Here is a 93,413-nt window from a genome sequence, read left to right as displayed (position 1 = left end):
CCGATGGTAGTGTGGGGTTTCCCCATGTGAGAGTAGGTCATCGTCAAGATTAAATTCCGAAACCCCTGATTGCTAACGCAATCAGGGGTTTTGTTTTGGGCGGTCGAAAAGCGCCAGGCTACTTCAAAGCCTCCGCGCCTTGATCAGCTCAATCGGCACCCTCCAGGTTGCCATCCTCACACGCACCCTGCACAACACTGGAGGGGCATCGGAGTGATCGCACTTCCGGGTTTGAGGCCTTTTTCGAGCACTAACTCAGTGCTTGTCTGACAAAACAGCATGCCGTTGGGGAAATCGATGCAAAGTGTTTCTGCATTTTTGGTAAGGTGCAGCACATTTTCACAAGGATGGATATTTCACCCGCAGGATGCGGCGTCGACCTTCTTCAACGAGATGCTGTAGAAATGCCTGAACCGATACCGATCAAGGATCACGAAAAAGAAAACCGCCTGGTCAACAAGCGCTTGCTCGCCTGCGCATTGTTGGTGATTGGTATTACTTGCGCCTTGGTCGGGCGCATGTATTTCCTGCAGGTGGTGCAGTACGACTATCACTCGACGATTTCCGAGAACAACCGGGTCCATGTACTGCCGATAACGCCGACGCGCGGGCTGATTTATGACCGCAATGGCGTGGTGCTGGCCGACAACCGTCCCAGCTACAACCTGACCATCACTCGTGAGCGCACCACTGACCTCAAGGGCGAGCTGGACGCTATCGTCAGCCTGTTGCACTTACCCGCCGAAGACCGCGCGGTATTCGACAAGGCGTTGAAGCAAGCGCGTCATCCGTTTGTGCCGGTGACGCTGTTCTACGAATTGACCGAAGAGCAGATTGCCGTGCTGGCCGTTAACGAGTTCCGCTTGCCGGGCGTCGACGTCGAACCGCAGTTCGTGCGGCATTACCCGTTGGGCGCGCATTTTGCCCACTCGATTGGCTACGTTGGTCGAATCAACGAAAAGGAATCCAAGGCCCTCGACTCTGTGGAGTACCGCGGCACCCAGTCCATCGGCAAGACCGGTATCGAGCGTTTCTACGAGTCCGAGCTGCATGGCCATGTCGGCTATGAAGAGGTCGAGACCAACGCTCAGGGCCGGGTGTTGCGCGTGCTCAAGCATACCGACCCGATACCCGGCAAAAACATCGTGCTGAGCCTCGACGTCAAGCTCCAGGAAGCCGCGGAAGAGGCCTTGGGCGATCGCCGTGGTTCGGTAGTGGCCCTCGACCCGCAAACCGGCGAAGTGCTGGCCATGGTGAGTAAGCCGAGTTTTGACCCGAATCTGTTCGTCACCGGCATCAGTTTCAAGGAATATGCCGCGCTGCACGACTCCATCGACCGGCCGCTGTTCAACCGTGTGCTACGCGGGCTTTATGCGCCCGGCTCGACCATCAAGCCGGAAGTGGCCATCGCCGGCCTCGACAGTGGCGTGGTGACCGCGCAAACCCGAGTGTTTGACCCCGGTTACTACCAACTGCCCGACTTTGACCACAAATACCGCAACTGGAACCACAGCGGTGATGGCTGGGTGGACATGGACGCAGCCATCATGCGCTCCAACGACACCTACTTTTACGACCTGGCCCACAAGCTGGGTATCGATCGCCTGCACGACTACCTGGCCGAGTTCGGCCTCGGTCAGAAAGTCTCCCTCGACATGTTCGAAGAATCAGCCGGCCTGATGCCTTCCCAGGCCTGGAAGCGTGCGACGCGCCGTCAGCCCTGGTTCCCGGGCGAAACTGTGATTCTCGGCATTGGCCAGGGCTATATGCAGGTCACGCCTTTGCAATTGGCCCAAGCCACTGCATTGATCGCCAACAAAGGTGTGTGGAACCGGCCGCACCTGGCCAAGACCATCAACGGCGTGCCGCCGGTGGACGAAAACCCGATGCCTAACGTGGTGCTCAAGGATCCGCGTGATTGGGAGCAGGTCAACCACGGCATGCAACTGGTGATGCACGACCCGCGTGGTATCGCCCGTGCGGCAGCCGCCGGTGCTCAATATAGGATCGCCGGCAAGAGTGGTACGGCGCAGGTGGTGGCGATCAAGCAGGGTGAGCGCTATAACCGCAACAAGACCCTGGAGCGCCATCGCGACAACGCCTTGTTCGTCGGCTTTGCGCCGGCCGAACATCCGAAAATCGTGATCTCGGTGATGATCGAAAACGGCGAGGCCGGTGGCCGCGTGGCAGGCCCGGTAGTGCGGCAGATCATGGACGCCTGGCTGCTTGACCAGGAAGGCCATCTCAAGCCGCAATATGCGACACCCGCCAAGGCGCCCGGTGACCCGCACGTCTAGTCAAGTCTTCCACTCATCCCAGTGCTCTACGCCTGCGTAAGCAAGCCAGGGCACGTCATGGGCCGTCCAGATGTGCGAGGTGGGCCGCACGCCAGGGTCATCATCCAGCGTCGCCACCCGCACAATCACATGGGGCTGATGCCCACGCTCAGCCATCAGGTGTGAGCCGCAGCGCGAGCAGAAATGCCTGAGCTTGCCCGGTGACGATTCAAACGACGACAGCAGCGCCTCACCCTGCATCCAGCGAAAGTGCTCGCGCATCACCCCGGCCGTGGCCACGAATGCGGCTGCATGCACCTTGCGGCAACTGTCGCAATGGCAGTGGCTGATGGGCATGTCCAAGCTGTCAATTTGATAGCGCACGGCTTTGCAGAAGCAACTTCCATTCAGCGGGTCAGTCATACACGTATTGCCTGATTAAGGACGGGGACAATCATCATTGCTTACAACCTGAGGTTGCGCATTGTTTGTTGTCGCCTACTGTCAATGGAGGAGGTGACTTATGCACGTGTTAGATCGCATCGAACGAAAAGTCCTGCTCAACGTACCACGCAAACAAATCTGGGAAGCGCTCACCAATGCCGAGCAATTTGGCGAGTGGTTCGGGATCGCCCTCAAGGGTAAAACCTTTACCGCTGGAAAAACCATCGAGGCGCCGATCACCTACCCAGGCTACGAACATGTGGTGTGGAAGGCCGAAATCGTGCGCATCCTGCCCCAAACCTTGTTCTCGTTCAAATGGCACCCTTACGCTGTCGAAAAGGGCGTCGACTACGACCACGAAACACCGACACTGGTGGAATTCACCCTCGAAGACCGTGCGCCCGGCATCCTGCTGCGGGTAGTCGAATCCGGTTTTGACGCAGTGCCCGGAGCCCGTCGCCAAAAGGCCTTCAGGATGAATTCCCGAGGCTGGGACGAGCAAATGGGCAACATCGAAAATTACCTGAACCAGGCACGCCGCGCCTGACCCAAACGGGCATCGTGAAGATGCCCGTTCTCATTGCTGTCAGACGCCTTGAGTCCACTGCTGAGTCAGCGATGGGCAAATCCGCTGACTCCCAGGTTATTGCGTATTTAGAAATCCACCGTCGCCGAGAACTTGGCCACACGTGGATCACCTTGGGTCAGGTAACCGCCCAGCGCCGATTCCCAGTATTTGGTATTCGCCACGTTCTCCACCGTCGCGCCCAGGCTTACATCACGCTGGGCCACCTTGAAGTTGTAGCGGGCGCCCACATCGAAGCGATTCCAGGCCGGCAGGCTGAGGTTGTTCGCCGCATCGGCGTACTGGCCGCCGGTACGCAGCATACGGCCATTGACGCTCACGCCTTGCAGGCCCGGCACATCCCAATCCACGCCGGCATTAAGTTGGAACGACGGCACGCCAATGGCGCGGTTGCCGTCGTTGGCGCCGTTTGCCGTGCCGTTGACTTCGGTGTGGATGATCGTCGCGCCGCCCAGCAGGCGCAAGCCGCTGACGGGTTCGCCGAAGACGTTCAGCTCCACACCTTTGTTGACTTGCTCGCCCTGGAAGACAAAGGTCGCGGTGCCGTCCCCATTCAGCTGGGAAAAACCCTGGGTCGGCTGTTCGATTCGGTACACACCCAACGTTGCGCCGTAGGTGCCCATGTCGACCTTGACGCCGGCCTCGGTCTGTTTCGAGCGCGCGGGTGCAAACGTCTGGTTGGCGTTGGTCACGATGGCGCTGCTGAAGGTAGACGGTGCAGTCGGCCCTGACGCCAGGCCTTCGATGTGGTTGGCGTAGAGCGACACATGCTCCCACGGCTTGAACACCAGGCCATACACCGGCGTGGTGATGCCCTTGGCGTAGTTGGCCGTGCGTGTGCCGGTGCCGTAGGCGTAGCCCTGAACCACCAGCTCCTGACGACGCAGGCCGGCGGTGAACAGCAAGCGGTCATCCATAAAGCCGAAGGTATCCGACACCGCCGCGCTGCGGGCGAAGGTCTTGGCGGTGATGCCGGGGTCGTTCAGGTCGCTGCCGGAGGTGAAACCGCCTTTGGCCGGGGCCGTCACGTCAGCCGGGTTGTAGATGTTGGTCGGCTGGCTGCCGGAGGCAAAGTCAAAGGCGTTGCGGGTCTGAGTCCAGATGCCGGTCAAGCCGAGGTTCAATGTGTGGCTGACAGCGCCGGTCTGGAATTTGCCGTTCAGGCCGGCCATCAGGCTGGTGTTGTCTTCCTGATGCGCAATGTTCGAGCCGCTGACCGTGGCATTGCCCAGTGTGTCCCTCAAGGTCACCGACGAATAGCGGCCCAGCTCATTGGTGTGCTTGGCGCCGCCGGCGATGTAGGCGGTCCAGTTATCGTTGAGGTCATACTCGCCGCGCAACATGCCGAAGGTGTCTTCCAGGCTGGTGGTGCCCCAGTTCGGCGCGTAGTTGGTGTCGGCCGACGGCGCATTCGGGATATGGGTCAGCCCGCTGCCGAGCAACACCGTGTTGCGTCCGCCATTGACTTGCTGCTTCTGATAAACAAAATCGCCGGACACCCGCAGGGCATCGCCGCGATAGTCCAGGCCGACCGAGAACAGCTTCGAACGCTGGCTTTCGTCGTCGATGGCGGTGTCGCCTTCGCGCTGGGAAATATTCACCCGCGCGCCAAAACGGTTGTCTTCGCCGAAGCGCTGGCCGATGTCCAGGTGTTCACCCACCCGGCCATCACTGCTGATATCGGTGCTCAAACGGCGCAAAGGCACATCATCAGCGCGCTTGGGTTGCAGGTTGACGCCGCCGCCGATGCCGGAGCCGCTGGGTGTGACGCCGTTGATGAACGCGTTGGGGCCTTTAAACACTTCAACCCGTTCCAGGGCATCGGTGGACATGATCTGGCGCGGCAGGATGCCGTACAAACCGTTGAACGAAATATCGTCGCCGTTGAGCGGCAGGCCACGAATCACAAAGGCTTGAGCCTGGTTCGCATAGCCCGACGCCTGGCGCACGGACGAGTCATTGAGCAACACATCGCCGACGGTTTGCGCATGCTGCTCGCGGATCAACTTTTCGGTGTAGGAGGACATGCTGAACGGCGCGTCCATGATGTCCTGGTTACCCAGCACGCCCAACTGGCCGCCGCGCGCCACCTGGCCACCGGCGTAAACCGGCGGCAATGCATTCGGTGCAGGTGCGTCGGCGCTGACAGTGGTGGCCCCCAATTCCAGTGTATTGCCGTCCGGGCGGTTGTTGGCATCTGGGGTTGCCGCATGGGCAGCCAGGCTCAGGGAGCAGCAAAGGGCAAGCAGGGTAGGGCGAAACGGCGCAGAAATTTGGTTGCAGGTGGGCATGGTCGATCCGGACGGCGAACCGTCAATGTGAGGAAAAGGGCAACAACGTTGCGCTTCCTCACTGCGCGGATACGACTCCGGCGCGAATGATAGTAATTGTCATTAATATTCCGCAACCAGTTTATGAAATCGTTGTCCGCGCAGGCGTGAGCTGCCGACCAGCGGCGGCAAAGGTGCGTGCGGCAGACGCGTCTTCGGCGACCTGGGCAAGAGCGATGGATCAGGCGCTGAGTACAAACGCAAAGGTAAATGCCATCGCCCATCGCGTTTGCCCGGATGCCGGGTAGAATCACGCCCTGAAAGCGATTCCTGAGGTGCGGTACGGTGGATTTACAGCAGGGTTTTGTCCTGACCCGGCATTGGCGCGACACGGCGGCGGGCACGGAGGTCAGTTTCTGGCTGGCCACCGACCAGGGCCCACGGTGCGTGCGCCTACCTGCGCAAACCTCGGTGATGTTTATCCCGGAGGCCCATCGCAAGCCCCTCGACTGGCTGCTCAAGGGCGAGCGCGACATCGAACTGCGCCCGTTGCAGTTGTGCGATTTTCACCATCGTCCCGTCCTTGGTCTCTACACCCGCCAGCACCGCCAGTTGATGGACCTGGAAAAGCGCCTGCGCGCCGCCGGTGTCGACGTCTACGAAGGCGACGTGCGCCCGCCCGAGCGTTACATGATGGAGCGCTTCATCACCGCGCCCGTGTGGTTCGGCGGCACGCCGGATGCGAGCGGCACCTTGCTTGACGCGCAGATGAAGCCCGCGCCGGACTACCGCCCGCCGCTCAAACTGGTGTCCCTGGACATCGAGACCACCGCCCAAGGCGATCTGTATTCCATTGCCCTGGAAGGCTGCGGTGAGCGCCAGGTATATATGCTCGGCCCGCCAAACAAAACCGATGCAGTGGACTTCAAGCTCGACTATTGCGACACCCGCGCCCAACTGCTCGAACGCCTCAACCAATGGCTGGCCGCCCACGACCCCGATGCAATCATCGGCTGGAACCTGGTGCAATTCGACCTGCGCGTGCTCCACGAACATGCCCAGCGTCTCAACGTACCGCTGCTGCTTGGCCGTGGCGGTGAGGCCATGGCCTGGCGCGAACATGGCAGTCGCAATCACTACTTCGCCGCCGCAGCCGGGCGGCTGATTATCGACGGCATCGAGGCCTTGCGTTCGGCCACCTGGAGTTTTGAATCCTTCAGCCTGGAAAACGTCGCGCAAACCCTGCTGGGAGAAGGCAAGGACATCTCCACGCCGTACCAGCGCATGGACGAAATCAACCGCATGTTCGCCGAGGACAAGCCCGCATTGGCGCGCTACAACCTCAAGGACTGCGAGCTGGTCACGCGGATTTTCGCCAAGACCGAACTGCTCAAGTTCCTGCTCGAACGCGCCAGCGTCACCGGGCTGCCGGCCGACCGTAATGGCGGCTCGGTGGCGGCGTTCACGCACCTGTATATGCCGCTGATGCACCGTCAGGGCTTTGTCGCGCCGAACCTGGGCGACAAACCGCCCCAGGCCAGCCCTGGCGGGTTCGTGATGGACTCGCGTCCCGGCCTCTATGAATCGGTGCTGGTGCTGGACTACAAAAGCCTTTACCCGTCGATCATCCGCAGTTTTCTCATCGACCCGGTGGGCCTGGTCGAAGGCCTCAAGCACCCGGACGACAGCGAGTCGGTAGAGGGCTTTCGCGGTGCACGTTTTTCCCGCACCCGGCATTGCTTGCCATCGATTGTCGCGCGGGTGTCCGAAGGCCGCGAAGTGGCCAAGCGTGAACATAACGCGCCGTTGTCCCAGGCCCTTAAAATCATCATGAATGCATTTTACGGCGTGCTTGGCTCCAGCGGCTGCCGGTTTTTCGATACACGGCTGGCGTCTTCGATCACGATGCGTGGGCACCAGATCATGCGCCAGACCCGCGAGCTGGTCGAAGCCAAGGGGTATGACGTGATCTACGGCGACACCGATTCCACCTTCGTCTGGCTCGGCAGCGCGCATACGGCGGATGACGCCAGCCGCATCGGCCGCGAACTGGTGCAGCACGTCAACGAGTGGTGGCGCGCGCATCTGCACAACGAATTCGGCCTGCAAAGCGCTCTGGAGCTGCAATACGAAACCCACTTCAGCCGCTTCCTCATGCCGACCATTCGCGGCGCCGAGGAGGGCAGCAAAAAGCGCTATGCGGGCTTGGTGGTACGCGGCGACGGCAGCGAAGAAATGGTCTACAAAGGCCTGGAAACCGTGCGCAGCGACTGGTCGCCCCTGGCCCGGCAATTCCAGCAGGAACTCTATCAGCGCATCTTCCATCGCCAACCGTATCAAGACTACGTGCGCGACTATGTGCGGCGTACCTTGAGCGGCGAACTCGACGACCTGCTGATCTACCGCAAACGCCTGCGCCGCCCACTCGACGACTACGAGCGCAACGTGCCGCCGCACGTGCGCGCCGCACGCCTGGCGGATGAATACAACGACCGCCAGGGGCGCCCGCGCCAGTACCAGCGTGGCGGCTGGATCAGCTATGTGATCACGGTCAACGGCCCGCAGCCGCTGGAAGTACGCCAGGCGCCTATCGACTATGACCACTACGTCACCCGGCAATTGCAGCCGGTGGCCGATGCGATCCTGCCGTTCGTAAATGATGATTTCGGCACGCTGGTCGGCGGGCAAATGGGCCTGTTTTAAAACGCTTGCCTGCACGTGGGGCGAGCCTGCACTCTTGGCCTCTGACGACACCCTCGACGGCGCAGCTTCCCATGACTCAGATCAATTTGACCGGCAGCACGGTCGAACTCCAGCCCCTGCAACGCGAGCACAAGACCGCCTTGCTTGAAGCGGCTGCCGACGGGCGCAAGCGCAACTCGGTGCGGTTCAGCATCATCGATTCGGAATGGCCGCAGGTGAAGGCCAGCTTGCAGGCCAAGTTGCGGCGCTAAGGAGATACCGCCCATGTACACGCTCTACGGCATCGACGAATCCGGTTCCTGCATGATCGAAATCGCCCTGCAGCGTTGCGCGGTGCCGTGGCGGCGAATCGACGCCAGTTCCTGGGAAGACAGCGAAGGCAGCGACGCCCTGGCCCGCATCAACCCACTCAAACAAATCCCCACGTTGGTGACGCCCGAGGGCCAGGTGCTGACCGAAAGCGCCGCGATCCTGATCCACCTGGGCCTGGAGTTTCCCGCCTCCGAGCTGCTTGCCGGCAACCGTGCGCAGATCCTGCGCGGGCTGGTATACATCGCCGCCAATTGCTATTCGGCGGTCGGTATCATCGACTACCCGCAACGCTGGCTAGGCAATGTGGATGACGCCGCACAGGCGCAACTGGTCAGCGGCACGCGCCGTTACCTGCACCAGGCCTGGGTGGTGTTCGCCGAGCAGTTTGCCGACCAGTTGTTCGCCCCCGGCAATGTGCCGAACGCCCTGGGCATTATGGCGGCCGCGGTGTCGCGTTGGGACGCGGCGCGGGAGGTGTTGAACAACCTCGCGCCAGGCTTTGCCCAAACGCTGGCGCGGGTGGATGCCGACCCGGTGGTGGCGCCAGTGTTTGCGCGGCATTGGCCGCAATAGAGCGCCTCGTAATGGTTCCGCAATCAGAAGAAACAATGACTGATAACCCCATTCGAGCCCTTGCGTGGCAGGCTTCCTGACCTACGCTTCTTAACGAGGTGTAGGAATCATCCTTGAAATTGACTGTCGCAGACATGAAACTCAAGAACCCTGCATGGAATTCAAAGGAGGTGCGCATGCTCATCCGGTCGCTGACCCTGGCTACCTTGATGGCTTTTACGGGGCCGCTGTTGGCCGCGGATGATATCAACCCACTCAAGCAGGACTTGAACAAGTCCCGCCCACTGGTGGTGGTGGAACTTGATTCCGGCAACGAAACATTGGCGACCCTCAAGAAACAGCTGGACGAGCCTGCCAACAAGCAGTCCTTTGAAGAACGCAACATGGTGTTCTACACCGTTAAGTTCGGCAGTATCGGCGCTGAAGGCGAGAAGTTCGCCAAGGACGCCAAGGACAACAAGAAGCTCACGCCGCCGGAGACCAATGCGCTGATTCGTGCCCTCAAGCTGGGCGCTGGCAGTGGCACCAAGGTGATTCTGGTGGGCAAGGACGGTGAGAAGAAACTCGAGAAAACCGTGCCGCCGGATACCCTCGACTTGAAGGAGTTTTTCAGCGCCATTGACCAGATGCCCCAGGCTGAAAAAGACCTCGCCGCACCGGCTGAGCCTGAGCCTGCTGCGGCAGCTGCGCCTGCCAAGAATGGTAAACCTGCCAAGCCTGCAAAGGCCGGTAGCAAACCCGCTGCCTCACAACTCGATGATTGAATATACATGAGCCAATGTGGGAGCTGGCTTGCCTGCGATGCAGACACCTCGGTGTGTCATGTAAACCGAGTTGATGCCATCGCAGGCAAGCCAGCTCCCACATGGGGTCAGCGCTGTTCCAAAGGTTTTGCCACCTTACGCACCGGAAACGGAAAGTAGAAAAACCGCAAGAACGCCACCCGCTTGATCACTTCCCCGATCAGCAGCGGCACCACCACCGCCACCACCAATCCAATGCACGCCGACACGAATGGATGCAGGCCCACGCGCTCCATCAGGTCAACGGTCTTATGCTGAATCTCTCCATGAAAGATCAACAGAATCAAAGTGGATTGCCCGATGTACGTCATCACCCGCGTGATGACGGCCGATGCCATCAGCACCCGCGCCAGTGACCAGCTCGCGTACACACCGATCACCGCCAGCAGGCTGGTCCACAGCCAATGGTCGTAGCGCCGCTGCGCCAGGTCCATGGTGTCGTGGCTGTAGAGGAACACTGCGGCGAACAACACTACCGAAATCACCAGCGTCAGCAGCGAACCCTCGTGCCTGCGCAGCCAGTCGCGCAGCAGGTAGCCGTAGATGAAGTAAGTGCTGCTGATCAGGGTTATCTCGAGGCCGAAGGGTAAGCCAGGCAGCGTCCAGGTCTGCCCGCCGACCGTCACCGGTATTTGCCAGAACCACGGCAAAACCCGGATGCCGATCAGCAGTTGCACCACAATCAGCAGGCAACTCACCGGCAGTGACAGCTTCAGACGCTGGATCAGGCGCAGCATCAGCCAACTGAACAGAATCGCCACCCAGAAGTGCGGCAGAAACCACAGCGCCTGCCAGGGGATGGTGTCCACCGAGGCATACAACACGCCGCCGACATCCGGCAGCAGCGGTTGGCCGCGCAGTACATCGCGCACCAGCACGTACACCAGCATGGTGAAGAAAAACGGCTTGAGCAGGCCGTCGGCCTTGCGCACTGCCATCTCCACAAAGGGTTGCTCGGGCTTGAAGAACACCCCGGAGAGGAAAAAGAACAGCGGCAAGATGAACGAAGCAATGATCGGATACTGCAACTCCAGGGAGTTGGCCACGAACCAGCTGTGGCCGTACACGATCAGCAGGATGCCGATGCCCTTGGCGATATCCATTTGAATCCAACGATGTTTCATCCGACTGCCCCCGACCGATCGTTCATGCCTTGCGCCATGGCTTGAGCCACAGCCCCATGCCCAGCAACACCACGGCGCCGGCCAGGGTGCTTAGCCCCAGTTGCAGCCACACGCCTTGAATTGGAAACAGCAGCAGCGCCGCCAGGCTCATCACCAGCGCACTGAGCAGCCAGTGCCGCGTCCACGGCAAAGCATTGAGTAGTACCTGGCGTTGCATCAGCAGCAGCGCGGTGCATATCACACCTGCCAGTGCGGCCAAGGGAATACCTGCCAGGCCAAACACAAACGGCAGCACGCCCAGCAGCAGCACATTGACCAGGCTGCCAAGCAGCTCGCAACGCAGCGGCTGGCGCGTATCGCCGGCGGCGTAGGCATAACGCGCAAGCAAGGCATTCCAGGCGCCGAACACCAGCGGCACGGCAAACCAGGCCAGCAGCAGCGGCAACGGTGAGTCCGCCGATTGTTTGGGCAACAGCAGGGCCACCAGGCTCGGCGCCGCCGCCACCAGGCCAACGCCGGCCGGCAAGGTCAGCACGCTGGCGGTTTCGAGGCCGCGCTTGAGCAGGGCCAGGCGCTCATCGCCCTGGCGTCGGCTCATCATGCCCAGCAGCACCTGGTTAAGGCTCATCAGCGCAATCAGCGGCAGGTTCATCAGCTTGCGGGCGAGGTTGACCCAGGTCACCGCGCCTTCGCCGAGCAGCGACGCCACCAGCCTTTCGATCAAGGCCAGGCCCTGGCTGGCGCCATTGCTCAGTAACAGCGGCCCGATGCGCTGGCCCAGCTCGCGCAGCGGCGCAAGGGCCAGTTGCCAGCGCCACGGCCGCCAGCCCTGGCACCAGATCGACGGCAGCAACGCCAGCGGCATCAACAGGCTGCCGGCCAGGCACGCCAAGGCGAGGGAATGCGGTTGCGTGGCCGTGCCCGCCAACGCCAGGTAGGTCACCGGCGGCAGGTTGAACAGCAACGAGCCCAGCCCCGCCAGCACAAACCGCTCGCTGGCCTGCAATGGAATACTGAACAGCGCATGCAGCATCAAGCCGGGCACGCACCACGCGACGATTTGCAGGTTGCTGGCGGCCAGCGCCGTGGCACTGGCCGCCAGCCCCGGGCCGAGCAATTGCACCAGCCACGGCGCCAGCAACGTCAGCAGCAGGCTGGTGACCAGCGCGATCAACATCAAGGCCGGGAACAGCACTGCCAGCCAGTCAAGGCGCTCGCCGTCCTTGCGCGCAAGGTACAGCGGCAGCGCGGCGGCGCTCAAGACGCCACCGGCCAACGACATGCGCAACGCCTCGGGCAAAAACAGCGCGATGAGGAAGGCGTCACTGCGTTCTCCGGCGCCCCACGCGGCCACCAACAGCCATTCGCGGGCGAACCCCAGGCACAGGCCCAGCAAGGTCGCAAGCGTCAGCCAGACGGCAGAGCCGAGCATGGTTAAGGCCGCACGCCGTCAAGCAGTGGCTTGCGGTACACCACGGTCTTGACCTGCGGCAGGCGCGCCGGAAACAGGCGGCGAGCCTCCAGCACATTGATGCCGACCATCAGCCAGAACAGCGATACCATCACCACGGCAAAACTGAAGTAGTGGTCAAACAGGCCGCTGACCAGCGCCGACAGAATCCCGGCCGTGCTGCCCAGCCACAGCGCGTTGTCTTTGGTCAGGCGGATCGGGCCTTTTTCCGGGCGCGCCTCACGCCACCAGCGCACCGTCACGGCAATAAACAACAGCATGCCGACAATGCCGATCTTGTAGACGTAGTTCAGCCACAGGTTGGAGATCCCCAGAAAGTGCGTGCCCGGCACCGGCGGGTCGACCTTGAAGCCGATGCCGAACGGGTAGGCTGCCACCGCCTGGGGGAACATGCGGTATTCGTCGAAACGGATTTCGGTACTGGCGTTATCCGAGGAGAAAATCGTCGCCAGGCGGTCCTGCAATGGCGGGTAAGCCATCACCAGCGCCGCGGTCAGCGCCGCACCGATCATCAACAAACGGCCGGTATACGGCACGCGGCGCGTGGCCATCCAGATCAGCACCAACGCCAGGCTGACCATCGCCCCACGGCTACTGGCCAGCAGCAAGGCGGCGGCCCCCAGGCACGCCACGCCCAGGCCCAACCCACGCTTCCAGCCCTGTTCGGTCATGCCGAAGCAGAAGGCCAAGGGCAGCAGCAGGGCCATGATCCCGCCGATGGCATTCGGGTGCATCCACGGCGAACCCATGCGCGAGGACATCGCCTCCAGGCCGAATTTGAGGGTGTCGAAGTTGCCGTAATTGAACAGCGCCAGCACCGGCGCAATGCCGGCGCCCGAGCGCGTGCGTACAAACACTGCAATCGACAGCACCAGCATCGCCAGGGTGCCCAGCAACAGGGCGATCACCAGCGATTCGCGGTGCTTGTGGTCGACCAGCAACTTGGCCGCCAGAAACACCCCCGACAGGTTCAGCAACCAGCGCAGCCAGTTCGCCACGCCACTGCTGTCGGCGTGAATGGTGACCTGGCCGACGATAAACGGGAACACGCTGAACAGCATCAGCCACAGCAGCATCTGGTCGGTGGGGCGGCGTGTGAGGCTCGGCGTGGCCGGCACGCGGGCCAGAAAGCTGTGCCACAGCACCGCGCCCCAGGTCAGCGCCAGGATCGCTTCGCTGACCGTACTGCGAATACCCAGGTTGAGCGTGGAGTAGGGCATAAAGGTTGCCATCCCGGCGAACAGCAGCAAGCCCCAGAACGGGAAGCGCAAAATGGTCACCGCAGCGGCCAGGCCGATCACCGCGAGAAACGCCTTGGCCGGTGACAGCATCAAGGCGAGTGCACCAAACAGCAGGCCGAACAGGATGGCGACGAGGCTTGCCAGGGAGAATCTCATTTCAATTCCTCGATCAGTTCGGCCAGGCGTTGGCGATAGGCAAGCGGGTTGTAACGCTGCGCCCATTGCCGACGTTGCTCGGGTGAATCTTCATCCGCCTGCTCGCTCAGGGCCAGCATCCATTGCACCAGCGCCGGGCCATCGGTGGGCGAAAAACGCGGCGCCGACGGCGGGGTGATTTCATCCAGCGAGGTGCCGCTGGCCACCGCCACCGGCGTGCCGACGCTCAGCGCTTCGATCACCGGCAAGCCAAAGCCTTCGGCATAGGACGGCTGCCACAGGCGTAAGGCCTGGCGGTACAAGGCGTGCAGCTCGGCATCCGACACGCCGCTCAGGGCGTGAATCCCCGGCAGGCTGCGCTGGGCTTCGGGCAGGTGGTCGAGGCTGCCGACCAATACCAGCGCCGGTACGGCGGGGGAGAGGCTGCGCGCCTGTTGCCAGGCGTCCACCAGAAACGGCACGTTCTTGCGCAGTTCGCGGGTGCCCACCAACAGCCAATAGCGCGCCGGCAGCTGGCGCGCGGTGAGGTCCGCCGCCAGTTCGATAAATCCATCGACCTGATTGGGCAGCACGCGCACCTTGCTGGCGGCCTTGGGAAACAACCGCGTGGTTTCATCGGCACTGTACTGCGACGGCGTCCACACCCGGTCGGCGCTGTTCACCGCATAGCTGATGGAAAGGCGATCGCTGGTTTTGTAGATCAACGCCTTCAACCGGTTGGCGTGGTAGTTGTTCAACGTGATCTGGAACAGGTCGTGCAGCAATACCACGGTGCGCAAGCCTTTGGGCTTGGGTGGCAGTGGCAGGCCCATATTGAAGGTGCTGATGTACAGATCGATCTGTTGTTCACGCAAGGCCCGGGGCAGGAAACCGGCCTCGAACCTCAAGCGATTCTGTGGCTGATGCATGGCCGTCTTCGCACAGCCCCACGCCGGGCAGTGGGCCTGCAAGCGCGTTTCATCACCCAGCGGCGCCACAGTAAAACGTTCCAGTTCGATGCCCGGCAAGGCGCGCAGGGCGGCCTCGAGCGCATACACCTGGCGGCTGATGCCCGATTGCGGTGAGGTGCCGACGGTGCGGTAATCCAGGCCTACACGCATACGGTTTCCTTTTGATTGAGTGGCGCCAGCAAGCCATACACCTGCTCCAGCTGGCTGGCGGCGACACTCCAGTCATGGGCCCGGCGCACATAGGCGCGGCCGGCTTCACCCATGGGCGCGGCGGCCTCGGGAAATTGCAGCAGGCGCACCACGGCATCCGCCAGGCTGTCGGCACTTTGCCCGCCGAGGTAGTCCAGGCCTTCCACCAGGTCCAGGCCCGACACCCCTTGCTCGGTGCTTGCCAGGGGCAACCCGGCGGCCAGCGCTTCGAGCACTTTCAATTTGGAGCCGCCGCCATGGCGCAAGGGCGCCAGGAATACCGAGCAGCTCGATTGCAGGTTCAACAGGTTCGGCACAAACCCTTGCCACTCGATGCGCGGATCTTTCCAACGCTCGCGCCAGCTGCCGGGCATGCCGAACCCGCACACGCTCATGCGCGCGTCCGGGCAGCGCTCCCAGACTTTGGGCAGGATCTCATCCAGCGCCCACTCGATGGCGTCCACGTTGGGCGCGTACTCATAGTTGCCGAGGAACAACACACGGCGGGTCGACGGGTCGGGATGGGCGGCGGCGAAGTGATCGCAGTCCACGCCATTGACCACCACCGGCACCGGTTTGCCGGCGATTTTGGCCAGCACTTGCGCATCCGCCTCGGTCACCGCCACCACCTGCGCCGCCTGGCGCATCACCCGGTGTTCCCAGCGGCTGTAGCGCCATTGATCGTAGCGAATGAACGGCAGCGCCCAGCGCGGCAGGCGGTCGTAGGTGGCGGCGCCCAACGCCGACTCCACGTTGTGTTCGGTCAGCACGAACGGCTGGGATTTGCGTGCCAGCGCATCTTCGTAGGGTTGGAAGGTGTAGGTGTGCTCGATCTGCACCACGTCCCAATGCTCGTTGAGCAGTTGCTGAAAAGTGTCCTGCAAGCCCGCCGACAGGCCATTCACACTCGCCAGCAGCGGGTAGGGCGCCAACAGCCCGGCCACCAGGGTCTTGAGGCTGCGCAGCGGGCGGCGCGGCAGGATGATCACGTGTTCGAGGAAGGCTTCCAGCACCTGGCGGTCGGTCAGCGACACCGGGTGCTTGTCATGCAGCAGCAGGGTGATCCGATGCCCGCGCGCGGCCAGGCTGCGCAGCAGGTGGAACTGGCGGGTCTTGCCGCCGCTGGTGGCGGGCCAGGGTGAGTAGGGCAGGATCCATAAAATGCGCATGGCAGGCCTCAATCCCATAACAGAATTTGCAGGTTCGACTTGACCGGTACGGTCAGGCCGGCGGTGCCACTCAGCGGGGTTTGCGTGCCGCGCAGCGGGTCGTAAAGGGTCGCGCCGGTCAGGCCGGGCAAGTGCGCGTTGCCGCCCTGGGCCGACCAGAAATACCAGAGTTTGTGGCCGTCGGCGCGGGTCCAGCCGATGCTGAACAAGCCGTCCGGCAATTGGTCGGCGGTGGGCGGGTCGCCGGGTGTGAGTTGCGGGCCGCTGACGTCGAGGAAGTTCTTCAAGGCGGTGTAGACCGGCTTGGGGTTGGCGTCGATGTCGAGCAAGCCGTAAGACTGGTCGCGCACGCTGGCGCGCTGGTCGAGGTCGCTCAAGGTGAACAGGAAGATCTTGTCGAAATCCATCGCGCTCATCAGCGCCACGCGGCGCACTACATAATCGGCCTGGCCCTGCAGGGTAATCAGGTCCTGGGCGTCTTTGGGGCCGGGGTAGGTCGACCAGCCCCACTCGGTGCTCCACAGGGTGTGCACGCCAGCGGCACGCAGGGACTGGTTGAGCGCCGTGGTCTTGGCGATAAAGTCCAGGTTCGCCGGGTCGTTGCCTTCGGGCAGTTGGGTGTAAGGGTGATAGGAAATCACTGTGTTCAAACTGGCCACGCCCAGCGCGCCAAGGGCCGAGAGCATGGTCTGGCCGTTGGGCATTTCGCTGAAGAACGCCATGCCGGCCGCCACCACCGGTTTGTTGGCATTCACTGCGTGCAAGGCGGCGGCGCTGACGGTGAGCAAGTTGGCATAGCCGGCCGGGTCGGCCGCCGGGCGCCAGAAGCCGAGCAGGTTGGGTTCGTTCCACACCTGCCACGCGTCTACGCTGGGGTAGCGTTGCGACAACAGCGCCATGCGGTTGGCGAACACATTCGGGTCCTTGGGCGGGTACTGGTCCTGATACGGCGCACCGACCGGCGCGGTGGTGGCGAAGGGCGCCGAGCCCACCAGGTAGAACACCGATTTGAGCTGGTTGGTTTGCAAGTTGGCGACCAACTGATCGAGGGTCGCTACCTGATACTGGCCCTCAGCAGGCTCCAGTTGGTCCCAATGCAGATCCAGGCGCACCCATTGCAGGCCCAGGGCCTTGAGACGGTCGATTTGCAGTTGATACAGCGTCGGGCTGAACCACAGGAACTGCGCGTTCACCCCCAGAAAGTCCTTCCACACCACCACCTTGTTGCCCTTGAGCACATGGTTTTCGGCGTCGGCCTGACGCCCCCACATAAAGGCGCTGAGGCCGATTACCGCGACCACGGCCAGGGTGGCTAACCACGTGCGTTTAGCTGCCATACGGTGCTCCTGCAATGGCCTGTTCAAAGAGCTGCTTGAACTTCTGCGCGGTCAATGGCCACAGGCGCTCGCGGCCGATTTCACCGGCGCGCTCGGCCCAGTCGCGGGCCAGGGTCGGTGTGCGCGCCAGGCGCAGCAACTGTGCACTCAAGGCCGCCACGTCACCTTGGGGGTAGATCGCACCGTTGCCGCTGGCGACTTCTTCGGCAAACGCGCGCGCATCCGAAGTGATCGCCCCGCGCCCGCACGCCGCGGCCCAGGACAGCGCGCCACTGGTGCCACGCTGGCGCCCCAGCAGGCCGAGTTTTTTCGATTCGCGGTACGGCAGCACCATCACATGGTGCGCCTGGATCGTCTGCGCAATCTCGCCCGCCGGCAGGTTCAGGCGCCAGTCGATGGCACCCGCCAGGCCAAGGTCGGCGATCTGGCTGTTCAACTGCTCCAGGTAATTGCCGCCTGCGCCAAACGCCATTTCGGCGGCCGTGCCACCGGCCAGGGTCAGGCGCACACGGTCACGCAATTCGGGGGCTTGCTTGAAGGCATCGGCCAATGCCTGCAACAGGTCTTCAATGCCTTTGCCACGGTAGATAAAACCGAAATACAGCAGGTGCAAGGTGTCCAGCGACGGCAACGGTGCCGGCGCAATCGCCAGGTTGGCGTGGTTGATCACCGCCACTTTGCCGGCCGGCAATTGCATGCGCTGTGACAAGCAATCGGCGCCCAGGCGGGTGAGGGTAATCAGCCGCGTCAGGCCCTGAGCGACCTGGCGTTCTTCACCCAAGGTCAACGGGTCGGCCAGCACCACGGCCGCTTGCGGCAATGGGCTGGGCAGACGCTCCAGCAGGTTCAGTGGAAAGGGCAGATGCTCCCGCCGCCAGACCATGCGTTCCGGGTCATGCACGGTGGCGGTCAGCGGCAGTTTGGGATGGGCCTTGCGCAACTCGCGCAGGGCCAGGAACTCTCCCAGCCGCCCGCCGCCCAGCTCGGCGTGGACCAGGTCCACGCGTTGCCAGTCGAAGCCAGCGATCGCCTGCTTGATCGCGGCGCTGCTGCCTTCCACGCCGCTCAACGGTGTCGCCACCGTCACGCCCAACTGCTCCAAGGCCGTCTTGAAATGGTTCGCGTAATCGGCGATCCCGTTTTTTTCCGGCGGCAAAGGCGCGAGCAGGGCGATGCGCATCAGAACGCTCCCCGGTATTTGGCGATGGTTTTGAGCACCTTGGCCGGCACTTCGAATTTACGCCGGTTGATGATGATGCCGTCCACCTTGCCGAACGCGGTGTTAAGAATCGACAGCGCATGTTCCACCACCGGCACCGTGCTTTTCTGCGCTTCCACCACCAAAGCGATCAGGTCGGCGCGACGCAGGTTGATAAAGGCATCGCGGTTATCCAGCAGCGCCGAGGCATCCAGCAGGACCAGCTCGCCGGGCGCCGCCGGTTGCGCGCTGCCGACCCGCACGTTGATGCCGTTCTCTTGCAGCAACTGGCGCAGTTGTTCGACCACAAAGGTCACGCCCTCGCCATGGCGTGCCGAGGTCAGCCCCAGGGTCATGCCGCGCTCGGCAATCCGCTCCAACTGCAGCAGCCCATACAGGCGGTAGATGCTCGCATTGAATGCGTTGGTACCCTGCGCGGTGCTGGTGTCCAGCTCCGGCAGGGTGGTCCACAGCGGCAGGCCGAACTTGCGCTCCACCAATCCGCCGTCGTGAATGCGCTGGTCCAGCAGGTAGCACAGGTAAATCACCAGCAGGCCGACGACGATCGAGAACGGAATCGCCAACAGCAGCATCAGCAAGGTTTTCGGGAAGATCCGGCCTGGGTTCAAAGTGGCTTCTTCGATCACGGCAATGTTGCTGATCTGGCTCTTGTCCAGCTCACGGTCGATGCGCGATTTTTCCAGGTTGTCCACGTACAGCGCGTAGTTGCGCTCGGTGGCGCTCAGCTCACGAGAGAGGCGAGTCAGCTCCGGTTCAATCTCCAGCGCCTCCTTGCGTTGTGCCTCAAGGTTGACCAGTTGCTTCTGCTGCTGAACCAGTTGGGTGCGCAGCGCCAGGTTGTTGCTCGACTCATCCAGCAGCACGCGCTGCAAGTGAATTTCGAGGGTGTTCGGTGCGCGGTTTTCCGAGCTTTGCACCGTGTTGCTTTCACCGGCCACCTGCGCCTGCATCGCCCGAATCGACGCGTCCAGGGCTTTGACCGGCGGCGCGTTATCGGTGTAGGTGCGCATCATGTCGGCCTTTTCCAGCAGCTTCTGGTTGAGCAGGCGACGTAAATCCTGTTGCTGCGGGTTCAGTGCGATCTGGCGCACCGTGGTGACTTCCTTGGGCTGGCCCTTGAGTTGGTCGCGGGTGCTCTGGATCGCGCTGTCGGAAGAAGCGATCAGACGCGTGGTGTTGAAGGTCTCGCCACGCAGCACATTGATGCGCTCGGACAAGTCTTCCAGGCGGTCGGTGATGCTCGCCGCACCGATCTCGTTCAAGTGCTTGAGGATCTGCTCCTTGTAGCTTTTGATCTCGGTGGCGCTGGTGTTCACCTGGCCTTCATAGAAGGCATACAGGCTCTTGCGGCCCAGTGCCTGGGTGCGTTCGGCGATGTAGGTCTCGACCCAGTCCTTGACCACTTGTTGGGCAATTTCCGGGTCTCCCCAGCGAAAGCTGATATCCATCACCGTGGAGCCCACGGCGTGGCTGACCTCGAAGTTTTTCTCAAGGCTGGCAGCCAGGCGTTCCACGGGTGTGGTTTTTTCCAGGATGCCGACAGTCTCCAGTACCACGCGAATCCCGTCGAATACCGCGCCCACACCTTCCTTGACGTAGTACTTGGTGCGCTTCCAGAAGCCTTCCGGCGGCGGTGCGTTGGCGATCACTTCCAGGTAATGCTCGGCCACCGTGCGCACAATCGGCCGCCCGGTCAGCAGGCGCTCTTCGTCGACGATCGGGTCGCGCTGGGTGCTGGGCATCACGATGGCCTGGCGGTTGCTGATCTCGATCGGCAAGGTCGAATCACGCCCCGGCTTGACCAGCAGGCGCGCGGTGGATTCGTACTTGGCCGGCAGCAAAAAGGCCCCCAGCAGGATGATCACCAGCGCCGCGATGGCCGCCAGTTTGAACTCATGCCGAAAGATGAAGAACAGGCGCAGAAGATCACGAAAAGAACGGATCTCGATCATGGGATGTCGCTCCTTCAGTTATTGCCGCCGCTGGTTCGGGTGTAGTTGTAGCCAACCCCGATCGACTTGGTGAACGGGATCAGTTGGTTCAAGTAGGTATCCACCCCTTGGATGCGCTCGCCGACATTGGATTTGGGCACGAACACCACATCGCCGCGTTGCAGGTGCACCGGTTTACGTCCGTTGGGACCGGGCTTGAGGTATTGGCTGAAATCCAGGAAGTAGGCGTGATAAGCGCCCTGGGCATCCTCGCGCAGCAGCGCGACCATGCTCGCGTTGCCCGACGGGTTGACCCCACCGGCACCGACGATGGCTTGCTCCAGGGTGTTGGCCGTGCCCAGCTGCACGGAGGTGGGGTTATTCACCGCGCCGCCGACGATCACCGAGTTGCCCGGTGCCTGGTTGATGTTCACCGTCACCCGCGGTTCGCGATACACCGGCGCGAGCTTGTTGCTCAGCTCGGTGGCCAGCTCCGAGGGCTGGCGCCCGGCGACCTGGATCGGCCCCAGGAACGGGTAGTTGATCTTGCCGTCGGTCTGCACCGTGTACAGCGTCAGCTCATAGATGGTGCTGACGTTGAACGCCGACAGCGTCGGCATTTCCCCGGCATCCCGCACGATGCGCAACTGGTCGCCGATGCGGATACGCTCCACCGCCGGCGGCAGCTGCGCAAGCTGGTCGAGGGCGCGTTTTCCGTCTTCAACGGTCTGGTCGTCCGGCGGGACGATGCGCGCGGGCGTATTGCAGGCGGCCAACGCCATCATGGCCAGGACGAGCAAGGTTCGTTTCATCGAGGGGGACTTCCTGTAGGTCATGATGCTCACCTCCAATAACCGGGGAACATGCTGATGCGCCGCTTGAGGGCGAGGGGGAGCCGACGTTCCAGATGGCCCAGCCGGTAGCCGAGCAACTTGAACGCGCTGCGCACCAGTACTTCGGGCACGCGGTGCAATGCACCGGCTGCGCGCAATGCCGCGAGCTCAGCCAGTACATAGCGTTTACCTTCACCGCCGGCATCGCCAAACGCCTGACGAATCCACGGCTCGCGACCGTAGAACACACCAATGTCGAAGTAGCGGTGAAACTCATCCATGAGTCGGTAATCGTGGGAGTGGTACACCCGCGCCGTGGCGGCGTAGCGCACGCTGTAGCCTTCGAGCAGCAGGCGTGCGGCGACGTAGGCGTCTTCGCTGCCGATCACATCGGCGGGGAAGCCGCCGACGGCCTGCAGGGCGCTGCGTCGGTACACGCAAAACGAGTCGGAGCTGAAGCAGGTTTTGATCCCGAGCGTGGGCGCGTCGGCCATGCGCTTGGTGCGGCTTTGCTCCGGGTAATTGAAGTGCCGCGACTGCGCGCCCAGTACGCCGGCGCCGGGGTGTGGCAACTGGCGCCCGTAGGCCACGCCGGTGAGCGGGTCTTGCTGCAGTTCATCGAGCAGGTTGGCGAAGGTCTCGGCATCGGCGGGGATCGCGTCCTGGGTCATCACGATCAGTGCGTCACCGCTCACCTGCTCACTGGCCCAGCGGCGTGTGCCGCCGTGGTTGAAATCACGCGCGTCGATCACCTCGACCCGGGCGCCGAATTCGCGAAAGCGCGCCACGGTGTCGTCGCTGGACGCGCTGTCGACCACCAGCATCTCGTCCGGTTGCAGCGTCTGCATGTGCAACGCAGGCAGCAGTCGCGCCAGGTGGCTGGACGCGTTGCGGGTCGGGATGATCAACGAGGTGCGCATGTCACTTCTTCACTTCCGCCGGTGCACGCCCATAGATGTCGTCAAAGCGCACGATGTCGTCCTCGCCCAGGTACTCGCCGCTCTGCACTTCGATCATCACCAGGTCGATGATGCCGGGGTTGGTCAGGCGGTGCTTGTGCCCGGCCGGGATGTAAGTGGACTCGTTGGCATTGATCAAAAACTCACGCTCGCCATTGGTGATCTGCGCGGCGCCACTGACCACCACCCAGTGCTCGCTGCGGTGATGGTGCATCTGCAACGACAGCGAAGCCTGGGGCTTGACCACGATGCGCTTGATTTTGAAGCGGCTGCTTTCCTCCAGCACCGTGTAGGTGCCCCACGGCCGGGTGACGGTGCGGTGCAGGCTGAACGCCGGGTGGTTCTGGCGTTTGAGTTCGGCGACGATGTAGCGCACATCCTGGCTGCGGTTGGCGTCGGCGATCAGCAGCGCGTCGGGGGTGTCGACGATGATCAGGTCGCGCACGCCGACGGCGCCGAGTACGCGCTTGGGCGAGTCGATGTAGCAGTTGTGCACGTCATGCAAAATCGCTTCGCCATTGACCTGGTTGCCATGCGCATCGCTGGGCGTGAGCTGGCGCAGCGCTTCCCAGGAACCGATGTCGCTCCAGCCGATGTCGCAGGGCACCACGGCGACTTGCTTGGACTTCTCCATCAAGGCCACGTCGATGGAAATGTCCGGCGCGCTGCCGAACGCATCCGCATCGAGTTCGCGCTGGCGTGAGGTTTTGTTTTGCAGGCCATGGCTGTGTTCCAGAGCCGCCCTGGCAGCGGTCAGCACCTCGGGGGCATAGGCGGCGAGTTCGTCCACCAGGGTGCCGGCCTTGAAGCAGAACATGCCGGCGTTCCACAGGTGCTTGCCGCCGTCGAGGTAGGCTTGGGCGGTGGCAAGATCAGGTTTCTCGACAAAGCGTTTGACGCGGTTGCCGGTGCCCAGCGCGTCACCTTTTTCGATATAGCCAAAGCCGGTTTCGGGGTGATCGGGTTGGATGCCGAAGGTCACCAGATAGCCGGCTTCAGCCAGGTCGCGCGCCTGGGTCACCGCCTCGGCGAACGCGACTTCATTGAGGATCAGATGGTCGGCGGGCATCACCAGCAGCTGTGCGCTGTCACCGAAATGCTCCTGCACATGCAAGGCCGCCACGGCGATGGCCGCTGCGGTGTTGCGCCCGAAGGGTTCGAGCAGCAGGTCCAGGGGCAGGTGGGCCTTATTGACGCCACGGTAGTCATCCAGGGTACGAAACAGCAGGTCGCGGTTGGTCACCGTGAGCACGCTTTCCACGCCGGGCAGCTTGGCTGCGCGCTGGAAAGTCTTTTGCAACAGGCTCTGGCCGTCGCGCATGCGCATGAAAGGCTTGGGCATGTTCTGCCGTGAGACCGGCCACAACCGCGTGCCCGAACCACCGGAAATGATGCAGGGAATTAATCCGTTGAGGGTGTTCATCAATAGACTTCCTTGGTGGAGAGGACGGCCGGGACCGTCATGAAGACGATGTACAAGTCAAACCACACCGACCACTTGGAGATGTACTCCAGGTCGTACTCGACACGTTTCTGGATTTTGAACAGGGTATCGGTCTCGCCCCGATAGCCGTTGATCTGCGCCCAGCCGGTGATGCCTGGCTTGACGCGATGGCGCGAACTGTACTCGCTCACCGCCACTTCGAAGGGTATGCCTGCGGCTTTGGTGGCCGTGGCATGCGGGCGCGGGCCGACCATGGACATATTGCCCTGCAGCACATTGAACAGCTGCGGCAGCTCGTCGATGCTGGTTTTGCGAATGATGCGGCCCACACGGGTGATGCGCGGGTCTTTGCGGGTGGTCTGTTGTTCGGCGGTGAAGTCGCTCTGGTCGGTGAACATCGAGCGGAACTTGAACACGCGAATTTCGTTGTCGTTGTAGCCATAGCGGTTCTGGCGAAACAGCACCGGGCCCTTGGAGTCGAGCTTGATGGCGATGGCTGTGAGCAGCATCACCGGCGACAGCGCCACCAGGGCCAGGCTGGCCAGCAGCAAGTCTTCACAGCGTTTGATGAAGGGCGACCAGCCGCGCAACGGCAACTGCGAGGTATTGAACATCAGGATGCCGCCCACGTCGGTGATGCGGCTGTGGCCGTAGCGCAAGGCGGCCATGTCGGGCACCAGCATCACGTTCACCGACATCTGCCGCAGGCGGTTGACCAGCCCGTGGATACGCTGCTCGGCGGCCCATGGCAGGCAGATCATCACCTGGTTGACCTGCTCGGCGCGGATGAGTTTTTCCAGGTCCCGGGTATTGCCCAGCAAGGGCAGGTTGCTCAACTCCTTGGGAATGCGCTCGGTGCGGTCGTCAATAAAACCGATCAGGCCGGAGCGGATATCGCCATTGCGTTGCAGGTGGTCGGCCACATGCACGGCGGTGTCGGTAAAGCCCAGGATCACTGTGCGTTGCAGGTACTTGCCCTTGCGCATCAGGTTGCGATACAGGCGCAGCATCAACAGGCGCTCAGCGCAGAACAAACCCAGGCTGGCGATGTACCAGACCACCAGATTGCGCGGGGTCAATTGCGGAAAAAACTGCAGGATCTGGTACATGAACAACAAGATGCAGAACGCCGCGGACCAGGCGACGATGCTGGTGCGCAGGCGCAGGCGATTGCTGAACAGCTCTTCGGAGTAAATCCCCAGGGCCTGAAACAGAATAATGCTCAGGACTGCAAAAAACAGCAGCAGGCCGAGAAAGTGGGACAGTAGCTCGGGGGCCAGCGGGTCAAGGAACAACACCAGCACCAAAGGTGGCAAAATCGCAGTCAGGCCGTGGACCAACTTGACGAAAACAACAAAAAATTCAACGAATCCAGCACGGGTCAGAAACAGGCTATCGACTGACGACTTTTCTCGCATAACAACATCCCTCATTGCACTCCAGACTCACTGTTCGGCTACTTCACCCTGCTTAATAAGAGGACAAATCGAACGACGGCTATGCTGGGTAAAACGCAACTATTTCATCCACGTGCAACCGTCCAAATGGAGGAAATTGGCAGGGGCAGTGACTAAAGGAGTGTTCCTTTTATTGGCTTAGTCAGAAAACTGACTGTGGAGCGAAGGTGGTATTCCAGACACGTTGATAGGTATTTTTATGTGTCATGTTCTTGACCTTCCTTGTTCATGCACTCGGTCATGGGGTGTGATTTTGAGTGTAGGAACAAATATGGGAATTTTCCTGCCAGATGAGTAAACCTTTTTCGAAAGGCGCAGAAAAAGGGGACAGAGAGGGCACGGCAGTGCCAGCAAACAAGGCCAGGAGGCGAATATTTTTTTGTACAGGAGGCTAGAAATGTATCCAGCACAATTTTTTGTTTGCGCAAGGTTCACCGTTTAACCTGCGGGCTTTCCCTGGCGGACGGTTTGAGCATGATCGACCTCGCAACCCTCGCGGTGTTTTCCGGCGCTGTTTTGCTGTTGCTGCTGTCGCCGGGGCCGAACATGGCGTTTGTGATCAGCCATGGCGTGAGTTATGGCTGGCGCGGTGGCGTGGCTTCAAGCCTGGGGATCTGCGTGGCGGATTTGCTGCTGACCGCCTTGACGGCCAGCGGGGTCACCGCCCTGGTCGCCAGTTGGCCGCCGGCGTTTGATTTGATTCGTTACGCCGGGGTGGTCTACCTGGTGTGGCTGGTGTTCAAGACCCTGCAAAAAAACACCGGCCTGGACATGGCCCAGGTCCGGCGCGTGCGTTTGCGGCATGTGTTTGTGCAGGCCATGCTCAACAGTTTGCTCAACCCTAAGGCGTTGCTGTTTTTTATGGTGTTCCTGCCCCAATTCGTCAGGCCCGAGGCCGGCTCCATCGCCATGCAGCTGTGGGTGCTGGGCGGCGTTCTGACCTTGGTCGCCGGGGTTTTCCATGCCGTGCTGGGCATTTTTGGCGGGGCGATCAGCCGAGCGTTTGCGGGCAGTCGCCACAGCGCCAGGCTACAGAAATGGGGCCTGGCGACCGTGCTGATGCTATTGGCGGCGCGGTTGGCGTTTATGTCTCGGCCAGCCTGATCCACCCCATTCGTGCCATCAGCCCAACCGCGCCGCCGCCCGCGCCACAATTTCACCGCGTACCCGACGTGATTCCGTCGTGCGCTTGTTGGCTTCCTCCAGCACATGCTTGGGCGCGGTGTCCGGGCTGCCGGCGTCAAACGGCGGTGCCGGCGCGTATTCGATCTGCAACTGCACCAGCTGTGCGGCGGCTTCGCTGTACAGCTCGGCGGCCAGGGTCAGCGCAAAGTCGATCCCCGCAGTAATCCCGCCACCGGTGAACAGGTTGCCGTCACGCACCACGCGCGCTTGCACCGGGATGGCGCCCAGCGGGGCGAGCAGGTCGTGGTAAGCCCAATGGGTGGTGGCTTTACGGCCGCGCAGCAAACCGGCCGCGCCGAGCACCAGTGAGCCGGTGCACACCGAGGTCACGTAGCGGGCGGTCTGTGCCTGGGCCTTGAGGAAGTCGAGTGTTTGCGGGTCTTCCATCAAGGCGCCGACGCCGGAACCGCCGGGCACGCATATCACATCCAGGCGCGGGCTGTCGGCATACGTCATGGTCGGAGTGAACACCAAACCGGTGCTGGACGTGACCGGTGCCAGGTCTTTCCACACCAGGTGCAGCGTCACATCCGGCAGCGAACCCAGCACGTCATAGGGGCCGGTAAGGTCCAGTTGCTGGATGCCGGGAAACAACAGAAAGCCGATCTGCAAGGTCATGAATCAAGCTCCGATAAAGGGGTGGACGGCTTCACTGTAGAGGCCTAGGCTTTGGCGAATACGCCATTGAACCCACAAATCACGCCAATCATGACCCGGATCATTCACGTTCTCGCTTTTGATAATGCCCAGGTGCTCGACGTGACCGGGCCGTTGCAGGTGTTCGCCTCGACCAATGACCTGGCGCGCCAGCGCGGCCTGGCGTTGCCTTACGCGGTTTCGGTGGTCGCCGCGCAGGACGCGCCGGTGATGACTTCCGCCGGCCTGGCGTTGGTGGCCGAGCCGCTGCCCGCGGCGGATACACCCTGCGACACGCTGGTGATCGCCGGCGGCTGGGGCGTGTACGGCGCCGCCGAAGACCCTGCGCTGGTGCAGTGGGTGCGCGAAAAGGCCAGGCACACACGGCGCATGACGTCGGTGTGCACCGGGGCTTTTCTGCTCGCCGCCAGTGGCCTGCTCGACGGCTGCCGTGTGGCCACCCACTGGACCCGCTGTGAAGAACTGGCGCGCAAGTTTCCCGCACTGACGGTGGAGTCCAACCCGATCTTTATCCAGCAAGGTGCGGTGTGGACCTCCGCCGGCGTCACTGCCGGTATCGACCTGTGCCTGGCCCTGGTGGAAGAAGACCTGGGCCGCGCCGTCGCCCTGGAAGTGGCGCGGCATTTGGTGGTGTTCCTCAAGCGTCCGGGCGGGCAATCGCAATTCAGCGCGACGTTATCGCTGCAAAAGGGCGACAGCCGCTTTGCCGACTTGCACGCCTGGATGGCCGACAACCTCACCCTGGATTTGAACATTGCCACATTGGCCGCCCAGGCCGGCATGAGCGAGCGCAGCTTTGTGCGCCACTACCGCACCGAAACCGGCCAGACCCCGGCCCGCGCCGTCGAACTGATCCGCGTGGAAACAGCGCGGCGGCAGTTGGCCGACAGCACGGCATCGATCAAACGCATTGCGGTGCAATGCGGTTTTGGCTGTGAGGAAACCCTGCGGCGCAGTTTTCTGCGGGCCTTGGATGTCACGCCCCAGGCTTACCGGGAACGCTTCTGCCAACCACTTTGAACGAAAACGTACACAGTTGAACCAAGGTGCTATGTTGGCGCGAGTACCTCGTGCGGCGACCTGCGCCATCATTCCTTTCGCCCCCCGGCGTGACCTGTCTCATGAAGCCATTGCCTGCGACCAACGCCAACAATGCCCTGCGGGACGATTGCGCGAGCGAGCCCATTCACATTCCAGGGACCATCCAACCCCATGGGTTGTTGTTAACGCTAAGCGAACCGGCGTTGGTGGTGCTGCAAGCCAGTACTAACCTCAATGCAGCCTTGGGGCTGGGGCCTGCAACCTTGACCGGGAAGGCCTTGGCCAGCCTCGTTGGCGATGCGGCGTTGGCCGGCATTCGGTTGGCGCTGGCAGACCTGGATGCGGATGAAGATGAACTGCATCAGGTGACGCTCAATGGCGAGTTGTTTGATGCGTTATTGCACCGCCATCAAGGCCTGTTATTGCTCGAGTTGGAGCGCTCCGTGACGCCCCGGCATACGGCCCAGATGCACGTGGCCCGAACCTTGCGCCGCCTGCAGTCGGCCAAGAGCCTCGATGGGCTCTACCAGACCAGCGTCACCGAGATTCGCGCCCTGACCGGCTATGACCGGGTCACCCTGTATCGCTTCGAGCAGGAGGGCCACGGCAAAGTCATCGGCGAATCCCTCAGCGACGGTATGCAGCCGTACCTGGGCCTGTGTTTCCCTGCCTCGGACATCCCGCCCCAAGCCCGCGAACTCTACCGGCTGAACTGGATTCGGGTGATTCCCGACGCCGAGTACCTGCCGGTGCCGATCCTGCCGGCCCTGCGCCCGGACACCGGTCAAGCCCTGGACCTCAGCTTTGCGGTGCTGCGCAGCGTCTCGCCGGTTCACTGTCGCTATCTGAAAAATATGGGCGTGCGCTCGTCGATGAGCATTTCCCTGCTCAAGGACGATCAGCTCTGGGGGCTGATTACCTGCGGTCACCGTGAACCCTTGCGCGTGCCCCATGAGTTACGCACCGCCTGTATCAGCATCGGCCAGCTGTTGTCGATGCAGATCACGTTGCTCCAGGAACAGGAGGCGCGTCGTCTGCAGCAGGAAAAAACCGGCATGATCGACAGGTTGGTCGCCGCCATGGCGGCGCAAACGTGCGATGTACTGGAGAGCCTGTTGCCGCACGCCAACACCTTGCTGAGCCTGAAAGCCGCCGAGGGGCTGGCCATTCTGGTGGAGGAGCGCCTGCATCGGTTTGGCGTTTGCCCCAGCGAGGCTGACATTCGCGCGCTGTACCCGTGGATTCGGCAGCAGGGCAAAGGTGTGGTCGCCAGCCACCAATTGTCCGCCGACTTCCCCCCGGCTGCCGCCTGCCAGGCCTTCGCCAGCGGCTTATTAGCCTTGCGACTGCCCAAGCCTACGGACAACGCAGTGATGTGGTTCCGCCCTGAGGTCAAAACCACCGTGCAGTGGAGCGGCGAACCGATCAAACACGGCGAAGCGGGGGCGGCGGCGTTAAGCCCGCGCCAGTCATTTGCCCTATGGAAGCAGCAGGTGGACGGCAAGGCGCTGCAATGGTCGGCCTCGGAGTTACAGGCCGTGGAGAGCCTGCGCCGTAACGCCCTCGAGCATGACCTGGCGCGCCAGGTACAGCGCGAGCATGCGGCCGTGCGGGCGCGGGATGAACTGGTGGCGGTGGTTTCCCATGACCTGCGCAGCCCGCTGACGATCCTGCTGATGCAATGCGGCATGATGCGCAAGATGGTGCCCGCCGACGACACCAAAGCCACCTTTCGCTTGAACACCGCGATTGAAACCATGCAAACCGCGACCGCGCGTATGAACACGTTGCTGACGGACTTGATCGACCTTTCCCGCATTGAAGCGGGGCGCTACCAGGTCGCCCTGCAAGCGGTGGACGTGGCGCCCACGCTGGAGCAGCTCGGGTTGATGTGGCACCCGCTGGCAGCGGCCAAGGGCGTCAACCTCACGTGGCGGACCCAGCCAGGGCTGTGCGTGCAGGCCGACCCGGAGCGTCTGTTCCAAGTGTTTTCAAACCTGCTGGGTAATGCCCTGAAGTTCACTGACCTGGGCGGGGCGATCGAGGTGATTGCCCAGGCAGCAGGCGACGATGTGCTGTTTCGCGTGTGTGACAATGGCGTCGGTATCGGCGCGGCGCAATTGCCCTACATCTTCGAGCGATACTGGACGTCCCGCGAGGGCAACCCCAATGGCAGCGGCCTGGGCTTGTATATCTGCCATGGCATCGTCGAAGCCCACGGCGGCTCGCTTTGGGCAGAAAGCGTGGTGGGGCAGGGCAGTGTCTTCAGCTTCAGGATCGCGGCGGCGCTCTCAGGTTCTGTCGAGTAGTTCAAACAACGCCTCAAGGGTCACCTGCGGCGCTTCCTGGAACACATTGTGGCCAACGCCCGGCAACACCTGGCGTCGATACATGCCGCTGAAGCCCGCCACATCGTCGTCCTCGACCGGGGCCGGGCCGACGCCATCATCGGCGCCGCACAGCGAGATGCTCGGCACCGAAATCGGCGGCTGCAGCGCCAGTGCCTGCTCGATGGCTTCCAGCGCCGGGTCGCCGGGGGCGTACAGGAAGCGATGGCGATAGGAGTGAATGACCACCTCGACAAAATCCGGGTTATCAAACGACGGCGCGGTCTTGGCGTAGAGGCTCGGCCCTGCGGCCCAGGTCGGTGACCACAGCTTCCACAGCAGCTCGCACAGCTCGCGGCGATTGGCGGTCAATCCGTCCACGCCACGCTGGGTGTGAAAGTAGAACTGATACCACAGGCGGTGCTCTGTGTCGGGCGCACGCGGCCTGAGTGAATGGGCGATGTCCTGAATGTTGTAGCCATCTCCCGTCACCAACCCACGTACGCGCTCGGGCCACAGCGCGGCGACGATACATGCGGCGCGGCCACCCCAGTCAAAACCCGCCAACGTGGCTTGCGGGATGTGCAGGGCATCCATGAAATCCAGCAAATCCTTGGCCAACGCCGCCTGTTGGCCGGAGCGCATGACCTGCGCATTGATAAACCGCGTCGGGCCATAGCCGCGCAGGTACGGCACCAGCACGCGGTAGCCTCGCTCGGCCAGCACCGGCGCGATGTCATCGTAGCCACGCGGGTCGTAAGGGAAACCATGCAGCAAAATGATCGGCGCACCGCCTTCAGGGCCGTGTGCTTCATAGGCCACGTCGAGCATGGAGGTGCGCACGTAGAGCAGTGGGGCGAGTGGGTTCATGACGGTCTTCTCGTAGCTGGCCAAAGGTGAAAAACTTTAGTCGAACGCTGTGACGGGAGATCGAACGATCGAAGGCAATGTTCCTACTTGTCTAGACACTCGCGCACCAACAATCCCAGTGCTGTCAGGTCATGCCGCTGGCCACTCCAGAATCCGGCCTCTCGCAATGTGCCTTCGGTTTTAAAATTCAGGCGTTTCAATAGCGCTAGAGAAGCAGTGTTTTGAGGGTGCACCGCGCATGACGCGTCTGGCGATTGTGCCCAGCCCGCCTCAGGGTTGCCACACGGTCTTTTCCCCACTGAGCTTGCGGTCCAAAAATGTTGCCGCGCTGATCAGCGCCAAATGGCTCAGTGCCTGGGGCGTATTGCCCAGGTGACGGGCCTGGCTGTCGAATTCTTCGGCGTACAGGCCCAACGGGTTGGCGTAGCGCAGCAGTTGTTCGAATTCCAGGTGGGCTTTCTCCACCTGGCCGGCGCGGGCCAGGCATTCGACGTACCAGAACGAGCAGGCCGTAAAGGCACCTTCGGTGCCTTGCAGGCCGTCGATCTGGCTGTCGTCGTTGCGGTAGCGATAGACCATGCCGTCACGCACCAGGCTTTTCTGGATCGCTTCCAGGGTCGACAGCCAGCGCGGGTCGGTGGCCGCGACGAAGCGCACCAGCGGCATCAGCAGCATCGAGCCATCCAGCGCGGTGCTGCCGATATGTTGCACAAAGTGCCCGCGCTCTTCGTTCCAGAAGTTGCTCCAGATATCGGCGTAGATGGCTTGGCGGGTCTGGTCCCAGCGTGCGAATGGGGCCGGCAGCGAGCGTTTGGAGGCCAGGCGGATCGCGCGGTCCAGCGCCACCCAGCACATCAGCCGCGAATGCAGGAAGTGATGCTGCTCGCCGCGCATCTCCCAGATGCCCACGTCTTTCTGGTTCCAGATTTCGCAGACCTGGTCGGCCACTTCCACCGTGTGCTTCCAGCCTTCATGGGAAATCGCCTCGCCGTATTTGTTGACCAGGTACACCGCGTCCATCAGTTCGCCGTAGATATCCAACTGGATCTGGTCGAACGCCTCATTGCCGACGCGCACCGGCTTGGCATCGCCATGCCCGCTCAAGTGGTCGAGTGTGGTTTCCGGCAGTTGCTGACGCCCATCGATGCCATAGAGGATATTGATCTTGGTCGGCTGCCCGCAGCAGTCACTGACCCGGCCTTTGAGCCAGCGCATGTAGCTGTTGGCTTCCTCGACAAAGCCCAGGCGCATAAACGCGTAGACGGTGAACGAGGCGTCGCGGATCCAGGTGTAGCGGTAGTCCCAATTGCGTTCGCCGCCGGGTGATTCCGGCAGGCCGAAGGTGGCGGCGGCGATGATCGCGCCGTGTTTGCGCGAGGTCAAAAGCTTCAAGGCCAGCGCCGAGCGGTTGACCATTTCGCGCCAGCGCCCACGGTAATTGGACTGCGCGATCCAGCCGCGCCAGAACTTCAGGGTGCGTTCCAGATACAGGTCGGTGCAGTTGTTGGTGACGCGTGGGTCGTCGGCGCCACCGAGGACAAATTCGGCGCCTTCATCCTGGCTCAGTCTAAAGCGTGCGACTGCCGCCTGGTCTTCGAGGTTCAGCGGATGGCTGCCGACCAGGCGCAGGCCGGGCTGGCCGTCAGCCGTAAACAGTACGCCACCGTTATCGGCCTTCGCCTGGGTCGCCGCGCGCGCATAGTCATGGCGCACGGCGCAGCGCAGGTGAAGGGTGGCTTTGCCGCTGACTACGCGCACGCGGCGAATCAGCAGCGGCAGGTCGTCGACGTCTTCGCCGACGGACAGCAGGTCAGTGATTTCCACCACTGCCTCATCGCTCAACCAGCGGGTTTGCAGCACATTGGTGTCGGGCAGGTAGATTTGCTCGCGGCGCGCGTTGGGCAGGTCGGGAGTGAGTTGGAAAACACCGGCTTCGGGCGTGTCCAGCAGCGAGCAGAAGACTGACGGGCTGTCGAATTCCGGCCAGCAGAAAAAATCGATGCTGCCTTTATCGTTCACCAGCGCTGCACTGCGCATATCGCCGATGATGCCATGGGCATCGATGGCACTTTGCGGTTCGTTCTTGAAATCAACCATTGCCGCGAAACTCCGGATAAAGGCTCATGCCGCCATCAATAAACAAGGTGCTGCCCACCACGTAGTCGGAGGCATCACTGGCCAGCCAGACCACCGCGTTGGCCACGTCTTCCACGTCGCCTACGCGGCCGTAGGGAATCAACTTGAGCAATTCTTTTTCAGCCGCGCCTTCCGTGGCCGCACGGTTGATTGCCGTGCGAATCGCACCTGGCGCGATGCCATTGATGCGGATGCGCTGTTCACTGACTTCCTGGGCGAGGGTGCGCATCAGCATCTCCACGCCGCCCTTGGAGGCTGCGTAATTCACATGCCCGGCCCACGGGATGACCTGGTGCACCGAACTCATGTGGATGATTTTGCCGGCCGCCCGCGAGACGCCATCGCGGATGCCTTGGCGATTGAAGATCCGTACGGCGGCGCGGGCGCACAGGAACTGGCCGGTGAGGTTGACGCCGATCACGGTGTTCCAGTCATCGAGGGTCATGTCGACCAGATTGGCGTCTTTTTGCAGGCCCGAGTTGGCCACCAGAATGTCCAGGTGGCCGAAGGCGTCGAGGGTCTGGGCAAATAAACGCTCCACGTCGGCTTCTTTGGAGACGTCGCCACCGATGGCAATCGCCCGCCCGCCGCCTGCGTTGATCTGCGCGGCAAGGGCTTGCGCCGGGGCCGCCTGAGAATTGTAGTTGAGCACCACGGCCGCTCCGGCCTCGGCCAACGCCTTGGCCGCCCCTGCGCCGATGCCGGAGCTGGCGCCGGTGACCAGGGCCACTTGTTGCTGCAAGGAGATCTGCATTGCCCGCCCACCGTTTTATGAGAGTCCTTTGTGCTGACTGACACGCGTCGGTAGAAGTTCAGCTGGTGCAAATGGGTTTTTCCGTGGTGACGCCGCCTTTAAAGGAATAAAAATAACATTTTAAATAGTTAAAAGTAATTAATAATCCACTAAAAATCGTTTGACAGGATTTTGCTCTGAGGGTCTTATAGGCACTCATCAATGTGCTCCGCTGGTAGTTCAGAAGTCATCGCGGATATACCTATAAGAGATGCCTATGCACCCATTGGCCTTTATAGGGGAACTACCAGTTCAGGAGGCAGCGCCTGTCCGCGTGGGCGTGCCTAAGTTAGTGATCTTCGATTGCGACGGTGTATTAGTGCAAAGCGAAGAAATCACCCTGTCTGTATTGATTTCCCTGCTGAATGAACAAGCACGTCGTGACGCGCCAGAGGCTAAGGGTCTTGACTCAGTAGCGTTCATTGAGCGCTTTCGTGGGCGCAAGATTGCCGACTGCTTACGTGAAGCTGAACAGCGCTTGAATATTTGCCTGGACAGTCAGTTTGAAAAGACCTTTCGCCAAACAGCACTGCTTGATTTGACGGCGAAGTTAAAACCTACCGATGGAATCCATGAAGTGCTGGAAAGCCTGACGCTGCCTTTTTGCGTAGCCTCCAGTGCGCCTCTTAATAAAATAGAACACTGTTTACGCCTCACGGGGCTGTTCCCTTATTTTAAGGGGCACCTATTCAGTTGTTATGAACTAGGCCGTTGGAAGCCAGACCCTTTGGTGTTTTTAACAGCGTGCGCTGCTTATAACGTCGACCCCTGTGATGCATGGGTTATTGAAGACAGTGTTGTCGGTATTCACGCGGCGGTTGCAGCCAATATACGGGTGTTGGGTTTTGGGCCGGTAGACCGACATTCAATGTTGGCCGATGCCGGGGCGATACCTTTTTCCGATATGCGTGAATTACGCACCTTACTAGCGTGATATGACTACTCAAGGAGGAGGCGTTGTGAAGATTTCAGGTTATACAGAACGACTAAAGAGTAATGATCAACGGTCGGAGGTGTGGTGGGATTCGTCGCCGGCCGTCTATGTACCTTACAAGAAACACTTGCTTGAGAAATACCCCGCAGCCTTCAGTTCCATTGAACAGTTAATGCCCGACACGTTTGCGCAACCCGGCGGGTTCAGTAATGTAACGACAAACCCTCGTCTGATAACGGCGGTGATTCTTGAAAAACGTGACTATTGGTTGTCGCGGTTCAATCTCGCCAAGCTGGCGCCCCAAGAGTTGCGCAGGAAGCTGTACGACGAAGTGATCGTGCAGGGCGCTTCGGATCTGAAGCAGCGTTGGGTTCAATCCGGCCAGCGCGAAGGCTGGATTTGCGCGCAAGTCGATCCTGTCGATGTGCGCTGCGCTGAACGCATGACTGCCAGGGGAGTGGCGCTGCGTCAGTTGGCTGCGAATGTGATGGTGAAGGTCCCCGCAAGCCTGGAGGGCCTTGCGACAGTTGAGCATTTAGTGGCGCAAGGCAGCTCTCTGAACATCACCTTCTGCTTCACGGTTGCGCAGTTCCAGGCAGGCATCGAGGCCATAGAACGTGGAAGGGTGACTGCACGCAGCAAGGGTGTCGACACACGCCACTGCAAGTATGTGATCACGTTCATGATCGGCCGATTGGCCTGTCAGCCCGAGTTTGCATTACAAGCGGCTGAGCGTGGCTTGGCGTTGAGCCCGGAGGACCTGCGCTGGGCCGAGTTGTTGGTTTATGAGCAGGTACAGGCGCTGGTCTCGGCGTCAGCCGCGCCGGTCAAAACCCTGCTTTCCAGTATAAAAGTCGATGTCGACGAGCGTGGCAACAAGCACTGCTGGCACCTGGAGAAGACCGGCTTGTTGGCGACGTGCTACACACTGACGCCGGAAGTGGTTGAGTTTTTGGTTGAGCGCGAAAGTCGCGGTAAACCGGTGTTTCCTGCGGGGGAACCCTTGAAGCCGCCGGCTTCGACGCTCGCGAAGTTGTTGCGTATTCCGTATTTCTGCGAAGCCTACTTTCTGGACGGCATCGAGCCTTATGACTTTTGCAACCATGAGGCTTTTATCAACACCTGCAATGAGGCCAACAGTGCGCACCGGCGCCTGGCCGATTTCTGCACTCGACTCTGCCCCCCTGTGCACGCTTTCAGCCGCTCCCTCAGTACGATCATGGCGGCCGAATACGGGGTGCTGGTATGAACAAGATGGTCGGGTTGTGGGCGCACCCCCGCTCCAGGTCCACGGTCTTGGAACGCGTGTTTATCGAGCGCGGAGACTTCGAAGTCTTCCACGAGCCGTTTGCCCATATGGCATTTTCTGCCGATTCTGAAATTCCGTCGGATGAATGGGACCACAGTTTTCCAACCACTTATCAGGCAATAAAAGAGCGACTGGTAAAGACCAGGGAAACGGCCAACGTCTTTCACAAAGACATGTGTTATCACTGCCTCGATGACTTGAAAGTTGACGTGGAGTTTCTGGCGCAACAAGACAATATCTTTCTTGTTCGCGAGCCCGCCAGCAGCATTCTTTCGCATTATCGCGTACACCCCAACATGCCGTTGCACGCCATTGGGCATAAAGCCTTGTACGAAATTTTTTGTGTGGTCACCAAACTTACCGGAAAAGTGCCCTATGTGATTAATGCTGATGACCTGGCGGCAGCGCCGGAACGGGTGATTGGTAAACTGTGTGACTATTTGGGTATTGAATTCCTGCCACAAGCCATGATGTGGAAGCGCGAGTGCCCACCCCAATGGAAAACCTGGAGAAGTTGGCACGTCGCAGCAGAAAACAGTGAATGCATTATTCCATCGAGTGAGCCTTGCCCCAATAAAGACGAACTCGACAATGTTCCCGCGTTAAAGGCGATGTATGACTATCACCGGGTTTTTTACGCGCGCATGAACGAGTTCTGTCAATAGGGAGCAGGGCATGAAAAAGTTGGTTATTACCGGTGCCGCCAACGGAATTGGTCGGGCAACCTTGGAACAGGCGATTGTTGAAGGTTACTTTGTCATTGCCGTGGATAAGGACGCGGACGCCCTTAACCGGCTGCAACAGACTTACGGTGCGAGTGTATTGGAGACTCATGTTGCCGATCTTTCCAATGATGCTGTGATCAAGGGCTTTATTCCAAGCCTGTATGAGCGTCACTCCACGCTCTACGCGTTAATTAATAATGCTGGGGTGTATCACGGCAAAAGCATTTACGCCTATTCCGATAACGAGGTGGATGAAATGCTTAACGTCAACCTCAAAGCATTACTTTATCTTTCCAAAGACTTCGCCGAACGCGAAATGAAGCACGAAGCGCCGCGCAGCATCGTCAATATCACCTCAGTGGCAGGGGAAGTGGGCAGTTGTGATGCCCTGTACGGCGCCACCAAGGCTGCCGTGATCGGCTTGACCAAGGCCAATGCCTGGAACTTCGCGCCTTTTGTGCGGGTGAACGCGGTATCGCCGGCACTGATTCACGACACCGCCATCTACGACACCATTCCCGAGTATCGGCGGGCGGAGTATGCACGCCAGGAAATTCTCAAGGACCCGATCCTGCCCAGTGGTGTGGCCGAGGTCATCCTGCTGTTGGTCGGTAATGGTTTTCGGCATATGACCGGCAAGGTTATCCCGGTTGATAACGGAGCCTACCCACGATGAACCAGTCCATACTGAAGAAAAAGTTGCTGTTGGTGGGCGCCGGTAACCTGTGCCTGCAAATTCTCAAGATTCTGGCGCCCAGGAACAGGTTCGAGTTTGTCGTGCTGGGGCGCAACGAAGAAGCGACTATCAGGCTGTGCAACCTGGTGACGCTGGCGTGCGCGCAACTGGAACAATATGTTGTTATCTCGCCGGTGATCGCTGACTTGACGGATATCGGCAGCGTTACCCAGGTGCTCCGGGAGCACGCCCCGGACATCATCGTGAACTGCGCCTCGCTGCAGTCATGGAGAGTGATCACCGAGTTGCCCAAATGCTCGTTCGAGCAGCTTGACCAGGCACAGTTCGGTCCCTGGCTACCCATGCACCTGACATTGATGCGTGACTTGATGCAAGCCGTGAAGGCCTCCGGTATCGCCACCCTGACCGTCAATGCGGCCTTTCCCGATGCCGTCAACCCTATCCTGGCCAGGGTCGGGCTGGCCCCTGATATCGGCGTGGGCAATGTCGCCAACCTGATTCCGGCCGTGCGTTTGTCCATCGCACGGTTGCTCAAGTGTTCTCCTGCTGACGTGGAGGTGATGCTGTATGCCCAGCATTATTTCAGCCACTACGTGCCACGCGGCGGCTTGCCTCCACGTGCCAGCTATCGCTTGCTGTATGAGGTTCGCGGCCGGCGTGAGGTCGCTCGCCTGTCTAATGAAGTGATTTTTTCTACGGTGAAAAACGAGTTTCGTCGCTTGGGCGGGGTTGATGGGCAGTTTCTAACCGCGTGTTCCGCGGTCACTGTGATCGAAGGGCTGTTCTCACCGACGCCGGTACTGGTGCACGCGCCCGGCCCGCTGGGGCTTCCGGGCGGCTATCCGGTCTGGCTTCAGGATGGACGCATCAATGTGCAGTTCTCCGACGAATGCCCCTACGACGACGCGGTACGCCTCAACAGCATTTGCCAAAGCCACGATGGTATCGACGAAATCCATTGTGACGGCTCGGTCACCTTCAACCCCAGGTGCATGGCAATCATGCAGACGATGCTGGGGTACTCCAAGGACATCATGTCGGTTCAGCAGGCTGCGGACTGTGCTCGGGAGTTGGCGGGAAAGTACCTGTCTTTCAAGAATTCAATCGGCTAGGGGTGGTGTGCCATGAGTCAAATCCTGGGGTATGAACACGAGGAAGTAGCCAATTACTCAACGCAGTATTCGCCGGACTTTGTCGAGCGCTGGGACGCGTTGATTGATTGGGAAAAAAGAAAGGCCGGCGAGCAGGGGTTCTTTGAGCAGTTGCTGAAAAGTCACGGAGTGAATTCAGTACTCGATGTATCCACGGGCAGTGGTTTTCATGCCGTGCAACTCAAGCAGGCAGGTTTCGAGGTGGTCGCTACGGACGGTAGCGGTACGATGCTGAACAAAGCCCGACAAAACTTTCTTGAGCATAGATTGGCGATTGAATCCCACCACAAGGAGTGGCTTGAGCTCGACCCGGACGTGCTGGGCACGTTCGATGCCGTGGTGTGTCTGGGCAGTTCACTGTGCCACGTGTTTGAGGCCAGTGACCGAATGAGCGTGCTGCGCACGTTCAGGGCCTTGCTCAAGCCAGGCGGTGTGTTGATTGTTGATCAGCGTAATTTCCGTGCTATTCGCGCGGGCAACTTCAAATCCAGCGGCAATTATTATTACTGCGGTGCGAGCGCGTCGGTCAGCCTGGGAAGGGTCGATGCACAGGTGTGCGAGTTCATTTACGACTTTGACGATAAACAACGCTACAGCCTGAAAGTGTATCCGTTATTGCCTGCGGACCTGGCCGACGAGATACGGGCCAGCGGCTTCTCTGCCCATAAGGAATACGGCGATTTTCAGCCTGTCTTCGACGGGATGAATTGTGATTTTGTCATCCACACCGCCCGCGCCGTGTGAGGGAGTCATGATGAGCACACTCGTACAGAATAATCCTCGCGTGCTCGATAGCGTGGTGTTGGCAGTCGTACTGACAGGGTTTGTCGCCAGCACCTACGGGTTCGGCGTTTATTTGTTCGCCAACCTGGTCGTTGATATGCGCCGAGATATCGGCTTCGACTACACCACTGTGGGCTTGATCACCGGGGGCGCACAAATAGGGTTCCTGCTGTTTTCTTCGGTCACCAGTTACATCAGCCGTTTTTTCGAAGGTTGGAAAATCAGTCTGGTGTCCACCGTGGTGACGTCTCTGGCCTTGTTGGGCTTGAGCGTCAGCGACAATATTTGGTTGTCGGGTGGGTTGTTGATATTGCTGGGAGGTTGCTCCGCTTCGGTTTACATCCCGCTGGCAGAAATCGTCACCAAGGGTTTTAGCCCAGGTAATCGCTCCCGGGTTATGGGGCTGATCTCCAGTGGCACCAGCTACGGCGTGTTTATCAACGGGTTACTGGTGTCATTTCTCACCTTGCAGGGTGGCTGGCGCTCGATCTGGCTGACGGCCGGCCTTGTGTCATTGGGCCTCTGTTTCGTGGCCTGGTTTCTGTTGCGTAACATGGGGGCTGACCCGGCGGCTGGTTTTTCAGGTGAGCGCTCGCGGTCGTTCGATGGCCACACGCCATGGCTGAGCCGTTCGCTGTACCTGATCTGGGGCATCGCCTTTCTCAATGGGATGGCACTGCTGCCGTTTCAGACTTACCTGGCACCTTACCTTCGCGATGAATTAGGCGTTTCGGTACAGGACGCAGGGTTTATCTGGACGACGATCGGCGCTGTGGGAATGGCGTCAGGTTTTTTGGTGGGGTGGGTGGCGGACAAAGTGGGTGCCAGGGCGGCCCTGGCCATGAGCTTTCTGAGTGCGGGCCTGGCAGCCCTGCTGGTGTTCAGTTTTAACGCTATCGCGTTGTTCTATTTGGCGGCTTTTTTGTTTGCGCTGGCGTTCTACCCCATCTTTGGGCTGGTCCCCAGCTATATCGGGCAAATCGTTCCGGTCAACCGACTGACGCAGGCATTTGGCATTGCCAATGTGCTGATTGGCCTGGGAGGCGTGTGCGGTAACTTCCTGGGCGGGCTGTCCAAAGACCTCACAGGCTCGTTCTCGACAGTCTATTGGGTGGTTTCGCTGCTTCTGTTTTTGCAATGCGTGATGGTGTTCATGTTGGGCAAACAGCCTGTTTCGCTGGCGGAGGGAGAACGGCCATGAGCTATTTTGCGCAAGATCCACAACAGAATTTGCATGCGTTTGCGTTCAATCACGTGCGTGCCGAGCAGTCGCGAATGAAGCACAAACCCAGGGTCATTTGGATGACGGGGCTCTCGGCTTCCGGGAAGTCGACCATTGCCAATGCGCTGGATATTGCCTTACGCGCCCAAGGCCGGTTTACCTGCATCCTTGATGGCGACTCGGTACGCAGTGGGCTGTGTCGTGACTTGGGGTTCACCGACAGTGACCGGGATGAAAACATTCGACGGGTCGCGGAGGTGGCGTGTTTGATGGTGGAGGCGGGACTTATTGTCATTGTCGCGCTGATCTCGCCGTCATCGGCCAGTCGGCATTACGCCCGCTCGATTATTGGCAACGAGCATTTTGTCGAAGCTCACGTGGACGCCCCGCAGGCAATTGCTGAACAGCGAGACCCTAAAGGGTTGTATAAAAAGGCGCGGTCGGGCCTGCTCAAGAACTTTACGGGGATTGATTCGAACTACGACACACCGTTGTTTCCTGAAGTGCATTTGCCGACTGACGTGCTTTCGGTTGAACAATCGGTCGGGATTATTCTTGACTGGATGTCGCGTGCGGAGGACGCCGTTTAGCCATTGGTCTTCTAGCCGCGGGGCGGTGACTCCGACTCCAGGAAACGAGGTATTCTCTGCCAGGGCGGGAATGCAGGTTTTTTCGGGAGTTGGAATGACACATTTCACGGGCACTGCAAAATCAATCCGGCTGATCGGCGGGGCCCGGGTATTGGACTTCATCAATACCACTAATGGTCGCAGGCCGCATTCCGCACTCAAGGTTCGGGAAGAACGACTCACCAGTTTCAAGTTCTTCATGGAGTGGGCATTACACGCCTCTTTGCTCTCTGAGCAAGAGTACGCTGACTACACCCCTATGGTGGTTGACTCGGCTATTTCCTTCCAGCCAGACCTGGATGCCATTATTGCCTTCCGAGAGCTTCTGTACGGCGTTTTCCATACGCTGTCATTACGCCAAAGTGTCACCGATGAGGCATTACACCAGATCAATCTGCACTACCAGCAGGGCACGACGTGGCGAGTGTTGCGCTCCATCGACGGGGTGCCCGCGTGGGGCTGGCGCACCTGCACCTCTGCGCAAGCGTTGACGTCGATGCTGATAGCGCGCCTGGCCACAGACGCGACGCAACTGCTGGTATCAAGCCAGCTTCACGCGTTGAGGAGTTGCAGTTGTACCGATTGCGATTGGATATTTCTCGACCTCTCCAAAAGTAAACAACGCAAATGGTGCCAGATGAGTGTGTGTGGCAGCCGAGAGAAGCTGAGCCGACTCAAACAGGCGGCCGGTCATCTTTAGTTGCAACGCAATACGGTGGGCGACGGGAAGCAATTGCTCCGCTTAATAGGAAACATTACTATTCACGCCCCGCCTTCCAGTGCTCACGCGATGATTCCTCAGCCGCCCCGCAGAACAGGCTTTTTCGAGCATTACGAAGAGTTGATCGGAACCTGGACACGCCGTCTGAGAAACCGTCAGCAGGCCGAAGACCTGGCGCACGACACCTTCGTGAAGGTGCTTGAGTCGCGTTCGAGCGACGTTGAGCAACCGCGCGCCTACCTGCATCAAACGGCGCGCAACATCGCGGTGGACGCATACCGCCGCGAAGACCGGCGAGAGGCGCTGGCGTTGGACGCCCTTGATCAGCGTTCGCCCCACAGCGGCGACCCGGAGCATGTCATGCACGCGATCCAATTGGCCGACTCCATCGAGCGGGCCTTGGCCGAGTTGCCGCTTAACTGTCGCAAGATATTTATCTGGCAGAAAATCGAGGGCCTCACCCAGCAGGAAATCGCCATCCGCCTGGGCCTGTCTAAAAACATGGTGGAAAAGTATATGATCCGCACCTTGCGGCATCTGCGCGACCGCCTGGACGCCCTGGCCCCATGAACTCTGCCCGTTTTGAAACAGGATCTTCCACGATGGATAGCCGTGCTCGCGACGAAGCCGCGCAATGGTTTGTACGCCTGCAAGACGCCGAGTTGAGCCCCGAAGAACAACAGCGTTTTGACGCGTGGTGTGCCGAGCAGCCAGAGCATCAGTACGAATTTGAAGTGCTGCAAGGCCTGTGGAGCGCCGCCGACCTTGTACCCACGGCGCGCTTGCAAGCGCTGTGCGAGGCCCCGGTCGAACGCCCCAGACGTCGCGCCATGGTGCGTTACGCGGTGGCTGCCAGTGTGGTGGCCATCGCCTTGGGGCTTGGCCTGTTCAGCGGGCTTGATCATCCCAAACCCTACAGCGCTGAGTTCAGCACGCGCTTGGGCGAGCATCGCCAAGTGGCATTGCCCGACGGTTCAGTGATGGACCTGAACAGCCGCAGCGTGGTGGCGGTGCACTATGAAAAGGGCCGGCGCGGTGTAGACATCAAACAGGGCGAAGCCATGTTCAGCGTCGAGCACGACACCAGCCGCCCGTTTGTCGTGGCCGCGGGGGCGGGGCAGGTCACGGTCACCGGCACGCGTTTTGATGTGCGCCGCGATGACGACCAGACCCGCGTGGTGGTCGAGGCTGGCACGGTCAAGGTCCAGGGACGTGCGTCGGATCAGGTCGTGATGCTCACGGCGGGGCTCGGCACCCATGTCGATTCTGCCGGGCAAGTCGTTACGGCGTATGCGGTGAATGCCGATGAACTGACAGCCTGGCGCACGGGCAAGTTGGTGTTCAACAACGCCACCCTCGGCGAAGTGGCGCGGGAAGTATCGCGCTATCGCGAGCAGCCGTTGCGGGTCAACACGGCGGCGGTGAGCAATCTGCGGCTGACCAGCGTGTTCAAATCCAGCGACACGGACGCGCTGCTCAAAGCGCTGCCGCATATCCTGCCAGTGGCCGTACGCGCCTTGCCGGACGGCAGTCAGGAAATTATTTCACGCTGACATTCAGGTTTTTTTCGAGTTCTTCGTCTTCTTCTGCAACTGCAACTGGTTTGCATTAACAGCCGCACACTCTTGCGATCACAGGACTAGGTTCGACGTGAAAAAACTTGTCGTGAACAACAATAAAGTTTCCCGCTGGGCGCCTCTGGCGCTTGCGCTCGCGGTCAGTGCCGCGCTGCCTGCGGCCTTTGCGGCCGACGGCATCCATATTCGCTCCCAACCGCTGGGCGCTGCGCTGAGCCAACTGGGCCAGCAGACTTCCCTGCAAGTGTTCTTCAGCCCTGACATGGTCGCGGGCAAACAAGCGCCTGCAGTGGACGGCAACCTGTCGCCTGAACAGGCCCTGCGCCAATTGCTCCAGGGCAGCGGCCTGGATTACCAGATCGATGCCGGGTCCGTGACCCTTCGCCCACTGCGCGGCGGCACGGGTGAAACCGGTTCGCCGCTGGAGCTGGGCGTCACGGATATCAAAGTGGTCGGCGACTGGCTGGGCGATGCCAATGCCCAAGTGGTGCAGAACCATCCGGGCGCACGTACCGTGATCCGCCGTGAAGCCATGGTGGAGCAGGGGGCGATGAATCTCAGTGACGTGCTGCGCCGCGTCCCTGGCGTGCAGGTGCAAGAGGCCAACGGCACCGGTGGCAGCGATATTTCCCTCAACGTCGGCGTGCGTGGCCTGACCTCACGTCTGTCGCCACGCTCCACCGTATTGATTGACGGCGTACCGGCGGCGTTCGCCCCGTATGGGCAGCCGCAACTGTCGATGGCGCCGATTTCTGCCGGTAACCTGGACAGCATCGACGTGGTACGCGGCGCCGGTTCCGTGCGTTATGGGCCGCAGAACGTGGGTGGCGTGATCAACTTCGTGACCCGCGCGATTCCGGAGCAAGCCTCGGGTGAAGTCGGCACCACCCTGGAAACCTCCGCCCACGGCGGCTGGAAACACGTCGACAACGCTTTTGTCGGCGGTACCGCCGATAACGGCATGGGTGTGGCCTTGCTGTATACCGGGGTGAATGGCAACGGCTACCGCAACAGCAATAACGCCAACGACATCGACGACGTGATCCTCAAGACCCACTGGGCGCCGACCGATCAAGACGATTTCTCGCTGAACCTCCACTATTACAATGCCAATGCCGATATGCCCGGCGGCCTGACCCAGAAGCAGTTTGACGCCAACCCGTATCAATCGGTGCGCGATTGGGACAATTTCAGCGGCCGCCGCAAGGATGTGTCCTTCAAGTACATCCGTCAGATCGACGACCGTACCCAGGCCGAAGTGCTGACCTATTACATCGACAGCTTCCGTGGCAGCAACATTGCCAATCGCGACCTCAAGACCATCAGTTCCTACCCGCGCAGCTACTACACCTTCGGCATCGAGCCGCGGGTGTCCCATGTGTTCGACGCAGGGCCAAGCACCCAGGAAGTCAGCGTCGGTTATCGCTACCTCAAAGAAGGCATGCATGAACAGGCCAGCAGCCTCAATCTGGTCAACAACGTGCCGACGCCGGGCGGGCAGAATGATGGGCATGTTTACCAGGATCGCACCGGCGGTACTGTGGCCAACGCGTTCTATATCGACAACAAAATCGATATCGGCAAATGGACCGTCACGCCGGGCATTCGCTTCGAACACATTGAAACCAATTGGCATGACCGCCCGGTGGTCGCCCTGAACGGTGTGCGCACCGTGGAAAAGAATCGCAAGATCAACAGTAACGAACCGTTGCCGGCGTTGAGCGTGATGTACCACATTTCCGATGCCTGGAAAGTCTTTGCCAACTACGAAACCTCCTTCGGCAGCCTGCAGTACGCGCAGATCGGGCAGGGCGGTCGCGTCAACCAGACGGCCGATGGCCTGAACCCGGAAAAGGCCAAGACCTACGAGATCGGCACACGCTATAACGACAGCGTCTGGGGCGGCGAAGTGACGCTGTTCTACATCGACTTCTCGGATGAGCTGCAATATGTGAGCAACGACGTGGGTTGGACCAACCTCGGCGCCACCAAGCACCAGGGTATCGAAACCTCGGCTCACTACGACCTGTCGAACCTGGACCCACGTCTGGACGGCTTGACTGCCAACGCGGGCTTCACCTACACCAAGGCTACCGCCGAGGGTGATGTGCCGTTCAAGGGCCGCGACCTGCCGCTCTACTCCCGTGAAGTGGTGACGGCGGGCCTGCGCTACGACATCAACCACTGGACCCATAACCTGGACGTCTATGCCCAGTCCGGTCAACGTGCGCCGGGTACCGGCACCACCTACATCACCCAGGGTACCGCCGACGGCCAGTACGGCGATATCCCCGGTTATGTCTCGGTCAACGTGCGCAGTGGGTATGACTTCGGTGCGCAACTGTCGAACCTGAAACTGGGTGTGGGCGTGAAGAACCTCTTCGACCAGCAGCACTACACGCGCTCCAGTGACAACAACGCCGGGTTGTACCTCGGTCAGCCGCGTACGTTCTTCGTGCAGGCCAGCGTTGGTTTCTGATCGGCCGTGTGTAAGAAAAATCGCAGCTCAAGGGCGGCGATTTTTTTTGGCTTTTTTTATGTGCTTACCGAGCTGCCTGAGCCTTGTCAGGAACTGTTTGCGCGCATTCGCCACACAGGTTGTAACCAGCGACGTTGATCGTACTGGTCGTTTTCAGACGCCGAGCCAGGGGCCAGACATGACTTCACCTTCGTTTCAATCCGGCCAGACCGAGGGCCGGTGCACCGTTAATGGCTGGCGTGGGGATGCCCGCTCGACATCGCCAAGCGAGGAGGGCAACAGCATGGCCCTGTCAACGGTGTACGCCGCCGAAACGCTGCGCATGAAAGCGTTCGTGGGGCAGCAAAAATTCCAGGCGCCCGTTGCAGATGATTTTGCCCGCGGGCTGCTTGCGCCAGAGCCTGCCAACCGTTCTGACACTCGCTGTTTGAGGCCACCCACTTTCCGTTGGGCCGCGCTGCTCAATAGCCTCACCGCCAGGTGGCGAGGGCAAACACCTGGGTGATCCAGTGTTACATGCTGTTATTGGGATTCTCCTGCCACCCGGAACTATCGCGTGGCGCTAACCACATATCGGTTGCTTGCTACCCAGAGGGTGAATCGATGATTCGGGGCCCCCTGGTACTGACTTTCAGGCAAGCATGGATCTGCAAAAGGCGAGAGATGAAGCATGAAGATTGAGGGTGCATTACTGCGCGCGCAGCCAATCGGCGTGGGCGGGCCAGAGGTAGGTCGGGTTTTGTCGCCCCGCGTTTTTCATTTGCCCGGCGATGAGCCGTTTGCAACGCGAGATTTGCCGTCGCAGCGGCCCATGTTGTGGCGTGGAGGCTTGTCTTCGTTGCGCCAGCAGGCCCTGCAAAATGCGCCCACGGCTCGCGCCAACACCGCACTGCCGGGGCCGAACTCCACCGATAGCCAACTGGCGGGCGAGCTGGAGAAACACTTTGGCGAGCTGCACGGGTTTTTAAAGGAGGGCCGTTTGACGCAGGCATCGTTGCGCCAGATCGCAGCTCAAACCTTGAGTGGAGAGTAAGGTGCGCGACCGTATGATCCTGCTGGTCAGGGAAATTCTCAACCGCCCGCTGCTGAACGACGCGATCATCGACGGTGCGGGGTACATCACCCGTGACAGCCTGAACGCGGCCGCTGCGGCGTTGCTGGGTAACAGCTCCCCTGGCGCCTTCAGCCAGGACCCTTTTCATGACCAGGGCAACGCCGAGGTCGTAAAGGCTTTGCAAGGCTATTTCAAACAATTGCGGGATATACCCAAAGATCGCACGGTATTTTTTGAAACGTTTGAATACCTGGAAATAACCCAACTCAAAACCGTGATGAGTGACCCTGACGACCTCGATTCGCAAGGCCGACCGCTGTTGGAGCCCGCGACTGGGCTACCGAAGAAAAAGTACAGTGAACACTGCGTCTACACCGCCAAGAACATCATTGAGCGGCCAGGCCTGCTGCGTTCGCTGGAACGTGCCAACAACATGCGTTTGCTGGGGCGCCCCAGGCACGAGGGCTGGCTTTGCAACAAAAGCCTGGAACGCTGGCTGGAACAATACGAAGCCTACAAAGCCAGATAACCCCTGGCTTTGTAGGTCGAGCGTTTTACACCTTGAGAATTTTACCGCTGATGGCCACCCCGGCCAGCAGCAGCGCAATCAGCACAAAGGCCGTGCTCAGGCTGCTGCCGTGGGCGATGAACCCGATAACGGCAGGCCCGGCGAGAATACCGGCATACCCCAGCGTGGTGATGGCCGGTACGGCGATATGTTCCGGCATGACCTGTTGTTTACCGACGGCGGTGTACAGCACCGGCACGATATTCGAGCAGCCGGCACCCACCAGGGCATACCCCAGCAGCGCGGTTTCCCAGGCCGGCAATAAGGTGGCGAGCAACATGCCAGCAGTGGCCAGCGCGCCGCCGATGACGATCACGCGGGTGGCGCCCAGGCGGCGGACAATCGAGTCACCGGTCAGGCGCCCTGCGGTCATGGTCAAGGCAAACGCCGCGTAACCCAGGCCGGCGTAGGCTTCATCGAGACCGCGTTCCGCACTGAGGAACACCGCGCTCCAATCCAGCACGGCGCCTTCGGCCAGGAACACGATGAAACACAGGCAGCCGATAAACAACACCACACCGTGTGGCACGGCAAACGCCGGGCCAGCGCTTTCGCTGCCGTAGGGCAGCAGATGAGGTCCGGCCTTTAACAACGCAAGCGCCATGATGACGATCACCACCAGGGTCGCCTGCAACGGCGACAAGCCCAGCCCCAGTAACCCCGCAACCCCCGCTGCGCCGACGATGCCGCCAAGGCTGAACAAACCGTGGAAGCCCGACATCATGGTTTTGCCGCTGGCGCGTTCAACGATGACGGCCTGCAGATTGACGGTCGAATCCACAGTGCCCAGGCCCGCTCCAAACAGGAACAGCCCGGCTATCAGCAAGGGGATCGAACTGACCGTGGCGAGCATCGGCAGTGCCAGGCAGATCATGATCGTGCCGGCTGTCAGTACCCGTCGGCAGCCGAAACGAGAGGCCAGTGCACCCGCCATCGGCATCGCGATGATCGATCCGACGCCCAGGCACAACAGCAATAGGCCCAGCGTGCCTTCATTCAGGTTGGCGCGCGCCTTGGCATAAGGCACCAGCGGCGCCCAGGCTGCGATACCGAAGCCGGCGATGAAAAAGGCGATACGGGTCGACATTTGTTCCAACCGCCCGGGAACCACGGGCGCTGGGGTGGGGATGGCAGTCATGAAAAATCCTTGGTTTTGCGTTCAACGAACGATGTCCGGCGCGACATCCTTGCACATCAGGCCCTGTCGAGCGAGCCGGGTTCCCTTCAAGCGAGCGTCTGACACCCAGGTGCAGGTTTATTGTTACAGGAGCGGAACGTCCTCGACGGTGGCGACCACACAGAGGCTATCGGATTCTTCGGCGGTGGTCTGGAAGGTGCGTAATCCGCGTGAGAACGGATGAACCCCAGGTTTTTGCGTTGGATTACCACCTTCCAGTCCACTGCCCACTGCGCAGCCTTTCTGTAATACGCTGCTGCCAAGTGTGTGAGCAAACGGAGAAATACGCCGATGAATATTCTTGTGAAGCATCGCTATGACGCAGTTCTATGACGCGCGGGGCAATATTTACGGTGTGGTCAGCCCCGCCTATCTACGCAGCAAGGGCATTGCAGTGTCTGAATCTGCCGACCTGGCTGCCAGCACTCGAAAAGCGTGGACAGCCTCAGCGATCGCGTCGGAGTGTGAGTGGGGCACGTTACCGCGCGCGGGCAATACCAAGGCGCACCGCTGCGATGGTTTGCTGGTGGGGCCGTTCCAGTCTGCGCCGCCGTTTGACGTGTTGATCGTCAATACCGATGGCACGCTCGCCGAACGCAGTGGGAACGGGTTGACGATTTTTTCCCAGGCGCTGACGGATCAAGGTTTGATGGCCCAGGGGTGTGAGTTGCACGTGCATCACGACAAGCACGATGCAGCCTCGCCGGTGGCGACCTATTCGCAGCCGGCGACCTTTGAACAGGTGGCTGGTTTCTGGTTGGCCTTGGGGCGACCGGAGTTCGGGCCAGCAGCGGTAGCCGCTACCGGTGTTGACGTCGTAACGCTGGGGCAATGTGATTTCAGCCATGTGGCTGCACTGGCGGCGATCGACCCGCAATGGGCCGTTAGCCAGTTCGTCCGTGTGGGCAATCCTCATTGTGTGACGCTCGTCGAGCATGTCCAGGCCTTGCCGGACAATCAGTCGATGCACCAGCCCGCACTGTTTGAGCCGTTACGGGCCATTGCCTTTGCGCCGCCAGGCGGGCGCGGCCAACCTTGTTCGGCTGGGGTCAACCTGCAATGGGCCGTACATGCTTCAGGCAATCGGGTCATCGCGCGGGTGTTTGAGCGAGGAGAAGGACCTACCGCGTCCTCGGGTACCAGCGCCAGTGCAGTTGCCTGCGCGGCATGGCGCGCGGGTTGGGTTGACGCCGGCGAGGTGGCCGTGGTCATGCCGGGTGGCACAGTGCCGGTGCATTTACACTGCGAGGCCGAAACGCTGCTGAGCGTCAGTCTGTTCGGGACTGCATGCGCGCAAGCCTGAGGGCGCAGAAGTGGCTGATATCTTGAATACGTGTCAGCCGTTTCTTTATCGGTTAGTTGTATGGTTAAAGTTGGCGTAAGAAGTTTCTTGTTGTTGAATACTATTGAGTTCTGCGAATTTATTATTTTGTAAAAGACACGTCCTACCACGTTGTGCGAAACGTCTTTTTTATTTTTAAAGGGTCAAATTCCGCCTGAAGTCGCTAAGATTTATTGGGTTCAGGCGCTTTTTCCCGGCAGTTCAATCAATGCCCGATGGGGGGAGGCCTTTCAGTCAAATAATTGATGACGGGTAACTTAGGGATGGTTGAAACATCTGCCGCGCCACGTTTCAAGTTGATACTTCCAGACATAAGCAATGACTTTCAGGTACTCGCTTTCAAAGGCCGAGAAGTCCTTGATCAGCCTTACTTCATTACCGTGCATTTAGTCAGCGAAAATCCCTCTCTGGATCTGGAGGCGCTGCTTCATCAGCCGGCTTATCTTGACTTTGGCGAATCCGATGCGGGGCTGCATGGGCACATCTACGCTATCGGCCGTGAGGGGCCCGGCGTTCGGCTCACTCGCTATCGTCTCACCCTGGCACCACGCCTTGTGTGCCTGGCCCATCGACACAACCAGCGGATCTTCCAACAACGCAGTGTGCCGCAGATTATTGCGGCGGTCCTTGAGTACCACGGCATTTTGGCGGACGCCTATGCCTTCGAACTGGGCCCTGTGGCCTACCCACCCCGTTCGTTCTGTGTTCAGTACGCGGAAACCGACCTGCACTTTATCCAGCGGTTGTGCGAGGAGGAGGGTATTCACTACCACTTTCGCCATGGCCCGAATAATCACGTGCTGGTGTTTGGTGATGACCAGACGGTGTTTCGGCGCCTGGCTGCACAGCGATTTTGCTCGACGCACGCGCTGGCCAAAACGAGAGCTATCCGGCAGTTCGGCGTGCGTCTGGAGACCCGTACCCAGTTGACGGTGCGCCGTGATCATGACTTCGAGCATCCGTCGCTGCGCCTGGAAGACAAGGCCGGGCCTGCATCGACGCAGCGCCTTGAGGACTACCATTACCCGGGTGGTTTCAGCGACCATGCGCGAGGTCGGCAATTGGCGCACAGGGGCCTGGAGCGGCATCGGCGCGACCGCCAGCGTGCCGTGGGCAAAAGTGATCAACCGCTGCTGGGCAGCGGTCATTTTCTTGAGCTGTGTGACCACCCGGACCCCACCTGCAACGACCTGTGGTTGCTTACGTCGGTGCATCACGAGGGGTATCAACCGCAGGTGCTGGAGGAAGCGGCGCCTGTGGCGGGCACATTCCATGGCTACCGCAACCGGTTTAGCGCAACACCCTGGCGCGCCGTGCATCGGCCCCCCCTCAGACACCCGAAACCTACCCTCAATGGCAGCCAAACCGCCATCGTGACGGGGCCAGCAGGCGAGGAGGTGCACTGCGACGCCTACGGCCGAGTAAAGGTACGTTTTCATTGGGACCGCCTCGACCCCACGGATGACAACAGCAGTTGCTGGGTACGGGTAGCATCCGGTTGGGCGGGTGATGGCTTCGGCGCCATGCTGATTCCGCGGGTGGGCATGGAGGTGCTGGTAACCTTTCTGGAAGGCGACCCGGACCAGCCGTTGATCAACGGCTGCCTGCCCAATGCGTTGCACCGGCCGGCTTACCCTTTGCCGCAACACAAGACACGCAGCGTGTTGCGCAGCCGCAGTGTTCAGGGTGGCAGGGGTGCCAACGAACTGCACCTCGAGGACCGCCACGGCGAGGAACTCATCTACCTGCGCGCCCAACGGGACCTGGAACAGCAGGTCGGCCATGACAGTCGCCTTGAGGTGGCGGGAGAGCGGCGGGAAATCATCCGCGGGTTAAGCACGGTTCACTTGGAAAGTGGCGAGCAGCGCCACATCACCGGAGACCGCACGGTCATGCTTGGCACCAACGATCGGCTGGAGGTGCAGGGAGACAGCCAGACGCATATCGGTCAGTCCTTGGTTATCCAGGCCGGGCAGCAGATCGTCCTCAAGGCCGGCGCCAGCCTGGTCATCGATGCGGGCGCACAATTGAGCCTCAAGGCTGGGGGCGAGCACCTGATTATCCAGGCGGGCGGCATTTTCAGCAGCCGGCCTGTCACCGTTGGCGGCTTGCCGCCCCTCACTCGGTCGGCGAACCCATTTTCGGCCATGGATGCGTCGAACCTCTCGACGGCCCAAGGTACGCTTCTGGACGAGGCCCGGCAGTTGGGCGCGGACTTCTGCCCGGTGTGCGAGGCGTGTCGTGAAGGCCAGTGCACCCTCATGCGGAGGGCAGCCTGATGTCAAGTGAGCCAGGCCAGTGGATGGCTGAACAACAGCAGGCGGGGCGCCGATTGTGCTTGATCCTGGATGGTCACCACGACGCATGTCAGCAGCTGTTGGCGGTGCGCAACCTGTCACAGTATTGCTGCCTGTACGCTGAGACCGCCCTGGCCGAGTTGGCGGCGGCGAGCCCGGTGATTCTGCTGGTGGAGCAGGCGGACGAGCCTGCGCTGGTTGATCTGCTGCAACACCCCGAAGCGAACTGGGGCTGGTTGGGCAGCCTGCCCGGCGATGATCTGGCTGGTGTGGTTCGGCATTGGCGCGAACGCCTGCTGGTAGGGCACCAGGGAAGCCAGGCCCTGTATCGCTTTCACGATAATCGTACCTTGGCACGTGCTTTGACCCATTTGCAGGGCGAGCACTGGCCCGTGTTTCTCGGCCCACTGATCAGTGTGTGCTATTGGCACCAAGGCTGTTGGTGTCAGGGTGAAAACCCAATGCCAGGTGAGTATCCGGTGCCTGTGCCTGCACCCTGGCTGAACACGCCCAACCCTCAGGCTGAAGTGATCCTGCACGCCAATATCCTGCGTTATCTACTGACTGAACACAGCGAAAAGCTCGCCGGCCTGGTTGAGTTTCAAGACCCCAGAATCTGGCTGGCACAGGTTCTGGAGCAAGCCCGTGCCTGGCAATGGCGAGGCCCCCAGCAGCTCGAATTCCTGGTGGTGCGCCGGTTGGAGGAGGCGACGCAAGGCCGCACGATGCGGTGGCAGCCGGTAGAGGGCGAGGCGCCAGCGGAACATTTTGAGCGGGTGCTACGGGAGTGGCAAAAGCATGAATAGGTGGACGCGCAGCGTTTTGATAACGCTCGGTGCTGGATGGCTCTCGGGTTGTGCGCTGGCACCGCCGGCTGATCGTTTTACGCTGGAGGTGGATTTGCCGGCGCAATTTCGATTTATCGGTGCGGCCAACTACCGTCCAGCCAGGTATGAGCTCTGTACCTTGCCGCAGCGTCGAGGCAAAAGGCCTGAACGCAAGATCTTTATTGCCGATTACAAACCCGTGGCCGAACGGGTGAGCTATGAGTTCCCGCTGACTGAAACCATTGAGGGGTGCCCTACGGTGTTGCGTAGCGTGGAGTTCACTCTTTATGCGAAGTGGGGTGAGCTTGACACTGATGTAGGGGGTAGTTTCGCGGCAATTTCTTTCGCAGATCCTATTGAGTCTGAACGCGTAGCAGCGATGCCCGAGTCGGGTGTACAGGAGTTATTTGGACAATGCATGTGGTTTTTCCGAACGGCCGGCCCCGAGCATGCGATCAGAAAGCTTTTGGAATGTAACGCATTGGACACGAAGGGCAAAAGGCAAGAAACGCGCCCGGGTGGCGTGGTGCAGAGAGCGTTGCTCCCAGGGAAAAAAGTAAGGCTGACGTTGAGCGTTACAGACGAGGAGGCTCCCGCCTTTCAGGACACCTGGCTGGCTGTTCCGGGGGGGTGGAGACGGTGCCGGGGTAAAAGTTTTGAAGACCTGTCCGGATACTGTGGCAGTAACACCACGGACTTTAAACCTATAACGATGCCGGATGGGCGTGTCTGCGATGTTTATCCAACGTGCAAATAACAAGGAGTTGATTCATGAACCAGGCAGCATGGAAGCAACCTTTTTTCAGTAGCGAGATGTCTGCTTGCCCATTGAAAGGGCATTGGGCAAGTGTTTCTCTTGTTGATGAAACGGGCAGCGGGAAGGCTTATGGCGGGCTTGTCTACACGATCCAGGACAATACCGGGCGTCTGTACAAAGGAAGGTTGAATGGAGAGGGGTACGCCAAGCTCGAAGGGTTTTACTGTGGCCCGGTCATTCTTTCTCTGGATTCGCAGTATTCCGGCGAGGAGGAGCCGTATTCGAAGTTGAGAAAACGCAAGACTTACCCGTTGCCTATCACCGAACTTCAAGCCCGCGCCGAACACACCCGATTTTCAGCGGCTGATGGCCAACGTATTGAGGGCAACCCTGCACAACGCCAGGCCGACCGATTTTATCAGGTTGAGGTGCGCGATCTGGTACGACATATTGCCCACCTGCCGCCGTTTGCCTCCAGAACCCACCACCCCCCAAGGCATGCGCTGAAAATGATGGCCGAACTGGGGTTTGGTCCACCGCAGCCCGCATTGTCAGGCGTCGTGTTGTTCCCCAACCTGCACACGGTGTTGGAGGTACGGCCTTTGCGGGCCCTGCGCCCGATGTTGTCAACCGATGATCAGTTTTGTGCGTTGAACCTGTATCAATTGGCGTTGATGTCCACATTGAGTTACTGCGATTTTGGCCAGCAGCCTGCAAAACCTCCGGTGGAACACGTCAGTTTTCCCCTGGATCCCAGCGCAGGCAATCTGTTCGCGGAAAAACTCTCGGGGTTTCAAGAAGCCTGGAAGGTCGATCGTGATCAGGCTCAGCGCTTCTTCCCGTTGTATGAAGAGGTTCCATACTCCCAGCGGTTTGAGATTTTGCCCTTCGATCCTGAGTTGTATCCACAGAATCGGCCGGAGCTTGGAGAGAAACAGGAACATCCCGCCAGCCTGCACTTTTTTGATGATGAAGCGTCCGGTACGGATACCCAGGCGTTTATCAGTCATCACAACGAAGTCATTCTGATCGCTGTTCGAGGCACCGCCAGTGGTGCCGATGCACTACGCGATGCTAATGCCCACCAAGTGCCATTTACCGATGGTGTTGGCAAAGCCCATGAGGGGTTTTATCTGGCCTATCGAGCGATGCGCGATTTTGTTCTGCACTATCTTGATCAATTCCACAGCGGCCAGCGCATTGTGATTTGTGGCCACAGCCTTGGCGGCGCCATCGCGTTGCTCCTGGCAGAGGGGTTACGCCGAGTTACTCGCGTAAAGTATAACGTCCTCCTCTACACCTACGGCGCTCCCCGCGCCGCAGACTCCGAGTTCACCGACGGCGCCTCAGCCCTCATCCATCACCGCATCGTCAACCACAACGATCCGGTCCCCAGTGTCCCTGCCACGTGGATGAATACCACCGCCAAACTCTGGGTGCCGGGCGCCATCACGCTTTTTGCCGCGCCCGGTGCGGGTGGCCTGCTGTTCGCTGCCGGCCTTGTGCGCGTCGGCGGTAACCCTTACCAGCACCACGGCGAACAGCAGCACTTCATGCCTATCAAGCTACCGGACGGCACGCATTCCTCGGTGTTATGGGCGCCCGGTTGTGAGTCCATCCTCGAGGCCGGATGCAACCGGGTGCTGCAACTGCAAGGCGATATGCCCGAGCGTGCCAACCTGTTGAAACAACTGTTCCAGGCCAGCCAGCACTTCATGACCGCCAGTTACATTCCAGCCGCGTGGGCCACGCTGCGTCGCTGGCAGCAAACCGTCGATAGCCAGGGGCCTTTGATCACCACCAGAGAGTTCGAGTTGATAGACCTGGCGCTCGACACAATGACCCAACAACTGCGCGACAAGAACCGCGAGCTCGAGCGTCGTCGCCCACCGAACCAACGCGATTATGGGCATGCGCATAACCAGGCGCTGAACGCTGAAGTCGACCGCTTGCGCAGCAGCCGACGTCGCTTGGAGTCGTTGCGCTGGCGCCGTCTGGACCTGCGTGACGTGTATGGCAGCCACGCCGACTCCACCGGCCTGCGGCCCAGCGTGAAGCGCTGGTTGCGCCACCCTGAAAACCGCAGGTTGGCGCAAATCGCCAGTATTCCTGCGCCGCTTAAGGACAGCGCCGGCCGGGTGCAGCCACTGGATATCGACTCAATCGTCTGACCCCGGTTACCTACGACCCCGGTGCTTACAAAAACTCCACCTGTGCCGGCCTGCGTTGCATCAGCACCTTGCCATTGCGGATCGAATACAACGGCAGGCCCTGGCTGCGGATCACCTCGTAGTCACTGTCTGCCGAAAGGATTAGTAGGTTGGCGGGGCGACCGGGTTCCAGGCCGTACCGGTCACCCAGGGCCATGGCCTTGGCGCTGTTGTCGGTGACCAGGTCGAGGGCGCTTTGCAGGTTGCGGTAACCCAGCATGTGGCAGATATGCAGACCGGCTTCCAGCACGCGCAGGATGTTTCCGTTGCCCAGCGGGTACCAGGGGTCGACGATGGAGTCCTGGCCGAAGCAGACGTTCATGCCGGCCTCGAGCAGTTCATTGACGCGGGTGACGCCTCGGCGTTTCGGGAAACTGTCGAAGCGCCCCTGCAGGTGAATGCTTTCGGTAGGGCAGGAGACGAAGCTGATGCCCGAGTGTCCCAGCAGGCGAAACAGTTTGGCGCAGTAGGCATTGTCATAGGAACCCATCGCTGTGGTATGGCTGGCGGTGACGCGCGCGCCCATGTCGCGGCTGCGGGCCTCTTCGGCGAGCACTTCGAGAAAGCGCGAGTGCGGGTCATCGGTTTCGTCGCAGTGCACGTCCACCAGGCAGCCGGTGCGTTCGGCCAGGTCCATCAGAAACTTCACCGAACTCACCCCTTGGTCGCGGGTGTATTCGAAGTGCGGGATGCCACCGACTACATCAGCGCCCAGGCGAATGGCTTCCTGCATCAGCTCGCGGCCGTTGCGGTAAGACTCGATGCCTTCCTGCGGGAAGGCGACGATTTGCAGGTCGATCAGGTGGGTGCTTTCTTCGCGCACCTCCAACATGGCTTTGAGCGCGGTGAGGTCAGGGTCAGTGACATCGACATGGGTGCGCACATGCTGGATGCCATGAGCGGCCAGGGCCTGGATGGTTTTCTTGGCGCGAGCCTTGGTGTCTTCCTGGGTGATGGTGGCTTTGCGCTCGCCCCAGCACTCGATGCCCTCGAACAGGGTACCGCTCATGTTCCAGCGTGGCTCACCGGCGGTCAGGGTCGCGTCGAGATGGATATGTGGCTCCACGAAGGGCGGTATCACCAGGTTGCCGGCGGCGTCGAGGTCACCGGCCATTAAGGTGGGGGCCACGGTTTGTGCGGTAATGCGGGCGATCCGGCCGTGTTCCAGGTGCAGATCATGCAGGCCTTCACGGTTGCGCAGGCGGGCATTGATGATATGCATGGGCAAGTTCCTCTTGGCTTTGGATAATCAGGCAGGCAGCCGCCAGGTCATCAGGGTTATCAGCCACAAGGTTACCATCCTCATGGCGGTAGTCGGGCTCATGCCTGCACGTCAGTCAACGGTGCGCGCACGCGCAGGGCTGCGGTGAGTGCGATGTAGGCCAGGGACGCGGCCACAATCCCCACCAATGGCGCCACCCACGGTGAGTGAAACGCCAGCACGGTGCCCACGGCATACGCCACCAGCCCCGGCCAATTGAACGCCGGCAGGCGTGCATCGGCCAGGCGCGGGTACTGGCCGCGATAGCGGTAGAAGAAGTCCGCCATGATGACCCCGCCAATCGGCGGGATCACGGTGCCCAGCAGAATCAGATAAGGCACCAGCAGGTCGTACATGCCAAGCAGTGCCAGCAGCGTGCCGATCACTGCGCCGGCCAGGGTCACGGTTTTGCGCCGCCGGGTTCGCAGCAGGTTGCAGCCGGCCACGGCGAAATTGTAGATGGTGTTGTCCTGGGTGCTCCAGATGTTGAGCAGCAACATGGCCATCGCCGCCATGGCGAAACCTTGCAGCAGCAATACCTCGACCACATCCGGCTGCTGATAGACGATGGCACCATAGGCACCGATCAACACCATCAAGCCATTGCCGATAAAAAAACCGATCAGGCTGGCCAGCACTGCGACCTTGGCCGAGCGAGAAAAACGCGTCCAGTTGGTCGCCTGGGTGGCGCCGCTGACAAAGGTGCCGAATACCAGTGTGATGGCGGTGGACACGTCCAGTTCCGCCGTCGGCACCACGGCCAGCAAGCCCTCCAGGCCGCCGACTTTGACGGTGGCGACCCACATCGACAGCAACAGCAGGATGCCCATGGCCGGCACCGCGATATAAGACAGAATCTCCAGCCCGCGATAGCCCACATAGGCGGTGGCGCAGAACAGCAGGCCAAACAGCACCATCAGTGCCAGCACCGTGCCTTGGTTCAATTCGAAATATTTGCCCAGCACCACGGCGGCGGTGGCGGTGCCCCAGGCGTACCAGCCGATCTGGGTGAAGCCGAGGATCAGGTCGCTGAGTTTGCTGCCCACTTCGCCAAAGCAGAAGCGCCCCATCAGGACCGAATTCAAGCCGCTTTTGAACGCGATATAGCCCAGGCCTGCGGCGTAGATACCCAGCAACAGGTTACCCAAAGCCACGACACCGAGCATGTCGGTAAAACTGAACGCCACGCCCAGCTTGCCGCCGGCGAACATGGTCGCGGTAAAGAAGGTGAAGCCCAGCAACACCATGGCGGTGGACGCAAGGCCCTTGCGCGCATGCATCGGCACTTCACTGAGGGGGTAATCGTTACCCGGTTCTTGCTGCGTCATGGCCTTGCTCCCTGGATGACTGACGCCGTGCTGTTGCACTGCGCGTGCCAAACCGGCAGCGCGGCGTATTTGTCGCCAGGCAGCTGCGTCGACCGCGCCCAAAAAGGCACGAAAGCAGTGCAGCGGTGACACAAAGTGGATCAGTCGAACTGCGTCTGGGTGGTCTCGCCACGATGAAACGCAAACGCCGCTTCAAGATCGCTTTCGATGGTGCGCCCACGGGACAGCGGGGGCAGGTCGTCGAGGGTAAAAAAGCCCACTTCAGTGGTTTCAAACCCGGCCACTGGCGCCAGTTGGTCGGCCCGCTCGCACAGGAAATACAGCTTGTAGAAGTCCCGCACATCCGGGCGATACAAGCCCTTGGCCTTGTGCGTGACGCTGTACAGCGCGCGTGCCGTGACGCTCAACCCGGCTTCCTCACGGATCTCCTTGACGATGTTTTCCGCCGCTGACAGGCCGATATCGGCATAGCCACCGGGCAGCGCCCAGCAGCCGTCGGTCAATTCGCGCACCAGCAGAATCCGGTCGCCTTCGATCACCGCGCCACGTACGTCAATCATTGGGGTTGAATAGCGCTTGGCAAAATCCGGCACCAGCCCGGTGATGCGCGCAAGCGGCACATCCGCCAGTTGCGCGAGCATGCTGTGGGCAATCTCGGCAATTTCCTCAAGGCGTTCGCGTTCGAAGTCGTCGGTGCAAAAATGCAGCCCCGTAGACGCCAGTGCCTGTAAGCGTTTGGCCTGGGCCAGCCAGAGGTTTTCCATGGGATGCTCCTATAGATGTTTGATCATATAGACGCGGCGCAGGCCGTGTTCCTCGGGGCAATGGGTGCGCACATAGCCACGGCGACTGTACAGCGCGAGGTTCTCGGTCATCACCTCGTTGGTGTACAGACGGATAGCACTGTAGCCGGCATCGAGGGCCTGCTGTTCGGCAAAATCCATCAGCTGTCGCCCGAAACCAAGGCCCTGGGCGTGTGGGGCCACGGCGAGGTTATCCAACAGCAATGCCGTGTCGGTGTGCATCAGGATAACAAAGCCTTGAACCTGCCCGGCGTGGTCGAGCACATGCACGCCACCGTCTTCGACCCGCTGCGGGTAGTCCTCCAGCATTGGCCCGGGCTTTCGGCCGATGCGCTCGATGTAGGGCGTATAGGCAGCCTGCACGATGGCCTCGATAGCGGCACTGTCATCGGCAGTGGCGGGGCGTATCAATTCAGCGTGCTCCTGTCATAAAAAAGGCTCAATCCACTGGCGCTTCGAAGATCGCCTCGATGGGCCGTTCGAACACCTTGGCGATCTTGAACGCCAGCGGCAAGCTCGGGTCGTAGCGGCCGGTCTCGATGGCATTGATAGTCTGGCGCGATACGCCCAGGCGCTGCGCCAGCTCGGCCTGGGACCAACCCAGTTCGGCGCGCAGCGGGCGCAGCTGATTATTCATTGATAGCGCCTTGTGCCAATGATCGTGGCCACACACCAGACGCCGCCCATGATCGGCCATACCATAAAGGCCGACAGGCGCGGCAGGCCTGCGGTTTCCAGGAAACCGTAGCTGAAGTTTAAGCAAAGGATGCTTTACGTTGGGTGTGCAGGTTTTTCATGTCAAGCACGCTTTACAGCTGCAGTGGCCAGGCATAAAAAACCACCCGCAGGTGGTTTTAAACACTCAAGCGCTTACTCGCCGCGATAGATGCAACCGCTGGTGCAGGTCTCGTGGATGCGAATCGCGCTGAGTTCCGGCAACAGGGGCTTGAGTTCGGTCCAGATCCACTTGGCCAGCACTTCGCTGGTCGGATTCTCCAGGCCAGGGATGTCATTGAGGTAGTTATGGTCGAGGCGTTCGTACAGCGGCTTGAAAATCGCCTTGATTTCCGAGAAATCGCGGATCCAGCCGGTATGGGGATCCAGGTCGCCGCTCAGGTGGATCGCCACCTTGAACGAATGCCCGTGCAGGCGCCCGCATTTGTGGCCTTCCGGTACATGGGGCAGGCGGTGGGCGGACTCGAAGGTAAACTCTTTGAAGATTTCCACAGTATTTTAAGCTCGGTCAGGTATCTGGCAGGCGGCGAGTTTAACAGCTTGACCCCTTGCCGCGCATACCGCTGGGTCACAGGGCTTGCAGCCGCTCGCCCAGCCCACCATTGTCCGCCAGTTGCAGAAACTCATCCCCCAGCCGCCGACTTTCGCTCATCGCGGTTTGCCAGTATTTGTTGCGGCTCGAGTCATCGCCCATAAAGCGCTTGAAGTCGCTGCGGTCCGGCAATTTGCCGTGGGGCAGGCGGGCCAGGTAGTCCCTGGAGGGCGCCAGTAGCAGCACATCCTGCAAGCCTTGCGGGTTACTGCGCCGCCACGGCAAGCCCTTGTCGAACCAGCCGGGGATCACCCGGTCGGTGAAATGCGGGTACAGCACAATGTCGTCGCCGTGATAGGGCAGGTCGAGGTGATAGTCCAGCAGGCCACCGTCGCGGTAGGTGCCCGTGCCTGCGCCGGGCAGGTCGCGCACGCCTTGCATCACCATGGGGATGGAACCGGAGGCCAGCAGCGCCTGGCGCAGGTTGCCCAGCTGCAGGTCGAGGAAGCGCGAGGGGAAGTCCGTCAGCGCATGCACCGGAGGCGCCTGGCGCGGGTCGTGGATGATCAACCGCTCAAAATGCCGCGACAGCCGTGCACGGCCACGCAGGTTGTCGGCAATCACCGACGACAGGCCCAGCCCCAGTCGCCCACGGTGGTCATCGGCGAGCAGGCCGTGGCTCTTGACCACCATGATATTCAGGCGATAGTCGGGGTTGTCCAGCACCCGCGCATCACGGCCAGCCAGCAGGTCGTCGAGCATGCGCTGGCAGCTGCGGCTGACTTCGGCCATGGTCACGCCCTTGGCGAAGCGTTGTTCGTTATACAGGCGGCCGAGGTCCAGCAAGCCTTGCACCGGGTCGGGCAGGCACGCACTGGCAAACCGCCAGGAGCCGATCGACGAGCCGATCAGTGCGCGCTCACGCGGCGCGCGTGGCAGCCAATCGCCGAACAGTGCCAGGTCCAGGCCTTGAATGCCCAACGCCTTGGGGCCACCGGCCGCACCGGGTAGGATGCCGACATCCGCCGGCGCAAGGCCTTGCTCGCGAATGCGTGTGAAAGCGCGTTTGCCGGCCTTGAGGGTCAGCGCGGGAAACTTGATGTGGATGGCAGTCATACAGGTCTCGGTTGCGGCGAACAGGCAATATAAGAGAAATCCTGCAGCGGTGGGTAAGGTTACCGATTGAAAATTGCCATGGTGGCAATTCAGTTTCAGTTAAGTTGTCAGGGGTACCGTGGTGGCCCATGTCCCTCCTCGGGCCGCCCTCAAGGAACATCAGGATACGTAATGAAGGTAAATCTACGCGCGGGCAGGCTAGCGGTGCTGGTAATGCTTCTAGGCAGTGCAAGCCTGTCGGCCCATGACCTTGGGCAGGATGAAGCCCTGCGCCTGCGTCAGCAGGGCGTCATCGCGCCGCTGGAAGAGTTGCTGGGGCCGGCGCTGGAACGCTATCCGGGCGCCAAGCTGCTGGACGCCGAGCTTGAGGAACACAAGGATAGGCCGGTGCGCTATATCTATGAAATCGAACTGTTGACCGTCGACGGCGTGGTGCGCGAAATCGAACTGGACGCCAGTACCGGTAAGCTGCTCAAAGATGAGGAAGACGACTGATGCGCCTGCTCCTGGTAGAAGACAACGTACCCCTGGCTGACGAATTGCTGGCTGGCCTGCAGCGCCAGGGCTACGCAGTCGACTGGCTGGCCGACGGACGCGATGCCGCGTATCAAGGCCGCAGCGAACCTTACGACCTGATCATCCTCGACCTTGGTTTGCCGGGCCTTCCGGGCCTGGAGGTGCTGGCGCAATGGCGCGCCGCGGCCTTGGCCACTCCCGTGCTGGTGCTGACCGCACGCGATTCCTGGGCCGAGCGTATTGAAGGGCTCAAGGCCGGCGCCGACGATTACCTGAGCAAACCCTTTCACCCCGAAGAACTCTACCTGCGCATCCAGGCGCTGTTGCGCCGTTCCCACGGTCAGGCCAACCAGCCGACGCTGCAAGCCGCCGGCCTGCATCTGGATGAAGGGCGCCAGTGCGTGTTGCGCGATGGCGATGAGATCCAGCTGACCGCCGCCGAATTCCGCCTGCTGCGCTACTTCATGTTGCACCCGGAACAGATCCTGTCGAAAAGCCACTTGGCCGAGCATTTGTATGACGGCGAGACCGAGCGCGACTCCAATGTGCTGGAAGTGCACGTCAACCACCTGCGCCGCAAACTGGGGCGCAGTGTGATTGAAACCCGGCGTGGCCAGGGTTACCGGTTTGGCGCCGCTCCGGCATGAGGTCGATTCAGCGGCGCCTGAGCCTGGGGCTGATCAGCGTCATGGTGGTGGTCGGCGTGGTGCTGGCGCAGACCAGCTTGTGGTTGTTCGAGGCCGGTTTGCAGCGCTACCTGGAAGCCGGGCTGCGCAACGACAGCGAGAACCTGCTGGCCGCACTGGTGCGTGGGCCCGAGGGTGTTCAGTTGGATGAGCAGCGTCTGTCACCGGCCTACCAACGGCCGTTTTCCGGGCATTATTTCCGCATTGATTTTGCCGACGTTCACTGGCGCTCCCGCTCGTTGTGGGACCAGGAACTGCCGCGCCTGACCGAGCCGGGGCTCAAGGGCAACCTGCAACTGGGGCCGGAACGCCAGCAACTGCTGGTGTTGCGTTCGGACTACAAGCGTTTCGGGCAGTTGATTTCCATCAGCGTGGCCCAGGACTACACGCCCGTGCGCGAAAGCTTTCGCCTGATGCGCCAGATTGGCCTGATCATCGGTTTGGCGGCGCTGTTGCTGGTGCTGTTCCTGCAACGGGTCACCGTGCGTCGCGCCTTGCGCCCACTGGAGACGGCACGCAACCAGATTGCCCAGCTGCAACAGGGCCGGCGCTCGCAACTCGATACCCAAGTGCCGCTGGAACTGGAGCCGCTGGTGGCGCAGATCAACCATCTGCTGGCCCATACCGAAGACAGCCTCAAGCGCTCACGCAATGCCTTGGGCAACCTTGGCCATGCGCTGAAAACCCCGCTGGCGGTGCTATTGAGTGCGGCCTCCAGTGAAGCGCTCAAGGATCACCCCGAACTCGGCAAACTGCTGCGCGAGCAGCTCGAACAGGTGCAGCAACGCCTCAACCGCGAGCTCAACCGCGCCCGCCTGGCCGGCGAAACCCTGCCCGGCGCGCTGTTCGACTGTGAAAAAGAATTGCCCGGCCTGCTGGCCACCTTGCGCATGATCCACGGTGAACACCTGGACTTGAGCTACCACGTTGACCCGGGCCTGCAACTGCCCTGGGACCGCGAGGACCTGCTGGAGCTGCTCGGCAACCTGCTGGATAACGCCTGCAAATGGGCGGATGCCGACGTGCGCTTGGCGGCCAGCGAAACCCCGCGCAGCTTTCTGCTGGCCGTCGAAGACGACGGCCCCGGCATTCCGCAGGCCCAGCGTGAGCAAGTGCTCAGCCGCGGTGCGCGCCTGGATGAGCAGATTGACGGCCATGGCCTGGGGCTGGGGATCGTGCGGGATATCGTCGAGGTGTGGGGGGGGACGTTGCAGTTGCAGGACAGCGAACTGGGCGGGCTCAAGGTGCTGATCGAATTACCCAAGCGTTGAGATCGTTCCCACGCTCTGCGTGGGCATGCCGCCTTGGACGCTCGGCGTCCCGCTGTCGACGGGTGACGCGGAGCGTCACAGGAGGCATGCCCACGCGGAGCGTGGGAACGATCATTACACCCGAAACTGATCCATCAACCCCTGCTGCTGATTCGCCAGGCTGTTCAATGCCTGGCTCACCCGTGCCGACTCATTGGCCTGCTCCGACAGCGATTCAGTCACGTCCCGAATCGTCGCCACATTGCTGTTGATCTCTTCGGCCACGGCGCTTTGCTGTTCGGCGGCGCTGGCGATCTGCAGGTTCATGTCGCTGATCACCGTGACTGCCTCGCCTATCTGGCGCAGGGCGGTGACCGCCTGGCCAACCTGCTCGACACTGCCCTGGGCCTGGCGATAGCTGTTGCCCATGGAGCCGACCACGTCGGTGGTGCCGCTTTGCAGGTGCTCGATCACCAGGCGGGTTTCTTCTACCGACTCCTGGGTGCGCTGCGCCAGGTTGCGTACTTCGTCGGCGACCACCGCAAAGCCACGCCCAGCCTCACCGGCGCGGGCGGCTTCGATCGCGGCGTTGAGTGCCAGCAGGTTGGTTTGCTCGGCGATGCCACGGATCACTTCCAGCACCGAACCGATCTTCTCGCTGTTGGCCGCCAAGCCTTCGACCTGGGCCATGGCGGTGCTCATGTCCGCCGCCAGGTTGCCGATGTTGGTGGTGGTGCGGTCGATCACACTCAAGCCGTCGCGGGTGGCCTGGTCGGCATCGCGAGCGGCGTGTGCCGCCTGGGCAGCGCTGCGGGCGACGTCCTGGGCGGTGGCGCTCATTTCGTGGGAAGCGGTGGCCACTTGATCGACCTGGCGGTACTGCTGCTCCATGCCGGCGCTGGTTTGCGTGGCGATCGCGGCGGACTGGTCGGCAGTGCCACGGGCGTCCTGCACCGAGCGTTTCACTTGGGCAATGATCGGTTGCAGCTTGTCGAGGAAGCGGTTGAACCAGCCGGCCAACTCGCCCAATTCATCCTGCTTGTCATAGGCCAGGCGGCGGGTGAGGTCGCCTTCGCCGCTGGCAATGTCTTCGAGCATGCGCGCCACGCCAAGGATCGGCCGGGTGACGCTGCGGGCCATCAGCCACACAAGCACTAAGCCAACCACGGCCGCCAGCAGGCCCAGGCTCAACTCCAGCAGCGTGCCACGGGCGTTGTCCGCGTCCAACTGTGCCTTGAGTGTTTCGGCGGGGCCGACCAGGACTTTTTCCGGTACATCCAGCAACACGCCCCACGGCTTGCCGCCGGGAATCGGCGCGAATGGCGCCAGCACCTTGAGTTGGTGACCGGTACGCAGGCTGCTGGTCTGGGGGGTGCTGGCCAACACGCTGATCAATTGCGCGCCGCTGGCGCTGTCGACCTGATCCAGGCGCTGGCTGAGTTTGCCGGCGTCCGGGCTGTAGCCGGCGAGCAAACCGGTGGGGCTGAGGATGCTGACCTGGGTCTGGCCGTCGTACAGCTTCTGGCTGGCCTGTTGGCTCACGGCCTGCAAGCTGTTGAGGTTGATGTCCACCGACAGCGAGGCGATGACTTTGCCGTTGACCATCAGCGGGAAGACGATGCTGGTCATCAGCACATTTTGCCCGTCGATCACATAAAAGTAGGGTTCGATCACGCAGGGTTTCAGGGTGGTGCGTGGGCAGGTGAACCAGGCGTTGGCTTTTTCGCCGCTGGGGCCGACGCTGACGTCAGCCATGTCGCTTTCGGGCAGCGACATGGAGGTGAGTTTGCCCGGCGTGGGCTGCGACCAGTAGAGGGCGAAGCGGCCTTTGTCGTTGCTGCCCAGCTCCGCCTGATTGGCGAACAACTCGTCCTTGCCGTCCAGCGCATTGGCTTCAAACACCAGCGACAGGCCCAGCAGATCGGGGTTGGCCTGCAAGGCGGCCTTGACCTGTCGGGTCAGGTCTTCGCGAGTGTCGAAGGCGTCGAGGAAGCGTTTTTCGGCTTGTTCGCGCAAAAACAGCACCTGGCGCGAAAAACCATGGCCGTACTGGTAGGCGTCCATGAATTGCTGGCGAATGCCCAACGCCTGCACTTCACCTTGGGCCTCGATACGCGCCTGGGCGGACGCGTCGAGCATCTGCATGCTGGACGCTTTGACCTGCTGTGAACTCTGCTCCATGCGATACAGCGACAGACCCACCAGCAGGGTCACGATCCCCAGCAGGCACAAGCCCGCGAGCAGGGTGATTTTCCATTGAATGGAGAGCTGTCTAAGCGACATCGGGACATCCTTACCTGAAAACACAGAGAAACCCGTTTATCGGCTGTTGCGGATATTTCTTTATTCAAACGTTCAATTTAAAGCCTGAAACGGCGTCGTTTTTTGACATGGAGGCCCGCCTGCTGCAAAGTGCGCGCCCTCTAATAAGACCTCTTAAAGCCTGCACACGGACGCCACCTGATGGCTGCCCGGTCGCGGGCCTGTCTGTTTTTTATGTTTTTTGCTTGAGGTAACCATGATTAACGCAGTCATCGCCGCGGTCGGCACCATGCTGGTGCTCAGTTTGTCCCGCGTGCATGTGGTCATCGCCATCATCGTCGGCGCCCTGGTCGGTGGCTTGACCGGCGGGCTGGGCATCGAGGCCACGCTCAAGGCCTTTAACGGTGGCTTGGGCGGCGGCGCGACCGTGGCGTTGTCCTACGCCTTGCTCGGCGCGTTCGCGGTAGCGATTGCCAAGTCCGGCCTGGCTCACGCGTTGGCGGACAAGGCGCTGCTGCTGGTCGATCGTCAGGAAGCCACCGGCGGCAGTCATGTCAAATGGCTGCTGATCGGCCTGTTATGGGTGGTCGCGATTGCTTCGCAAAATATTCTGCCGATCCATATCGCGTTTATTCCGCTGCTGGTGCCGCCACTGCTGTACGTGCTGACCAAGCTGCAACTGGATCGCCGCCTGATCGCCTGCGTAATGACCTTCGGCTTGATCACGCCCTACATGTTCCTGCCGGTGGGCTTCGGCAATATCTTCCTTAATCAGATCCTGCTGGCCAACGTGGCCAAGAGCGGCGTGGACATCAGCCAGGTCAACGTCACTCACGCGATGGGTTTGCCGGCGTTGGGCATGGTGGTCGGCCTGCTGGTGGCGGTGTTTATCAGCTACCGCAAAAAGCGCGTGTATGACCTGGAAAAAATCGAGCGCGTCGAGCAAGTGGCGGTGCAATACAACCCGTTGACCCTGCTGGTGGCGGGCCTGGCAATTGCCTCGGCGTTTATCATTCAGCTGTGGCTGGATTCGATGATCATTGGCGCCCTGGCTGGGTTTCTGATCTTCTCGGTGTCGGGCATTGTGCGCTGGCGCGACACCGACGACCTGTTCACCGAGGGCATGAAGATGATGGCGATGATCGGCTTCATCATGATCGCCTCTTCGGGGTTTGCCGAGGTGCTCAAGGCTACCGGTGACGTGCGTTCGCTGGTGGAAGCCTCGGCGGCATTCATCGGGCATAGCCGTGGTGTGGGTGCGTTGCTGATGTTGCTGGTGGGGCTGCTGGTGACCATGGGCATTGGTTCGTCATTTTCTACGGTACCGATTCTGGCGGCGATTTTTGTGCCGTTGTGTGTGCAATTGGGCTTCAGTCCGTTGGCGATTGTGTGCATCGTGGGTACGGCGGGGGCGTTGGGTGACGCGGGTTCGCCTGCGTCGGATTCCACGCTTGGCCCGACTTCCGGCCTGAATATCGACGGCCAGCATCACCATATCTGGGACACCGTGGTGCCGACCTTCCTGCACTACAACATTCCGTTGCTGGCGTTTGGCTGGATTGCTGCGATGACCCTCTAGTATCTGCAACAGGTTCAATTGTGGCGAGCAGGCTAGCCCTGCGTTGGAGCGCGAAGCGGTCCTGAATCCAGACACCTCGATCTACCTGGCGTGTTACGGCGCCTGAAAAGGGGGCCGCTACGCAGCCCAGCGCAGGGCAAGCCTGCTCGCCACAACAGTCCCAGTCGCCACCAAGTTCAGGTGTCCTACAGATATTTCGCCACTGGCCGTTAACCTCTCAAGTCGCCACGAATAAGAGAGAAAAGCCATGCGTCTGAGTTTGAAGGCCAAAGTCCTGTCCCTGGCCGTCGTGCCGGTGTTGTTGTTTGCCGTGGTCATCAGCCTGACCACGGTGTGGATCCTGCAGGGCCAGGCGCGCAATGAGGTGGATGAAACCCGCCAGCGCCTGCTCAATGACGCCAAGGCCACCCTGCAAGGGTATGTGGAAGTGGCGATGACCACGATCAAGCCGCTCTATGACGCGGCCGCTCCCGGCGATACGGCGGCGCGGGCCCAGGTGGTCAAGCTGCTGTCCAACACGGCTTACGGCAAGGACGGCTACTTCTTCGGCTACGACTCCGAGACCATCCGCCTGTTCAAGGGCAACAGCCCCGACGGCGTAGGCAAGAGTTTCAAGGACAACCGTGACCCCAACGGTGTCTATGTCAACCGCGACCTGGTCAAGGTCGGCAAGGACGGCACCCACTACCTGCAATACAGCTCGACCCAGCCCGGCCAAACCGAGCTGGTGCCCAAGCTTGGCTACACCGAGTACCTGCCCAAGTGGGACATGGTCATTGGTACGTCGGTGAACCTCGATGGCATCGAAGCCCAGGTGGCGGTGGTCGAGGCCAAGGTCGAAAAACGCATGGAAGGCGTGCTGCTGAGCATCCTCGGCGTGGCGGTGGTGGTGCTGTTGGTGATTGCTGCGGTAGGCATGCTGGTGGCCAATACCATCTTGCGCCCACTGAACCTGATGAAAGCCAACCTCGACGATATCGCCGCAGGCGAGGGCGACTTGACCCGCCGCCTGGCCATCACCAGTCAGGATGAGCTGGGGGAATTGGCCGGCGCGTTTAACCGCTTCGTCGACAAGATCCACGGCCTGGTGCGTCAGATCACCGAAATGACCGCGCAACTCACCGGGCTGGTCAGCCAGGTGTCCGAGCAGGCCCAGCGCTCGGAAACCGCCATGGAACGCCAGCGTCACGAGACCGATCAGGTGGCGACTGCGATCAACCAAATGTCCTCGGCGGCCCACGAAGTGGCACGCAGTGCGCAAGGCGCCGCCGTCGCCGCGCAACAGACCGACGCCGAAGGCCAGGCCGCCAAGCGGGTGGTGGACGGCAGCATCGCGCAGATCCATGCACTGGTGAATGACATTCGCAGCAGCGGCGTGTCCCTCGACAGCTTGCAGCAGGACGTGTCGTCGATTGTCAGCGTGCTCGGCGTGATCCGCTCAATTGCCGAACAAACCAACCTGCTGGCCCTCAACGCCGCCATCGAAGCCGCACGCGCAGGCGAAGCCGGGCGTGGGTTTGCGGTGGTCGCCGACGAAGTGCGTGCGCTGGCCAGCCGCACGCAAACCAGCACGCAGGAAATCCAGGGCATGATCGATCGCCTGCAAAAAGGCACGGTTGCCGCTGTGGATGCCATGCGCCGCTCCAGCGATGCCGGTGATGGCACCTCGGCCCAGGCCAACCAGGCCGGTGCGTCGCTGGACACCATGGCGCAGTTGATCGGCACCATCAACTCGATGAACGCGCAAATCGCCAGCGCCGCCGAAGAGCAGACTGCCGTGGCCGAAGAGATCAACCGCAGCGTGCATCAGATTGCCGTGGCGGTCGACAGCGTGGCCGATGAAACCCAGTTGGGCGCGCAAACCTCGCGCAGTCTGGCGGACCTGGGCCAGCGCCTGGGGCAGTTGGTGGGGCAGTTCAGGATCTGATCAACCCTGGCTTCAGCGTATGTTTGCCTGGCGCTGATACAAATAGGCCTGTCACCGCCCCTGCGTTAGACGTCACGCATCAGCAGGCCGAAGCGCAGGTCCATGTCGCTCGGCAGTGGCACATACGCGGTGTGCCCATCCCCCGGCGCCACGTCTATGGCCTCGCCCTTGGCGTTGTGCAGGTTGGCGAGGTCAAAGTGAAAGTTGCCGGCCGGTGTCATCAATTCCAGATGATTGCCCACGGCAAAGCGGTTCTTCACCTTGACCTCGGCCAGCTCGGCCCGGCGTTCGCCGGTCAATTCGCCGACAAACTGCTGGCGCTCCGACACTGAGCTGCCGTTCTGGTAGTTCTGGTATTCGTCGTGTACATGGCGACGCAGGAAACCTTCGGTGTAGCCACGTTGGGCCAGGGACTCAAGATTGGTCATCAGGTTGCGGTCAAACGCTCGGCCCGCCACCGCATCGTCAATGGCCTGGCGATACACCTGCGTGGTGCGCGCGCAATAGAAGTGGGACTTGGTGCGGCCCTCGATCTTCAGCGAATGCACGCCCATGTGCGTCAGGCGCTCCACGTGCTGCACGGCGCGCAGGTCCTTGGCGTTCATGATGTAAGTGCCGTGTTCGTCTTCGAAGGCGGGCATCTGCTCATCCGGGCGGTTGGCTTCTTGCAGCAAAAACACCTGGTCGGTCGGCGCGCCGATCCCCAAGGTTGGTTCACAGTGCTGGACGATATCGCCCGTGGCGTTCTCCACCGCCGGCGTGGCCGAGTATTTCCAGCGGCACGCGTTGGTGCAGGTGCCTTGGTTGGCATCGCGCTTGTTCATATAGCCGGACAACAAGCAGCGCCCGGAATAGGCCATGCACAGGGCGCCATGCACAAACACTTCCAGCTCCATGGCGGGCACCTGTTGGCGGATTTCGCCGATTTCTTCCAGTGATAACTCTCGCGACAGAATCACCCGGCCGATACCTTGCTGCTGCCAGAACTCGACGCTGGCCCAATTCACTGTATTGGCCTGCACCGACAAGTGAATCGGCATGCACGGGAAGTGACGGCGTACCAGCATGATCAAGCCCGGGTCGGACATGATCAACGCGTCCGGGCCCATGGCGATCACCGGGGCCAAATCCTTGAGGAAGGTCTTGAGCTTGGCATTGTGCGGGGCAATGTTGACCACCACGTAGAAACGCTTGCCCCGTGCATGCGCCTCCTGGATGCCGAGCGCGAGGTTGGCGTGGTCGAACTCGTTATTGCGCACCCGCAGGCTGTAGCGCGGCTGGCCGGCGTAGACCGCATCGGCGCCGTAGGCGAAGGCATAACGCATGTTTTTCAGGGTGCCGGCGGGGGCGAGCAGTTCGGGGGCAATCACGGGGGGCATGGGCTCAGGTCGCAAAAGGTCGCGAGGGTAAAGGAGCTGGCCTGAGCCTTTATTGATCCAGATCGGGCTTTTGCCGGGTTTGTATCGCCGTGTGTGGGGGGTGGGCTGTACTGCGTCAATACCTGCGCCACCCGCTACGAACGGCTTGGGGATGATTGGCGTGCACACGCCCGAATACGCGGGCGATTCAGACACTGTTGAACGAGGCCAAGGCGATTCAATGAGGCGGTCTATGCTTGAAGGGCACTCCCAGGTTTTGCCGCGGACTAAGCAACAGGGCCGCTGAAGGCCCTCTGCTTTTCTGACATGGACCGGACATGAACCAAACCAACCTTCAATTCAAAACCCTGCTGTTATTGCTGGTCCTGGTGACCATCGCCTTTATCTGGATATTGCTGCCGTTCTACGGCGCGGTGTTCTGGGCGGTCATCCTTGGCATCATCTTCGCCCCGATGCAGCGGCGCCTGCAGCAACGCTTCAGCTGGAACCGCAACCTGACATCACTGGCGACCCTGGCGGTGTGCCTGGTGATTGCGATTCTGCCGGTGATCATCACCAGCGTGCTGCTGGTGCAAGAGGGCGCCACCCTCTACAAAAATATCGAAAGCGGTAAGTTGGACGTGGCGGGCTATATCGAACAGTTCAAGAACTTCCTGCCGCCGTACTTCCAGCACCTGCTCGACCGCTTCGGCATGGGCAACCTGGAGGGCCTGCGCGAAAAGATCGTCAAGAGCGCGATGCAGGGCAGCCAGTTCTTTGCCACCCAGGCGTTCAGCTTCGGCCAGGGCACGTTTGATTTCCTGGTGAGCTTTTTCATCATGCTGTACCTGCTGTTTTTCCTGCTGCGTGACGGCCCGGAACTGGTGCGCAAGGTACGTACGGCGGTGCCGTTGGCCGAGCCGCAAAAGCGCCGGTTGCAACTCAAGTTCAATCGAGTGGTGCGCGCCACGGTCAAGGGCAACGTGCTGGTCGCCGTGACCCAGGGTGCGCTGGGCGGTTTGATCTTCTGGTTTCTGGACATTCCCAGCGCGTTGCTCTGGGCGGTATTGATGGCGTTTCTGTCGCTGTTGCCGGCGGTCGGCGCGGGGATTGTATGGGGGCCGGTGGCCGCCTACTTCCTGTTAAGCGGTTCGATCTGGCAGGGCTTGGTACTGGGCTTGTTCGGCGTGTTCGTGATCGGGCTGGTGGACAATGTATTGCGCCCGATTCTGGTGGGCAAGGACACCAAGATGCCGGATTACCTGATCCTGATCTCGACCTTGGGCGGCCTGTCGGTGTTTGGCTTGAATGGCTTTGTGATCGGGCCGCTGGTGGCTGCACTGTTTATGTCCAGCTGGGCGTTGTTCGTCGAAAGCAAGCCGCGGGTCAAGCTGCCGTTGCCCTAGTTTTAGCTTTCAGGCGTAAGTTTTCAGGCGTGAATTTTCAGGCATGGAGCCTGAAGTTCGACACCTGCTGTTGCTGTTGTTGCGCAGCGGACAGCGAGGTGAGCGGGCCGCTGATGGTTTCGCCATCGCGTACCACATACCAGCAGGCCAACAACCCAAGCTCCCGGAGAGGGGCGGGGACGGCACTGCCGACAACTGACATGATTTGAACTGTGGGCATAGGGACCTCCAATGGCTATGGGGGTCACCTTACGGGCTGATAGCGCGTAGGAAAAATCACCCATCTCGATAGTCAACATCAACGCCAGGCGTCAATCGACCACTTGATCGAGCATGTTCACCACTTCCTGTTCGCTGAGCAGGCCTTTGCGCACCAGGTTTTCTGCCAGCAGCGCGAGAAATTTTGCACTGCGGTGGCCTTCAAGGTGCTTGAGTTCGGTGAGTGCGCTGTAGACCTTGCTGGACGTGCACAGGCCAGCGGTGCGGTGCGGGTTTTGCGTGGGCATGTTCAGTCGTCCTTAATTGTTATTGGGTGGACCGCTCGATAGTGAGACCGTTGGGTGACGTAAACATGACAGCGCAGGCTCAGGTCTTGCAAGTGGACATTTGACTCTCATGATGTGGGATTGCGGCTCGGGCACTGTCCTCATAGCGACCTTGGCATGATAAAAACGGGCTTTTCAGGCAAAACCCAGGCAAAAAAAGACCCCGCGTGCAGGCGAGGTCTGTTCATTTCCAGCGTGATTGCGTATTACCAGCCGCGGCCGTAATAACCGTGAGGAGGGCCGTAGTAGCCACGCGGTGGGCCGTAATAGACCGGCGCCGGGCGGTAGTAAACCCGCTGTTGCACATACACCGGCGGTGGCGGTGCGTAGTAGACCGGCGGCGGCGCGGCATACACCGGTTGCGGCTGCACATACACCGGTTGCTGCACGTAGACCGGCTGGGATTGGCTGGCAACTACGGAGCCGACAACGGCTGCGCCGATCAAACCACCCAATATGGCCGGGCCACCCCAACCACCACCGTGGGCGGAGGCTTGGCCTGCCATAGCGAGTGCGCCGATAAGCAAGGCGATTTTGGGGATTTTACGAATCATGGTCATTCCTCGGTTAGCCCCTGCGCTTGTGGTCTGCAATCAATAGACTCAAGGATTGTCGCGGGGATACTTTTAAGACAACGTATTTCTGAAAAACAGCACAGCCACTAGGTAAAGGTTGTGTAAGGTCTGTACCGATTTGCTTACTCAAAGGAGTTTTCCATGCAGATGCACCCCAACAAGGACACCCAACTGTGCATGTCATTGTCGGCGCGTCCCGGGAATTTTGGCTTGCGATTTCACAACCATCTGTACGAACAACTGGGGCTGAATTTCTACTATAAAGCTTTCAGCAGCCAGGATTTGCCCGGTGCGATCGGCGGTATTCGGGCGCTGGGCATCCGTGGTTGCGGGGTGTCCATGCCGTTCAAGGAAGCTGCAATCGCCCTGGTTGATGAGCTGGACGCTTCGGTCAAGGCCATTACTTCGCTCAACACCATCGTTAACACCGACGGCCATCTCAAGGCTTACAACACCGACTACATTGCGGTGGAACAACTGCTGAAAAAACATGCGGTGCCCAAAGACTCGACCTTTGCCCTGCGTGGCAGCGGCGGTATGGGCAAGGCGGTGGCCAGTGTCCTGCGTGACGGCGGTTATGCCAACGGCGTGATTGTGGCGCGCAATGAAGCGGCGGGCCGGGCGTTGGCGCAAAGCCTGGGGTACGAGTGGCGAGCAGAACTGGGCGAGTTGCGCCCGCAGATGCTGGTCAACGTGACGCCAATCGGCATGACCGGTGGGGCAGAGGCGGACCAGTTGGCCTTTGACGCCGACGCTGTGGACGCTGCTGAGACTGTGTTCGATGTGGTGGCGATCCCCGCGGAAACGCCGTTGATCCTGCGCGGGCGTGCCCAGGGCAAACGGGTGATTACCGGGTTGGAAGTGATCGCGATCCAGGCGTTGGAGCAGTTTGTGCTGTACACCGGTGTGCGGCCGACGGACGAACAGTTCCAGGCGGCAGTGGCCTTCGCTCGAAATTAAAGCACTGCGCAGATCCAAATGTGGGAGCGGGCTTGCCCGCGATGAGGGCGTGTCAGTTGCCTTATACATCACTGACCCACCGCTATCGCAGGCAAGCCAGCTCCCACATTTTGGATCGGGTTAAGCCTGTTCCAACTGGGCCAGGCGCTCTTCCAACGCTGCAATCCTGGCTTCAAGCTCCTCAATACGCTCCACCGAAACCCCGCCGGCCGAACGCTCCACCGGGCTCCCGCGTGCCGCGATGATCGCCTCAATATCCGCCGGATCCCCCAAGGCATGGGTATAGCGGTCTTCCCGTTGCCCCGCCTGGCGCGGCACCAGCACCGCCAGCCTGCGTGCAATCAGGCGTTCGAGCTGGTGCACGACCTGTTCGGCGTCTTCAAAATCATGCATGCGCCCGCTACGGGTCAGCAGTTCGTTGACGGTCTGCGGCCCGCGCAAAAACAGCAGCCCAATCAGGATCACCTGGGCCGGCACCAGCTCCAGCGCCTTGTCCACCCGGTGTTCCCAGCGGTCGGCGCGGCTGCCCATCACCAGGCGGGTAAAGCCTTGGCCTTCGAGCACCCGCAGGCTCTGGCCGACCTGGCCCTGGCTCAAGTTGGTCACAGGTTCGCGGCTGGTCTTCTGGTTGCAGGCCAGCACCAGCGCATTGAGCGTGAGCGGGTAGGTTTCCGGGTTGGTCGCCTGTTTTTCTATCAGGCAGCCCAGGATGCGGATTTCCGTGCTGTTCAGGCGTGGCTCAGCAGTGTCGGTGTCGTGCTCGGCAGTCATCGCGCTTTCCCTATGCAGTGAAGCTCACTAGCCTAATCCTGAAAAAATAAAAGACAAGCCGCAGGCATGGCTATAATCGCCGCTGGTTCAAACCCTGCCATTACCGTGAGACTGTCATGACTATTTCCCTGTACGCCGCTTCCATCCCGGTCTTCAAGCAAATGCTCAACGCCCTGAGCGATGTACTGAACAAAGCCGAAGCCCACGCCACCGCCAAGAACATCGAACCCAACGCCTTGCTGCAAGCGCGTCTGTTCCCGGACATGTTCCAGCTGGTGCGCCAGGTGCAGATCGCCGTCGACTTCGCCAAGGGTGTTTCGGCGCGCCTGGCCGAAATCGAAGTGCCGAAGTACGAAGACAGCGAAGTGACCTTCGCCGACCTGCAAGCGCTGATCGCCAAGGTGCTGGCATTTGTCGACACCATCAAGCCTGAGCAAATCGACGGCAAGGAAGGTATCGAAATCATCACCCGCCCAGGCACGCCGAAAGAGAAGCGCTTCAGCGGCCAGTCCTACCTGTTGACCTACGGCCTGCCGCAGTTCTTCTTCCACGTCACCACTGCTTACGCTTTGCTGCGCCATAACGGTGTGGAAGTGGGCAAGCGCGATTACATGGGCGCTTTCTAAGCATCCAGACACAAAAAAGCCCGGGGTCGTTCTTGTCGAACGCCCCCGGGCTTTTTTACGCCTTATGGTTAAGCCGTTTGCTCTTCCTTGCCCAGGCAAGCGGCTGCCGTGAACAGCACATCGGTGGACGAGTTGAGCGCGGTTTCCGCCGAATCCTGCAGCACACCGATGATGAAGCCCACGGCCACCACCTGCATGGCGATCTCGCTGGGAATGCCGAACAGGCTGCACGCCAAGGGAATCAGCAGCAACGAGCCACCGGCCACACCCGAGGCGCCGCAGGCACACACTGCTGCGACTACGCTGAGCAGCACCGCGGTTGGCATGTCCACGGCAATGCCGAGCGTGTGCACGGCGGCCAGGGTCAACACGGTGATGGTAATCGCCGCGCCGGCCATATTGATGGTGGCGCCCAGCGGGATCGAGACCGAATAGGTGTCTTCATGCAGGCCCAGGCGTTTGCTCAGCGCCAGGTTCACCGGGATATTCGCCGCCGAACTGCGCGTGAAAAACGCGGTGATGCCGCTTTCGCGCAAGCACATCAGCACCAGCGGATAAGGGTTGCGGCGCAGTTTCCAGAACACGATGGCTGGGTTGATCACCAGCGCGACGAACAGCATGCAGCCGATCAGCACCACCAGCAGGTGGGCATAACCGAGCAGGGCGCCGAAGCCTGAGGTGGCCAGGGTCGAGGCCACCAGGCCGAAGATACCCAGCGGCGCAAAGCGGATGACCACGCGCACGATCAGGGTGACGCCGTTGGACAGGTCATCGAGCACCGTGCGGGTCGTTTCACCGGCATGGCGAATCGCGATGCCCATGCCGATGGCCCAGGCCAGGATGCCGATGAAGTTGGCATTCATCAGCGCACTCACCGGGTTATCCACCACGCTCAGCAGCAGGCTTTGCAGCACTTCGCCGATGCCACCGGGGGCGCTGACGGCGACGTCATGGGTGGCCAGCACCAAAGACGACGGGAACAGCATGCTGGCAACCACCGCGACGACGGCAGCGGCAAAGGTGCCGAGCAGGTACAGGAACAGGATCGGCTTGATATGGGTTTCCTGGCCATGTTTATGGTTGGCGATAGACGCCATGACCAATACGAACACCAGAATCGGCGCCACGGCTTTCAGCGCGGTGACAAATACCTTGCCGATAAACCCGGTGGCGCGCGCCGCCTCGGGCAAGAACAGGGCGAGCAGGATACCGGCCACCAGGCCGATGACAATTTGGGTGACCAGGCTGACGCGCATCAGTCGTTGCAGCAGGGAAGGGGCAGCAGTCATAAACAGTTGTCTCTAGTTTTTTTAGTAGGACGCAGCATTGCAGGCAGATAGCGCCGTAGGAAGCAGGCCCAAAGTCTAACATGCTGTAGGAAGCGTCCCATTCGGTGCGGCATTCCGTCACCCGCACCTATAGAGTTTGGCCAGGCCAAGACCCATTCTGTTAAGATTGCCGCCTCTCATCTTCCTCTCTGTCAGCGAGCCCTTCGGGCTGTCGTTGATGTCGTTGTTTCTGGAGTTTTCATGTTGTTCCCTATCCTGCTGCTGTCGGCCGCCGGTTTTACCGTGCTGACCACAGAATTCATCATTGTCGGGTTGCTGCCGTCGATCGCCCGCGACCTGGACGTCAGCGTGTCCCAGGCCGGGCTACTGGTGACATTGTTCGCGTTTACCGTGGCGTCGTTCGGACCGTTCCTGACCGCATACTTCGCTCGGTTCCAGCGCAAGCGCCTGTTTATCTGCATCCTGATCATGTTTGCGCTGGCCAATACCGTGGCGGCATTGGCGCCGAATATCTGGGTCATGGCCTTGGCGCGCTTGATTCCGGCGTTGGGCTTACCGGTGTTTTGGGCCTTGGCGAGTGAAACGGCGGTGGATATCGTCGGGCCGGAATTTGCCGGCCGGGCCATTGAAAAAATCGGTTTCGGGATTGTCTGCGCCACGGTGTTCGGCATTCCGGTAGGCACATTGATTTCCGATATGTTCGGCTGGCGCACCGCGTTTGCCATTCTCGCGGTGGTGGCGTTGGCCAAGGCCTTGCTGCTGTTCATCTACCTGCCGGTGACCACACCCAAGAACGACCAGGTGAGCCTGCGCTCGCAGTTCAAGATCCTGCGCAGCCCATTGATGCAGGGCCATATCCTGCTGTCGATCCTGGTGTTCAGCGGGATGTTTACCGCATACACCTACCTGGCGGACATCCTCGAACGCCTGGCCGGCTTCGACGGCACGCTGGTGGGCTGGTGCCTGATGGGCTTTGGTGCGGTGGGCCTGATCGGCAACGCCCTCGGCGGGCGTGCGGTGGACCGTCACCCGCTGATTGCGTCCATGGTGTTCTGCGGGTTCATGATCGCCGGCATGGTCGCGGTGGTCCCGGCGATTCACTCCAGCATTGGCCTGGCAGCGGCGATGGCGGTGTGGGGCGTGACCCAGGCGGCGATGTTTCTGGTCAGCCATGTGCGCCTGATGAAAGCCGCGCCCCACGCCCCGGCGTTTGCCGCGTCATTGAACATCGCCGGGGCCAATCTGGGGATTGGCCTTGGGGCGATGGTGGGTGGGCATGTGATCGACACCCTGGGGCTTGCCAGCCTGGGCTTTGCGGCGTCCGGGTTTATCCTGGTGTCGATCTTGCTGGCGCTGTGGTTGATGACCGTGAAACCTATGCCTGCCCGCGCTTGATAGTTCCCACGCTCTGCGTGGGCATGCATCCTGTGACGCTCCGCGTCACCGCGTTAAAGCAGGACGCGGAGCGTCCGAGGCGGCATTCCCACGCGGAGCGTGGGAACGATCAACCTTGCCGTCAGGGCAGGGCGGTAAACAGCTCGCGCCGCGCCCCTTCGGTAATCGCCACGATGCCGGGGTGTTTGATCTTGCGTTCCACCGAGATCGCGTAGAACGACTCGGTGACCGCATCGGTCTGACCGATCAGCGCCACGCCATATTGGCGCACCACCTCATCGGCGATCACGCTGGGGGCGATAAATATCCCGCTGCCCGACTGGCCAAATGCCTGCATCAACGCGCTGTCGTCGAACTCACCGATGATCCTCGGCTGGATCTGCTGCTCGGCAAACCAGCGCTGCAAGCGGCTGCGCACCACCGTCTCCGCACCCGGAATCAATAACGGCGCGCCCTGCAGGCGGTGCGGGAAGTCGCCGCCGTATTGGTCAGCCAACGCCTGAGTGGCAAAAAAGCTAATGCCGCATTCCCCGAGTTTCTGGCTGTAGCCTTTGATGTCCAAATGCGTGGGCATCGGGCTGTCGGAGATCACCAGGTCCAGGCGCTGGATCGCCAGGTCGGCCAATAACCGTTCGAGTTTGTCTTCACGGCAGGTGATGCGCATCGGCTCGCTCAGCTCCATGGTCGGCGCGATCAGCCGGTAAACGATGGATTTGGGCACCACATCCGCCACCCCGACCCGAAACAGGATCTGCTGTTCGTCGGGTGCTGCGCGCAACATGGCTTCCAGTTCGTTACCGGTCTGGAACATCTGCTCGGCGTAGGGCAGGGCCCGTCGCCCGGCTTCGGTGAGTTCCAATTGGCGACCGACGCGTTGAAACAGCGCGATACCAAAGGTCTGCTCCAGCAGGCTGATCTGGCCGCTGATTGTCTGGGGCGTGAGGTTCAGTTGCTCACAGGCGCGCACAATACTGCCGGTCTTGGCCACCACCCAGAAGTAATGCAACTGACGATAATTGAGCATGGCGGTCTACACTTCGTAAAAAACGAAGTATACGTGAGAAAAATACGAATTTTACTGAACTGTTCAGCTGCATAGAATGCCTCGCTATCGAGGGGCCACTATTTGGACCCAATGGTTCTAACGAGGAATACATGATGAAACTCAATTCCCTGGGCGCGGCGTCCGTCCTTGCGCTTTCATTGGTGATGATCAGCGGCTGTGATCAAGTTGAAAAGAGCGCGCAGCAGGTGCTGGGCAAAGCCACCGAATCGGCCAAGCAAGCCATCGATGACACCCACAAGGCCGCCGAGCAGGCATTGAGTGAAGCGACCCAAGGCTTGATCCAGCCTGAAAAAAAGGCTGAGCAGGCCGAAAAAGAATCTGAAACCCAGCGTAAAGAAGCTTAATTTCCCAGCACAACGTCAGGACTGACCTATGGACTACCTTTTACAACTGGCCGCCAGCCCGACCGCCTGGGTCGCACTGGCCACCTTGATCGTCATGGAAATCGTGCTGGGCATCGACAACCTGATCTTCATCTCGATCCTCACCAACAAGCTGCCCGAAAAACACCGGGCCAAAGCACGGCGTATCGGCATCAGCATGGCGTTGATCCTGCGTCTGGGCCTGTTGAGCACCATCGCGTTTATTGTGCAGCTGACCGCGCCGGTGTTCGAGATCTTCGGTCAGGCGTTCTCCTGGAAAGACATGATCCTGATCGCCGGTGGCTTGTTCCTGGTGTGGAAGGCCACCACCGAGATCCACCACAGCATGGATCCGGAGCCCGAGGAAAAGGCCAGCGTCAGCAACACCGTGGCCATCGGCTTTGCCGCCGCGATTGGGCAGATCCTGTTGCTCGACCTGGTGTTCTCCATCGACAGCATCATTACCGCCGTGGGCATGACCGAGCACTTGCCGATCATGATCATCGCCGTAGTGGTCTCGGTGATCGTGATGCTGGTGGCGGCTGAGCCGTTGGCCAAGTTCATCAACGACAACCCGACCGTGGTGATGCTGGCCCTGGGCTTCTTGATCATGATCGGCATGACGCTGATCGCCGAAGGCTTCGGCGCCCATGTGCCAAAAGGCTACGTGTATGCGGCCATGGCGTTCTCGGCGGCGATCGAATGCCTGAACATTGCCCGACGTAACCGCCACAAGCGTTTGCTCGCTGCCCGCCAGTAAGCGCTGAACCCAAAAGCCGGCTGCGCTCACAAGAGCCCAGCCGGCTTTTTGCTGTCTGTTAGAATCGGCCTACTTGTTACCTTGAGGTCCACCATGAACGAGCCGATTCGCCTCACCCAATACAGCCACGGCGCGGGTTGCGGCTGCAAGATTTCGCCCCAGGTGCTGGAAGTGATCCTTGCCGGCAGCGGCGCACAGAACCTCGACCCCAACCTGTGGGTGGGCAACGCTTCGCGCGACGATGCGGCGGTGTACGCCATCGATGACGAGCGCGGCGTGGTCTCCACCACCGACTTTTTCATGCCGATTGTCGATGATCCCTTCGACTTCGGGCGTATTGCCGCCACCAACGCCATCAGTGACATTTACGCCATGGGCGGCGACCCGCTGATGGCCATTGCGATTCTGGGCTGGCCAGTGAATGTGCTGGCGCCGGAAGTCGCCCGCGAAGTGATCCGTGGCGGCCGCTCGGTGTGCGACGCCGCCGGCATTCCACTGGCGGGCGGGCACTCCATCGACGCGCCGGAGCCGATCTTTGGCCTGGCCGTGACCGGCATCGTGCAAAAGCGCCATATGAAGCGCAACGACACCGCCACCGCCGGTTGCAAGTTGTACCTGACCAAGCCGCTGGGCATCGGCATCCTTACCACCGCCGAAAAGAAGGGCAAATTGCGCGAAGCGGATATCGGCCTGGCCCGTGACTGGATGTGCACGCTCAACAAGCCTGGCAGCCGTTTTGGCAAGTTGGCCGGCGTAACAGCCATGACCGATGTCACCGGTTTCGGTCTGTTGGGGCATTTGGTGGAAATGGCTGACGGCAGTGGTCTCACGGCCCGCATCGAATACGCCAAAGTCCCACTCCTGCCTGGGATCGAGGACTACCTGGACCAGGGCTGCATGCCCGGTGGCACCCTGCGCAATTTCGACAGCTACGCGAGCAAGCTTGGGCGTCTGCAGGAACTGCACAAGCGCGTGCTGTGCGACCCCCAGACCAGCGGCGGCCTGCTGATTGCCGTCACCCCGGAGGGCGACGCCGAGTTTCACGCCGTGGCCGCCGAACTGGGCCTGAACCTTGAGCCGATCGGCGCACTGGTTGAGCGACAGACCCACGCGGTAGAGGTGTTTTGATGGCAACTGACATCACCGACTACCGCGATATCTTCCTCAACGACCGGCCGATGATGGATACACGCGCGCCGATCGAGTTCACCAAGGGCGCGTTCCCTGGCGTGGTCAACCTGCCGCTGATGACCGACGACGAACGCCAGCGGGTCGGCACCTGCTACAAACAGCAAGGCCAGCAAGCGGCCATCGTGCTGGGGCATGAGTTGGTGTCCGGGGCCATCAAGGCCGAGCGCATCGAGCATTGGGCGCAGTTCGCCCAGGCCAACCCCGACGGCTACCTGTACTGCTTTCGCGGCGGGCTGCGGTCGCAGATCGTGCAGCAATGGTTAAAGACCGAAGCGGGCATCGACTATCCGCGTGTCGGCGGTGGTTATAAGGCCATGCGTACCTTTCTGCTGGAAACCCTGGAGCAGGCGACGGCCGAGTGTGATTTTGTCTTGCTCGGCGGCATGACCGGCACCGGCAAGACCGAGGTACTGGGCCAGTTGCGCAATGCCCTGGACCTTGAAGGGCACGCCAACCATCGCGGTTCCAGTTTCGGCAAGCGCGCCACGGCGCAACCGTCCAACATCGACTTTGAAAACCGCCTGGCGGTCGACCTGCTGAAGAAGCGCGCGGGTGGTATCGAACAGTTTGTGGTCGAAGACGAGAGCCGCATGATCGGCAGCTGTGCTTTGCCGTTGCCCTTGCATAAGGGCATGCAGACCTTCCCGATGGTCTGGCTGGAGGACAGTGTTGAAGGCCGCGTCGAACGGATTTTGCGCGATTACGTGGTTGATCTTTGCGCCGAATTTATCGCGGTGTTTGGCGAAAGCGGCCAGGCCCTGTTCGCCGAGCGCCTGACCCAGAGCCTGGCCAACATCCACAAGCGTCTGGGTGGCGAACGCTTCCAGCGCTTGCAGGCCATTTTGCAGGAAGCCCTGGCAGAGCAGGCGCGCAGCGGTGTGGTGGATTTGCATCGGGTGTGGATCGAAGGCTTGTTGCGCGAGTATTACGACCCGATGTATGCGTTCCAGCGTGAAAGCAAAGGCGCGCGGATCGAGTTTGCCGGGGAGCAGGGCGCGGTGGTGGAGTACTTGCGTGAGCGGGTTGCCAGGCGGGGGTGATGGGCTGGAGGTGAGGGCCTCTTCGCAGGCAAGCCAGCTCCCACATTTGACTGCATTCACAGATCAACAGGTGGGAGCTGGCGTGCCTGCGATTAGGCCCTAAGCCCCACAGCAAAGCCTAAAGAATCACCGCCCCGATCAACCCACACACCACTCCCACCAACATGGTCAGCCCGGCCACCGTCACCAGCACCCGCGCGTCGAAGTCCTTGCGCAGCATCAACAGCGACGGCAGGCTCACGCTGGGCAAGGTCATCAGCAACGCCACGGCCGGGCCGGTGCCCATGCCTAATGTCATCATGGTTTGTACGATAGGAATCTCGGCTGCCGTAGGAATGACGAACAGCGTGCCGACGATGGCCAGCGGTATCAGCCACACCAGGCTATTGGCCATGGCCCCGTCGACATGGGGAAACAGCCACACCCGTGCGGCGCCCAGAATCAGCACGGCGACGATATAGATTGGGATCGTGCTCCAGAACAGTTGCCACAGGGTCCGCAACCACCGACTCAAAAATGGCTGCGACTCGGTCTGGCTCACGTCAGCCACGGCGTCCAATGCCGCTTCCGGGACTTGGTCGGGACGGGCAATGCGTTGTGCAACCAGCGACACGCCCACCACCAGCACAACCCCCGCCACCAGCCGCAGCGCAGTAAAGCCCCAGCCGAGTACAAAGCCCATGAACACTAACGTTGCCGGGTTCAGCACCGGGTTGGCGATCCAGAAGGCCAGCGCCGCGCCCACCGACACCTGCTGACGGCGCATGCCCGCTGCCACCGGGGCCGCGCAGCAACTGCACATCATCCCCGGCAAGGCGAACAGCCCGCCACGCACGGTCGAACCCAGCCCGGCGCGGCCGAACAGGCGCAGCAACCAGTCACGGGGGATCAGCACTTGCAGCAGCGAACCCAGAATCACCGCCAGCACGGCAGCTTTCCAGATCGCCAGGAAATACACCTGCGCATAGGCCAGTGCCGCGGCCAGGGGTGAGCTTTGCTGATCGTTGAGAATCGAGGCGCCGATGCTGTGGTTATCCGCAGCGACAAAGGCCTTGAGGTAGTAGGGCGACCACTTCACGTAATAGAGGCCGATGCAGGCCACCAACACGAACAGCGCTGGTTTCCACCAGAACGACCAGCCCCGGTTGGGCTGAGTGGAGATGAGGTTGGGCATGGTGCAAGTCCGCAGATGATTCAATAGCAAAGCATCATACGCGCCTACCACCGATCGTTCCCACGCTCCTGCGTGGGAATGCAGGCCGAGACGCTCTGCGTCGTGACGCTGGCCCCAACACCTTGAGCGTCACGGAGTGAATTCCTGCGCGGGAGCGTAGGCTTTACCTGCAGGGTTTCAGATATCCGCGCTCACTTGGGTTGCATCCGGGCATGTCTGCTGGCCGTTATCCAGGCCTTGCTTGTAGTTGCGGCTCAGCAACGAGGCCTTGCCGTTGTGCCAGGTCAGCGTCAGTACATAGAGCGTGTCGTAATCACCGCCCGACCAATCGTCGGTGATGGTGTGTTTTTCACCCGAGGCTTCACTGGCCACCCGGTTGATCAGCTCCGGCAGGTAGCCGTGGGACCAGGCGGTGTAGATGATTGAGTTGTGGTACTTGTCTTCCACCAGTTCATCGGCGAGGTCGCGGGTGTCATTGGCGGAGTACTTGATGTTCACCGGCAGGCCAAGCTTGATGGCGCTGGGGCTGATGGTCATCAGGGGTCGAATGTAGCTGTAGGAATTGTCCTGCTCGCCTTCCTCGACATTGCGCGTCGGGTCGGGCGCAAACACGTAATTGGCCTTGCCGAATTTTTCCGGCAGCACGGTGGCCAGGTTCATTGCGCGATTCAGGCCCTGGCAGTTGAGCTGGCCGAGGCCGCCGACGGGTTTTTCGCCGTGGCGCAGGAACACCAGGGTTTGCACACCGTCCACCGGCGCGGCGCGGCTGATTCGCGACTCCAGCGTCAGGCCGATGGCGCCGCCCACCAGCGACAGCGGCAACATGATGTAGGCATAACGTTTAAGACGTTGCGCAAGGCACAGAGGCTTGATTGTCATTGTAGGTTCGAGTCTTCAGTGCAGCGATTAAGGCGGGCAAGCCTGGCCCCAGCGACGCATCCGGCGTGCTGCGGTTTAACCTGTGATTGTTACGGGGTGTCTTCCTTTCACCGTCATGGCGCAGTTAAGAGTGTGAATCGGCTCTTTGGTTCGCCTGCGCGCACCATAGCGCGGCTATGTTTCGCAATGATGACCCATGCAGGACGGCGTGCAGGTGGCTATCATGGGGACTTTGAGCCTGGGGACTTCCCGATGAACGCACTCGCCGCTTTCCCGATCAACAGCAAATGGCCCGCCCAGCACCCGGAGCGCTTGCAGCTGTATTCGCTGCCCACGCCCAATGGGGTCAAGGTGTCGATCATGCTGGAGGAACTGGGGCTGCCTTATGAGGCACACAAGGTCAGTTTCGAGACCCAGGACCAGTTGTCGCCGGAGTTCATGTCCCTGAACCCCAACAACAAAATCCCGGCGATCATCGACCCCAATGGCCCGAGCGGCCAGCCGCTGGCGTTGTTCGAGTCCGGCGCGATCCTGATTTACCTGGCGGAAAAAACCAGCCAGTTGCTCTCCGAAGACCCGGCCACCCGTTACGAAACCCTGCAGTGGCTGCTGTTTCAGATGGCCGGTGTCGGCCCAATGTTCGGCCAGGTCGGGTTTTTCAACAAGTTCGCCGGCAAAGCATACGAAGACAAACGTCCGCGTGACCGTTACGCCGCCGAATCTCGGCGTTTGCTCGGCGTGCTGGAAAAACACTTGCTGGGCCGCACCTGGATCATGGGGGATGAATACAGCATCGCCGACATTGCCACCTTCCCGTGGATCCGTAACTTGATCGGGTTTTACGAGTCCGGCGACCTGGTCGGCATTGCTGATTTCCCTAATGTACTGCGTGCACTGGACGGTTTTGTCGCCCGCCCGGCGGTGATGCGTGGCCTGAGTATTCCGAGCTAAGACATGCCGACTTTCGATTTCAAGCAACTGGATGTGTTCAGCCGGGTTTCGCTCAAGGGCAATCCCCTGGCGGTCGTGCTCGGCGCCGATAGCCTCACGGACCAGCAAATGGCCGACTTCGCCAACTGGACCAACCTCAGCGAGACCACGTTTTTGCTGACGCCGCGTGACCCAAGGGCGGACTATCGGGTAAGAATTTTTACCACGCTTAAAGAGCTGCCGTTCGCCGGGCACCCGACCCTGGGCAGTTGCCATGCGTGGCTGCAGGCAGGCGGCGTGCCCAAGGGTGAGGAGATTATCCAGGAGTGCGAAATCGGCTTGGTGCGTGTCCGTCGCCAAGGCGATGAACTGGCGTTTATTGCACCACCGTTGTTGCGCACGGGGCCGGTGGACGCGCCCCTGCTGGAGCGCGTGCGCCTGGGGTTGGGCCTGGCACCTGAAGCCATTGTGCGCAGCCAGTGGGTGGATAACGGCGCAGACTGGCTGGCGGTGATGCTGGCCGACCGCGATCAAGTATTGGCCTTGCAGCCCGATTACGCGCAATTGCACGGCTTGGCCATTGGCGTCATCGCGCCCTGTGATCCGGCGCGTGACGAGGTGGACAGCCACTTTGAAGTGCGCGCTTTTATCGCCGGTGACGGCGCCCAGGAAGACCCGGCCACCGGCAGCTTGAATGCCGGTGTTGCCCAATGGTTGCTGGCCGAAGGCCTTGCCCCCGAGCGGTATGTGGTCAGCCAGGGCACCGCGATTGGCCGTGCCGGGCGGATTCGCGTAGAGCGCCAGGGCGATGAAATCTGGGTGGGCGGCGCAGTGGTGGCGTGTATCGAAGGGCGAGTCCAGCTCTAGATCAATATATTGTTACGACCCACGCAATACACTATTGGTCCCTGGGCGTTTGTGCTGCGGGGGCCATGGGGCATAAGCTTTTGCCCAAATATTCTGATGCTATCCAGGAAAGCCATGACCAGCCAGTTCCCCCAAGCCCGTCCTCGCCGTCTGCGCCGCTCCCCGGAGCTGCGTGGCCTGTTCCAGGAAACCGAATTCACCCTCAACGACCTGGTACTGCCGATTTTCGTCGAAGAAGAAATCGACGACTTTGTACCGATCACCAGCATGCCGGGTGTGGTGCGTATTCCTGAGAAAAAACTGGCCGGTGAAATCGAGCGTTATGCCCGTGCCGGGATCAAGTCGGTGATGACCTTCGGCGTGTCCCACCACCTGGACGCCAGCGGCAGCGACACCTGGAAAGAGCGCGGCCTGGTCTCGCGCATGTCCTCGATCATCAAGGACGCCGTGCCGGACATGATCGTGATGTCCGACACCTGCTTCTGCGAATACACCGACCACGGCCACTGCGGCGTGATGCACGGCGCCCACGTCGACAATGACGCGACCCTGGTCAACCTCGGCAAACAAGCCGTAGCTGCCGCCCGTGCCGGCGCCGACGTCATCGCACCGTCGGCTGCCATGGACGGCCAGGTCCAGGCCATCCGCCGCGCCTTGGATGACGCAGGTTTCACCCATATCCCGATCATGGCCTACTCCACCAAATTCGCCTCGGCCCTCTACGGCCCGTTCCGCGAAGCCGGCGGCAGCGCCCTCAAAGGCGACCGCAAAAGCTACCAGATGAACCCAATGAACCGCCGCGAAGCCGTGCGCGAATCCCTGCTCGACGAACAGGAAGGCGCCGATGCGCTGATGGTCAAACCGGCTGGCGCCTACCTCGACATCATCCGCGACATTCGCGAAGCCTCGCGCTTGCCGGTGGCGGCGTATCAGGTGAGTGGCGAATACGCGATGATCAAGTTTGGCGCCCAGGCAGGCGCAATTGATGAGGCGCGGGTGGTGCGCGAAACGTTGGGGTCGATCAAGCGCGCTGGCGCGGATTTGATTTTTACGTATTTTGCGATGGATTTGGCGTTGGCTGGGATTTGATTTTGGGCTGTGGGCCTGTGGCGAGTGAGATTGCTCGTCACAGGAGATTGAAGCTATGCATACAGTGATTCAGACCATTGTGTGCGGTACGCAATTTGCTCGTTAATGTCGTTTGTGAGTTCATTTTCTTCATAATCGAATATACGAACGAGCTTCGCGTCCGGATCACCTAGTTTTGTTTCGTAAGCAACCAATCCACTAGACATTTGTGAGCACATTGCCGAAGGATATACATTGATTTTAGCGCCTTTACAGAGGAATTTTATGTCGCTAAAGTCTTTTCTAATTAGGCCAAAACACATATAGATGTCAATGTCGGTGTAAGTTTTTTTTACGCCGTTCGCGAACGTTATCGAGAGCGTTGCTGTTTTTCCATCACACTCGATGGTCGTGTTTTCGCGAATCGAATTTCTGATTGTGGTGATCTCTAATTTTTTCACTTTCTAATCTCTATTGGGATTAATTAATGAATAGTCTTTATGACGTCGTGCCGGACATGATCGTGTTGCTCGACACCTACTTCTGCGAATACACCGACTACGGTCATTGCGGTGTGATGCACGGCGCTCATATAGACAACGACGCGGCTTAGGTCACCCTCGGCAAACACGTAGCCGCCGCCCTTGACGACGCTGGCTTCACCAAAATCCAGATCATAGCGTTGGCCGGGATCTGATTTTGGTTTGTGTGCCTGTGGCGGGTGAGTATCTCACCACAGCGTTGGTATTGACTGACTTCATCAGTCGTTACTGTCTTTTGGATCAGCGGTTTCAGTCCGATCTGCACCTATAGACGTTATCCATTTTTTGTAAAAATTATATTGCTCGTTTGGGTCGCTCGTGAGGTTATGTTCTTCAAAGTCAAATATGTTGACCAAGTCTTCTCGTGTAGCGCGTTTCCCAAGAGTCAATTCATAAGCAACCATTCCTCCACTCATCTGCGAGGCCATGCTAGAAGGCCTAACATTGATTTTCGCACCTTTACAAAGAAATTTTATATGGGGGAAGTCTGCTCTAACTTTTGCCAAGCATTGGTATATGTCTTCTGCTGTGTACACTTTCGTGAAATTATCTGCTTCAGAAAATTTCAACTTTATATGGGTGGAGTCATATTTGAAAGTGACGTATTTTTCTACGTTATTTATTATGGATTTAATTTTTTTTGTTTTCATTTTACTTTCCTGTTTGGGTTTGGAATCGAATATCCCACATAGCTGCCATCTCGTTTCATAGGCGTCGCACCCAAAATGTCTTCTGTATTTATCTTGCTTTGTATAGCTATTTCGGTTTCATTGTCAAAAGGTGCTAATTTTCCTAATTCTTTGTTAACGTCACGACCGGGAATCTTTTTTAGCGCGTAGAGAAAGCCTTTTCGAGTTTTGTATTGGGTCGCAAAATCAATTCCGATAAGTTTCGAAGGAGAAGTACTTATGAAGTTGCTCGGTGGGTTGTTGCTGTCGAGCGCGTGCAAGTATAAGTCATTGCTGTCGCCCTTGCTTTTAAATCCATATTGAAAAATACGCTCTGGAGTTTTGTCATCGCCACGGAATAAGTATTCGCTGTTGCTGGCCGGCTGTTCGGGCTCTCCTTTATTTACTTTCGCTTTGGCGATGTCTACCGCTTCAGATTTTGATTTACAGCCATCCTCACCAGGGCACGAGTTCAAACCTAACGGATCCACCCACCCCGTAGGGTTAGGCACATACCGGTAAGCATTAATCCCACCCGCCAGCTTCACCGGGTCCGGCGTCAGGTAGCGACCAATATCTGGATTGTAGTAGCGATGGCGGTTGTAGTGCAGCCCGCTTTCCGCGTCGAAATATTGGCCCTGGAAGCGCAGCGGGTTGTCGATTTTTCTGACGTCTAGGCGGGCGATTTCGCCGTAGGCGCGGTAGTGCGCGGACCAGACGATTTCGCCTTCGGGGTTGGTCAGTTCCTGCGGCGTGCCGAGGTGGTCGAGTTGGTAGTGAAAGGGCTTTGTTTCTTGTGGGCCAAAACCTTCCAGCAGTACCAATGGCCCAAAACTGTCTGGCTCGTAGATATAGCTGCGATGCCGATCCGCGTGGTGTTCTGCAACCAGCTTGTCGCCTTGCCAGAAAAACTCCGTGGTTTTCCCGTCCACCGTTTTGCTGATCCGCCGCCCAAACGGGTCATAGCGATAGCTGGCGATTTGCGCGTTGGGCTGTGTGATCCCTATCAACCGATGCTGGCAGTCGTAACGGTACTCGGTGACGAGTTGATGCCCCTTGCCACGTCGCTGGCGGATCAAATTGCCGAAGGCGTCATAGTCGTAATGATGATCGCCCTGAATCATCAACCGATTCCCGGCCACGATGTCCGGGCCGGGGCGGTCTTGCATGAGCAGGTTGCCGATGATCGCCCTGAATCATCAACCGATTCCCGGCCACGATGTCCGGGCCGGGGCGGTCTTGCATGAGCAGGTTGCCGGCCGGGTCGTGGCCGAAGCGTTCCTGTACGTCTTGCGAGTGGTCGGCGCGGGTCAGGCGGGCGAGGGGGTCGTAGTGGTAGTGGTGTTCGCCTTTGCGGGTGTCGAGCAGGCGGGTGAGGTTGCCGGCGGTGTCGTAGTCGTATTGGCGTTGGTAAAGCGTGTGTTGCTGTTGGCTGACGGCGTGGGCGTGCAGGCGGTTCTGGTCGTCRTAGTGGTAGTGGCTGAGGAGYTGGCCTTGTTGGCGTTGGTGTTCGCGGCCGGTTTTGAACAGGTGSGAGGTGAGGGTTTCGCCRTTCAGYTYGACGGTGGAAAGGTGGCCGCCTTTGTCGTGGTTAAAGGTGAGGCGGTTGTTGTCCGGCAGGCGCAGGTTTTTAAGTTGGAAAGGTGGCCGCCTTTGTCGTGGTTAAAGGTGAGGCGGTTGTTGTCCGGCAGGCGCAGGTTTTTAAGTTGGCCGCAGGCATCGTAGCCATAGCGCAAWGTGCCCCAGCCTTGGTGTTCGGCAGTGAGGCGGTTTTGTGGGTCGTATTCGTAGGCCAGCGCCCAGTGGCCATCGTCGACGCTGAGGAGATTGCCTTGGCGGTCGTAGGCATAGTCGACAATGTTGCCGTCTGGCAGGGTTTTTCTTACGAGGCGCCCGGCGTGGTCTCGCTTGTAACGGGTAACGAGCTGACTGCCGTCGTCGCCGTGTTCGGTTTTTTCCGCCAGGTTGCCGTTGAGGTCATACACATAGGCCGTGCGCTGGCCGTCAAAGCCGATTTCCTGCTGGATCAGGCCGTTGGGGTGGTAATCGAGCCGGTAGGTTTCGCCTGCCTCGTTTTCGATCGAGGTCAGCAGCAGGCGGGCATTGTCGTAGCGGTACTTGACCTGGCTGCCGTCGGCATTGATACGGCGGCTGATCAAGTGCAGGCCGTCGGCATATTCGTAACGGGTGACGTGGCCGAGTTCGTCGTGTTCGGCGGTGATTTTTCCGTAAGCGTTGTAGCTGTATTCGCGCGTCGCGCCGCCTGGAAGTACGACACGAATCAACCGACCCACGCTGTCCCACTGATACGTGACGTGGCCGAGTTCGTCGTGTTCGGCGGTGATTTTTCCGTAAGCGTTGTAGCTGTATTCGCGCGTCGCGCCGCCTGGAAGTACGACACGAATCAACCGACCCACGCTGTCCCACTGATACTGGGTCAGCGCTCCCTGTTCATCCTCGCGGRCAACCTGCCGACCAAGGTCGTCATAGCGATAACGCTTGATACCGCCATTGGGCAGCAGCTCCTCAARCARCTGCCCCCGCTCATTCCAGACCAGCCGATGGCAACTGTTATCGGGAAACCAAACCCCCGTCAGYTGCCCATATTTGTTGTAGCTGTAGTCCGTRAYATTGCCGTCRGGATCGGTCTTGCGAATGACGTCGCCCTGATCGTTACGCTCATACTTCCAAACAGCCTCACCACGGCGTACAACCCGCACGAAACCGTTGTCATGCTCGTAGGACGTCGGCTCATCGTCCCCCGGAAACANCCCTGATCGTTACGCTCATACTTCCAAACAGCCTCACCACGGCGTACAACCCGCACGAAACCGTTGTCATGCTCGTAGGACGTCGGCTCATCGTCCCCCGGAAACAGCGCCACCAAGCGCCCGGCGTCGTCGTACTGATACGCCGTCACCGCCCCAAGCGGATCCTGCTCGACCGTCAGCCGGCCCTTGTCGTCATAAGACTTGAAGTGTTCAGCGCCGTCCGGATCAATGCGCTGCACCAAGCGTGCGCGGTCATCGTG

At 60.5% G+C, this 93,413-nt stretch carries 82 protein-coding genes and 5 pseudogenes; 46 read left to right on the top strand and 41 right to left on the bottom strand.

Annotation, left to right across the window (positions count from 1 at the left end):
• Nucleotides 1-404 precede the first annotated feature (404 nt).
• Entirely contained in the window at nt 405-2,297 is a 1,893-nt protein-coding gene (mrdA, locus tag ASE80_RS10350) for a penicillin-binding protein 2 (RefSeq protein WP_056858820.1), read from the top strand.
• Here mrdA and ASE80_RS10345 read toward each other — a convergent pair whose 3' ends face one another.
• Nucleotides 2,298-2,699: a GFA family protein gene (locus tag ASE80_RS10345; RefSeq protein WP_056858819.1), complete on the bottom strand. Its 402-nt coding sequence runs from the start codon at nt 2,697-2,699 to the stop codon at nt 2,298-2,300.
• A gap of 100 nt (nt 2,700-2,799) precedes the next feature.
• Between ASE80_RS10345 and ASE80_RS10340 the strand changes: the two genes are divergently transcribed.
• Nucleotides 2,800-3,267: an SRPBCC family protein gene (locus ASE80_RS10340; RefSeq protein ID WP_056858818.1), complete on the top strand. Its 468-nt coding sequence runs from the start codon at nt 2,800-2,802 to the stop codon at nt 3,265-3,267.
• A gap of 107 nt (nt 3,268-3,374) precedes the next feature.
• Here ASE80_RS10340 and ASE80_RS10335 read toward each other — a convergent pair whose 3' ends face one another.
• A complete protein-coding gene (locus tag ASE80_RS10335) occupies nt 3,375-5,597 on the bottom strand; it encodes a TonB-dependent receptor (RefSeq protein ID WP_056858817.1) in 2,223 nt (740 codons plus the stop codon).
• A gap of 324 nt (nt 5,598-5,921) precedes the next feature.
• On the opposite strand from ASE80_RS10335, the gene ASE80_RS10330 reads away from it, so the two are divergent.
• The 4 genes and pseudogenes from ASE80_RS10330 to ASE80_RS10315 all read left to right on the top strand — a co-directional run bounded on the left by ASE80_RS10330 (nt 5,922) and on the right by ASE80_RS10315 (nt 9,928).
• Nucleotides 5,922-8,279 (top strand): DNA polymerase II, encoded by a 2,358-nt coding sequence (locus ASE80_RS10330; protein ID WP_056858816.1) that lies wholly within the window; start codon nt 5,922-5,924, stop codon nt 8,277-8,279.
• 158 nt (nt 8,280-8,437) lie between these two features.
• Nucleotides 8,438-8,530 (top strand): annotated as a pseudogene (locus ASE80_RS31395) (GNAT family N-acetyltransferase); the annotation flags it as partial.
• 13 nt (nt 8,531-8,543) lie between these two features.
• A complete protein-coding gene (locus ASE80_RS10320) occupies nt 8,544-9,164 on the top strand; it encodes a glutathione S-transferase N-terminal domain-containing protein (RefSeq protein ID WP_056858814.1) in 621 nt (206 codons plus the stop codon).
• Nucleotides 9,165-9,340: 176 nt separating this feature from the next.
• Nucleotides 9,341-9,928, top strand: a complete 588-nt coding sequence (locus ASE80_RS10315; protein ID WP_056858813.1) for a DUF4174 domain-containing protein — start codon at nt 9,341-9,343, stop codon at nt 9,926-9,928.
• Between the two features lie 107 nt (nt 9,929-10,035).
• On the opposite strand, the gene ASE80_RS10310 is transcribed toward ASE80_RS10315, so the two are convergent.
• The 12 genes from ASE80_RS10310 to ASE80_RS10255 are packed head-to-tail and all read right to left on the bottom strand — an operon-like array spanning nt 10,036 to nt 25,408.
• Nucleotides 10,036-11,091 carry an acyltransferase family protein gene (locus tag ASE80_RS10310; RefSeq protein WP_056858812.1) on the bottom strand — a complete coding sequence of 352 codons (1,056 nt, stop codon included), beginning with the start codon at nt 11,089-11,091 and terminating at the stop codon, nt 10,036-10,038.
• A 22-nt stretch (nt 11,092-11,113) separates the two neighbouring features.
• On the bottom strand, nt 11,114-12,523 hold the full coding sequence (locus tag ASE80_RS10305) for a lipid II flippase MurJ (protein ID WP_056858811.1): 1,410 nt from the start codon (nt 12,521-12,523) through the stop codon (nt 11,114-11,116).
• Between the two features lie 2 nt (nt 12,524-12,525).
• Nucleotides 12,526-13,959: an O-antigen ligase family protein gene (locus tag ASE80_RS10300; RefSeq protein ID WP_056858810.1), complete on the bottom strand. Its 1,434-nt coding sequence runs from the start codon at nt 13,957-13,959 to the stop codon at nt 12,526-12,528.
• On the bottom strand, nt 13,956-15,059 hold the full coding sequence (locus tag ASE80_RS10295; protein WP_056858809.1) for a glycosyltransferase family 4 protein: 1,104 nt from the start codon (nt 15,057-15,059) through the stop codon (nt 13,956-13,958). The genes ASE80_RS10300 and ASE80_RS10295 overlap by 4 nt, the downstream gene beginning before the upstream one ends.
• Nucleotides 15,050-16,267, bottom strand: a complete 1,218-nt coding sequence (locus ASE80_RS10290) for a glycosyltransferase family 4 protein (protein ID WP_056858808.1) — start codon at nt 16,265-16,267, stop codon at nt 15,050-15,052. Before ASE80_RS10290 ends, ASE80_RS10295 begins: the two co-directional genes overlap by 10 nt.
• A gap of 8 nt (nt 16,268-16,275) precedes the next feature.
• Nucleotides 16,276-17,604 (bottom strand): beta-galactosidase, encoded by a 1,329-nt coding sequence (locus tag ASE80_RS10285; RefSeq protein ID WP_056858807.1) that lies wholly within the window; start codon nt 17,602-17,604, stop codon nt 16,276-16,278.
• Nucleotides 17,594-18,784, bottom strand: coding sequence for a glycosyltransferase (locus tag ASE80_RS10280; RefSeq protein WP_056858806.1), 1,191 nt, complete (start codon nt 18,782-18,784; stop codon nt 17,594-17,596). The genes ASE80_RS10285 and ASE80_RS10280 overlap by 11 nt, the downstream gene beginning before the upstream one ends.
• Nucleotides 18,784-20,775, bottom strand: coding sequence for a GumC family protein (locus ASE80_RS10275; protein ID WP_056858805.1), 1,992 nt, complete (start codon nt 20,773-20,775; stop codon nt 18,784-18,786). Before ASE80_RS10275 ends, ASE80_RS10280 begins: the two co-directional genes overlap by 1 nt.
• Before the next feature lie 14 nt (nt 20,776-20,789).
• Complete coding sequence (locus tag ASE80_RS10270; protein ID WP_056858804.1) at nt 20,790-21,566, bottom strand: polysaccharide biosynthesis/export family protein; 777 nt, start codon at nt 21,564-21,566, stop codon at nt 20,790-20,792.
• A 29-nt stretch (nt 21,567-21,595) separates the two neighbouring features.
• Nucleotides 21,596-22,507 carry a glycosyltransferase family 2 protein gene (locus ASE80_RS10265; RefSeq protein ID WP_056858803.1) on the bottom strand — a complete coding sequence of 304 codons (912 nt, stop codon included), beginning with the start codon at nt 22,505-22,507 and terminating at the stop codon, nt 21,596-21,598.
• A 1-nt stretch (nt 22,508) separates the two neighbouring features.
• A complete protein-coding gene (locus tag ASE80_RS10260; protein ID WP_056858802.1) occupies nt 22,509-23,969 on the bottom strand; it encodes a mannose-1-phosphate guanylyltransferase/mannose-6-phosphate isomerase in 1,461 nt (486 codons plus the stop codon).
• A complete protein-coding gene (locus ASE80_RS10255) occupies nt 23,969-25,408 on the bottom strand; it encodes an undecaprenyl-phosphate glucose phosphotransferase (protein WP_056858801.1) in 1,440 nt (479 codons plus the stop codon). The genes ASE80_RS10260 and ASE80_RS10255 overlap by 1 nt, the downstream gene beginning before the upstream one ends.
• 513 nt (nt 25,409-25,921) lie before the next feature.
• On the opposite strand from ASE80_RS10255, the gene ASE80_RS10250 reads away from it, so the two are divergent.
• The gene (locus ASE80_RS10250; protein ID WP_056858822.1) at nt 25,922-26,551 is read left to right on the top strand and encodes a LysE family translocator; all 630 of its coding nucleotides are present in this window, start codon (nt 25,922-25,924) and stop codon (nt 26,549-26,551) included.
• A gap of 18 nt (nt 26,552-26,569) precedes the next feature.
• On the opposite strand, the gene inhA is transcribed toward ASE80_RS10250, so the two are convergent.
• Complete coding sequence (gene inhA, locus ASE80_RS10245; RefSeq protein ID WP_056858800.1) at nt 26,570-27,250, bottom strand: isonitrile hydratase; 681 nt, start codon at nt 27,248-27,250, stop codon at nt 26,570-26,572.
• 90 nt (nt 27,251-27,340) lie between these two features.
• Between inhA and ASE80_RS10240 the strand changes: the two genes are divergently transcribed.
• Together ASE80_RS10240 and ASE80_RS10235 are read left to right on the top strand one after the other, a co-directional pair.
• On the top strand, nt 27,341-28,309 hold the full coding sequence (locus ASE80_RS10240) for a GlxA family transcriptional regulator (RefSeq protein WP_056858799.1): 969 nt from the start codon (nt 27,341-27,343) through the stop codon (nt 28,307-28,309).
• 101 nt (nt 28,310-28,410) lie between these two features.
• A complete protein-coding gene (locus ASE80_RS10235; protein WP_056858798.1) occupies nt 28,411-30,639 on the top strand; it encodes an ATP-binding protein in 2,229 nt (742 codons plus the stop codon).
• On the opposite strand, the gene ASE80_RS10230 is transcribed toward ASE80_RS10235, so the two are convergent.
• The 3 genes from ASE80_RS10230 to ASE80_RS10220 form a co-directional block, all read right to left on the bottom strand.
• A complete protein-coding gene (locus ASE80_RS10230) occupies nt 30,622-31,527 on the bottom strand; it encodes an alpha/beta fold hydrolase (RefSeq protein WP_056858797.1) in 906 nt (301 codons plus the stop codon). The two genes, ASE80_RS10235 and ASE80_RS10230, sit on opposite strands and share 18 nt — an antisense overlap.
• Before the next feature lie 270 nt (nt 31,528-31,797).
• The gene (locus ASE80_RS10225; protein ID WP_056858796.1) at nt 31,798-33,624 is read right to left on the bottom strand and encodes a glycoside hydrolase family 15 protein; all 1,827 of its coding nucleotides are present in this window, start codon (nt 33,622-33,624) and stop codon (nt 31,798-31,800) included.
• Entirely contained in the window at nt 33,617-34,417 is an 801-nt protein-coding gene (locus tag ASE80_RS10220; RefSeq protein ID WP_056858795.1) for a glucose 1-dehydrogenase, read from the bottom strand. Before ASE80_RS10220 ends, ASE80_RS10225 begins: the two co-directional genes overlap by 8 nt.
• 256 nt (nt 34,418-34,673) lie before the next feature.
• Between ASE80_RS10220 and ASE80_RS10215 the strand changes: the two genes are divergently transcribed.
• The 14 genes from ASE80_RS10215 to ASE80_RS10145 all read left to right on the top strand — a co-directional run bounded on the left by ASE80_RS10215 (nt 34,674) and on the right by ASE80_RS10145 (nt 48,266).
• A complete protein-coding gene (locus ASE80_RS10215) occupies nt 34,674-35,390 on the top strand; it encodes an HAD family hydrolase (RefSeq protein WP_056858794.1) in 717 nt (238 codons plus the stop codon).
• Between the two features lie 172 nt (nt 35,391-35,562).
• On the top strand, nt 35,563-36,639 hold the full coding sequence (locus ASE80_RS10210; protein ID WP_371920514.1) for a transaldolase family protein: 1,077 nt from the start codon (nt 35,563-35,565) through the stop codon (nt 36,637-36,639).
• Entirely contained in the window at nt 36,636-37,364 is a 729-nt protein-coding gene (locus ASE80_RS10205) for a sulfotransferase family protein (RefSeq protein ID WP_056858792.1), read from the top strand. Before ASE80_RS10210 ends, ASE80_RS10205 begins: the two co-directional genes overlap by 4 nt.
• A gap of 10 nt (nt 37,365-37,374) precedes the next feature.
• Complete coding sequence (locus ASE80_RS10200) at nt 37,375-38,100, top strand: SDR family oxidoreductase (protein ID WP_056858791.1); 726 nt, start codon at nt 37,375-37,377, stop codon at nt 38,098-38,100.
• Entirely contained in the window at nt 38,097-39,233 is a 1,137-nt protein-coding gene (locus tag ASE80_RS10195) for a hypothetical protein (RefSeq protein WP_056858790.1), read from the top strand. The genes ASE80_RS10200 and ASE80_RS10195 overlap by 4 nt, the downstream gene beginning before the upstream one ends.
• Before the next feature lie 12 nt (nt 39,234-39,245).
• Nucleotides 39,246-40,016: a class I SAM-dependent methyltransferase gene (locus ASE80_RS10190; RefSeq protein WP_056858789.1), complete on the top strand. Its 771-nt coding sequence runs from the start codon at nt 39,246-39,248 to the stop codon at nt 40,014-40,016.
• Between the two features lie 10 nt (nt 40,017-40,026).
• Nucleotides 40,027-41,256 (top strand): MFS transporter, encoded by a 1,230-nt coding sequence (locus tag ASE80_RS10185; protein ID WP_056858788.1) that lies wholly within the window; start codon nt 40,027-40,029, stop codon nt 41,254-41,256.
• Nucleotides 41,253-41,867 carry an adenylyl-sulfate kinase gene (cysC, locus tag ASE80_RS10180; protein ID WP_056858787.1) on the top strand — a complete coding sequence of 205 codons (615 nt, stop codon included), beginning with the start codon at nt 41,253-41,255 and terminating at the stop codon, nt 41,865-41,867. The genes ASE80_RS10185 and cysC overlap by 4 nt, the downstream gene beginning before the upstream one ends.
• Nucleotides 41,868-41,961: 94 nt before the next feature.
• Entirely contained in the window at nt 41,962-42,606 is a 645-nt protein-coding gene (locus ASE80_RS10175; protein WP_056858821.1) for a CGNR zinc finger domain-containing protein, read from the top strand.
• Between the two features lie 90 nt (nt 42,607-42,696).
• Complete coding sequence (locus ASE80_RS10170) at nt 42,697-43,197, top strand: sigma-70 family RNA polymerase sigma factor (RefSeq protein ID WP_056858786.1); 501 nt, start codon at nt 42,697-42,699, stop codon at nt 43,195-43,197.
• Nucleotides 43,198-43,229: 32 nt separating this feature from the next.
• Nucleotides 43,230-44,180 (top strand): FecR family protein, encoded by a 951-nt coding sequence (locus ASE80_RS10165; RefSeq protein WP_056858785.1) that lies wholly within the window; start codon nt 43,230-43,232, stop codon nt 44,178-44,180.
• A 97-nt stretch (nt 44,181-44,277) separates the two neighbouring features.
• On the top strand, nt 44,278-46,683 hold the full coding sequence (locus ASE80_RS10160; protein ID WP_056858784.1) for a TonB-dependent siderophore receptor: 2,406 nt from the start codon (nt 44,278-44,280) through the stop codon (nt 46,681-46,683).
• 811 nt (nt 46,684-47,494) lie between these two features.
• On the top strand, nt 47,495-47,716 hold the full coding sequence (locus ASE80_RS30710) for a hypothetical protein (protein ID WP_133257343.1): 222 nt from the start codon (nt 47,495-47,497) through the stop codon (nt 47,714-47,716).
• A 1-nt stretch (nt 47,717) separates the two neighbouring features.
• On the top strand, nt 47,718-48,266 hold the full coding sequence (locus ASE80_RS10145; RefSeq protein WP_056858781.1) for a hypothetical protein: 549 nt from the start codon (nt 47,718-47,720) through the stop codon (nt 48,264-48,266).
• Between the two features lie 25 nt (nt 48,267-48,291).
• Here ASE80_RS10145 and ASE80_RS10140 read toward each other — a convergent pair whose 3' ends face one another.
• On the bottom strand, nt 48,292-49,443 hold the full coding sequence (locus ASE80_RS10140; protein WP_056858780.1) for an MFS transporter: 1,152 nt from the start codon (nt 49,441-49,443) through the stop codon (nt 48,292-48,294).
• 355 nt (nt 49,444-49,798) lie between these two features.
• On the opposite strand from ASE80_RS10140, the gene ASE80_RS10135 reads away from it, so the two are divergent.
• From ASE80_RS10135 to ASE80_RS10115, 5 genes are all read left to right on the top strand, one after another.
• Complete coding sequence (locus ASE80_RS10135) at nt 49,799-50,785, top strand: diaminopimelate epimerase (RefSeq protein WP_056858779.1); 987 nt, start codon at nt 49,799-49,801, stop codon at nt 50,783-50,785.
• 302 nt (nt 50,786-51,087) lie between these two features.
• A complete protein-coding gene (gene tssI / locus ASE80_RS10130) occupies nt 51,088-53,103 on the top strand; it encodes a type VI secretion system tip protein TssI/VgrG (protein ID WP_056858778.1) in 2,016 nt (671 codons plus the stop codon).
• On the top strand, nt 53,103-53,927 hold the full coding sequence (locus ASE80_RS10125; RefSeq protein WP_056858777.1) for a DUF4123 domain-containing protein: 825 nt from the start codon (nt 53,103-53,105) through the stop codon (nt 53,925-53,927). The genes tssI and ASE80_RS10125 overlap by 1 nt, the downstream gene beginning before the upstream one ends.
• Entirely contained in the window at nt 53,920-54,705 is a 786-nt protein-coding gene (locus ASE80_RS10120; RefSeq protein ID WP_056858776.1) for a hypothetical protein, read from the top strand. The genes ASE80_RS10125 and ASE80_RS10120 overlap by 8 nt, the downstream gene beginning before the upstream one ends.
• A 14-nt stretch (nt 54,706-54,719) precedes the next feature.
• Nucleotides 54,720-56,876 carry a lipase family protein gene (locus ASE80_RS10115; RefSeq protein ID WP_056858775.1) on the top strand — a complete coding sequence of 719 codons (2,157 nt, stop codon included), beginning with the start codon at nt 54,720-54,722 and terminating at the stop codon, nt 56,874-56,876.
• Between the two features lie 25 nt (nt 56,877-56,901).
• Here the strand turns inward: ASE80_RS10115 and codA are convergent, their stop codons facing one another.
• The 7 genes from codA to ASE80_RS10080 all read right to left on the bottom strand — a co-directional run bounded on the left by codA (nt 56,902) and on the right by ASE80_RS10080 (nt 62,690).
• Nucleotides 56,902-58,137 carry a cytosine deaminase gene (codA, locus tag ASE80_RS10110; protein WP_056858774.1) on the bottom strand — a complete coding sequence of 412 codons (1,236 nt, stop codon included), beginning with the start codon at nt 58,135-58,137 and terminating at the stop codon, nt 56,902-56,904.
• A 98-nt stretch (nt 58,138-58,235) separates the two neighbouring features.
• Nucleotides 58,236-59,504, bottom strand: a complete 1,269-nt coding sequence (gene codB / locus ASE80_RS10105; protein WP_056858773.1) for a cytosine permease — start codon at nt 59,502-59,504, stop codon at nt 58,236-58,238.
• Between the two features lie 140 nt (nt 59,505-59,644).
• Complete coding sequence (locus tag ASE80_RS10100) at nt 59,645-60,268, bottom strand: NUDIX hydrolase (RefSeq protein WP_056858772.1); 624 nt, start codon at nt 60,266-60,268, stop codon at nt 59,645-59,647.
• A gap of 9 nt (nt 60,269-60,277) precedes the next feature.
• Entirely contained in the window at nt 60,278-60,718 is a 441-nt protein-coding gene (locus ASE80_RS10095; protein WP_056858771.1) for a GNAT family N-acetyltransferase, read from the bottom strand.
• Nucleotides 60,719-60,746: 28 nt separating this feature from the next.
• Nucleotides 60,747-60,944: a helix-turn-helix transcriptional regulator gene (locus ASE80_RS10090; RefSeq protein WP_056858770.1), complete on the bottom strand. Its 198-nt coding sequence runs from the start codon at nt 60,942-60,944 to the stop codon at nt 60,747-60,749.
• 233 nt (nt 60,945-61,177) lie between these two features.
• Nucleotides 61,178-61,534 carry a 6-carboxytetrahydropterin synthase QueD gene (gene queD, locus ASE80_RS10085; RefSeq protein ID WP_003237990.1) on the bottom strand — a complete coding sequence of 119 codons (357 nt, stop codon included), beginning with the start codon at nt 61,532-61,534 and terminating at the stop codon, nt 61,178-61,180.
• A 76-nt stretch (nt 61,535-61,610) separates the two neighbouring features.
• The gene (locus tag ASE80_RS10080; RefSeq protein WP_056858769.1) at nt 61,611-62,690 is read right to left on the bottom strand and encodes a patatin-like phospholipase family protein; all 1,080 of its coding nucleotides are present in this window, start codon (nt 62,688-62,690) and stop codon (nt 61,611-61,613) included.
• A 171-nt stretch (nt 62,691-62,861) separates the two neighbouring features.
• On the opposite strand from ASE80_RS10080, the gene ASE80_RS10075 reads away from it, so the two are divergent.
• The 3 genes from ASE80_RS10075 to ASE80_RS10065 are packed head-to-tail and all read left to right on the top strand — an operon-like array spanning nt 62,862 to nt 65,163.
• Entirely contained in the window at nt 62,862-63,185 is a 324-nt protein-coding gene (locus ASE80_RS10075; protein WP_056858768.1) for a PepSY domain-containing protein, read from the top strand.
• Nucleotides 63,185-63,853: a response regulator transcription factor gene (locus tag ASE80_RS10070; protein ID WP_017135293.1), complete on the top strand. Its 669-nt coding sequence runs from the start codon at nt 63,185-63,187 to the stop codon at nt 63,851-63,853. The genes ASE80_RS10075 and ASE80_RS10070 overlap by 1 nt, the downstream gene beginning before the upstream one ends.
• On the top strand, nt 63,850-65,163 hold the full coding sequence (locus ASE80_RS10065; RefSeq protein ID WP_056858767.1) for a sensor histidine kinase: 1,314 nt from the start codon (nt 63,850-63,852) through the stop codon (nt 65,161-65,163). The genes ASE80_RS10070 and ASE80_RS10065 overlap by 4 nt, the downstream gene beginning before the upstream one ends.
• Before the next feature lie 114 nt (nt 65,164-65,277).
• Here ASE80_RS10065 and ASE80_RS31790 read toward each other — a convergent pair whose 3' ends face one another.
• Nucleotides 65,278-66,033, bottom strand: coding sequence for a methyl-accepting chemotaxis protein (locus ASE80_RS31790; RefSeq protein WP_370694359.1), 756 nt, complete (start codon nt 66,031-66,033; stop codon nt 65,278-65,280).
• A gap of 102 nt (nt 66,034-66,135) precedes the next feature.
• Nucleotides 66,136-66,282: pseudogene (locus ASE80_RS31785) on the bottom strand (HAMP domain-containing protein); the annotation flags it as partial.
• 1,381 nt (nt 66,283-67,663) lie between these two features.
• Here ASE80_RS31785 and ASE80_RS10055 point away from each other — a divergent pair.
• The 3 genes and pseudogenes from ASE80_RS10055 to ASE80_RS31775 all read left to right on the top strand — a co-directional run bounded on the left by ASE80_RS10055 (nt 67,664) and on the right by ASE80_RS31775 (nt 70,910).
• Entirely contained in the window at nt 67,664-68,983 is a 1,320-nt protein-coding gene (locus ASE80_RS10055; protein ID WP_162238846.1) for a Na+/H+ antiporter family protein, read from the top strand.
• 247 nt (nt 68,984-69,230) lie between these two features.
• Nucleotides 69,231-70,052 (top strand): annotated as a pseudogene (locus ASE80_RS31780) (cache domain-containing protein); the annotation flags it as partial.
• Nucleotides 70,053-70,088: 36 nt separating this feature from the next.
• On the top strand, nt 70,089-70,910 hold the full coding sequence (locus ASE80_RS31775) for a methyl-accepting chemotaxis protein (RefSeq protein ID WP_371920513.1): 822 nt from the start codon (nt 70,089-70,091) through the stop codon (nt 70,908-70,910).
• 65 nt (nt 70,911-70,975) lie between these two features.
• On the opposite strand, the gene trhP is transcribed toward ASE80_RS31775, so the two are convergent.
• Nucleotides 70,976-72,289, bottom strand: a complete 1,314-nt coding sequence (gene trhP / locus ASE80_RS10045; RefSeq protein ID WP_056858763.1) for a prephenate-dependent tRNA uridine(34) hydroxylase TrhP — start codon at nt 72,287-72,289, stop codon at nt 70,976-70,978.
• A 317-nt stretch (nt 72,290-72,606) separates the two neighbouring features.
• On the opposite strand from trhP, the gene ASE80_RS10040 reads away from it, so the two are divergent.
• On the top strand, nt 72,607-73,674 hold the full coding sequence (locus ASE80_RS10040; protein WP_056858762.1) for an AI-2E family transporter: 1,068 nt from the start codon (nt 72,607-72,609) through the stop codon (nt 73,672-73,674).
• Between the two features lie 37 nt (nt 73,675-73,711).
• Here the strand turns inward: ASE80_RS10040 and ASE80_RS10035 are convergent, their stop codons facing one another.
• The 3 genes from ASE80_RS10035 to ASE80_RS10025 form a co-directional block, all read right to left on the bottom strand.
• Nucleotides 73,712-73,894, bottom strand: coding sequence for a hypothetical protein (locus ASE80_RS10035; protein ID WP_017135285.1), 183 nt, complete (start codon nt 73,892-73,894; stop codon nt 73,712-73,714).
• 91 nt (nt 73,895-73,985) lie between these two features.
• Nucleotides 73,986-74,180: a hypothetical protein gene (locus tag ASE80_RS10030; RefSeq protein ID WP_010211349.1), complete on the bottom strand. Its 195-nt coding sequence runs from the start codon at nt 74,178-74,180 to the stop codon at nt 73,986-73,988.
• Between the two features lie 245 nt (nt 74,181-74,425).
• Nucleotides 74,426-74,779 carry a hypothetical protein gene (locus ASE80_RS10025; protein ID WP_017135284.1) on the bottom strand — a complete coding sequence of 118 codons (354 nt, stop codon included), beginning with the start codon at nt 74,777-74,779 and terminating at the stop codon, nt 74,426-74,428.
• A 156-nt stretch (nt 74,780-74,935) separates the two neighbouring features.
• On the opposite strand from ASE80_RS10025, the gene ASE80_RS10020 reads away from it, so the two are divergent.
• The gene (locus ASE80_RS10020) at nt 74,936-75,754 is read left to right on the top strand and encodes a shikimate 5-dehydrogenase (protein WP_056858761.1); all 819 of its coding nucleotides are present in this window, start codon (nt 74,936-74,938) and stop codon (nt 75,752-75,754) included.
• Between the two features lie 120 nt (nt 75,755-75,874).
• On the opposite strand, the gene ASE80_RS10015 is transcribed toward ASE80_RS10020, so the two are convergent.
• Nucleotides 75,875-76,525: a YceH family protein gene (locus ASE80_RS10015; RefSeq protein ID WP_056858760.1), complete on the bottom strand. Its 651-nt coding sequence runs from the start codon at nt 76,523-76,525 to the stop codon at nt 75,875-75,877.
• A 116-nt stretch (nt 76,526-76,641) separates the two neighbouring features.
• On the opposite strand from ASE80_RS10015, the gene ASE80_RS10010 reads away from it, so the two are divergent.
• Nucleotides 76,642-77,151: a DUF1993 domain-containing protein gene (locus tag ASE80_RS10010; RefSeq protein ID WP_053255427.1), complete on the top strand. Its 510-nt coding sequence runs from the start codon at nt 76,642-76,644 to the stop codon at nt 77,149-77,151.
• Between the two features lie 68 nt (nt 77,152-77,219).
• Here ASE80_RS10010 and sstT read toward each other — a convergent pair whose 3' ends face one another.
• Complete coding sequence (gene sstT / locus ASE80_RS10005; RefSeq protein ID WP_056858759.1) at nt 77,220-78,440, bottom strand: serine/threonine transporter SstT; 1,221 nt, start codon at nt 78,438-78,440, stop codon at nt 77,220-77,222.
• A 240-nt stretch (nt 78,441-78,680) separates the two neighbouring features.
• On the opposite strand from sstT, the gene ASE80_RS10000 reads away from it, so the two are divergent.
• Nucleotides 78,681-79,835, top strand: a complete 1,155-nt coding sequence (locus ASE80_RS10000) for an MFS transporter (protein WP_056858758.1) — start codon at nt 78,681-78,683, stop codon at nt 79,833-79,835.
• Nucleotides 79,836-79,956: 121 nt separating this feature from the next.
• Here ASE80_RS10000 and nhaR read toward each other — a convergent pair whose 3' ends face one another.
• A complete protein-coding gene (nhaR, locus tag ASE80_RS09995; RefSeq protein ID WP_056858757.1) occupies nt 79,957-80,859 on the bottom strand; it encodes a transcriptional activator NhaR in 903 nt (300 codons plus the stop codon).
• Between the two features lie 134 nt (nt 80,860-80,993).
• Between nhaR and ASE80_RS09990 the strand changes: the two genes are divergently transcribed.
• From ASE80_RS09990 to mnmH, 4 genes are all read left to right on the top strand, one after another.
• Nucleotides 80,994-81,245: a hypothetical protein gene (locus ASE80_RS09990; protein WP_056858756.1), complete on the top strand. Its 252-nt coding sequence runs from the start codon at nt 80,994-80,996 to the stop codon at nt 81,243-81,245.
• Between the two features lie 28 nt (nt 81,246-81,273).
• Nucleotides 81,274-82,023 (top strand): TerC family protein, encoded by a 750-nt coding sequence (locus ASE80_RS09985; RefSeq protein WP_056858755.1) that lies wholly within the window; start codon nt 81,274-81,276, stop codon nt 82,021-82,023.
• Nucleotides 82,024-82,116: 93 nt separating this feature from the next.
• On the top strand, nt 82,117-83,151 hold the full coding sequence (selD, locus tag ASE80_RS09980) for a selenide, water dikinase SelD (RefSeq protein ID WP_056858754.1): 1,035 nt from the start codon (nt 82,117-82,119) through the stop codon (nt 83,149-83,151).
• Nucleotides 83,151-84,254, top strand: a complete 1,104-nt coding sequence (mnmH, locus tag ASE80_RS09975) for a tRNA 2-selenouridine(34) synthase MnmH (RefSeq protein WP_056858753.1) — start codon at nt 83,151-83,153, stop codon at nt 84,252-84,254. The genes selD and mnmH overlap by 1 nt, the downstream gene beginning before the upstream one ends.
• A gap of 118 nt (nt 84,255-84,372) precedes the next feature.
• Here mnmH and ASE80_RS09970 read toward each other — a convergent pair whose 3' ends face one another.
• Together ASE80_RS09970 and ASE80_RS09965 are read right to left on the bottom strand one after the other, a co-directional pair.
• Nucleotides 84,373-85,428, bottom strand: a complete 1,056-nt coding sequence (locus tag ASE80_RS09970; RefSeq protein WP_056858752.1) for a permease — start codon at nt 85,426-85,428, stop codon at nt 84,373-84,375.
• Between the two features lie 177 nt (nt 85,429-85,605).
• Nucleotides 85,606-86,307 carry a hypothetical protein gene (locus tag ASE80_RS09965; protein WP_056858751.1) on the bottom strand — a complete coding sequence of 234 codons (702 nt, stop codon included), beginning with the start codon at nt 86,305-86,307 and terminating at the stop codon, nt 85,606-85,608.
• A gap of 252 nt (nt 86,308-86,559) precedes the next feature.
• Here ASE80_RS09965 and ASE80_RS09960 point away from each other — a divergent pair, with 252 nt between their 5' ends.
• The 3 genes from ASE80_RS09960 to hemB all read left to right on the top strand — a co-directional run bounded on the left by ASE80_RS09960 (nt 86,560) and on the right by hemB (nt 89,193).
• On the top strand, nt 86,560-87,258 hold the full coding sequence (locus ASE80_RS09960; RefSeq protein ID WP_056858750.1) for a glutathione S-transferase N-terminal domain-containing protein: 699 nt from the start codon (nt 86,560-86,562) through the stop codon (nt 87,256-87,258).
• A 3-nt stretch (nt 87,259-87,261) separates the two neighbouring features.
• Nucleotides 87,262-88,104, top strand: coding sequence for a PhzF family phenazine biosynthesis protein (locus ASE80_RS09955; protein ID WP_056858749.1), 843 nt, complete (start codon nt 87,262-87,264; stop codon nt 88,102-88,104).
• A 114-nt stretch (nt 88,105-88,218) separates the two neighbouring features.
• A complete protein-coding gene (hemB, locus tag ASE80_RS09950) occupies nt 88,219-89,193 on the top strand; it encodes a porphobilinogen synthase (RefSeq protein WP_056858748.1) in 975 nt (324 codons plus the stop codon).
• 53 nt (nt 89,194-89,246) lie between these two features.
• Here the strand turns inward: hemB and ASE80_RS09945 are convergent, their stop codons facing one another.
• The gene (locus tag ASE80_RS09945) at nt 89,247-89,633 is read right to left on the bottom strand and encodes a hypothetical protein (protein WP_056858747.1); all 387 of its coding nucleotides are present in this window, start codon (nt 89,631-89,633) and stop codon (nt 89,247-89,249) included.
• Nucleotides 89,634-89,674: 41 nt separating this feature from the next.
• Between ASE80_RS09945 and ASE80_RS31390 the strand changes: the two are divergent.
• A pseudogene (locus tag ASE80_RS31390) lies at nt 89,675-89,854 on the top strand (porphobilinogen synthase); the annotation flags it as partial.
• A gap of 78 nt (nt 89,855-89,932) precedes the next feature.
• Here the strand turns inward: ASE80_RS31390 and ASE80_RS09940 are convergent.
• The 3 genes and pseudogenes from ASE80_RS09940 to ASE80_RS31385 form a co-directional block, all read right to left on the bottom strand.
• A complete protein-coding gene (locus tag ASE80_RS09940) occupies nt 89,933-90,364 on the bottom strand; it encodes a hypothetical protein (RefSeq protein ID WP_056858746.1) in 432 nt (143 codons plus the stop codon).
• Nucleotides 90,361-93,152: pseudogene (locus ASE80_RS09935) on the bottom strand (RHS repeat-associated core domain-containing protein); the annotation flags it as partial. The pseudogene ASE80_RS09935 and the gene ASE80_RS09940, both read right to left, overlap by 4 nt.
• Before the next feature lies 1 nt (nt 93,153).
• Nucleotides 93,154-93,413 (bottom strand): RHS repeat domain-containing protein (locus ASE80_RS31385; protein WP_236708821.1); only part of this gene is annotated, 260 nt, incomplete at both ends.

The sequence above is a fragment of the Pseudomonas sp. Leaf15 genome, from assembly GCF_001421425.1.
Lineage (GTDB): Bacteria > Pseudomonadota > Gammaproteobacteria > Pseudomonadales > Pseudomonadaceae > Aquipseudomonas > Aquipseudomonas salomonii.
The sequence above is the reverse complement of the archived record's forward strand: the minus strand, read 5'-3'. Positions and strand labels throughout refer to the sequence as shown.

What these genes read in the sequence shown, in the direction of transcription:
- mrdA (WP_056858820.1), top strand. Translation starts at nt 405, where the DNA reads ATGCCTGAACCGATACCGATCAAGGATCACGAAAAAGAAAACCGCCTG.
- ASE80_RS10345 (WP_056858819.1), bottom strand. Translation starts at nt 2,699, where the DNA reads ATGACTGACCCGCTGAATGGAAGTTGCTTCTGCAAAGCCGTGCGCTAT.
- ASE80_RS10340 (WP_056858818.1), top strand. Translation starts at nt 2,800, where the DNA reads ATGCACGTGTTAGATCGCATCGAACGAAAAGTCCTGCTCAACGTACCA.
- ASE80_RS10335 (WP_056858817.1), bottom strand. Translation starts at nt 5,597, where the DNA reads ATGCCCACCTGCAACCAAATTTCTGCGCCGTTTCGCCCTACCCTGCTT.
- ASE80_RS10320 (WP_056858814.1), top strand. Translation starts at nt 8,544, where the DNA reads ATGTACACGCTCTACGGCATCGACGAATCCGGTTCCTGCATGATCGAA.
- ASE80_RS10315 (WP_056858813.1), top strand. Translation starts at nt 9,341, where the DNA reads ATGCTCATCCGGTCGCTGACCCTGGCTACCTTGATGGCTTTTACGGGG.
- ASE80_RS10310 (WP_056858812.1), bottom strand. Translation starts at nt 11,091, where the DNA reads ATGAAACATCGTTGGATTCAAATGGATATCGCCAAGGGCATCGGCATC.
- ASE80_RS10305 (WP_056858811.1), bottom strand. Translation starts at nt 12,523, where the DNA reads ATGCTCGGCTCTGCCGTCTGGCTGACGCTTGCGACCTTGCTGGGCCTG.
- ASE80_RS10300 (WP_056858810.1), bottom strand. Translation starts at nt 13,959, where the DNA reads ATGAGATTCTCCCTGGCAAGCCTCGTCGCCATCCTGTTCGGCCTGCTG.
- ASE80_RS10295 (WP_056858809.1), bottom strand. Translation starts at nt 15,059, where the DNA reads ATGCGTGTAGGCCTGGATTACCGCACCGTCGGCACCTCACCGCAATCG.
- ASE80_RS10290 (WP_056858808.1), bottom strand. Translation starts at nt 16,267, where the DNA reads ATGCGCATTTTATGGATCCTGCCCTACTCACCCTGGCCCGCCACCAGC.
- ASE80_RS10285 (WP_056858807.1), bottom strand. Translation starts at nt 17,604, where the DNA reads ATGGCAGCTAAACGCACGTGGTTAGCCACCCTGGCCGTGGTCGCGGTA.
- ASE80_RS10280 (WP_056858806.1), bottom strand. Translation starts at nt 18,784, where the DNA reads ATGCGCATCGCCCTGCTCGCGCCTTTGCCGCCGGAAAAAAACGGGATC.
- ASE80_RS10275 (WP_056858805.1), bottom strand. Translation starts at nt 20,775, where the DNA reads ATGATCGAGATCCGTTCTTTTCGTGATCTTCTGCGCCTGTTCTTCATC.
- ASE80_RS10270 (WP_056858804.1), bottom strand. Translation starts at nt 21,566, where the DNA reads ATGAAACGAACCTTGCTCGTCCTGGCCATGATGGCGTTGGCCGCCTGC.
- ASE80_RS10265 (WP_056858803.1), bottom strand. Translation starts at nt 22,507, where the DNA reads ATGCGCACCTCGTTGATCATCCCGACCCGCAACGCGTCCAGCCACCTG.
- ASE80_RS10260 (WP_056858802.1), bottom strand. Translation starts at nt 23,969, where the DNA reads ATGAACACCCTCAACGGATTAATTCCCTGCATCATTTCCGGTGGTTCG.
- ASE80_RS10255 (WP_056858801.1), bottom strand. Translation starts at nt 25,408, where the DNA reads ATGCGAGAAAAGTCGTCAGTCGATAGCCTGTTTCTGACCCGTGCTGGA.
- ASE80_RS10250 (WP_056858822.1), top strand. Translation starts at nt 25,922, where the DNA reads ATGATCGACCTCGCAACCCTCGCGGTGTTTTCCGGCGCTGTTTTGCTG.
- inhA (WP_056858800.1), bottom strand. Translation starts at nt 27,250, where the DNA reads ATGACCTTGCAGATCGGCTTTCTGTTGTTTCCCGGCATCCAGCAACTG.
- ASE80_RS10240 (WP_056858799.1), top strand. Translation starts at nt 27,341, where the DNA reads ATGACCCGGATCATTCACGTTCTCGCTTTTGATAATGCCCAGGTGCTC.
- ASE80_RS10235 (WP_056858798.1), top strand. Translation starts at nt 28,411, where the DNA reads ATGAAGCCATTGCCTGCGACCAACGCCAACAATGCCCTGCGGGACGAT.
- ASE80_RS10230 (WP_056858797.1), bottom strand. Translation starts at nt 31,527, where the DNA reads ATGAACCCACTCGCCCCACTGCTCTACGTGCGCACCTCCATGCTCGAC.
- ASE80_RS10225 (WP_056858796.1), bottom strand. Translation starts at nt 33,624, where the DNA reads ATGGTTGATTTCAAGAACGAACCGCAAAGTGCCATCGATGCCCATGGC.
- ASE80_RS10220 (WP_056858795.1), bottom strand. Translation starts at nt 34,417, where the DNA reads ATGCAGATCTCCTTGCAGCAACAAGTGGCCCTGGTCACCGGCGCCAGC.
- ASE80_RS10215 (WP_056858794.1), top strand. Translation starts at nt 34,674, where the DNA reads ATGCACCCATTGGCCTTTATAGGGGAACTACCAGTTCAGGAGGCAGCG.
- ASE80_RS10210 (WP_371920514.1), top strand. Translation starts at nt 35,563, where the DNA reads ATGCCCGACACGTTTGCGCAACCCGGCGGGTTCAGTAATGTAACGACA.
- ASE80_RS10205 (WP_056858792.1), top strand. Translation starts at nt 36,636, where the DNA reads ATGAACAAGATGGTCGGGTTGTGGGCGCACCCCCGCTCCAGGTCCACG.
- ASE80_RS10200 (WP_056858791.1), top strand. Translation starts at nt 37,375, where the DNA reads ATGAAAAAGTTGGTTATTACCGGTGCCGCCAACGGAATTGGTCGGGCA.
- ASE80_RS10195 (WP_056858790.1), top strand. Translation starts at nt 38,097, where the DNA reads ATGAACCAGTCCATACTGAAGAAAAAGTTGCTGTTGGTGGGCGCCGGT.
- ASE80_RS10190 (WP_056858789.1), top strand. Translation starts at nt 39,246, where the DNA reads ATGAGTCAAATCCTGGGGTATGAACACGAGGAAGTAGCCAATTACTCA.
- ASE80_RS10185 (WP_056858788.1), top strand. Translation starts at nt 40,027, where the DNA reads ATGAGCACACTCGTACAGAATAATCCTCGCGTGCTCGATAGCGTGGTG.
- cysC (WP_056858787.1), top strand. Translation starts at nt 41,253, where the DNA reads ATGAGCTATTTTGCGCAAGATCCACAACAGAATTTGCATGCGTTTGCG.
- ASE80_RS10175 (WP_056858821.1), top strand. Translation starts at nt 41,962, where the DNA reads ATGACACATTTCACGGGCACTGCAAAATCAATCCGGCTGATCGGCGGG.
- ASE80_RS10170 (WP_056858786.1), top strand. Translation starts at nt 42,697, where the DNA reads ATGATTCCTCAGCCGCCCCGCAGAACAGGCTTTTTCGAGCATTACGAA.
- ASE80_RS10165 (WP_056858785.1), top strand. Translation starts at nt 43,230, where the DNA reads ATGGATAGCCGTGCTCGCGACGAAGCCGCGCAATGGTTTGTACGCCTG.
- ASE80_RS30710 (WP_133257343.1), top strand. Translation starts at nt 47,495, where the DNA reads ATGTTGTGGCGTGGAGGCTTGTCTTCGTTGCGCCAGCAGGCCCTGCAA.
- ASE80_RS10140 (WP_056858780.1), bottom strand. Translation starts at nt 49,443, where the DNA reads ATGACTGCCATCCCCACCCCAGCGCCCGTGGTTCCCGGGCGGTTGGAA.
- ASE80_RS10135 (WP_056858779.1), top strand. Translation starts at nt 49,799, where the DNA reads ATGACGCAGTTCTATGACGCGCGGGGCAATATTTACGGTGTGGTCAGC.
- tssI (WP_056858778.1), top strand. Translation starts at nt 51,088, where the DNA reads ATGGTTGAAACATCTGCCGCGCCACGTTTCAAGTTGATACTTCCAGAC.
- ASE80_RS10125 (WP_056858777.1), top strand. Translation starts at nt 53,103, where the DNA reads ATGTCAAGTGAGCCAGGCCAGTGGATGGCTGAACAACAGCAGGCGGGG.
- ASE80_RS10120 (WP_056858776.1), top strand. Translation starts at nt 53,920, where the DNA reads ATGAATAGGTGGACGCGCAGCGTTTTGATAACGCTCGGTGCTGGATGG.
- ASE80_RS10115 (WP_056858775.1), top strand. Translation starts at nt 54,720, where the DNA reads ATGAACCAGGCAGCATGGAAGCAACCTTTTTTCAGTAGCGAGATGTCT.
- codA (WP_056858774.1), bottom strand. Translation starts at nt 58,137, where the DNA reads ATGCATATCATCAATGCCCGCCTGCGCAACCGTGAAGGCCTGCATGAT.
- codB (WP_056858773.1), bottom strand. Translation starts at nt 59,504, where the DNA reads ATGACGCAGCAAGAACCGGGTAACGATTACCCCCTCAGTGAAGTGCCG.
- ASE80_RS10100 (WP_056858772.1), bottom strand. Translation starts at nt 60,268, where the DNA reads ATGGAAAACCTCTGGCTGGCCCAGGCCAAACGCTTACAGGCACTGGCG.
- ASE80_RS10090 (WP_056858770.1), bottom strand. Translation starts at nt 60,944, where the DNA reads ATGAATAATCAGCTGCGCCCGCTGCGCGCCGAACTGGGTTGGTCCCAG.
- ASE80_RS10080 (WP_056858769.1), bottom strand. Translation starts at nt 62,690, where the DNA reads ATGACTGCCATCCACATCAAGTTTCCCGCGCTGACCCTCAAGGCCGGC.
- ASE80_RS10075 (WP_056858768.1), top strand. Translation starts at nt 62,862, where the DNA reads ATGAAGGTAAATCTACGCGCGGGCAGGCTAGCGGTGCTGGTAATGCTT.
- ASE80_RS10070 (WP_017135293.1), top strand. Translation starts at nt 63,185, where the DNA reads ATGCGCCTGCTCCTGGTAGAAGACAACGTACCCCTGGCTGACGAATTG.
- ASE80_RS10065 (WP_056858767.1), top strand. Translation starts at nt 63,850, where the DNA reads ATGAGGTCGATTCAGCGGCGCCTGAGCCTGGGGCTGATCAGCGTCATG.
- ASE80_RS31790 (WP_370694359.1), bottom strand. Translation starts at nt 66,033, where the DNA reads ATGGAGCAGCAGTACCGCCAGGTCGATCAAGTGGCCACCGCTTCCCAC.
- ASE80_RS31775 (WP_371920513.1), top strand. Translation starts at nt 70,089, where the DNA reads ATGACCGCGCAACTCACCGGGCTGGTCAGCCAGGTGTCCGAGCAGGCC.
- trhP (WP_056858763.1), bottom strand. Translation starts at nt 72,289, where the DNA reads ATGCCCCCCGTGATTGCCCCCGAACTGCTCGCCCCCGCCGGCACCCTG.
- ASE80_RS10040 (WP_056858762.1), top strand. Translation starts at nt 72,607, where the DNA reads ATGAACCAAACCAACCTTCAATTCAAAACCCTGCTGTTATTGCTGGTC.
- ASE80_RS10035 (WP_017135285.1), bottom strand. Translation starts at nt 73,894, where the DNA reads ATGCCCACAGTTCAAATCATGTCAGTTGTCGGCAGTGCCGTCCCCGCC.
- ASE80_RS10030 (WP_010211349.1), bottom strand. Translation starts at nt 74,180, where the DNA reads ATGCCCACGCAAAACCCGCACCGCACCGCTGGCCTGTGCACGTCCAGC.
- ASE80_RS10025 (WP_017135284.1), bottom strand. Translation starts at nt 74,779, where the DNA reads ATGACCATGATTCGTAAAATCCCCAAAATCGCCTTGCTTATCGGCGCA.
- ASE80_RS10020 (WP_056858761.1), top strand. Translation starts at nt 74,936, where the DNA reads ATGCAGATGCACCCCAACAAGGACACCCAACTGTGCATGTCATTGTCG.
- ASE80_RS10015 (WP_056858760.1), bottom strand. Translation starts at nt 76,525, where the DNA reads ATGACTGCCGAGCACGACACCGACACTGCTGAGCCACGCCTGAACAGC.
- ASE80_RS10010 (WP_053255427.1), top strand. Translation starts at nt 76,642, where the DNA reads ATGACTATTTCCCTGTACGCCGCTTCCATCCCGGTCTTCAAGCAAATG.
- sstT (WP_056858759.1), bottom strand. Translation starts at nt 78,440, where the DNA reads ATGACTGCTGCCCCTTCCCTGCTGCAACGACTGATGCGCGTCAGCCTG.
- ASE80_RS10000 (WP_056858758.1), top strand. Translation starts at nt 78,681, where the DNA reads ATGTTGTTCCCTATCCTGCTGCTGTCGGCCGCCGGTTTTACCGTGCTG.
- nhaR (WP_056858757.1), bottom strand. Translation starts at nt 80,859, where the DNA reads ATGCTCAATTATCGTCAGTTGCATTACTTCTGGGTGGTGGCCAAGACC.
- ASE80_RS09990 (WP_056858756.1), top strand. Translation starts at nt 80,994, where the DNA reads ATGAAACTCAATTCCCTGGGCGCGGCGTCCGTCCTTGCGCTTTCATTG.
- ASE80_RS09985 (WP_056858755.1), top strand. Translation starts at nt 81,274, where the DNA reads ATGGACTACCTTTTACAACTGGCCGCCAGCCCGACCGCCTGGGTCGCA.
- selD (WP_056858754.1), top strand. Translation starts at nt 82,117, where the DNA reads ATGAACGAGCCGATTCGCCTCACCCAATACAGCCACGGCGCGGGTTGC.
- mnmH (WP_056858753.1), top strand. Translation starts at nt 83,151, where the DNA reads ATGGCAACTGACATCACCGACTACCGCGATATCTTCCTCAACGACCGG.
- ASE80_RS09970 (WP_056858752.1), bottom strand. Translation starts at nt 85,428, where the DNA reads ATGCCCAACCTCATCTCCACTCAGCCCAACCGGGGCTGGTCGTTCTGG.
- ASE80_RS09965 (WP_056858751.1), bottom strand. Translation starts at nt 86,307, where the DNA reads ATGACAATCAAGCCTCTGTGCCTTGCGCAACGTCTTAAACGTTATGCC.
- ASE80_RS09960 (WP_056858750.1), top strand. Translation starts at nt 86,560, where the DNA reads ATGAACGCACTCGCCGCTTTCCCGATCAACAGCAAATGGCCCGCCCAG.
- ASE80_RS09955 (WP_056858749.1), top strand. Translation starts at nt 87,262, where the DNA reads ATGCCGACTTTCGATTTCAAGCAACTGGATGTGTTCAGCCGGGTTTCG.
- hemB (WP_056858748.1), top strand. Translation starts at nt 88,219, where the DNA reads ATGACCAGCCAGTTCCCCCAAGCCCGTCCTCGCCGTCTGCGCCGCTCC.
- ASE80_RS09940 (WP_056858746.1), bottom strand. Translation starts at nt 90,364, where the DNA reads ATGAAAACAAAAAAAATTAAATCCATAATAAATAACGTAGAAAAATAC.